The following is a 110,986-nucleotide window of genomic DNA, read 5'->3' on the forward strand; positions in this document are numbered from 1 at the left end:
GCTGCACCACGGCGTCACCGGCGAGCTCGCGAGCGCGTTCGCGCAGCAGCAGAAGGTGAACTACGCCGCCGGTGCCCTGCTGCTCGACGGCGAGGACCCCTCGCGCGTGCGGGATCGCACGCCGGAGCCGCTGCTGGCCCCCGAGACCGACGACGAGCGCAGCGGCATCGTGCCCAACGTCGTCTTCCCCACCGCGATCGAGGAGATCGAGGGACGCCTGTTCGTGTTCTACGGCATGGCCGACTCGAAGATCGGCGTCGCCCTGCTCGAGCGCACCGACTGATCCGCCCCGGTGGTGCCCGCGCCCGGCCCTCCTGGGGGTGCCGGGTCGGGAGGGGATCCCGGATCCGGAGGGTCGTGTGGCGGGATACGGTCCTCCCGGGGCGGGATGTCCTCCGGCGCCGTGGGCTGGGTGCGGTGCCGGGTCGGGAGGGGATCCCGGGGCCGGAGGGTCGCGTTGGGCGATCTGGTCCTCCCGGTGCGGGATGTCCTCCCGCGCCGTGGGCTGGGTGCGGTGCCGGGTAGGGAGGGGATCCCGGATCCGGAGGGTCGTGTGGCGGGATCTGGTCCTCCCGGGGCGGGATGTCCTCCCGTGCCGTGGGCTGGGTGGGGTGCCGGATCGGGAGGGAATCCCGGGGCCGGAGGGTCGCGTTGGGCGATCCGGTCCTCCCGGTGCGAGATCTCCTCCCGTGCCGGGCGGGGCGCCCACAGCCGTGTCCGAAAACCGCCAGCCGGCGACGGATCCGGGTGGGAAGCTGGAGGCATGAGCCCGACCATGACCTTCGACGAGCGGTACCGCGCGATCTCGTCGCGCGACGCGCGGTTCGACGGGCAGTTCGTCACGGCGGTGAGCTCGACGGGCATCTACTGCCGTCCGTCCTGCCCCGCGAAGACGCCGAAAGAGGCGAACGTGACGTTCTACCCGACGAGCGCCGCGGCGCACGAGGCGGGGTTCCGTGCGTGCAAGCGGTGCCTGCCGGAGGCCGCTCCCGGATCGCCCGACTGGAACCTGCGCGGTGACGTCGCGGGGCGAGCGATGCGCCTGATCGCCGACGGCGTCGTCGAGCGCGAGGGTGTCGCCGGTCTCGCGAACCGCCTGGGCTACTCGAGTCGCCACCTCACGCGGCTGCTTGCGACCGAGCTGGGGGCGGGCCCGCTCGCGCTCGCCCGCGCGCATCGCGCGCACACCGCTCGGCTGCTCCTGATCGGCACCGACCTGCCCGTGGCGGATGTGGCGTTCTCGGCCGGGTTCGCGAGCGTGCGGCAGTTCAACGAGACGGTGCGCGAGGTCTTCGAGATGACGCCGACCGAGCTGCGCGCTCGCCGCCGCGGCCTGCCGAACGCCCCGACGGGCATCGATCTGGTGCTGCCGTACCGCGAGCCCTTCGATCCGGACGGCCTGTTCGCGTGGATGGGAGTGCGCGCGCTGGCCGGGGTGGAGGAGGGCGGCGCGTCGAGCTTCGCACGCACGCTGCGTCTGCCGCACGGTGCCGCGTGGTTCCGGCTGCGCCACGAGCAGGGACGGCTGCGGCTCGAAGCGAAACTCGAGAGCCTCGCCGATCTGTCGACGCTCGTGGCCCGGGCCCGCCGCCTCTTCGATCTCGATGCCGATCCGCTCGCGATCGATGAGGCCCTGTCCCGGCATCCCGAGCTCGCACTGCACGTGCGCGAGAACCCGGGCATGCGCCTGCCGGGCACGGCGGATCCGCACGAGCTGCTGATCCGAGCCATGGTGGGGCAGCAGATCTCGGTCGCCGCCGCGCGCACGCACCTGACCCGCCTCGTCGACGCGCTCGGCGAGCGGGTGGAGCTGGCGGGCGAGCAGCGCATCCTGTTCCCGACGATGGAGGCGATCGCCGAGCGGGGCGCGGAGATCCTGACCGGCCCGGCGGCGCGCATCCGGGCGATCACGGGGGCCGCCGCGGCGCTCGCCCGTGGCGAGCTGCAGCTCACGAGCGGCGACGACGCCCAGGAGCAGCGTGCCGCGCTGCTGGCGATGCCCGGCATCGGGCCGTGGACGGCCGACTACGTGCGCATGCGCGTGATCGGCGATCCCGACGTCATCCTCACCGGCGACGTCGCACTGCGCACGGGCGCTGCCCGCGCGGGGATTCCGTCCGAGGCGCGCGAGCTCGCCGCCTGGGCCACCCGCGCCGCACCCTGGCGCTCGTACGTCTCGATGCACCTGTGGCGTCTGGCCGCAGGCCCCGCCGTCGCCTCGCCCGCACCCCACCCCGGGCCCACAGCGCCGGTCGACGCCCCCGCGGCCGAAGCGCGCGTTGACTAGTCCTGCGCGGCATCACTAGTCCCGCCTGGACTAGTGAGCCCGCGGAGGACTAGTCAACGTCCCCACCGCAACCCACCCCCACCGCAAACACACCCCTGCCGCAACCCACCCGCAACCCACCCGCAACCCACCCTTGCCGCAACCCACCCGCCGCAACCCCCGAACGAGGAGAGACCATGACCGCCATCGTGCAGACGCTGGAGACGCCCGACGGCGCGTTCACGATCGTCGCCGACGCGGACGGATCCGTGCTGGCGTCGGGATGGAGCGCCGATGTCGCCACGATGCTCGGACGGATCCACCCGCGCCTGCGACCCGAGAGCGCACGCGAAGGCGCGCTCGCCGCGGGCGAAGCGGTGCGCGCGTTCTACGCCGGCGAGCTCGACGCGATCGACACCGTGCCGGTGCGTCAGCGCGGCACCGAGATGCAGCTGCGCGGATGGGCGGCGCTGCGCCGGATCGCGCCGGGCGCGCCCCTGACGTACACCACCTTCGCCGAGGCGCTCGGCAGCCCCGGATCCGTCCGCCCCGCCGCATCGATCTGCGCCCGCAACGCTCCGGCGCTCTTCGTTCCCTGCCACCGCGTGCTGCGCACCGACGGATCGCTCGGCGGCTTCGCGTGGGGACTGCACGTGAAGCGCGCGCTGCTCGACCGAGAGGCCGGGCTCTCGCTCGTCTGACCCGGATCAGCTCGTCCGGCCGGATCCGTCCCCCTCGCGCGGGTCGCGGAGTCCGTCCATCGCCTCGACCAGCGTCGAGTGGATGTAGCCGAGCTCGGGGGTGGCGAACGTCGTCCACTCGGCGTCGGCCGGCGCGTGGGCGGCATCCGACTGCTGCCAGTCATCCGCCTGCGCGGGGTGGTGCACGTACACCCACCAGAGGTTCCCCCACGGATCCTGGAACCGCGAGAAGACGTCCCCGAAGAAGTCGGTGGGCTCGGTGACGACGCGGGCGCCGCGCGCCTGCGCCCGCGCGAGCACCTCGGCGGCGTCGTCGACGTACACACGCAGGAACGCCGGGGTGAATGGCCAGTGCGGTTTGCGGTCGGCGATCGTGAGCATCGAGTCGCCGATGATCAGCTCGGAGTGCAGGATGAGCCCGTCGTCGTCGCGCGTGCGCGCCTCGGGCACGTCGCGCGCGTCGAACACGTGCACAACGAAGTCGATCAGGTCGTCGGCGCGGTCGGCGAACACGAACGGCGCGATGACGGCGGTGCCGTCGGGGGTGTCGGTCATGAGTCCTCCTCGTCCAGGCCGAGTCTGCTCTCTTCGCGCGCAGACGTCGAGCACCCGTCTGCGGTGGAACCGCTTTCGCGAAATGTCGGATGCCGATGTGCGCAAACCGCCCCGGGCGTGCGCGGGCGACGATACGGTCAAAGGGAAGCGCTGTCGCTTCGCGAGTTGCATCGTTGCAAGCGGCGCCTGCCTGGGCATAGCCTGTAAGGCTCTGCCGGTTTCGGCTCATTCCCCCGTCTGAGGATCATGACCACCAGTCCTGACACACGTCTGTCGACCCCGAAAGCCCTTCTCCGTCTCCTCGAGTTCGCGCGCCCCGTGCTGCCGCGCCTGTTCGCAGGTGGCCTCAGCGCGCTCGCCGCGGCGCTCATCGCGCTGATGATCCCGATCGCCCTGGAGTGGCTGATCGAGGGTCCCATCGCCTCGGGAGAGGTGTCGGCCGTCGCGTGGGGCGCCATCGCGGTGCTCGCGCTCGGTCTGCTCGAGGCGACCATGGTCTACCTGCGCCGCTGGCTGATCCTGGGCCCGGCGACGCTCGTCGAGTACGACATCCGCCGCACCTTCTTCAACCGCCTGCAGCACCTGCCCGTGTCGTTCCACGACCGCTGGCAGTCGGGCCAGCTGCTGAGCCGCATGATGCAGGACATCGGCCTCATCCGGCGCTGGATGGCGTTCGGCCTCGTGCTGCTCGTCGTCAACATCCTGACGATCATCATCGGCGCGATCCTGCTGTTCCAGTGGCACTGGGCGCTCGCCCTCGTCTTCCTGGTCTCGGGTGTGCCGCTGTGGATCCAGGGCTTCCTCTTCGAGCGCACGTACGGCTCGCTCACGCGCCTCAGCCAGGATCAGCAGGGCGACCTGGCCACCAGCGTCGAGGAGTCGGTGCACGGCATCCGCGTGCTCAAGGCCTTCGGGCGCGGGCCCCACGCCCTCCGCCGCTTCACGCGCCAGGCCGAGACGCTGCGCGACACCGAGATGCGCAAGGCCGGATCGATCGCGCGCGTCGACTTCTGGCTCGTCGTGATGCCCGAGCTGGCCTTCGGCTTCAGCCTGCTGCTGGGCATCTGGCTGGCATCGCAGGGCCAGCTCGCGGTCGGCGAGATGATCGCCTACTTCGCGATGCTGACGATCCTGCGCTGGCCGATCGAGTCGATCGGCTTCCTGTTCTCGTTCCTGATGGACGCCCGCACGGCCACCGACCGCGTCTTCGAGGTCTTCGACGCGCACAACGACATCGCCGATCCCGCCGATCCCGTGACGATCTCGGATCCGCAGGGCGCGCTGACCTTCCAGGGCGCACGGTTCCGCTACCAGGACGCGGGATCCGCCGAGCCCGACCTGCTCGACGGCATCGACCTGGAGGTGCGTCCGGGCGAGACCATGGCGCTGGTGGGACTGACCGGATCGGGCAAGACCACGCTCACCACGCTGCCCACGCGCCTGTATGACGTGACGGGCGGACGCGTGCTGATCGACGGCGTCGACGTGCGCGACCTGCGCCTGGTGGAGCTGCGCCGGATCATCGCGACCGCCTTCGAGGACGCCACGCTGTTCTCGGCCTCGGTGCGCGACAACGTGCTGCTCGGCCGCGACGACCTCGACCCGCGCTCGCCCGAGGCCGAACGTGTGCTGCGCGAGGCCCTGGAGGTGGCGCAGGCGTCGTTCGTCGACGACCTGCCCGAAGGCGCCGAGACGAAGATCGGCGAGGAGGGCATGTCGCTCTCGGGTGGGCAGCGCCAGCGCCTGGCGCTCGCCCGCGCGGTGGCGGCCCGTCCCGCGGTGCTGGTGATGGACGACCCCCTGTCGGCCCTCGACGTCGAGACCGAGGAGCGGGTGCAGGCGGAGCTGCGCCGTGTGCTCGCGGGCACCACCGCGCTCATCGTGGCCCACCGCCCCTCGACCGTCGCTCTCGCCGATCGCGTCGCGCTGCTCGAAGGCGGCCGGATCACCGCGGTCGGCACCCATCACGAGCTGATGCGGTCGTCGTCCCACTACCGCTCGGTCATCTCCTCCTTCGAGAGGGAGGAGGCCGAGGAGCGCGCCTGGCGCAACGATCCCAACCCCACGGCGTCGCTCGACATCATCGAGACCGGCCAGATCGCCGTCGTCGCCGAGGAGGACGCCCGATGAGCACCACGGTCCAGGGAACGGCCGGCGAGGACCGCTCCGACTACACGCGCGATGAGAACCGCGCGATCCGCAAGCGCTCGCTGCGCCTGCTCGGATCGCTGCTGCGCCCGCTGCGCGGTCAGGTCATCCTGGTCGCGGTCGTGGTGGTGCTGCAGACCGCCCTGCGGGTCGTGGGACCGGCGCTGCTGGGCTTCGGCATCAGCGTGGCGCTGCCCGCGGTGCTCGAGCGCGGAGACTGGGGCCCGGCCTGGTTCATCACCACGACCTACGCGGTGACGGCCGTGAGCAACGCCTCGATGCTGGCCTGGTACGACGTGCTGGCCGCGAAGGTCACGCAGAACGTGCTGCTCGATCTGCGCACGCGGGTCTTCCGCCATACGCAGCTGCTGAGCCTGGAGTTCCACGAGAGCTACACCTCGGGCCGGATCATCTCCCGCCAGACGAGCGACCTCGACACCATCCGGGAACTGCTCGGCGGCGGCCTCAACCAGCTTGTGCACGGAGTGCTCTTCGGCGTCTTCACCTTCATCGCGCTCGCGCTGTGGGACTGGCAGTCGGCGCTGGTGCTCGTCGTGGCGGGCATTCCGCTCGCGATGCTCATGCGCTGGTTCTACAAGGCCTCGCAGGTCACCTACCGCACGTCGCGCGTCGTCAGCGCGAAGGTCATCGTCAAGTTCGTGGAGACGATGACGGGTATCCGCGCGGGCAAGGCGTTCCGCACGGAGCCGCGCAACGAGGAGGAGTTCTCGGGGCTCGCGCTGGACTATCGCGATGTCAACATGCGCTCGATCCGGCTGTTCGGCACGTTCGAGCCCGGTCTCATGGCGATCTCCGCGTTCTCGATCGGCATCGTGGTGCTCTGGGGCGGCATCCGGATCACGCAGGGCGAGCTCGCGGTCGGCTTCCTGCTGACGGCCGTGCTGTACGTGCGCAACTTCTTTATGCCGCTGCAGGAGATCGCGATGTTCCTGAACTCCTTCCAGAACGCCTCCGCGGCGCTCGAGAAGGTCTCGGGTGTGCTCGAGGAGCAGCCGACGGTTCCGGATCCCGCCAAGCCCGTGGCTCTCGAGGCCGCACGCGGAGCCGTGCGCTTCGAGGAGGTGACCTTCGCCTACGGCACCGGCAAGGTGATCCTGCCCCGGTTCACGCTCGATATCCCCGCGGGCCAGACGGTCGCGCTGGTCGGCACGACGGGTGCGGGCAAGTCGACCCTGGCGAAGCTCGTCTCGCGGTTCTACGACCCCTCGCAGGGACGCGTCACCCTCGACGGCGTCGACCTGCGCGACCTCGCGTCGCGCGACCTGCGCCGATCGATCGTGATGGTCACGCAAGAGGCCTACCTGTTCAGCGGAACGGTCGCCGACAACATCGCGCTGGGCCGGCCCGACGCGACCATGGACGAGATCGTGGCGGCGGCGCGAGCGGTGGGCGCGGATGCCTTCATCCAGAGCCTGCCCGACGGCTACAGCACCGACGTCAACAAGCGCGGCGGCCGGGTGTCGGCCGGTCAGCGCCAGCTGATCTCGTTCGCGCGGGCGTTCCTTGCGAACCCGGCCGTGCTCATCCTCGACGAGGCCACCGCATCGCTCGACATCCCGAGCGAGAAGATGATCCAGGGCGCGCTGCAGACGCTGCTCGCCGACCGCACGGCCATCATCATCGCCCACCGCCTCTCCACGGTCGCGATCGCCGATCGCGTGCTGGTGATGGAGCACGGGCAGGTCATCGAGGACGACAGCCCCGAGGCGCTCATCGCCGGAACGGGCAAGTTCGCACAGCTCCACGCCGCGTGGCGCGAGAGCCTCGTCTGACCGCCGGAGGCGTACAGCAAGAAGGCCCCGGACCGCGCGGTCCGGGGCCTTCGCCTTCAGAAGAGGAGGGCGACGGAGTCTCGATGGGGGAGGGGGATTCGAGACCCCGCCGCCGGCATGATCTCAGCACAGGCGCCCTTGCCGTCGCTGACGAGTCAAGTCGAGATGAGTTCCCCCAGCAGGAGCCGGGCCGTGTCAGACACGGATTTCGGCAACCACCTCACCGTACTCCGTCTCCCCGGTCGGTGTGAAGCCGACACGTCGGAAGAACGCCTCGGGGCCGCCCTCGCCGGCCTCGTAGATCACCGTCAGGTGGTCGAGGCCGCGCTTGCGCGCCTCCTCGACGAGACCCTCGACCGCGAAGCGGCCGACGCCGCGACCCTGGTCGTCGGCGTCGACGTTGATGCGCAGCAGAACGGAGCGGAAGTGCTCGTTCGGGGCATCCTCGTCGAAGGATCCGCTGACGAAGCCGACGACGTCGTCCCCATCGAGCACCACGCGCTGCCAGGCCTTGGCGGGGTTGATGACGGTCGCCGCGATGCCATAGGAGACGGGGGCGAGGAACTGCTCCTGGCCGGGCTTGAGCGACAGCGTGTTCACGGCGACGATCGTCGCGGCAGAGAGCTCGACCAGTTTCAGCGTCATATCGTCAGGCTAACCGCTCTCGCGGGTGGGTGCGCAAGCGAGATCCGGATCAGTCGTGCACCCAGACCTCGGAGCCGACCTGCAGGAATCGGTAGGTCCACTCGGCGGCGGTCTGCGTCATGTTGACGCAGCCGTGGCTGAGGTAGTTGCCCGCACCGAAGCTGTTGTGCCAGTAGGTGCCGTGGAAGCCCTGGTCGCCGTTGAAGTACGTGACGAAGGGCACGTTGGCCGTGCAGTAGTCGAACTTGCCGCCGGGCACGTAATTGCCCTCGGCGTCGCACGATCCCATGTTCTGGCTGGTGAGCTGGCCGTACACGGTGAAGTGACCCGTCTTGGTGTCGTGCCCCGGCTTGCCGAGCGCGATCGGGTACGAGGCGACGAGGGCCTCCTGGCCGGCGGCCGGTCCCTCGTAGAAGTACGCCGTTCCCGCCGACTTGTCGACCTCGGCCCGGCGGAAGTGCGTGACCGTCTCGAACTTCACGACCTCGCCCTGCAGGTCGAAGCTCAGGTCGCCGCTCTGCAGCGACGCGGCGATCGCATCGGAGACGCCGTCGGTGGTCTCGATGCCGAAGCCGTCCTGACCCTCCTTGAGGACATGCAGCTTGTCGCCCGCGGAGTTGACGACCACCTCTTCGTTCACGACGTCCTTGTTGACGCGCGCGGGGAGATCCTTGATCGCCTCCTCGATGGCGCCCATGTCGGGGGTCACGACGAAGTCGCCCGACTCCGGGTCGGCGGTGATGTCCATCCAGCCCTGGATGTCGGCGGCGGGCAGGGCGAGCGCGAGCTCGTCCTGCAGGTAGAAGCCGGCGGCCTGGGCGCTGTCGGCGACGAACTGGTCGTTCAGCGATGCGGCGAACGCCTGCGCCTCCTCGGTCGTGGCGGCGGCCTCGACCTCGGTCTCCTGCGGCTCGACCGTGATCGTGTCGGCGGGGTCGGGGTGCTTCGCGAGCGCCTCGGTGATGCTGGCCGCGAGCGCGGCGACGTCGACGCCCTCGCCCGAGGTGGCCTCGACGACCGTGTACTGGCTCGCGTCGGCGTCGAAGACGACCTGGGCGTCCACCGAGTCGGAGTAGAGCTCGGGCACGGCGCCGCGCAGCGTCTCGGCGGCCTTCTCGGCGTCGATCGAGACCGTGCCGTCGACGCGGCCGTTGCCCCATGCCCCGAGGTTCCAGGCCGGATAGGTCGTGAACGCCTGCTCGGCGAGCGCCTTCGCGTCGACGGAGAGACCGAGGTCGGCTCCGCTGACGGTGGCGTCGCCGATCGCGAACCGCCGGTCCTCGAGGTGCGCCGCGATGGTCGCGGCGGCGTTGCCCTCGGTCGAGAAGCCCACGGGCGCGCCCGCGGCGGTGACGCCCGGCGCGATCAGCACGGCGGCGGCAGCGCCGGCGGCCGCGGCGATCAGGCCCACGGGGATGCCGATGCCGAGCCACAGGCCGAGGTGACGCTTCTTGCGGGGCTCTGCCTCGGCCCACTGCACGTCGCCGTGCTCGGCCGGGCCGACGGGGGTCTCGCCGGGCAGGGGCGGGCGCGGCGGAATCACCATGGTCGAGTGCGCGTCTGCACCGGCCGAGTCGTCGCCGCCCGCGCCGTCGGGCCTGGTCGCCACATTCGTCACCGATAACCCCCTGAGAACGTGATCGCGCGCGTGGAGTCTGCGGGAGCAGACGCGCGGTCAAAATTAGGCTACGGCCGCAAGGTGTACGGAGCCGGCTCAGGCGATCACGGTCTCATTGCAATGCGCTGGGCGTCCGGTGTGCCTTTGGGGCGCCCCCTCTCAGTGGCTGGGCATACGCTCCCGGAACGATTCCACCGTGCGCTCGGGCGTTCCTGCGGGGCGCGACCAGGCGGCCTCGGCCGCCGCGCCGATCCGCGGCAGGATCAGCTGCTCGATGTCGTCGAGCGTGCGCACCGTCTCACTCCACAGGCAGGCCTCGACGCCGAGGATCGCATCCTCGGCGAGGCCCGGGATGACCGTGCCCGGGTCCCAGTCGTACGAGCGCTCGATGCTCGTCGGACCGTTGGCCCAGGTCAGGCCGAGGGGATGATCGGCATGCGGCTTCATGTCGAGGTAGATCGCATCGGCGGGGGACAGGATGATCCTGCCGCCGTTGTCCACGAAGCGGCGCGTCTTCTCGACCCACTCCGCGCACTCGGGGGCGGATCCGTCCCGGTAGCCCCAGTACTGGCCGATCGTGCCGCGCGGCAGGTCGGCGACACCCGCCTCATGCCACGCGACCGCCGTCTTCCCCGTCTCGGCGGCGAGACGAGTGATCAGCGAGACCATGGCGCGGTAGTCGGCGGGATCGGTGCCGAGAGCCTCGTCTCCGCCGACGTGCAGGTAGGGGCCCGGGGTCAGGGCGGCGAGCTCGGTGAGCACGTCGCGCAGGAACGGCTCGAGGCCCGGGGCGTCGGCGCGCAGCGAGGAGAAGCCGACCGCGATGCCCGTGTAGGGCTCGTGCTTCGGGGGCGGCGGGCCCTCGAGATGCGGGCTTGGGGCCGGATCCGCGACGAGCTCGGGGTGGCTGAGGCCGATCGCGTGCGTGTGCCCCGGCAGATCGAACTCGGGCACGACCGTCATGTGGTGGGCGCTCGCTGCGTCGAGGATGCGCTGCCAGTCGTCGCGCGTGTAGAAGCCGCCCTCGTCGCCGCCGACTGCGGTGCCGGATCCGGCCTCCGTCAGCTCGGGGTGCGAGGCGAGCGCGAGGCGCCAGCCCTGGTCGTCGGAGAGGTGCAGGTGCAGCGTGTTGAGCTTCAGCGCGGACGCGCGACGGATGACGGCCTCGACCGTCGAGACCGGGTGGAAGTGGCGGGCGACGTCGAGCATGATGCCGCGGTGCGCGAACCGCGGCTCGTCGCGGATCTCGATGCCCGGCAGCGGCCCCGCGGCCGCGAGCTGCGCGAGCGTCTGGCGGGCGTAGAACTCGCCGGCGGGGGTGGAGCTCTCGATCAGCACCCCGGAGTCGTCGATGCGCAGGCGGTAGCCCTCGGCGTGCAGGTGCGGGTCGGTGCGGAGGGTCTCTCCGTGCTTCGCGGGCTCGACGGTCGGGACGACATCGTCCAGGGGCACAACGGACGCGGGCCAGGGCACAAGTGGCAACACCATGCCAGGACCGTACTTGCTGTGTCACAAGTTTGTAAACATCCCTAACAGATTTCGTGAACCCCTTGCGTCGAGAAGGGTTCGTAAGCGTTACTTACAAACATGACTCAGCGAGGCCGGATCAAGGTGCTGCCGGAGCACGCCCGCACGCACAACCGTGCGCTCGTGCTCGCCACCCTCTTCCACGACGGGGCGATGAGCCGCGCCGACCTCGCCCGCGAGACCGGTCTCACCCGCGTCACGACATCGGACCTCGTCGGCGACCTCGTCGCCGATGGCCTCGTCGTCGAGCAGGGCGCGCGTCAAGAGGCCCGTCCGGGCAAGCCCGGGATGCTCGTCGACCTCGACCGATCCGGTCTCCAGGTGGTGGCTCTCGATCTGTCCGACAGCCGCGAGTACCGGGGCGCCGTGATCGATCTCGCCGGATCGATCCTGGCCCGTGAGGCCGTCCCGAGGCCGGCCGACGGCGAGGCCGACCAGGCTCTTGTCGCCACGCGCACCCTCGCCGCCACGCTGCTGCGTCGCGCCACCGGCCGTGTGCTCGGCGTCGGCGTCGGGGCGCCCGGCATCATCACGCGCGAGGGAGTGGTGACCTCCTCGCCCAACCTCGGCTGGAGCGACCTGCCGCTGCAGCAGAACCTGCGCGACCTGCTGGGCGTGCCCGTGCACGTGGCCAACGACGCCAACGTCGCGGCCCTCGCCGAGCACACACTCGGCGGCGCATCCGGCGACGTGATGGTCGTCAAGGTCGGACGCGGCGTCGGCGCCGGCGTGCTCACCCGCGGCGAGCTGACGCGCGGCAGCCGCGACGCCGCCGGCGAGATCGGTCACGTCACGGTCGGCACCGACGGTGGCCCGCTCTGCGTCTGCGGCAAGCACGGCTGCCTGGAGTCGTGGCTGTCGGTGCGCTCGCTCGAGGAGCGGATCGCCGGCGGTGCCGATCCGGATCACGTCCTCCGAGACGCCGGCGAGCGGCTCGCGATCGCGGTCGCCCCCATCGTCGGAGCCCTCGATCTGTCGGAGATCGTGCTCTCCGGCCCCGCCGACCAGCTCGACGGCGTGCTGCGCGACACCGTCGTCGCCACGCTGCGCGCCCGCACCTTCCTGCACGACGACGTGCAGGTCCGGATGTCCGCCCAAGGAGACGACGTCGTGCTGAGAGGCGCGGTCGTCCTGATCCTCGACGGAGAACTCGGGGTCTCATAGGCGAGTCCCCGCCCCCACAAAAAGAGCACCATCCACACCCCCCGGAAGGAACGCATCACATGAACAGCAAGTCCCTGGCCGGAATCGGCCTGCTCACCATCGGCGCCGTCGCCCTCACGGGCTGTGGCGGCGGAGGCAACGGCGCGGGCGGCGACGAGCCCGCCGCCGAGACCGGCGAGATCACCGTCTGGGTCGTCGGCACCGACACCCCCGAGACGGCGCGCGAGTACCTCGTCGACACCTTCGAGTCTGAGAACGAGGGCTGGACCCTCAAGCTCGAGGAGAAGACCTGGGCGGACGTCTCGGAGACCTACGTCGCCGCGCTCCAGTCGAACGACACCCCGGATGTCGTCGAGGTCGGCAACACGCAGGCCATCGGCTTCATCGACCAGGGCCTCTTTTCGGATCTCGGCGACATCCGCGGCGACCTCGGCGACCTGAACCCCGGCCTCGAGGAGGCCGGCACGTTCGAGGACACCTTCTATGCCGCGCCGTACTACGCCGGCGGCCGCGTGGTGTTCTACTCGCCGGAGATCGTCGACCCCGCGACGCTGCCCAACACGCTCGAGGAGTACGTCGAGCAGGGCATCGCCAAGCGCACCGACGCCATGAGCGGCATCTACGCACCGGGCCGCGACTGGTACAACATGCTCCCCTACATCTGGACGTACGGCGGCGAGATCGCCGTGCAGGACGGTGACGCCTGGGACGCGCAGTTCTCGAGCGAGGAGTCGCTGCAGGGCCTCGAGCTGCTGCAGAAGGTCTACCAGGAGGCCACCAACGCGCCCGCCGACGCGCTCGAGACCGACGCGCACGTGCCGTTCTGCGCCGGTGAGACGGCGTTCCTGTCGGCTCCGGCGTGGATGCAGTGGTCGATCCTGGCCGAGCCCGACGCCGAGAACCCCGGATGCCCCGACACCTTCGGCAAGGACCTCGGAGCGTTCCCGCTGCCGGGTGCCAGCGAGGGCGAGACCGCACCGATCTTCGCGGGCGGATCGAACCTCGGCGTCGCCGCGCTGTCCGAGAACCAGGAGATGGCCAAGGCCGCGCTGAAGATCATGCTCTCCAAGGGCTACCAGGATCTGCTCGCCGAGGGAGGCCTGACGCCGGCCCTGCTCGAGTCGACCGAGTCGCTGCCCGACACCCCCGTCGCCCAGGCGCAGGCCGAGGCGCTCGCCAACTCGAAGGGTGTGCCCACCTCGCCGAACTGGGCCGAGGTCGAGTCGAGCCTGATCATCCAGGACTCCCTCGTCAAGATCGCCCAGGGCGAGGACGTGAAGGCCGTGGCCGAGGCGCTCGACGCCGAGATCGAGTCGATCCTCAACGGCTGAGAGTCGTCGATGAAGGCACGGGGCGTCTCGAATCCCTCGCTCCCCGCTCGCTCGTCGAGCGAGCGAAGCGAGCCGGGACGCCCCGCACCCGACGCCCGCGTCGACCACGAACGGAGATCATGACCACCCTCACCTCGACCCGTCCCTCCTGGGAGGAGCGCGAGCGCCGACGCGTCCGCCGCGACGCGGTCGCGTCGTGGACCCTGCTCGCGCCGTCGATCATCCTGATCCTGCTGATGGTCGGCTACCCGGCGGTGCAGATGATCTGGCAGTCGTTCACCGACTATCAGGTGCGGCACAAGATCCAGGGCACCGCCCCCGAGTTCGTCGGCCTCGACAACTACATCAAGATCATCACGCGCAGCGACTTCCCCGAGGTCGTGGCGCGCACCGTCGGGATCATGCTGGTCACCACGGCGCTGATCATGGTGCTCGGCGTGCTGGTCGCGCTGCTCATGACCCGGATCGGCCGCGGCATGCGCGTGACCCTCTCGGTCGGGCTGCTGCTGGCCTGGGCGATCCCGCCCCTGACCGCCAGCGTCGTGTGGGGCTTCATCTTCGACACGCAGTACGGCGTGGTGAACTGGGCGCTGAACTCGGTCACCGGCACGCAGAACTGGCACAACCACTCGTGGCTGCTGAACCCCTGGACGTTCTTCCTGGTGCTGACGATCATCGTCGTCTGGGGCGCCATCCCCTTCGTCGCGTTCACGACCTACGCGGCGCTCGGGCAGGTGCCCGGCGAGCGCATCGAGGCCGCGCAGCTCGACGGCGCCGGCGGCTGGAAGCGCTGGTGGAACATCACCTTCCCGGCGGTGCGTCCCGTGCTGGCGGGCCTGCTGATCCTGCAGGTGATCTGGAACATGAAGCTGTTCACCCAGGTCTACGCGCTGCAGAGCCGCGGAGGCATCGCGTCGGAGACGAACGTGCTTCCCGTGTACCTCTTCCGGCAGGGCATCGGCGAGTTCGGCGCCACCAGCGCGATCGGCATGCTGATCGTGCTCATCATGCTGGCGCTCAGCTGGTTCAACCTGCGGCAGATGCTCAAGGAGGACGACGAATGACGATCCTGGCCCCGAAGGCGCCGCCGGTCGTGACCGAGACGCTCGCGTCGACGACCCGGGCGGTGCGCACCGGCCGGGCCGACACCGGCCCCCGGGTGCGCAGCCGACGCATGCGAGTGCTGTTCAACGTGCTCGCCGCGATCGTGTTCCTGTGCGCGGTGTTCCCCGTCTACTGGATGGTGAACCTGTCGTTCACCCCCGGCGACCAGATCATCCGGCGCGATCAGTCGCTCATCCCGCGCGAGCCGACCTTCGTCAACTACATCACCGCGTGGACACGGCCCGCGGCCCCCGGGCAGAACGACTTCGCCGGTGCGCTGCAGACCTCGCTCATCGTCGTGGCGATCGTGGTCGTCAGCGCGCTGTTCGTCGCGTTCCTCGCCTCGATCGCGCTGGCGCGCTTCCGCTTCCGCGGACGGCGCGCGTTCATCGTCGCCATCCTGGTGGTGCAGATGATCCCGGGCGAGGCGATGATCTTCACCGTCTACAACCTGATCGACGACCTCGAGCTGATGAACACCGTGTGGGGACTGTCGCTCGTGCACATCGCCGCGGTGATCCCGTTCACGATCTGGACCCTGCGCGGCTTCGTCGCCGGCGTCCCGGCCGAGCTGGAGGAGGCGGCGCGGATCGACGGCTGCTCGACCCAGGGCGCGTTCTGGCGCATCACGTTCCCGCTCCTCGCACCCGGCCTCGTGTCGACCGGCATCTTCGCTTTCATGCTGTCGTGGAACGAGTTCGCGATGGCCCTGCTGCTGATGAAGGACCAGAACCTCACGCTGCCGACCTGGCTCAACTCGTTCCAGTCGGCCACCGAGGCCACCAACTACGGCGCGGTGCTCGCGGGCTCGACGCTCATCTGCATCCCGGTCGTGATCTTCTTCCTCATCGTGCAGGCCCGGATGACCGGCGGCCTCGTCAGCGGGGCGGTGAAGGGGTGACGTCGCTTCGTTCGTCGAGCGAGCGAAGCGAGGCGGCACGCCGCGCGCCCGGGGCCGATGTCGGCCCGGGCATCCGCGTCGGCGTCGACATCGGCGGGACGAAGGCCGAAGCCGTGGCGATCTCGCCGGACGGCGTGGTGATCGCCAGCGCCTGGCGCGCGACCGCGCACGGGCCCTCCGGTGTGCTCGACACGGTGAGCGGTGTCATCCGGGATCTCCCCGTGGCAGCCGACGCGATCGGCATCGGCATCCCCGGCCAGATCGCGCACGGAGTGGTGCGCAACGCCGTGAACCTCGGGGTCGAGGAGCTCGACCTCGGCGCCGCGCTCGCGGCCGAGCTCGGCGTGCCGGTGCGCGTGGAGAACGACGTCAACGCGGCGGCGCTGGGCGCCTGGGCGCTGCGCGGGCCGCAGACAGGGCCGCTCGCCTACCTGAACCTGGGTACGGGAGTGGCCGCGGGCCTTGTGGTCGACGGGCGCGTGTGGAGCGGATCGGGCGGCGTCGCCGGCGAGGTCGGCCACGTGTCGATCGACCCCGCGGGGCCCGAGTGCCCGTGCGGACAGCGCGGCTGCATCGAGACCCTCGCCGGCGGCGCCTCGATCGCACGCCGATGGGGGCGCGGCGGGGAGCATCCGGTGCGCTCTCTTTTCGCCGCCGCCGACGACGGAGACCCGGACGCCCTGGCGCTGCGGAGCGACCTCGCGCGCGGCGTCGCGGCCGCGGTGCGGGTGCTCGTGCTGACGGTGGATCCCTCGGTCGTCGTCATCGGCGGAGGCCTGTCGCGACTGGGCGAGCGGCTCCTGTCCGCCGTGCGGATCGAGCTGGCCGCGTCCGCCTCGTCATCCCCCTTCCTGACATCGCTTCGTCTGGAGGACAGAATCGAGGTGCTGCCGCATCACGCCCCGGGAGGGGCGGCGGCCGGCGCACTGGGTGCCGCACTCGCCGCGGCACCTGCCCGCTGAGCGAAGGAGCTGCGTATGGCCGAGATCGTGATCGTCGAGAACCGCGAGGCGGCGGGTGAGCTCGTCGCCGCGGAGATCGCGCGGCTCATCCGCGCCCGGCCCGACGCGGTGCTCGGCCTCGCCACCGGATCCACCCCGCTGCCGGTGTACGAGGCGCTGCCTGCGGAGCTCGCCGGGGTGGACGTGTCGCAGGTGCGCGGGTTCGCGCTCGACGAGTACGTGGGGCTCGATCCGGATCACCCGGAGAGCTATCGCTCGGTGATCCGGCGCGAGGTGATCGAGCCGCTCGGGCTGGATCCGTCGCGGGTGCGGGTGCCGGACGGCTCGCTCCCGGGCATCGAGCACCACGGCGACGACTACGACGCCGCGATCGCGGAGGCCGGCGGCGTGGACCTGCAGATCCTCGGCATCGGCACCGACGGGCACATCGGCTTCAACGAACCCGGATCGTCGTTCGCCTCTCGCACGCGCGTCAAGACGCTCACCCGGCAGACCCGCGAGGACAACGCCCGCTTCTTCGAGTCGATCGACGAGGTGCCGATGCACTGCATCACGCAGGGGCTCGGCACGATCCTCGAGGCGCGTCACCTCGTGCTGCTCGCCTTCGGCGCCGGCAAGGCGGACGCCGTCGCGGGCGCCGTGGAGGGGCCCGTCACCTCATCGCTGCCGGGTTCGGCCATCCAGCTCCACCCCCACGTCACCGTGGTCGTCGACGAGGCGGCCGCCTCCGCGCTGGCCGACGCCGACTACTACCGCTACGCCTGGGCCCACAAACCCCAGTGGCAGGGCCTCTGACCCCGCCGTTCGTCGAGCGCACCCCGCCGTTCGTCGAGCGAGCGTCAGCGAGTCGAGACGCCCAAGCCGTCGCGCCGGGTGGCGGCGTCTCGGCTCGGTCGTTCCTCCCTCGCTCGACGAGCGGGGGGCGGGGCGGGGCGGGGCGGGGGCGCGGGGATGGCTCAGGGGCGAAACGTAGACTGGGGGCATGCCCGAAAGCACCGCACCGGTCCGTGTCAGCGCCCTCGACGTCCTGCGTCTCCTGACCGAGATCGTCGCGTTCGGAAGCATCGCCCTGTGGGGGTTCTTCACCTGGCCGTTCCCGTGGAACATCGTGGTGGGCATCGGAGCCCCGGCGCTCGCCATCGTCGTGTGGGCGCTGTTCGTGTCTCCCAAGGCGGTGCTGTCGGTGCACCCGTTCGTGCGGATGGTCGTCGAGCTGCTGATCTTCCTCTCCGCCACCCTGTCGTGGTGGGCACTCGGACAGCCGTGGATCGGTCTGGCCGTCGGCGTGGTGTGCGTCGCGGTGGGTGTCGCGGTCAACCGCAAGACCGCCGCCTGAGTCATGAGCGTTCTCGGGCAGCTGCGCGCCGAGCTCGGCGACCTGGTCGACACGAGCCCCGAGGCGCTCGAGAACGCGCGGGCCGACAAGTCCGGCCATCGCTCGGCCGAGGCGCCCCTGGCGGTTGTGCACGCGGAGGCCGTCGAGCACGTGCAGGCGGTGATGCGGATCGCCAGTGCCACGGGCACCCCCGTCGTCACGCGGGGCGCGGGCACGGGTCTGGCGGGCGCGGCCAACGCGGGCGGCGGCGAGATCGCCCTCAGTGTGCGGCGTATGACGCGCATCCTCGAGGTGTCGCCGGATGACCTGCTCGCGGTCGTCGAACCGGGCATCCTCAACGCCGACCTCAATGCACAGCTGCTGACCCATGGCCTGTGGTGGGCACCCGATCCGGCGTCGAAGGCGATCTCGACGGTGGGCGGCAACATCGCCACGGGCGCCGGCGGCCTGCTGTGCGCGAAGTACGGCGTGGTGCGCGACGCGGTGCTGGGCCTGGACGTGGTGCTCGCCGACGGGCGGCTCATCCGCATGGGGCACCGCAGCGTGAAGGGCGTCACCGGCCTCGACCTGACATCGCTCATGATCGGCAGCGAGGGCACGCTTGGCGTGATCGTCGGCGCCACGCTCAAGCTGCGCCGGATCGTTCCGGGCGATGTGTGCACGGTGGCGGCCACGTTCCGCACGGTGCGAGATGCGGCCGTGGCCTCCTCCGCCGTCACGGCCGCGGGCATCCAGCCCGCGATCATGGAGCTGATGGATCCGCACTCCCTCGCGGCGGCTCACGCCCTGCTCGCGCTGCCGGCACCGACCCCCGGATCGGCCCAGCTGACGATCCAGACGGATGGGCCTGCCGCGGCGGTCGAGGCCGACGCGATCGCCGCCGTTCTGACCGGGAGCGGCGGAACCGTCGCGGTCACGCACGACCGCGAGGAGGGCGAGCGGCTGCTCGCGATCCGGCGCGCGATGCATCCCGCGATGGAGACCCTTGGCACCGCCCTCATCGAGGACGTCTCGGTGCCGCGCTCGCAGCTCGCCGCGATGTTCGACGAGATCGCGCGCGTCGAGCGCGAGCACGGCGTGGTGATCCCCGTGGTCGCGCACGCGGGCGACGGCAACCTGCACCCGAACTTCATCTTCGAGGGGCCCGAGGTGCCGGCCTCCATCTGGGAGGCGGCGGACGACCTGTTCCGGGCGGCCATCCGCCTCGGCGGCACGCTCACGGGCGAGCACGGCATCGGTGTGCTCAAGCGGCGCTGGCTGGCCGACGAGCTGGGCGACGATCAGTGGCGGCTGCAGCGCGACATCGCCCGCGTGTTCGACCCGCAGGGCATCCTGAACCCCGGCAAGGTGTTCGAGGCCTAACCCCGTGTGAAAGCCGACCGCGTGACGTCGCGGGCGATCGACGGCGGGCGCAGAAGAGGGCGGCCCGTGTGCGACGGGCCGCCCTCTTCGCCTCGCTCAGTAAGACGATTCGTCCGGCGAATCGTCACCGGCTGCCTCGAGCGATGACTGCTCGGCCGAGTCGTCGTCCTCGCCATACGCGGGCTGCGTCTCGCCGTAGGCCTGCTGGGAGCCGTACTCCTGCTCGGCGTCCTGCTGCTGCGCCGTCTGCTCCGCGCCGCCGAACGACTGCTCGGCGACGTCGTTGAGCTGCTCGCCGTAGGTCTCAGCCGGCTGCTCGCCGACGAACGACGGCGTCTCTGTCGCCGGCTGCTCGCCGTATGCCGCCTGGGCCTCGCCGTACGACTGCTCGCCGTAGGCGGACTGCGGGTCGTCGTACCCCTGCTCGGAATCGACCTGCCCGTCCTCGGGCTGCGACGATCCGTCGTTGCGGTCCTGATCCTGCGTGCTCATCTGGTTTCCCTCCTGGTTCCCGTGAGAAGTTCGCGATGCCGACACGTCACCGGTCGGCGCCCGGCTGAGCCTCATCGATATCGGTCGGCGCGTCGCTCGAGCCGATCTGTCGCAGCAGCCGGTCGAGGTTCTCCGGCGAGGCGTCGAGCCCGGCCTGCGTCAGGCGCTGCGCGAGCAGCTCGCGGGCCTGGCCCTCGGGGGCACGGCCCGTCTGCAGGTCGCCCTGCACCTGCACGACGATGCCCTGCTCCTGCTCGTTCAGCGTGGTGTCGTTCTGATCCTGCAGCGGCTCGGTCTGGAGGCCGTTGCCACCGGGACCGATCGCGTCGGGAACTCCCGGGATGTCCGGATCGGCCGAGTCGTGCGCGGTCGGAGCCTCTCTCGTGGCGGCCGGATCGGTGCCGGCGTCGCCCGCGGCGTTGCTCGTGTCGGGTGCGGGGAGGTCTTCCCGCGCAACAGGATCGGTCGGGGCATCGCCGCCCGTGCTGACATCGCCCGCGTCGCGCGGGCCCACACCGGCGATGTCGTTCTGGCTGTTCGCCTCGACATCGGGCGAGGCGCCACCTTCGACACTGACGGAGTCCACAGGGCCCGAGTCGACGCCCTCGCGGCCCGCCGGAACGGTGTGCGCGCTCGGCGGATCCCCGAGCACCCCGTGCCCCACCGGGTCGGGCTTGGCCTCGACGGGCTCCTCCTGCTCGAAGAAGCCGGCACCGTGCTCTGCGCGCGCATCGGCCGTCGGCACGATCGTCTCGATGCCATGACCGCGGCCCTCCGTCCCCGACGGGCGCTTCGGATCCGGATCGATCGCCTCGACGGCCTCGGCCGGCCGGAAAGGCTCAGCCGAGAAGGGGAGGGTCTCGGTGTTGTGTCCGTTGTAGATCACGTCGCCGGGGCCAGGGGCCTTGCCCGCGATGCGATCGGGGGAGCTCTCGTTCGTGGTCATGGGCCCATCGTGCGGGCGCGTGGGCTCTCAGTGAATGGGCTTGACAGGTCAGCGGATATCGGCCCTGCCGTGGCGCTCGAGGTGACGGTCGGCCCCGGGCTGAGCGTGGTCCACGTCGATCGGCGGCGCGACCGCCCGGATGATCCGCTCGAGCTCGTCGATCTCCGCGGCGGCGCACCCGATGCCGCACTCCTCGAGCCGCTCCTCGAGCACAAATCTCACGGCTTCGGGGGCCAGCCGGTGGGTGGCGACATCCGCCTCGATCTGAACGACCAGGCCTCGCAGCCGCTGGTCATGGGACGGGGTGTTGAGGGATTCGCGGGTGCCCTGACGGGGGTCGGCGTCGAGCTGCGAGACCACGTGCGGGTGGGGCTCGAGGTGGCCGGCGTTGGTTGCGGCTCGGGCGTCCTGACCGGGGAAGTACTCCTGGATGAGCGAGCCGCTCTCGCCCATGCCGGTGGGGGTGTTGGTGGCCATGATGCGCCTCCTTCATCTCCGGGATACGCGCGACTTCATAGCGTGTCAAGCCCCTCGCGCGTACCCTGGATCCGGGGGATCCTCACTGTGGAGGAACCATGGACACTTATCACCAACTCGAGCTTGTGCCCCTCACGGAGGGCGCCTGGCGCATCTGCGACACGAGCGTCGACAGCTCGGACGCGGCCAGCGTCATCGCCTATGTGGAGCAGCTGCCCACCGACGACCGCAGCGAACTCTGCTTCGAGGTCGTGTGGGTGCAGTGCACCCGCGGGCTCACGCGGCACACCTCCCTCCAGAGTGTGCTGCTGCTGGCGGCGAAGCTGCTCGCCGACGCCGCCAACGTGAAGCCCCTGCGCATCGCGCACTTCCCGCCGCGCGCCGCATCTCCGCGCACGTCGACCGTGCGCACCGCGCCTCGCTCGGCACCGCCGCGCAAGGCCACGCCGCTCGCCGGCTGACACGTCGGCTTCCCTTCCTCGACTCGTCGAGCGGGAGCCACAATTCGTCGAGACGCTCGGAGCCTCTGACGGGGTTCCGAGCGTCTCGTTTTGTTCTGCGCCGACGGAGCCCGCTGTCAAGCCCTATCGCTGGTCCCTCGCAGCGGGGGATGCTCACGGCATGCCCTCCATCTGGCACCAGACCTCGCCCATGATTCCGACGGATCCGACCCTCCCTGAGAGCACGGAGGTCGCGGTCGTCGGAGCCGGCCTCACGGGTCTTGCGACGGCCGCACTGCTCGCCCGATCCGGATTCCTCGTGACCGTGCTCGAGGCGCGCGCCGTCGGCGCGGTGGCCACGGGGAACACCACCGCCAAGGTCTCGCTCCTGCAGGGATCGGTGATGTCGGAGCTGCGCAAGCACGCCGGCGACACCGCGCTCGAGGCTTACGTCGCGGCGAACCGCGCGGGACAGGACTGGATCCGCTCCGAGCTGGCCGATGATCCTTCGCTCGAGCAGCGGGATGCCTTCACCTACTCGACCACGCCCACGGGCGACTCGGCGATCGACGCGGAGGCCGAGGCGCTCGCCGCGGTCGGCCTCGATGTCGACGTGCTCGGCGAGGGGGAGCACGCCGGGCTTCCGTACCCGGTGACCCGCGCTCTGCGCATGCGCGGGCAGTGGCAGATCCATCCGATGCGTCTGCTGGCGCACCTGGCGGAGGTGATCCGCGAGCACGGCGGATCGATCGTGACCGACTGTCGCGTGCTGGGGCTCCAGGACGGGAAGCTGCGCACCTCGCGCGGCCCGCTGCAGGCGAACCAGGTGGTGGTGGCGTCCGGATCGCCCGTCATCGACAAGGCGGGCTTCTTCGCGCGCCTTCGGGTGTCGCGTTCGCTGGCGGCCGCCTATCGGGTGCCGGGGGAGGTGCCCTCGGGGATGTACCTGTCCGTCGACGCGGTGGGACGGTCGCTGCGCACGTCGCAAGGGCTGCTGCTCGTGGGCGGGCCGTCGTGGACGACCGGCCGCGAGCAGGATCCGGCGAAGATGCTCGCATCGCTCGACGAATGGGTCGTGGATCAGTTCCCCGGCGCCGCGCGGGTGACGTGGTGGGCCGCGCAGGACTATCAGACTGTGTCGCGCGTGCCGTTCGTCGGCCCCACCGGTGAGGGACTGTGGGTCGCGACCGGCTTCAACAAGTGGGGCATGACGAACGGGGCCGCGGCCGCGCTGACGCTGGCGGGCGATCTCACCGGATCGCCGATGCCGTGGGCGGAGGCGCTGCGCTCGCCGCACCTCACGCTGCGCGATGGCGCCGAATTCATCGGGGCGCAGGCAGGAGTCGCGGCCGCCGCCGTGACGAGCGCCGTGCGTCACATCGGCCGGCACGACGCGCCGGGGGCGTGCACGCACATGGGCGGATCCCTCGAGTGGAACGACCTCGAGCGCACCTGGGACTGCCCGTTGCACGGGTCGCGTTTCGCCGAGGACGGCGCGGTGCTGGAGGGGCCCGCGGTCGAGGCGCTCTCCCGCGCGTCGAAGTAGCGGCGCGGGCGAGTGCGGCGAGGGCGATCAGTCGGCCGCGGGGCGCGCTCGCGGTCGGCGCAGCGCGAAGATCACGAGCGCGGCTGATGTGAGCATCACCGGCACGGGCGAGATCAGACCGATGCCGATCGCGGGAGCGGCGACGAGCCCGACCGCGACGCCCGTCGCCCAGCCCACCGTCGGGGAGGTTCCGCCTGCCGTCATCATCGCGTGCACCAGCAGGGCGATCGCGAGCGCACCCACCGCCCACGCGACGGCGAAGAGCGGCCAGAGGAGCGCGCTGAACCAGGTGTCGGGCAGACCGGCGTCGGCGCGGTCGAAGCCGATCGACCACGCCTGCCGGGTCATGGCCGCCAGCGCGAAGGCCGCCGTCGACGCCGCGAGGATCGGCGCCGTGCGGGCGGCCGGCGTCACGCCCGCGTTGCGGCACAGCATCACCAGGGCGACGGCGGCCAGCGATGGCGCGACGAAGAGCGCCGCCACGTTGAAGACGGTCTCGCCCACGCCCCGCAACCCCGGCAGCGCGATGGCGAGCGATCCGATTCCGATCACCAGCGCGAGAAGCGACGTGACGACGGCGACCCGTCGACGCGGGCGGGCGCCTACGAGATCCTTTTCACCTCGAAGTGCGGTCATGCCGGGACCGTATCAGCAGGCTCCGACACGAGGGGCCTCGCGGCAGAAGTCCTGGCCACCGTGCAGATCGGGCGCGCGGATGAACCGCCAGCGGATCTGGAGCGGCGTCGCAGGCGGATCCGAACCGGGAGATGATGCGCTCACACGGGCGTATGCCCAGTCGTGGCGCGGGAGAATGGACGTATGAGCAGCACGCCTGAACGTTCCATCGACCACTCCAAGGAAGGTCGGGCGGTGAGCCTCGACTCGATCGAGCAGGCGTTTGTGCGCTACGGAACCCCCGTGGGCAACCTCGAGCTGCTGCGCGGCATCGCCGCGGGCGTCGGCGAGGGCGCGACGCTGCACGGGTTCCGCACCTACTTCAAGATCGAGCGTCCCGGCGGCGGCCCTGCCCTCGAAGTGCACGACGGCTATACGACCGGGTTCCGGTCGGAGTCGGACGCGCAGCGCCTCGCCGGCGACCGTCCGCGCTGGGTCAGCCGCCGCTTCCGTGGCGCCTGGGGCATCACGCACTTCGAGACGCGCGCCAAGCCGGTGAGCGCGTCGGCCCCGCGCCGCGCGGCGTCCGCCCCCCGTGCTGCGTCGACGGGCACGGGCGCCCCTCGCTCCGGCGCCAGCGCCCCCATGGAGGGCAAGATCTGCATGACCTGCTTTATGCAGATGCCGCTGACCGGGGTCTGCCCGAACTGCGGCTGATCCCGCGCGCCCGGGTCTTTCGGACCCGCGCTTCTCGTGCACCCGGCTCGGGCATCTGCTGCTTGGGGCCGGTGGGAGGACGCCGGTTCGTGGCCCGGTGAGGCGGAGGGCCCGGGGGTGTGGATAACTCCGGAGCCTCGTCGGCGGTGATCCCTACGGTGGATCGCATGCTCCACCGCCGTCTCGCCCCGCCGCTTGCTCTTGTGCTGATCGCCGGGCTGACGGCCTGCTCTCCGGCAGCCTCGCCGGATCCGACTCCGACGTATCGGCAGTTCGCCTCGGAGGAGGAGGCGTTCGAGGCTGCTGAGGAGACCTATCGGGCGTACATTGCGGCGCAGAACGCCGAACACACCGGAACACCTGCTGTCGACCCGACGACCTTCCTTCACGGCGCATTGAAGCGCGAAACTAAGGAGCTCAAGGAACAGGCCGCCGCCGCTGGCCTTCGCATCGTCGGTGAGATCACGATCTTGTCGATGCAGAGAATCGGCGCGACCGTCCTGTCAGGTGCCGGCCACGCAGAGCTACTCGTGTGCTTGGACTCTTCGTTGCAACGCGTGCTCAACCAGGACAGCGTTGACGTCACTCCGGAACAGCAGGAGATATTCGCCCTACGCGTGGAGTTTTCCACTGTCGATGGTGTGATGTTGGCGCACTCGAGCCTTCCTGATCCGGACCAGCCCTGCTGATGAAGGTCGCCGCGATCGCGCTGGCAGCGTCCCTTCTAGCGGTGCCCGCGTACGCCGAGATGGCCCCTCAGCAATGTGGCGAGGAAGCTGTCAAGCTCGGACTGTGTGATGTGACCACTAACGGTGATCCCTTTCCCGACGGGGTCACCATCGGCGGGCATCTGCAGCAACTCAACCCGGGGCATCGTCCTGTGCACGCTGGTGGCACCGGGCAGGCAGGCGATGGCGCGGGCTCCGGTGGCTCCACGGGGTCCGGTGGCACGGAGACGGGACCCGAGTCGGGCGTGGTGGAGAACCCGAACGGGTCGTTCCGCTGCGGTCGCGCCTGCCCTCGATTCGAGCCTGATCCCAAGCCCGAGATCAAGGCCGAGTCAGTCGTCCTGCCGTCGGTGGTGACGGTCTCCGACGTCGCCCACTTCTTCCCCGCCCCACCCGCCGTGCGCACCGAGCCCGACGGAGTGGGTCTGAAGAACCAGCCCTTCAACACCGTCGCCAGCTCCACGGCGCAGACCCGTCACGGGGAGCTGTTCGGGTTGCCGGTCAGCGTGAGGTTCACCCCGGCGGGGTTCCGGCAGGACTGGGGTGATGGGACGGTCACCGAGACTTCTCACGGCGGAGTGTCCTGGGAGGCGCTGCGTCAGGCCGCGTTCACCCCCACCGACACCAGTCACGAATACGCGGACAAGGGCACCTATCCGCTCACCATCAGCGCTCTCTACACCGCCGTGGTCGATTTCGGGGAGCTCGGCACCGTGCCCGTGGAGGGCGTGATCGGCGTGCCGGCCGCCACGCGTGAGATCCGGATCTTCCGCCTCAGCAAGGCCCTCGTCGCACAAGACTGCCTTAATGCCCCCACTGCACCCGGCTGTCCGGACTCGTAACCCGCTCGAGGCGGACTCAGGGCATCTCGACTCGCTTCGCTCGCTCGATGAGCGGAGGGGTGCAGCGCGCGAGCCGGCGGCGGCTCAGGGCATCTCGACTCGCTTTGCTCGCTCGATGAACGAGCGGTGCAGGCGGGCATATATGCCGCCGGATGCGGCGCAGCGCCGTCTGGCGTGCGTGCTATGGTGACTAAAAGTCAACGGACGATGAGTCACATTGGGGGTGTGAAATGGAGAACGAGATCGCGCTCATCGAGTCGCTGGAGCCGCTGGAGGCGCCGGGCTGGGTGGAATGGGTCGTCGGAATCGGGGCGGGAGCCGTCGCGACCGGTGGTCTGATCTACGGCAGCGTCGCCCTCGGCGTGGCAATCACCTGAGCAGGCTCACGGTGATCCATGCGGCACGACGGACGTGCCGCTGAGTGCCTCGGGGGGAGGTGAACTATGGAGCAGCAGATCACGCGCGACGTGGATGAGGCCTTCGCCGAGATGGTTGCGGGCATCGAGTCGCTCGAGTCGCTCGAGGCGGCGTGGGACTGGGGACAGTTCTGGACCGCGTTCGGCATCGGCGCGGGTGCCGCAAGTGCAATCGGCACCGGTATCGGTATCGGCGTCGCCATCACCTGACGCCGCGACGTCGCGACGCCGTCAGCCCGGCCGCGGGTGCCCCCGCGGCCGGGATCCATCCCTCATCGATCGAGGAGTCAGAAGTGAAGACAAAGACTGATCACGCCGCGGTCGCCGTGTGCCTGGGAGGCTTCGGCATGGCGCTGTGCGCCATCGGCGTCATCCTCCTCGCGACGGACGCGAGTCCGGTGGTCGCGGCCATCGCACTGGCAACGGGACTTGTGCTGTCGCTCGCAATGGGCGTCGCCCTCGGCCTGGCCGTGCGCCGATCACGGACATGACCACGTCCGTTCTCGAGGTATCGGACCTCTCGAAGAGCTACCGGCGGGTCTCCGCGCTCTCTGACGTGTCCTTCACCGTGCAGGCGGGCGAATGCGTCGGGCTGCTCGGCCCGAACGGCGCGGGGAAGACGTCGCTGCTGTCCTGCCTGGTCGGCGCGCGGATGCCCTCGCGTGGTCGGGTGCGCGTGATGGGCGCCGACCCGGCGGAGATCGGGGCCGCTGGACACCACGTCGCCTATGTGTTCGATCCGCCCGGCCTGTCCGCTGACTTCACCGCGGTCGACTGCCTCCGATGGGAAGCCAAGGCGCAGGGTCTGCCGCCTTCCGTCGTGGATGAGGCAGCCGAGCGCTTCGGAATCGCCGCCTACGCGAAGCGTCGGGTCGGGCGGCTTTCGACGGGCCAGCGTCAACGCGTCGCGCTCGCGGCGGCCCTCATCGGGGATCCGGAAGTGCTGATCCTCGATGAGCCGCACAACGGTCTCGACATCGAAGCCGGCCGATGGCTGCGCGATCTCCTGGATGACCGCACGGCCCGTGGACGCACCACGATCCTCTCGAGCCACCAACTCGACGAACTGCGGCGCATCGTCGAGCGCGTCGTCGTGATCAACCAGACGCTCCGCTACGACGGGCCGGTGCCGGCTCGCACTGAGGAGTCGCTCGAGGCCTGGTACCTGACCGCCATCGGACGAGAGGCCCAGCCGCGATGAGCTTTCTGCACGCCGAGTCCTACCGGTTCCTGCGCAACGGCCCCTTCGCCTCGCTGATCTTCATCAGCGTCGCACTCAACGCGTTGGCGGCCGTGGGCACGGGCACTATGCTCGAGCCGATCGAGCACAGCACGGCCGAGCTCGATCAGGAGCTGACCCTTCAACTGGTGCGTATGGGCTTCGCATCGACGCTGTTCGCGATGATCCACGGCGCGCTCTCGGTGACGCGCGATTTCGGCAGCGGCGGGATCGTGCGCCAGAAGCTCCTGGCGGGCGGAAGCGTGCGCCTCGTGGCCTCGCGCGCCGTCGTGGTCGCGCCGCAGATGGTCGTCTTCGGCGTTCTCGGTCCGGCCGCGGCGATCGTGCCCGCGTTCTTCCTGCTACCGGCGCAGGGCGCCGACTTCGCCTGGTCGGATGACGCGTCGGTGGTCGTTGTGGGCATCGCCGTCGCGACGATCTTCTCGGGGTACCTCGGGCAGATGGTCGCCTGGCAGTCGCGCAAGTCGCTCATCACCGTCATCGCACTCGCCGCGTGGACGATGCTGCTCGAGACCTACATCATCCAGCTGGTGCCCGCCGTGGGACGGTTGCTCCCCGGCGGCCTCGGTCTGGCGATGATGGACGACACCTCGACGACGGAGGAGATCCTCCCGATCGGCTGCGGATACCTCGGGTTCGCCGCATGGCTGATCCTGCTCGCCGGTCTCGCAGTCCTGCGACTGCGCCGCACGGACGCGACGTGATCACAGATGCGCAGGCCCGCGGCGCCGCGTCGCGAGAGTGGCTCGATCGCATCCGGCTGTCCCGCCCTGACAGCGAGGGGCGGGTGCTGATCTCGACCGCCGCCGGTCCCGTCGCGCGTGTGCCCGGCCTCATCGGCGGGATCCTCCACGCCGTCAAGCGCGACCCTGTCGCGGAGTCCCGCCTCATCGGCGCGCGCTGCGGTGTCACCGCGGAACAGGTGGAGGCGGCGCTCGGCGCGGTGGCGGCGATGCCGGCGGTCGCGGATGCGCCCGCGCGGCTCCGGTGGGTGCAGTTCCGCGCGCCGTTCACCGTGCAGTTCACCTTCTTCGACCCATCGCGCGTGATCCGCCCCGACGGGCTGCTGTGCCGCCTCGTGCGTGTTCGAGGCTTCTGGCCGGTCGTCATCGTGCTCGATCTCGTCGGCGCCGCCGTGGTGGCCATGCACTGGGCGCTTTCCACCAGTCCGCTTCACTCCGGGATCTCGATCGCGGGATACGGCTGGCTGATGGTCGGGATGCTCGCGTCGATGTTCGCCCACGAGTTCGGCCACGCCGTTGTGCTCACCGCATATGGCGGTCGCAGTCCGCGCATGGGATTTATGCTGTTCTACCTCGCGCCGGCATTCTTCTGCGACGTTCGAGACAACTGGTCGATCGCTCGGGAGAAGCGCGTGCGTGTCGCGCTGGCGGGCGTCGCCGCCCAGGGTGTCATCGCGGCCGTGACCGGAGCGGTGGCTTTCCTCGTCCCGCGTGAGGCGGGTGTGGCGCTCGCCACGGTGGCGTTCTTCAACGTCGCCTATTGGGCGATCAACCTCATCCCCTTCGTGAAGCTCGACGGCTACGTCGCACTGGCGGGGTATCTCGATCGACCGAACCTCCGCGACTCGTCGATCGCCGCATTCCGCGCACGCGCCTCGCGCATGCTGCTCGGCGGTCCCCGTGTGGACGACGGCATCACGCGCCGCTGGGTCGCGTTCGGCGCCGTGTGCTTTCTCTTTCCGTCCGTGCTCGTGATCGGCGTGCTGCTCGCACTCTCCATGAACCTCAGCGCACTCGGCACGGCAGGTGACGGGGTCATCCTGCTGGCGATCGGAATCCTGGTCGTCTGGACCGCGACGCGCGGGTGGAGCGGTCTGAAATCGTCTTGGAGCGCCGGCCTGTCGCGGTGGCGCGCGGTCGCCTCCTGGAGCGCCATCGGCGCGGCGGTCGCAGCGATCGCTCTGCTTCTGCCGCTGCCGGTGAACGCCATCGCCGGTGTCTACGTGCGCGACGGCCAGGCACAGCTCGCGACGCTGTCCGTCACGCATGTCGGCGAGCTGGCGGGGACGGAGGTCACCGTGCACGAGCCCGGCATGGTGCTCGGACGTCGGATCGGCGTGGCGACGGTCACGGGAGGGTTCGCCCCCTGCGAGATCCCGCTCTCGGCGGCATTCCCGGTGAGCGGTTCGCCCTACCGGCTCGACGGCTGGTGCGCACCGCTCGACGCCGCGGTGGTGCGAGCGGTATCGGAGACCCGCGATGACGCGGGGGCCGTGGTGCTTCGCCTGGGCACGCGAGCGCCCGTGCAGTGGGTGGCAGAGATCTGGGGCGCTGCGTTCACCTCGTGAAAGGCGCTTTGCACGGTGACCAGGAAGTCAGACCGCGGGCCGAAGGGGCTCGCAGGGGAGGGGAAACAGATGCCGGAGGCAGCAGAGACAGCCGAGACAGCACGGGCGCGGCGGCTCGACCGCTTGCGTCGCTGGCTCGAGGGTGAACGAGCGGATGCGTCGGCGCGCGACCTCCTCGTCGAGCCGGGAGCCGACGCGAGCGCGGTGCGCTCCCTCGCGCTCGGCGAGGGTGCCTACGTCTTCGTCGAGGAGGGCGGCGCCGCCCTCCTCGACGTGCCCGGAGTGCGGGTGGTGGAGTACTCCGGCGTCCTCGAACTGGTCGGCGGAGAGATCTCCCTCGGTGACGGAATGCTCGTGCAGACCGAGAGCTACGCGACCGCTCCCTATGTGTCGCTGTCGCTGCCGACCGCGCTGTCCGTCGTGGACGACGTCGACCGCGAGGCGCTTCTCGCCGACGTGACCACCACAGAGAACACGAGTCTGCTCCCGCCTCAGCTTCTGCAACCCGTCACCACGCTCGTCGACCAGGCGCGGCTGCTCGCACCTCTCGGGCTGCGCTCCTCGACCGCGAACCGCCTGCATCTGCGGGCGGACGGAATCCTCACACAGGGGCCGGCTGACGAGACCCCGCTCGGTGACGACTTCACGATTCCGACGACAGGCGAGGTCACCGTCGACGAGGTGCGCATCGCCCGGTTCGTCGGGGCGGCGAAGGTGGTGCGCGGGCTTCGAGCGAGGCTCGATCACGACGTGCGCCTGGTCGAGTCGGCCCGCGGATCCGTTCCGCGCCGCGACCCGGTCTTCGTCCTCGCGGCCGCTGACGACACCTATGTCGTCGACGCGCTCTCGGGCGCTCTCAGTCGAGTTCCGGCGGAGATCGGTGCCCGGGTCACCGCCGCGCTCGCCGCGATCGCCGACGGCGAGAGCATCGATGATTCCACTCGTCGGGTGTTCGACGTGCTGGGCCTTGCCCCGCTGCTGACCCGCCCGCGAGAGGCGGTCACGTGATGCCATCCACCAGCACCGTGCACTCGATGTACGCCGCGCGCGGGGCGGAGCTCTATGACCGCATCGTCGCCGACGACACGTCGGAGGTGCGCGAGATCATCCGCACCATCGCCCGAGGATCCGACCGTGTCCTCGAGCTGGCCAGCGGATCCGGTCGACTCACCGTCCCCCTTCTGCGCGTCGCCCGGGACGTGACGGCCGTGGACATCTCGCCCGATCTGACCGCGATGCTCCGCGCGCGCGTCACGGATGATGCGCGACTGCAGCTGGTCGTCGCCGACATCCTCGCGTGGGACAGCGAGGAGCGCTTCGACAAGGTCGTGCTCGGAACGACGTCGATCAGCCTCTTCGACCGTGCCGACCGTGCACGGCTGTTCGCGCGAGTGCGTCGCTGGCTGGCGGAGGACGGATCCTTTGTGCTCTCGCTGCGCACCCCGCCGCTCGCGGATGACGGGCAGGCTGTGCACGACATCGGCGGAGGGCTGCGGATCCGTGAGGAGATCGACTCCGAGCGAGGCATCCTCTCGACGACCCTCACCGAGGACGGCGATGCGTCCGAGCACACGGTGCGCACCCACCTGCTCTCTCGGCCGCAGCTCGTTGATGAGCTGCACGCGGCGGGGTTCACGGTGACCGCTCAGCATCCCGTGGGGCTGCGCGGTCACGATGACCGCATCGGCGACTACGCCGTGCTCGTCGCCTCGGTGTCATCCCCGTCGGAAGCGGACTCGCCGCCCGTGCGCGGCACATCGGCCTACCTCGAGTTCTTCCTCCCTCCGAGTCGCTTCGGCGAGATCGAGGCAGACGGTGCGGAGGGTGTGACCGTCTCCTTCTCGGATGGCTCGACCGCGATCGATGCGATCAGCGGGCTGTGGAACGTCCCGCTCGGCTATGGCAGCCGTGCGATCGCGGATGCCGTGCACCAGGTGAACCTGCAGGCGTCGGCGCTCCCGATCTTTCGGCGCGGAAGCACCTCAGCCCGGCAGGCCGCAGAGCGCCTGCGCGAGTATGCAGGGGCCGATCGCTACGAGAGCGTGTTCTTCGCCACATCCGGCAGCTCGGCCTTGGATGCCGTGGTGAAGCTCAGCAGGCAGGTGCAGAAGCTCGTGCATGGTGCGCGGCGGCGGCGTGTGGTCAGCCTCGTGGGCAGCTACCACGGCATCACAAGCACGGCCATGGCGCTGAGCGGTGCGTACCTCTACCAGGACGTGTACGACGTCGACGAACGGCTTCACATCAAGATTCCGTACGACGACGTCGACGCGCTGAGACGGGTGGCCCGGCGGTTCGGCGAGGAGATCGCTGCGATCGTGATGGAGCCCGTGCTCGGATCGGGAGCCCTGCCCCTTCCGACCGCCATGCTCCACGAAGTGGCGAGACTGCGTGAGCAGCGCGGCTTCCTCGTCGTCGCGGACGAGGTCGCCACCGGCTTCTACCGCACGGGGGTGCGCGTTTCGCGAGCGCTGAGTGGCCGTTCTCACCGGACCTGCTCGTGCTCAGCAAAGCGCTCACCAACGGCACCTCGGCGGCGTCCGCCGTGCTGCTCGCCTCGTCGGTCGGCGGCGTGCTTCGGCGTCATGACGACGTGTTCTGGCATGGCGAGACGCAGGCAGGATCGCCCCAGTCGTGCGCGGCGATCCTGGCGACCATCGACGAGCTGGAGAGAATCGGCGCGCAGTCGCTCGCCGACTCTCTGTCGACGGTCATGGATGAGGAGCTCAACGCCCTGGCGGGCCTCAGCACGAGGATCGTCGCCTCGGGACGCGGCCTGATGCGCGCGCTGCACCTCACGCACGCAGACGGTTCGGCCCTTGACGCGTCCGAGGTCTTCGACCTCGTGCGCTCGTGTCTTCGTGACGGCGTGATCGTTCAACCCGCGCCGTCCGCCCTGCAGTTCATGCCCGCTCTCATCTTCGATCGAGCACAGCTAGCCGAGGTCTTCGGTCGGGTGCGACCGACCCTCGAGCGGTTTCTCGCGAGCGCGGCATGACAGCCACATCTGTCGGTCGTCCTGGCGTCCCCGCCCAGTTCGTGGGCGCAGGTGCGACGGCCTCCGCCGTCGCACAGCTCGGCGCCCGACGCCTCGGCGTGGTCGTGGACGGGAATGTCGCCGACCGGATTCCGGCCGCCCTGCGCATGAGCGCGGCGACCATCTGCACGGTCGTCCGACCTGTCGACCGTGACGACGTCGCCGAGACCGCGGCGGCGTGGCGCCGCGAGTGCGTCGATGGGGTGGTGGTGATCGGCGGCGGCAACGCGATGGATCTTGCGAAGCTCGCGGCGGGATGCGCGGGAGACGAGCGTCTGCTGGCGTACCTCGACGCGCAGGCATCGTCGGCGGGCTTCGTCCTCGTGCCGGCCGCGCTGTGGCGTCCCTTGCCGCTCGTGTCCGTGCCGACGACGTTCGGCACGGGAGCGGAGGTCTCGAGCGTCGCGTGCTGGGAGTCGGGCGCCGGGATGGAGCGGGCCAAGTCGATCGCCACCCTGCCGAGCACGCCGACGCTGTCCGCTGCCTACGAGCCACGGATGCTCGCGGCGCCGGGCGCGCTGATCCGCGCGTCGAGCGCGGAGGCGTGGAGCCGGATCATCGGTGCCTACGCGACGCCCTCGACGCTGTCCGGGGCCGACGCCGAGGCCGAGGCTCTCGGGTGCCGGACCGCGCGGATCGCCGCCGCGCTTCTGCCGGGGACCCGCAGCGCCGGGGCGCTCCGAGGCGACGTGCTCGTCGACGCCGCCCTCGCGAGCGCCGCCGGCCACGCCGGATGGGCGCTCCGCGGTCGGGGGCTCGCCCCCTTCCCGCTCTGGTTCGTGGCGAACGAGCTGTCGATGCTGACCAGATCCTCGAAGATCGAGGCGCTCGCGGTGCTCTGGCCGGACTGGCTGCGCCTTGTGGACACCCAAGCGGGCGGGCCGTGGGGGCAGGGCGCACGCGTGCGGGCCCTCCTCGGGCAGGCCGGAATGACGTTCCGCGACGCCGCCGACCTCATGGCCTCGCTCGTCGACACGTCGCGCCTGCGGGCGGTCGCGGCGCAATCAGCCGATGTGTCGGTCCGCACGGCGGAGCGGGTGATGCGCAGGTTCGGGCGCGGGCGCCCGCTTTCGCGCTCCATCATTTCGGACGAGATCGCGTGTCTCGTCGAGGATGCCCTTGCAGGGCCGTGCGACGGGGCGCCCCGATGATCCCCCTCGACATCAGTGCAACGCTCGATCCCGCCACCGGCATCGCGCGTGCCGTGCGCGCCTTCCCGCCGCAGTCGCCGGATCGGCCGTTGTGGTCTGTCGCGGTCGACATCGGAATGGGCGAGCGGCGCGACGACCAGTCAGCGCTCGACATCACCTGGGTCGGGGCGGCGGGCGTGCGTCAGGGGGCCACGTTCGTGCGCGCGGCGGGTGAGGCCGTCGAGCGATGGGCGCTGCTCAGCCGTGCTCCCCTTCCCCGAGCGGATCCTTCGACGCCGCATGCGCCCGCCGGGATGTCGTGGGCGGGCGCTCCCCAGCAGGAGGACAGGTATTCCGGCGTGTTCTTCGATGGGGTCGATCGGCAGGAGGTGGGCGTTCCCGCGTCTGCGGTGGACTACCCGCCGCTGCGGGACTCCGAGCTCGTCGATCCGGGTCCTTCGGGCACCGCCGCGGGGATGGGCTTCGATCGTGCTCTCCAGTCGGCGTGCAAGGAAACGATCGAGCGCGACGCGGCGATGCGCGGTTGGAGCCGACCTCAGACGGCGTCACGGCTCGAGAGCACGCCCCTCGAACGGATCCTCGCGGGCGAGACCGCGCGCCTGCTCGCCCCCGTAGCCGCCGCCGGCGTCGACCTGCGTGTTGTGCGTCTGCCCGCTGTCGGCGGGGTCGACGTGCTTCTCGCGCTGGCCATCGATCGTGCGCGTAGCGTGGTCGGCGCCGGCCTCGGACTGGAGTCGCTCGCACAGCACGCACTTCTGCGCGCCGTGCAGGAGGCTCTGCAGATCCGGACGCTTCTCCTCGATCTCCGCCGGTTGGAGGGGACCCGCGAGGTGGCGCTGCCGATCCGCCGCGAGATCGATCGCGCGCGGTTCTGGGCGGGAGCATCGGCCGTCCGCGCCGCGGATGACTGGCTGGCGCTGGTACCGGAGGCGCGCGATCCGGCTGCGGATGTCGCCCCGGTACGCGACTGGGTCGCCCTCCTACCTCGCAGAACGGTCGTCGACCTGACGCCGCGACTGCCCGAGCGCGCGCGGGAGCTGAACTGGGCGGTCGTGCGCGTCTTCTGCCCCGACCTCCGCCCCTTGCGCATGTCGGAGGCGCTCGCGTGGAACGCGCCGGTCGAGCCTGCGGCGCATACCTTTCCGCATCCGTTCGTCTGATGCGGGAGCCGATCACAAGTCTGGCGATCAGTATCGGCTGGATCCGATCCCGTCCGGCGGCACCGGGGGTAGCGTCGGTGGGGTGACGGATCACCCCACTCCGCGGAGCGCGCGGGCGCAGCTCGCAGAGCTGGTGCGCGTCGACGCGAAGCCCCTCCTCGACGGCCTGCCGACCGCCGCCTCGCCCCGCCCGGCCGCGGTGCTGATGCTGTTCGGGGTGCTCGACGCTGTGCCGAGCGAGGCCCGCGCGACGCCTGTCTCGCGCGACCTCGACGTGCTGCTGCTGTCGCGTGCGGCGACGCTGCGGTCGCACCCCGGACAGGTCGCCTTCCCGGGCGGGCGGGTGGATGCCGGCGACCGCGACATCGTCGCGACGGCCCTGCGCGAGGCGCGCGAGGAGACCGGCCTCGACCCGTCGGGCGTCGACGTGCTCGGCAAGCTGCCGGAGGTGCCGCTCGCCTTCTCGCGCCACCTAGTCACCCCGGTCGTCGGCTGGTGGCGTGACCCGTCGCCCGTGCGAGTCGTCGATGAGCACGAGTCTGCGGCCGTGTTCCGCGCGCCGGTGGCAGACCTGCTCGACCCCGCCAACCGCGGCGTGACTGTCATCCATCGCGACGGACGCGAATGGCGCGGCCCGGCATTCACCGCGGGGGAGCACCTCGTCTGGGGCTTCACCGCGATGCTGCTCGACGCGCTGTTCGACCGGCTCGGCTGGGCGGATCCCTGGGACGGCACGCGAGAGATCCCCCTCCCGGCCTGAGCCGTCCATCCCGCCTGAGCCGTCCGCTGGAGCGGAAGCGGGCGCTCCTCATCGAGCATCTTCATGCGGCTGCTCATCGCGCCGCAGTATTGCGATGCGACTGTCCAAGCGGCCGTGATCCTTCGAGTTGCTCTGGCCTTTCCCCACCCGCTAGTGTGACTTTTAGTCCACGGACTATGAGTCACGTAACTGAGGGGGTATGGTGACCGATCTTTTCGCGCTCCCCGGAGAAGCGCCATGACCCCTGTGGTCCGCTTCGACAGATTCAGCAAGAGCTACCGGGGCGACGCCGTCGTCGAAGATCTCAGCTTCGCCGTCGAGTCCGGTTCGGTCGTCGGTCTTCTGGGGCCCAACGGCGCCGGTAAGAGCACCGCCATGCGCGGTCTCGTAGGGCTTCTGCATCCGACCTCGGGCACGGCCTCGGTTTTCGGAGGCCCCTTCCACGCGCTGGCGAATCCCGCGAGGAGAGTGGGCGTGCACATGGACGGGCTGGGTTTCGAGACCGGGATCACGGCGCGTCGTCACCTGGAGATCTACCGTCTCGCCGCGGGCATGCCTCGGGGGCGCGTGGACGAGGTGCTCGAACAGGTCGATCTCGCCCCGCACGCTTCGAAGCGTGTCAAGCAGTTCTCCACGGGTATGTGGCAGCGTCTCGGGCTGGCGACGGCAGTCATCGGGGATCCCGAACTGCTCGTCCTCGACGAGCCTGCCAACGGCCTCGACCCGAGCGGCATCCGATGGCTACGGGGCTTCGTGCGATCCTTCGCTGATCGCGGCGGTGCGGTGCTGATATCGAGTCATCAACTCGCCGAGCTGGAGCAGACGGTCGACGAGGTCGTTGTGATGCGCAGGAGCGTGCTTTACGCCGGAAGGCTCGAGGAGCTGACCTCGGCCGGTGCCGCATCGCTCGAAGAAGGCTACTTCGATCTCATCGACGCCACCGAGGGAGGCCGCCGTGCGTGATCTCCTCCGAAGTGAAGTCCTGCGAAGCGTCAGCGGTCTCGCGATGCTGGGCATCGCCTCTTTCGTGATCCTCATCCCTGCGCTCATGGTGAATGTCGGCCCACCGCTGGAGGGGCTGCGGGCCATCGATGACGCTCTGGCGACCCGAACGGTCTTCGGTCTCATCGCATCGAGCGCGATCGTGGCCATGTACCTCGGCAGCTATTCGGTGTCGCGGGAGTACTACTACGGTTCCATGGCGCGCTCTCTTGTGATGGCGTCCACCCGTCGCGTCTTCATCTCGAAGATGCTGGCGAGTGTGATCGCGAGCGTCGCCCTGTGCGTGGTCGGAATCGCGATCTGGTCGATCGTCACGGTCGTCCTCCTCCGCTCCTTCGGTCGGGAGCCGCTGTTCGACGGGCCTTTCTGGACGATCGTGTGGGGCTCTCTGTTCGCTTCGGCCTGCGGCGGCGCGATCGGCGTCGCCGTCGGCTGGCTGGTCAGGAACTACTACGCGGCGTCCGGAATCGTGCTCCTCCTGCCGCTCATGATCGAGGCTCCTCTCCTGTTCAACCTCCCGGAAGTCGAGCGATATCTCCCCGTCGGCGCCATCGCAGGCGTGGCCGTGCTTCCGCTGGACGGCCTGCTGCCGTGGTGGGCCAGTGGGCTGGTGCTGCTCGGGTGGAGCGTCGCGGCTACGGCAGCGGCCGCGCTGGTCGTTCGGCGGCGAGAGCATTGAGCCAGGCGCGTGCGGACATCGGCTGGGGCCGCCGGCCGTCATTCAGGGCGCTCGCGGCTGAGGCGCGCCGGCTGACGGGAGATGTCGTCTTGTGGAGCTTCCTCCCTGTGGGACTGCTGCCTGTGCCGGCCCTCTTGGCGGCGCTCCCTCCCGATCTGAGAACGGCGCCCGTCGACGTGATCGCCCAACTCGGCAGCAGTATGGGGGAGTCGCTCGTGTCGAATCTCCTGGTCGTGGTCGCCATCATGGGAGCGCTCGGAGTCACGACAGCCCACAGGACCGGCGCCTTGCCGCGGGCGCTCGTCTTCGAGGCGTGGCCGCTTGTGCTCGGTACGCGTGCGCTGTCCACCACCGCGGCGGCATCCGTCGTCGGGGCCGTCAGCGTGCTTGCGATGGACATCACGTTCCGGGCGATGTCGGGCGAGGCGATCTTCTCCCTCTCAACGGCGATGTCGACGGTCGCCGTGACCGGGTCAGCGGGGCTGTGGGGCTTCCTTCTCGGCGTACTCATCCGAAATCCGCTGCTGGTGCTGTTCGTCGTCCCCGCAACGCTGCTGCCCGGACAGGTGATCGCTGACGTCGCGCCGGACGCCGCACACCTTCTGCCGTGGGGCGCTCAGATCGCGCTGAGCGGACTCGCACCGACCGAGCTGGATGCGGGCGCTGTGATCGGCGCACTGGCCGGGTGGACGCTGGCCCTCGGCCTCATCGCCTGCCTGGTGTCGAGCCGGCGAGACGGGGCGTGAGGGGCCGATTTCGGGCGCCGACGCTCGAGTGGTGAGAGACCGGCCGTTCCGGCCACCGGGCCGAGGGGCCCGATCCTGCGCGGCGTGCATGCGGTCCGATGGCGGAGGCATTCGTCCACAGGGGGCGTGTGCGCCGAGTTCTCTCCACCACTCGTTTGTTCGCCTGAGCAGGACTTTTCGCCCGGAGGATGTCGGTGGTTCGTGGCAGGGTGAGCGGCATGGAGATCCCCGCTGAGCTCGCCGGCCGAACGGCATCGGCGGGGTGCGTGGGCAGGGGGCGTGCGCATGGCTGACGACGAGCTCACTGCATCCGGGCAGGGCGCGAGCGTGTCCGCTGCGGATCGCCGTGCGGAGCGCGCCGACCTGCTTCTCGCTCTCGCCGAGGAGGTCAACACCGCGCCGTGCAGTGCTCTCGAGCGCCTCGAGCTGCTGCGGCTTGTCGAGGTGCAGGCTCTGGATGTCCGTCGGGCGATCGTCGACGAAGCGCGTGTCGCCGGGCACTCCTGGCGGGAGGTCGCCGGCGTGCTCGGAATCAGCGAAGGTGAGGCGCGCCGACGCTACGACGACGAAGAGGGGTTGTGATGCGTGGCGGGCGCGGCAGCTTGCTCGATGCCCTCGAGCAGTGCGGACGGAGGCACGTTCAGCCCGTGTGCGATCCGCACGATCACGTCGAGGGTGGGGTTGCGTGTGCCGCGCTCGATGCCCGACACGTAGGTGCGGTCCATCGAGAGGTGATGTGCGAACGACTCCTGCGAGGTCCAGCCCTGCGACTGCCGCAGTTCGCGTACTCGAGCACCGAAGTTGCGGCGGTGATCGAGGTTGCCCATGCCACAACGAAACCGGTACCGTGATTATTGGTCCACGGACTATGAGTCACAGATCTGAGGGGGTAAAGTGACTGAGCACTCCGCGCCTTGGGCGGGTCGACATCGCAATCGCCTTCCGGTTCGCACTCGGCAGAGGGCCGCGCGCGCGGTCATTCGCCTCCGCGACGCCCCTGCCTCCGGGGCTGCTGCTCCCGCGCAGGCCGAGCTTCTCCGGGCCGCGCAGTGGGCCGCCCAGCAGACCGCGCGGCACGCCGCCGAGGGGGAGGTGCCCCGCGCTCTGCGCGGTTCGTGGCGTCGAGCGGGTGTCGAGATGCTCGCGATGCCGCCCCTGGCGATGCTGGCGGCGAGCAGTCTCTTCCTGCCGATGGCCCCGGCGTTCGGGCTCTCGCTCGGCCTCGTCGGATCGCAGGCCAGTGTCGAGGGGGCCTTCCTCCTGCTGCTATTCGCGCTCACGCTCGCCGCGGCGCTCTGGGCCGTGGCGCTCGCCGCCTCGGGTGACGCGCCCGTGACCGCCGAGCGGGCCCGGATCGCCGCCGGACTTCTGGGCGTCGTCAGCGGTCTGCTTGGGGCGGTCGACGGCATCGTCATCGGACGTCTCGGCGGCTACGCCCCGCAGGGGGCGGGAGTGGTGCTGCTCACGATCATGTCGCTGGTGCTCGTGACCGCATCCGCGCTCGCGCTGCTGTCGCTGCGGACCCCGGACCGAGCCGCCCCACCGTCCGACCGGAACCCGGCGCGCTGAGCGCTCGCCCCGCGCGGCACACCCGGGCGCCGCTCCTGCCTGAGTGTCCCGACGAGAAGAGCCGCCCCGTCCGGATGCTAGGATCGATCGTTGGAAGCGTGTCCGAGCGGCCGAAGGAGCATGGCTGGAATCCATGTAGGCGGGGTAACTCGTCTCGCAGGTTCAAATCCTGTCGCTTCCGCCACGAAGAAGCCCCGCACCGATTGGTGCGGGGCTTCTTGCTTGCCCGAAATCGCGGGGTGCTCCCGGGTCAGGCGAGCTCGACGAGGTGGTCGGCGTAGGCCCGGGTGGTGAGGAACGGACGGAAGCTCTCGCTCAGGGCGACGTCGCGGAAGACCTCGGCGGCGTCGTCGAAGCGATCGCCTTCGCGGCGATCCGGTCCGGTGAGCACCTCGTCGACCAGGCCGGCGATGAGCTCCCGCGTGATCTCGGTTCCCTCCTCGGTCGACTTCTGCTGACGGATCCACTGCCAGATCTGCGAGCGCGAGATCTCGGCGGTCGCCACGTCCTCCATCAGCCCGTCGATCGCGACGGCGCCCTGACCCCGCAGCCATGCCTCGATGTAGCGCAGCGCCACCGAGACGTTCGCGCGCACGCCCGCGTCGGTGATCGGCCGGCCGATGAAGACGTCGAGCAGGTGGCGCTCGTAGACGGTCACGTCGTCGCGCTGGCGGTCGAGCTGGTGCGGGCGGCCCTGCAGCACCGCGTCGAACTCGGCCCGCGCCGTGGGGATGAGGTCGGGATGCGCGACCCATGTGCCGTCGAAGCCGTCGGACGCCTCGCGGCGCTTGTCGGCCGCGACCTGCTCCAGCGCCCGTGCGTTCGCCTCAGGATCCCGCCGGCTGGGGATGAAGGCGCTCATGCCGCCGATCGCGTAGGCGCCGCGCTTGTGGCACGTCTTCACCAGCAGCTCGGTGTAGCTGCGCATAAACCCGACGGTCATCGTGACCTGGTTGCGATCCGGCATCACAAAACGCGAGCCGCGCCCGCGATACGTCTTGATGATCGAGAAGATGTAGTCCCAGCGACCCGCGTTGAGTCCGGCGCAGTGGTCGCGCAGCTCGTACAGGATCTCCTCCATCTCGAGAGCGGCGGGAAGAGTCTCGATCAGCACGGTCGCGCGGATCGTGCCGTGCGGGATCGCGAGGTACTGCTCCGTGAACGAGAACACCTGATCCCACAGCCGAGCCTCCTCGCTCGACTCGATCTTCGGCAGGTAGAAGTACGGTCCGCGACCCTGCGCGATCAGCGCGGCGGCGTTGTGGAAGGCGTACAGGCCGAAGTCGACGAGCGATCCGGAGGCCGCCATCGTGCGCTTCCAGCGGTCGGTGAAGTGGATGTGATGCTCCTCCAGGTGCCAGCCCCGCGGGCGCATCACGATCGTGGGCGTGCGCTCCGCGGTGACCTCGTACCGCTTGCCCTCGGGGGACGTATAGCTCAGCTGCCCGCGGATCGCGTCGAACAGCGACAGCTGCCCGCCGATGACGTTGCGCCAGGTGGGGCTCGTCGCGTCCTCCTGATCGGCGAGCCAGACCTGCGCGCCCGAGTTGAGCGCGTTGATGGTCATGCGCGGATCCGTGGGCCCCGTGATCTCGACGCGGCGGTCCTCGAGACCCGGTCCGGCTCCGGCCACGCGCCAGCTCGCATCATTCCGGATCGGCGCGGTGTCCTCGCGGAACCGCGGATCCCTGCCGTTGCCGATCTCGTAGCCCAGGCGCATCCGGTCCGCGAGCCGGTCGTACCGGGCGCCGGCGAACAGCTCGTGCAGCTGCGCGACGAAGGCGAGAGCGGCAGGCGTCAGGATCTCCTCGAAGCGGTCGTGGAGGGGGCCCGTGACCGTGAGGGTCGGGGTGATGCGCTCCGGGGCGGGCTCCTCGCGGATCGCGCGGCTCGGGGGAGCGGTGTCGGTGATGGTCATGATGTGTCTCCTTGAGTGCTGGTTGCTTCGGCCCGGGTGGGGCTCAGTGGAACTGCGCGGCCTCGGTGGAGCCGGCGAGAGCGAGGGTGGCGCTGGTGGGGTTGAGCGCCGTGGACACGTGGTCGAAGTAGCCCGTGCCCACCTCCCGCTGGTGCTTGGTGGCGGTGTAGCCGTCCGCCTCGGCGGCGAACTCGGCGTCCTGCAGCTCGACGTAGGCGGTCATGCCCGTCTCCGCGTAGCCGCGGGCGAGCTGGTACATCGAGTGGTTCAGGGCGTGGAAGCCGGCGAGGGTGATGAACTGGAACCGGTAGCCGAGCGCGGCCAGCTCGTCCTGGAACGACGCGATCTGCGCATCCGTCAGCGAGCGGTGCCAGTTGAAGCTCGGCGAGCAGTTGTAGGCGAGCATCTTGCCCGGGAACTCGGCATGAACCGCCGCGGCGAACTCGCGCGCCAGCTCGATGTCGGGCGTGCCGGTCTCGACCCAGAGCAGGTCGGCGTACGGCGCGTACGCCAGGCCGCGCGAGATGACCGGATCGATGCCGTTGCGCACCCGGTAGAACCCCTCGCTGGTGCGCTCGCCGGTGAGGAAGGGGCGGTCGCGCTCGTCGACGTCGCTCGTGAGGAGATCGGCCGCGAGGGCGTCGGTGCGGGCGATCTGGATCGTCGGCACGCCCGCGACGTCGGCCGCGAGCCGCGCGGCGTTGAGGGTGCGGATGTGCTGCTGCGTGGGCACCAGCACCTTGCCGCCGAGGTGCCCGCACTTCTTCTCGCTGGCGAGCTGATCTTCCCAGTGGATACCGGCCGCACCCGCCTGGATCATCGAGTGCGCGAGCTCGTACGCATTGAGGGGGCCGCCGAAGCCGGCCTCCGCGTCCGCGACGATCGGGGCCAGCCAGTCGCGGGTGCGGCTGCCCTCCGCGCTCTCGAGCTGGTCCTGACGCAGGAGCGCATTGTTGATGCGACGCACGACCGCCGGCACGGAGTTCGCGGGATAAAGCGACTGATCCGGGTAGGTCTGGCCCGAGAGGTTCGCGTCGGCGGCGACCTGCCACCCCGACAGGTAGATGGCCTTGAGGCCGGCACGCACCTGCTGCACGGCCTGGTTGCCGGTGAGTGCACCGAGCGCGCGGATGAACGTGTCGTGCTGGTTGAGCTCGTCCCAGAGCCGCTCGGCGCCGCGGCGGGCGAGCGTCGCCTCCTCGCGGACGCTGCCGCGCAGGCGGACGACGTCCTCGGCGTCGTAGTCGCGACGGATGCCCGACCAGCGCGGGTCGGCGCTCCACTCGAGGCGGAGGTCGTCGGCGGTCTGGGTCTGGTCGCCGGGGCGGGCGGCGGGCTGCGCGGTGCTCATCATCGTGCTCCTCGGTTCGGGTCCCTCGACTTCGCGGGACGGTGGCGTGGAATCCACGATGCGCGCCGATGGGCGGGTCGTCACGAGATCCATCGAGAGAAGATCGGCTGATCTTCCGTGTTTCGGATGTCTGTGGCAGGATCTGGACCCATGCAGCTCGAAGAAGATCTGGATCACGCCGACGTGCTCGCCCTCGGACGCCGCATCCGGCAGGTACGCACCGAGCGCGGGATGACCCTCGATGCGCTCGCCGCGGCGGTCGGCCGCGCGCCCAGTCAGCTCTCGATGATCGAGAACGGGCGGCGCGAGCCCAAGCTCTCGATGCTGCGACTCATCGCCCAGGCCCTGGGCACCACGCTCGACGCTCTGATGGGCGACGCGCCGCTCGACGAGAGGGCCGAACTCGAGATCGGGGTCGAGCGCGCCCTGCGCGGCGCGCGCATGAAGGCCATCGGAGTGACGCCCTTCCGCATCCCGCGCGGTGTTCCGGATGACGCGCTGCGCGCGATCCTGCGCCTGGCGGGCGAGGTCGATCGGCTGCACGACGAGCGCGCCGCCACCCCCGAACAGGCTCGTCGGGCGAACGTCGAGCTGCGCCACCTCATGCGTCGGCAGGACAACCACTTCCCGGAGCTCGAGACGGCGGCGGCCGAGGTGCTGCGCGCGGTGGGGCACACGGGCGGCGCGCTCACGCAGCGCGTGACCGCGGATATCGCCTCGCACCTGGGGTTCACGATCCATCATGCGAGTGATCTGCCCCAGACGACGCGCGCGGTGCTCGACCTGCGCCACGGCCGTCTGTATCTGTCATCGCGCCGCCAGGGCGACCTGCGCACCGCGGTGCTGCAGGCCCTGACCGCGCGGATCCTGGGTCACGCGGAGCCCACCGACTATGCGGAGTTCCTGCGCCAGCGGGTGGAGCAGAACTACCTCGCTGGCGCGCTGCTGATGCCCGAGGCCGATGTGGTGCGTGTGCTGCTCGACGCGAAGAAGCGCCGCGCGATCTCGATCGAGGATCTGCGCGACACCTACGCCGTGTCATACGAGACCGCCGCGCACCGCTTCACCAATCTGGCGACGCGGCACCTGGGCATCCCCGTCCACTTCCTGAAGGTGCACGAGTCGGGCACCATCACGAAGGCGTATGAGAACGACGGTGTGAACTTCCCCACCGATTCGCTCGGATCCATCGAGGGCCAGCTCTGCTGCCGGCGCTGGACGAGCCGTGTGGTCTTCGAGCGCGACGACCGGTTCAACCCGTACTTCCAGTACACCGATACGGGCAACGGCACGTACTGGTGCACGGCGCGGGTGGAGCACTCGGCCCAGGGCGCCCACTCCGTGAGCGTGGGTGTGCGCTTCGACGACACGAAGTGGTTCGCAGGCCGCGACACGCCGCACCGCGGCGTCTCCCGTCACGCCGATGAGCCGTGCTGCCGGCGTCCGCCCGCCGAGCTCGCCGAGGCGTGGCGGGATCGGGCGTGGCCCCACGCCGCCACCCCGCGCACGCTGCTCGCCACTCTCCCGACGGGCTCGTTCCCGGGCGTCGACACCACCGAGGTCTACGAGTTCCTCGACCGCAACGCGCCGCTCGGCTGAGTCGGCTAGCGCTCCACCACGCGAGGGCGGACGAGCAGGGAGCGCGGCATGACCGCGGCTCGAAGGCGCTCGCGGCCCGCGGGGAGCAGCACACGGCGGGCGCCGGCCAGCGCCCGCGCGAGATCGGGGCCCGCCTGCGCCGTCGGCGGCGCGAAGCTCGCGCGCTCGATGCCCTCCACCAGCGGCGCGAGGGTCGCCGCGGGCACACCGTGCTCGCGCGTGAGGCGGGCGGCGAAGACCCGAGGCGAGTCGCTCTCGTCGACCGAGAAGCCGGCGTCGATCACCAGATCCTGCAGCTCCCGCCACGCCGCGCCGGCATCGCCGCGATGAGCGGCCGAGTGTCGCGTGCGCCAGCGCACGACGCGGATGACCGCCGGCACCAGCAGCAGCACGAACACTCCGAGCGCGATCAGGAGCGTGCGGATCAGCACGGTCGGGTCGAACGCGCGTGCCGCCGACGTGGGGTTGTCGAGATCGCCGCGATCCTGGTCGATCGTGCGGGTCGGTGCCGGAGTCGGTGCCGCAGACGCCCCCGGTGTCGCGGACGGATCGGGTCCGCCGGTCTCGCCGGAACGCAGCGAGGTCGGCGTGCCGAGTGTGGCGGTGGGATCGAAGGCGATCCATCCGATGCCCTGGATGTACGCCTCCGGCCACGCGTGCAGCTGCGAGCCGAGCACCGAGTACACGACCTGATCGTCGACGCGGTCTCCGGTGCTCTCGCCGGGGAGGTAGCCGACGACGACTCTCGACGGGATGCCGATCGAGCGGGCCATCACCGCGAAGGCCGACGCGAAGTGCACGCAGTATCCGGCTCTCACCTCCAGGAACCGGTCGATCGCGTCCATCCCCGACCCGTCGAATCCCTCTTCGACCGGGGCGTCGAGCGAATAGCGGAACCCGCCGCTCGTGCGGAACCACGACTGCATCGCGATGAGCGCGTCGTAGGCGTTGGCGGCGCTGCCGACCGCCTCTCTCGCCGCCTGGGCGATGGCATCGTTCGGCGCACCGGGCAGCTGCATGGTGTCGAGGTCGAATTCGGTGGTCTGCGAGGTGTCGAACGAGAACAGCGGCGACTCGTCGACGCGGGGCATCACGGACCGAGCCTGCTCGCGCGTGGGCTGCAGCTCTTCCGACGTGACGACGTAGCGCTGCCCGAGCGAGCCCGTGCCTTCGGACGACGAGAACACCGTGCGATTGAAGGGGTTCGCACTCCAGATGCCGACCGCGCCCTGCACCTCGGTGGCGGGATAGGTGACCGGCAGATAGGAGCTGGTCAGGCGGGTGATGTCGATCGTCGTGGTGCGCTTCTCGGTTTCGGCGTCGCTGACGATCTCGCCGAACTCGAGGGATCCGCGCCCGGCGGCATCGGGCGCCCATTCCTCGCCGTCGAAGCGCGAGAGCGTGGCGACCCGCAGGTACGGCGCGGAGGGGGCGGTGGTGCGCACGCGCAGCACCTCGACGTCCTCGGGCCGGCGCAGATCCTGCCCGAGGTCGAGGGTGGCGTTGATCGACGTGGTGCGGCCGACTCCGCCGCCGATCGCATCCGCCAGCGGCACGAGCGGCGCGGCGATGAGGGCCACCACGACCGAGCCGACGCCGAGCACCACCGACCAGGTGGCCGCCACGGGCCCCGCCTCCATCGCGGGTCTGCGCACGCGCATCTCCGTGCGCACGATCCACAGGATCGTCGCGATCAGGAAGACCGCGCCGACCAGATCCGGATCTCCCGGCACGGCCAGCTGGGGGATGACGAACACGATGATGAGCAGCAGCGCGGCCAGCAGGGGCAGGTGCGTGCCGCGCACGACCCAGCCGACGAGCAGCCCCAGCATGCCGGTGGCCGCCACGATCACCCACCACAGCTCGTGGCTGGGCTGCATGGGGGCGACGCCGTTGAGGATCTCATCGCCCACCCGCGCGAAGACCCCCGGCAGGCCGCGCAGCACGTCGAAGGTCGGCACGACGCCCAGCAGCGCGTGCCGGTCGCCGAGCGCGACGGTCGCACACAGGATCCAGAGGATCAGCTCGCCGAGCGCAGCCGCCCAACCCGGAAGACCCGCACGCCGCAGAACCCACCCCAGCGCCAGGACGAGACCGGTGACGAGCACGGCGGCGGGCAGCCAGGTGGGCTCCAGCAGGCGGCTGATCGGGAAGACCGCGGCGATCGTCGCGACCCCGATGCCGATCGTCAGGGCGAGATCGCCGCCCGGTCGACGCGGCTCCGGCGCCCGCGGTGGGACGGGAGCGCTCGAGAGCAGCTCCTGCAGCGGGGCCTCAGTCACCGACACGGACGTCCTCCGGTCCTTCCGTGCTCGCGGCCCCGGCGACGCCCGTCTGCTGGGTGGCGATGCCCCACGAGCGCTCCACGTCGGGGGTCAGCCGCGCGGTGCGCCACCCCGAGCGCTCAGCGCGCTCGAGGGCTCCGGGCTCGGGATGGGCGCTGAGCAGCACCGCCCGGGAGGACTGGGCGGCGATGCTGCCGAAGCCCGCGACATCATCGACCGTGAGGTGACCGCAGATCAGGATCACCGGCGCCGCCGAGCGCACGATGCCGCTGGAGGCGAGGCGGTCGAGGGTGTTCTCGCCGCGCGGCGAGACCGACGCGAAGGCGACCAGCAGATCCGACATGTCCTCGTGTGAGTCGACGATGCCGATCGGGGCGCCGTCGCTGTCCATCACGTTCACGGAATATCCGTCTCGGGCGAGGCTCCAGGCGGCGGACACCACCAGGGTCACGGCGGCCTCGAAGCCGGGGTCGCCCCCGTGCGCGGCCGTCCCGCCCCAGCGGGCCGCGCCGCGGTCGAAGACGACGAGCGCGTGCGGCGTGGTCTCGCGCTCCTCCTCCCGCACCATCAGCGATCCGTGGTGCGCGGATGCGCGCCAGTGGATGCGCCGCATCGAGTCGCCGGGCGCGTAGGGGCGCGGGATGAGGTTGTCGGCACCCTGCCCGTGGCGTCCCGTGGTGAGCTGCGAGCTGCCGACCGCGCCCGGCGATCCGGGCAGGGATGGCAGCGCGACCACGGCGGGCACGATGGTCACGGGCGTGCGGTGGCCGATGGTCATGCGCCGGCGGGCGAGGCCGAAGGGGTCGATCGCCGCCGTCTGCAGGGGCCCGACGGCATGCCGGCCGCGCCGTATGCCCACAACCGCATAAGACACGTGCAGCGTTCCGCGCCCGCCGGGCGGCAGCTCTCCCGTCGCGCCGGAGGAGCTCTCGGTGCGCACGGCCCGGAGCGAGTCGGGAAGCGCGTCGCGCCAGGTGCCGCCCGGCACGGGCCGGGCCGACAGCTGGAGTCTCGCCTCCACGTGCGAGAGGCCGCCGACGCTCGCCACATCCGTCGCCAGCGCCCGGTCGACGTCGACGACGCGACCGGCCAGCCGCAGGCTGAGCCACCCGCCGATCACGAGTGCGAGCAGCGCGAGGCCGAACATCGTCAGCTCGATCCGCCCCATCACGCTGCCGGCGATCACCAGGCCCGCGCCCAGGGCCAGTGCGGCCAGGCCGCGGCCCGTCAACGGCGCGCCGCTCAGCCCCTGAGGCGGGGATGAGGGAGCCGGGGAGCGGGACATCGTGGGCTCAGCGTACGTCTCGGCGCCGACATTGCCGAGGGGTCAGCGCACCGCGAGCGGCACGCGCACCGACGCCGCGATCCGCTCCAGGATCTGCGGCACCGGATCGCTCGCGCGGCTCGCGCCCGCGGCCGTGCGCGAGGGGATGAGCCGGTGCGCGAACACGGGCTCCAGCAGGTCGGTGACGTCGTCGGGGATGACGAATCCACGGCCGTCGAGCGCGGCCCACACCTTCGCGGCGCGCACGAGCTGCAGCGTCGAGCGGGGGGAGGCGCCGAGCAGCAGGTCGGGGTGCGAGCGCGTCGCCTGCGCGAGCGCGACCGCGTACTCCTCGATGGTCGGGGCGACGTGCACACCGCGCGCGAAGGCGATGAGGCGCGACACGTCCTCGACCGATACCACCGGCTGCAGGGCCGCGAGAGGGTTGGCGGTGTCGCGCTGACGCAGCATCAGCGCCTCGGCTGCGGCATCCGGGTACCCCATCGAGATGCGCAGCATAAAGCGGTCGCGCTGCGCCTCGGGCAGCGGATAGGTGCCCTCCATCTCGAGCGGATTCTGCGTCGCGACGACGAGGAACGGATCCGGAAGCGGATACGACGTGCCGTCGACGGTCACCTGGCGCTCCTCCATCGCCTCGAGGAGCGCCGACTGGGTCTTGGGCGAGGAGCGGTTGATCTCGTCGGCGATGACGATGTTCGCGAAGACCGCGCCCGGCGTGAAGGCGAACGCCTGGGAGCCCGGATGGAAGATCGACACGCCCGTGACGTCGCTGGGCAGCAGATCCGGGGTGAACTGGATGCGCCGCACCCGGGCATGCACCGACGCGGCGAGGGCGCGCGCCAGAACCGTCTTGCCCACGCCGGGCACGTCCTCGATGAGCAGATGACCTTCGGCGAGCAGGGCGACGAGGGCCATGCGAACGGCCTGCGGCTTGCCGTCGATCACGCTCGAGACGGACCGGATGATCGCGTCCGTCGCGGCGCGGAAGCGCTCCGGGGGAAGGGGGTCGGGCACAGGGCGCTCCATTCGTCGTCTAAACTGGTGGAAGCTCTCCGCGTGGCGACATCCAGGCCAACTCCCCCAGGACGGAAACGTAGCAAGGGTAACCAGGCTCTGTCGGGTACGCGGAGAGTCTTTTTATGCCCGGATGGTGCGGAGTCCCGCGCACCGGCGCATCCGCACACGAAACGGCCGGTCCCCCGTGGGGAACCGGCCGTCCTGCGTCTGCCCGCCGCCTATTCGGCGCCGACGCCGATCGCCTCCGCCGTCTGCACCTCGGTCTCCTCGATCCCGTCGGCGCGCAGCAGGTGACGGCGGCCGAGCAGGATGATCGCGGCCGAGATCAGCAGCACGACCACGCCCAGCACGAAGGGCGCGGAGGTCGACGCGAACACCGTGTCGCCGAGCCACGATGCGAGGGGCGGGGCGATGGCGCCGCCGAGGAAGCGCACGCCCGAGTATGTGCTCGAGGCCACCGAGCGGGGCAGCGTCGTCGCATCCATCGACACCTCGGTGAGCACGGTGTTCATCACGCCGAGCAGCAGACCTCCGGCGACGACGAGCACGATCAGCGCCGTGCCGTTCGCGGCGAGCAGTGCCATCAGCAGCTCGACCACGGCCAGCAGCGGCAGCACCACGAGCAGCACGGTGGTGCGGCGCATCCGGGCGGTCAGCAGGGGAGCGACGAACACCGACGTCACGGCGACCGCGAGGCCCCATCCGAAGAAGATCCAGCCGAGCGTCATCGCATCGTCCATGCCGAGCGGCACCAGCGCGAACGGCGTCCAGGCCAGCAGCACGAAGAAGCCCATGTTGTAGAACAGCGCGGCGACGGCCATGGTCAGCAGCGACTTGTTGCCCAGCGCCCGGAACGGGGCGGAGAGGCGTGTGGGCTCCGGCGTCGTCTTCGGCAGGCGCAGCAGCGCCGTGATCGCCGTGAAGCCCACGGCCATCAGCACGGCGGTGCCGAAGAACGGCGTGCGCCACGACACCGAGCCGAGCAGGCCGCCCACGAGCGGCCCGACGGCCAGACCCACACCGAGAGCCGCCTCGTACAGGATGATGGCGCCCGCGGTGCCGCCCGTCGAGGCGCCGATGATGGTGGCGAGCGCGGTCGAGATGAACAGCGCGTTGCCCAGTCCCCAGCCCGCGCGGAACCCGATCACGCCGAAGACGCTGCCGGCCATGCCGGCGAGGGCCGCGAAGACGACGATCACGGCGAGCCCGATCAGCAGCGTGCGCTTGGCGCCGATCCGGCTCGAGAGCCACGACGTGAAGAACATCGCCGCGCCCGTGATGAGCAGGTACGTGGTGAACAGCAGCGACGTCTCGGTGGGGGTCGCCTCGAGCTCGTGGGCGATGGCGGGGAGGATCGGATCGACCAGCCCGATGCCCATGAACGAGACGACGCACGCGAACGCGATCGCCCAGACCGACAGCGGCTGCTTCAGGATGCCTGCGGGGGAGTGGCTCATTCTGCTCCGATCGAGATGTCCGAGGTGCGCTCGGCGAGGAGCGCGGCGGTGGTGAAGACGGCCGACCACTCGTCGTCGGTGAGATCCGCGAAGCGCGGCGCGAGCACCTCGCGCACGGTCTCGATCCAGGCGATGCGCGCGGCGCGTCCGGCGTCGGTGATGCGGATCACGACGGCCCGGGCGTCGGAGGGGTCCGGATCCTTCTCGACGAGTCCCGCCGCCGTCATGCCGCGCACGAGGCGGGTGATGCCGGGCTGGGTGACGCGGCACGCGTCGGCCAGGGCGCCGAGGCGGAGGGGGCCGTGGTTCACGAGCACCGACAAGGCGCGCCACTGGGCGGCCGGGGTCGTCGATCCCGTCTCGCGGGCCACGACGAGGCCGAGGCGGTGACCGGCGGTCATCACGTCGACGACGGCTTCGATCTTCTCCATACCTCGATTATATAACTCAGGTATGCAATCGGATCCGTCGGCGATCCGGATGCGAGAGACGAGGCTTCATTCGATGTCGAGAGGCCCCTGCCGCAGTGTCGGTGCTCGCCCATAGGCTGACCCCGTGGCCAGGAGCATCTACATCACCTCCGCCGAGGGGCATTCGGGCAAGTCCACCATCGCTCTCGGCGTCATCGACGCCCTCAGCCGCGCCACCCCGCGTGTGGGCGTCTTCCGCGCAGTCACCCGCTCGAAGGACGAGCGCGACTGGGTGCTCGACGCGCTGCTCGCGCACGACGGCGTCGAGCACGACTACGACGACTGCATCGGCGTCGACTACGACGAGGTGCGCGCCGACCCGGAGGGCGCGCTGGGCACGATCGTCTCGCGCTTCAAGGCCATCGAGTCGAAGTCCGACGCCGTGGTCATCCTGGGCTCCGACTACACCGACGTGGGCAGCCCCGCCGAGCTCGCCTACAACGCGCGCATCGCCGCCAACCTCGGCGCCCCGGTGCTGCTGGTGCTCGGCGGCCGCGCTCAGCAGGGCCACGGCGAGCAGCTGGGCACGTCGCCCGCTCGCACGCCCGAGGAGATCGAGCAGCTCACGGCTCTCGCCATCCCCGAGCTGACGAAGGGCCGGGCAGAGCTGGCCGCGACCGTGGTCAACCGCTCCGATCCGGAGCGCCTCGCCGACGTCGTCTCGGCCGTCCGCAACGTGATCGGCACCGAGCATCCCGTCTGGGCGCTGCCCGAGGAGCGTATGCTCGTGGCCCCCTCGATGGCCGAGATCACCCGCGCGGTCGGGGGCACCCGCGTGCGCGGAGACGACGCGGCCTTCGGCCGCGAGGCGCTGGGTGTGGTGATCGCCGGCATGTCGATGGTGAACGTGCTGCCGCGTCTCACCGAGAGCGCCGTGGTCGTGATCCCCGCCGACCGCACCGAGGTGCTCATCGCCGCCCTCCTCGCGAACCAGTCGGGCACGTTCCCCTCGCTCGCGGGCGTGGTCCTGAACGGCCCGTTCCCGATGCCGCCCGACGTGCTGCGTCTGATCGACGGCGTCGCCTCGAACCTCCCGATCGTCACGACCGACCTCGGCACCTACGAGACGGCCGTGCGCGTGATGAGCGCCCGCGGTCGCGCCACGGGCGAGGGCCCGCGCTACGACACCGCGCTCGCGCTGTTCGAGAAGCACGTCGAGACCGACGAGCTGACGCGTGTGCTCGGCGTCGCCAAGGCCACGGTGGTCACCCCGCTGATGTTCGAGTACGGCCTCATCGAGCGCGCCCGCGCCAACCGCCGCCGCATCGTGCTGCCGGAGGGCGACGACGATCGCGTGCTCAAGGCGGCGGCCTCCCTGCTCAAGCGCAGCGTGGCCGACCTCACCATCCTGGGCGACCCCGACGCGATCCGCGCCCGTGCGGGCGAGCTCGGCCTCGACCTCTCGGGTGCCGATCTCGTCAGCCCCTTCGACCCCGAGCTCGTCGACCGTTTCGCAACCGAGTACGCGAAGCTGCGGGCCCACAAGGGCGTCACCTATGAGAAGGCGGCCGACACCGTCACCGATGTGTCGTACTTCGGCACGATGATGGTGCACCTGGGCCTCGCCGACGGCATGGTCTCGGGGGCGGCGCACACGACGGCGCACACCATCCGCCCTGCCTTCGAGATCATCAAGACGAAGCCCGGCGTCTCGGTCGTCTCGAGCGTCTTCCTGATGGCGCTCGCCGATCGGGTGCTCGTCTACGGCGACTGCGCGGTGATCCCCGATCCGACGAGCGAGCAGCTGGCCGACATCGCCATCTCGTCGGCGGCCACCGCCGCGCAGTTCGGCGTCGAGCCGCGCGTGGCGATGCTGTCGTACTCGACCGGAGAGAGCGGATCGGGCGCCGACGTCGACAAGGTGCGCGCGGCGACCCAGCTCGCGCACGAGCGCGCCCCCGAGCTGCCGCTCGAAGGACCGATCCAGTACGACGCCGCCGCGGATGCCGCCGTGGCCAAGGCCAAGCTCCCCGACTCCGATGTCGCGGGACGCGCCACGGTGTTCGTGTTCCCCGACCTGAACACGGGAAACAACACCTACAAGGCCGTGCAGCGCTCTGCCGGCGCGCTCGCGATCGGCCCCGTGCTGCAGGGACTGAACAAGCCGATCAACGACCTGTCCCGCGGTGCCCTGGTGTCGGACATCGTCAACACGGTCGCCATCACCGCGATCCAGGCCCAGGGCGAGGGCGGCCGCTGAGCGAGCGGCGCGCATCGGAACCCGCACACTCGGCAGACAGGAACCTCATGAGCATCGTCCTCGTGGTCAACAGCGGATCCTCCTCGTTCAAGTACCAGCTGCTCGACATGGCCAGCGAGCGGGTGCTCGCGAGCGGTCTCGTCGAGCGGATCGGACAGGATGCCGGCAAGGCGTCGCACACGGTGCGCACCTGGGCCGAGCCGGGCAGGCCTGCGCCCACCGTGCTCGAAGCCACGCACGAGCTCACCCAGCCGATCCCGGATCACACGGTCGGCTTCGAGGTGATGCTGCGGGCGTTCGCCGATCACGGACCTTCTCTCGAGGAGCATCCGCCGGTCGCGATCGGGCATCGTGTGGTGCACGGAGGGGCGCGCTTCTTCGAGGCCACCGTGATCAACGACCTGGTCGAGATCAACATCGACGAGCTGTCGGTGCTCGCGCCGCTGCACAACCCCGGTGCCCTGCAGGGCATCCGCGCGGCCCGCGCGGCTTTCGCCGGCATCCCGCACGTCGCGGTGTTCGACACGGCCTTCCACCAGACGCTGCCTCCCGCCGCGTACACGTACGCCATCGATCGCGAGCTGGCGGCGAAGCATCGCGTGCGCCGGTACGGCTTCCACGGAACGAGTCACGCCTATGTCAGCGCGAAGGCGGCGGAGTTCCTCGGCCGCGACACGACCCAGCTGAAGCAGATCGTCTTCCACCTCGGCAACGGTGCGTCGGTGACCGCGATCGACGGCGGCCGCTCGGTGGAGACCTCGATGGGCCTCACGCCGCTGGAGGGCCTCGTGATGGGCACCCGCTCCGGCGACCTCGACCCGGCGGTTCTCCTGCACCTCGCGCGCCGCGCCTCGCTGTCGATCGACGACCTCGACACCCTGCTCAACAAGAGGTCCGGCGTCCTCGGGCTGGCGGGTGTCAGCGACATGCGCGACCTCGCCGCGGCCGTGGAGGCGGGCGACGCCGATGCGCAGATCGCCTACGACGTCTACCTGCATCGTCTCCGCGCCTACGCCGGGGCCTACCTGGCCCAGCTCGGCGGCGTCGACGTCATCTCGTTCACGGCGGGGATCGGCGAGAACTCGCCGGAGATCCGCGCGGGGGCTCTTGAGACGCTGGGCTTCGCGGGCGTCGAGATCGACCCGGAGCGCAATGCCGCCCGAGCGTCTGGTCCTCGCGTCATCTCGACCGATGCGTCGCGTGTGACGGTGCTTGTGGTTCCCACGAACGAGGAGCTCGAGATCGCCCGTCAGGCCCTGTCGGCCTCGGCCGGCCGCTGAGCGCGCGCCGCGCATCCGGGTCCCGCGCGAGCCCGCCGTCATGTCCGCGAAACAGCCACGGGGATACGCTGGCCGTGTTCCCCAGCGAGAGGTGGTCGCCGTGCCAGAACTGCCCGATCTCACGGCCTATGACGCCGTGCTTTTCGACCTCGACGGCGTGGTGACGCCGACGGCCGAGGTGCACATGCACGCGTGGAAGGCGATGTTCGACCGGCTCTTCGCCGACTGGGGCATCACTCCCGGTTACACCCCCAGCGACTACTTCGACCACCTCGACGGCAAGAAGCGCTACGACGGCGTCGCCTCGCTGCTGCGCAGCCGTGACGTCGAGGTGCCGTGGGGCGATCCGTCCGACGACCCGTCGGTCGACACCGTGTGCGGCATCGGCAATCGCAAGAACGCCGTCTTCTCCCAGGTGCTGCGCGACGAGGGCATCGCGGCGTATCCCGGCACGATGCGCGTGCTCGACCAGCTCGACGCCGCGGGTGTGCCCGCAGCGATCGTGTCGAGCTCGAAGAACGCACGCGACGTGCTCGCCGCCGCCGGAGTCACCGATCGCTTCCGCGTCATCGTCGACGGCGTCGTCGCCGAGGAGGAGCACCTGCCCTCCAAGCCCGCGCCCGACGTGTTCCTCGTCGCCGCGCAGCGCCTCGGCGTCACTCCCGACCGCACCGTGGCCATCGAGGACGCCATCTCGGGCGTCGAGTCGGCCGCCGCCGGCAGGTTCGCGCTCGTGGTCGGCGTCAACCGCGGCGCCGGAGCCGACACGCTGCAGGCCGCGGGCGCGCATGTCGTGGTCTCGGATCTGGACGAGTTCGCCGACGCTCACAGCGATTGATCCGGATCCGGAACTCATACTCGACACATCCCACGACGATCCGAACAACAACCCGAAGGATCCCCGCATGATCGATCGCGAACGCTTCCCCGTCGACCCGTGGCGGCTCATCGAGAACCGGTACTCCGGCGATGACGCGGGCGTGACCGAGACCCTGTTCGCGGTCGGCAACGGCTATCTCGGCCTGCGGGGAAACCACCCCGAGGGGCGGCACGCGCACGAGCACGGCACCTTCATCAACGGGTTCCACGAGACCTGGCCGATCCGCCACGCCGAGCAGGCGTACGGCTTCGCCGAGGTCGGCCAGACCATCGTCAACGCGCCCGACGCGAAGGTGATGCGCGTCTACGTCGACGACGAGCCCCTGTCGCTCGACGTCGCCGAGATGACGGAGTACGAGCGTGTGCTCGACATGAAGGACGGCGTGTACCGTCGCCGCCTTCTGTGGCGCACACCGGGCGGCAAGGAGGTGCTGATCGAGGACGAGCGCATGGTCTCGTTCGAGGAGCGTCACCTCGCGATCATGCGGATGACCGTGACGGTGCTCGACGGGGACGCCCCGGTCACGATCTCCTCGCAGATCGTGAACCGGCAGGATGGCGAGAGCGTCTACGGCGGCATGCCGCCGCACGTGCGCCGCGCGGCGTCCGCCATCTCGGTGCCGGGCGCCACGTTCGATCCGCGCAAGGCCGAGAAGATCGCCGAGCGTGTGCTGCAGCCGCAGGAGTACTGGCAGGACGGGAAGCGCTCGGCGCTGTCGTACCGGGTCACCGACTCCGGCATGACCATGGCGGTGCTGGCCGACCACACCATCGAGACCGACAACGAGTACGACCAGCGGCACCTGATCGACCAGGACATCGCGAAGCACGTGTTCCGGGTGCAGGCCAAGGCCGGGGCGCCGATCACGATCACCAAGACCGTCGTCTACCACACGTCGCGCGGCATGCCGGCGCGCGAGCTCGTCGACCGCTGCCGTCGCACCCTCGACCGCACCGCCGCGCGCGGAGTGGACGAGGAGTTCCGCCGTCAGCGCGCCTGGATGGACGCCTTCTGGCAGCGCTCCGACGTGAAGATCGCCGGGCAGGAGAGCCTGCAGCAGGCAACCCGCTGGTGCCTGTTCCAGCTGGCGCAGGCGGCCGCGCGCGCGGACGGCTTCGGGGTCGCCGCGAAGGGCGTGAGCGGATCCGGATACTCCGGCCACTACTTCTGGGACACCGAGATCTACGTGCTGCCGTTCCTGGCGTACACAACACCGCTCTGGGCCCGCAACGCCATGCGGATGCGCACGATGATGCTGCCCGCGGCCCGCCGCCGCGCGGCTCAGCTCAATGAGGCGGGGGCGCTGTTCCCGTGGCGCACGATCAACGGCGAGGAGGCCTCGGCCTACTACGCCGCCGGCACCGCGCAGTACCACATCAACGCCGACATCTCGTATGCGATCACGAAGTACGTGCGCGCGACCGACGACTTCGACTTCCTCAAGCGCGAGGGCGTCGACGTGCTGGTCGAGACCGCCCGGCTGTGGGTCACGCTGGGGTTCTGGCGCTCCTACGAGGGGCTCGAGTCGTTCCACATCCACGGCGTCACCGGCCCGGACGAGTACACGACGGTCGTGAACGACAACCTCTTCACGAACGTCATGGCGCGGTTCAACCTGCGCGCGGCCGCCCGTTCGGTGCGCGAGATCGCCGAGCGCGACCCCGCCGCGTTCCGCCTGCTGGCCGAGCGGGTCGAGCTGGATCCGTCCGAGCCGGAGGAGTGGGAGCGGGCAGGCGACGCCATGCACATCCCCTACTCGGAGAACTTCGGCATCCACCCGCAGGACTCGCTGTTCCTCGAGCGCGAGGTCTGGGACCTCGAGCACACCCCGCGGGAGCAGCGACCGCTGCTGCTGCACTTCCATCCGCTGGTGATCTACCGCTTCCAGGTGCTGAAGCAGGCGGATGTGGTGCTCGCCCTGTTCCTGCAGGGCGCTCACTTCACACCCGAGGAGAAGCGCGCCGACTTCGACTATTACGACCCGCTCACCACGGGCGACTCGACGCTGTCGGCCGTGGTGCAGTCGATCCTCGCGGCCGAGGTCGGGTATCAGGATCTCGCGCACGAGTACTTCGAGGAGGCCCTGTTCGTCGACCTCGGCGACCTCCACCACAATGCGGCCGACGGCGTGCATGTCGCGTCGGCCGGTGGCGTGTGGACGGCGCTCGTGTGCGGCTTCGGCGGCATGCGCGACCACTACGGCCAGCTCACGTTCGATCCGCGCCTGCCCGTCGACTGGCCCGAACTCGCCTACTCGCTGCAGTGGAAGGGTCAGGTGCTCGACATCGTGCTGCGCCGAAGCGAGATGCGCGTGACGGTGCGACCGGGCGGATCCGGCGACGCCGTGCCCTTCGAGGTGCGCGACAAGGCGTACGTCGTGAGCGTCGACGACCCGGTCGTGGTGCCGCTCGCCGACCAGGGACCGGTGGTGCGCGGACGTCCCACCCTCAAGCCCGCGGGCGAGGTGCGCGGCCCCGACGACCGCCTCTTCGATCAGGCCTATCCGGTGGAGGTCGAGCCCACACTGCCTCCCGTCACCACCTCGATCCCGATCATCCCCGACGCGGCGGCCGTTGATGGGTGACGTGCTGATCTCGGCGTCCGAGCTGGCCGAGAAGCTCGATGAGGTGACGCTGCTCGATGTGCGATGGACGCTCGCCGCTCCCGATCAGGGACGCCCCGATTACCTCGCGGGCCACATCCCCGGGGCGGTCTTCGTCGACCTGCACCACGAGCTGGCGGATCCGTCGCGTCCGGCGATCGAGGGACGCCATCCGCTTCCCGAGGTCGGCGCCCTGCAGGCGTCGGCCCGCGCCTGGGGCGTGAGCGCGCGTCGGCCCGTTGTGGTCTACGACGCGTCGTCCGGCCTCGCTGCGGCGCGGGCCTGGTGGCTGCTGCGCCACGCGGGTGTCTCCGACGTGCGTGTTCTCGACGGCGGCCTGGCGGCCTGGGAGGGTCCGCTCGAGACCGGATCCGTTGTGCCCGAGCCCGGCGACGTGACCCTCGCGTACGGATCCATGCCGGTGCTGACCCCCGACGAGGCCGCGGAGTTCCCGGCCGCGGGAACGCTGCTCGACGCGCGCGCCGGCGAGCGGTACCGCGGCGAGACCGAGCCCGTCGACCCCCGTGCGGGCCACATCCCCGGCGCGCTGTCGGCGCCGACCACCGAGAACCTCGCGCCGGACGGACGCTTCCTTCCGGCCGACGCGCTGCGCGAGCGCTTCGCCGCGCTGGGCGTCGACGGCTCGCGCCCCGTCGCCGCCTACTGCGGCTCGGGCGTCACCGCCGCGCACGAGCTGCTCGCGCTCGCCGCGGCTGGCATCCCGGGCGCCCTCTACCCCGGCTCGTGGAGCCAGTGGTCCAACCTCCCGGATCGCCCGGTGGCCGTCGGCGCGACCCCCTGACCCCGGCCGGGCCCGGCCTCCGCTCCGCCTCCGCCCGGCCTCCGCCCCGCCCGGCCTTGGCCCTTTGCTCGTTGAGCGACCGGAGCGAGCTCTGCGAGCGCAGGGAGTCGAAACGCCCGCACCCGCTGGGCTCGATGCGCGACCCGAACCCCCACACCACCCGCCGCTACCCTGAGCGCATGGGGGAGCTGATCGTCGTGATCGCGCTGGGCCTTGTTCCCGCGCTGGTCTTCGCGGGTCTCGTGCGCTGGGCGCGCGTCCGCGCCGTCGCGGGTGGGCCTCGCAGCCTCATCGTTCAGTACTCACCGCCTCCCGGCAGCCTGCTCTGGCACGGACTGCTGCTGCGGGCCGATCGTCGTGTGTTCGCCGCGGTACTGGTCGACCTCGCGGTGCGCCGCCAGATCGCGCTCCACGCCGAGGAGGTGCCCGGCGGCCGCCGTGCGGCCGCGAGCCTCACCGTCTCGCCGCATGCCGAGCTCACGAATGACGAGCGCGGGGTGCTGCAGGCGGTGCTCGGCGGCGGTGAGATCCGCGCCGGCGAGCCGCAGGCGATCCGGCGCGACCGCGGCCAGGTGGGTCCCGCGCTGAAGAAGGTGCTCGATGGCGCCGACCTCGCCCTCGCCGACGCCGGCCTCGCGGCGAAGGGCAGGCGCGTCGCGCCCTCCGTTCTGCTGGCAGTCGCCGGACTCGCGGGCCTGATCATCACGCTCCTCCTGACGATCGCGACCATCGCCGACGGTGCCGGATGGATCCTGATCTCCCTCTCGATCCTGTCGCTCGTCATCACGCTGACCGCGCTGCTGTTCATCCCGGCGTATTGGCGAAAGCTGACGCCGGCGGCCGATCCGGTGCGGGAGCACCTCGACGGCCTGCGCCAGTACATGGCCCTCGCCGAGGCGGATCGGATGCGAGTGCTCCAGTCGGTGAGCGGTGCGCTGACGCCGGCCGGTGTCTTCCATCTGCACGAGAAGCTGCTTCCGTACGCGGTGCTGTTCGGCATGGAGAAGGAGTGGGCGGCCGAGCTGAAGGCGCGCGCCGATGGCCTCGCCGACGACATCGGATCGGGCGTGGGCGCGGTCGGCGACGTCGTCGAGGCGACGGTTGCCGTGGGAGAGGTCGTCGAAGTCGTCGGTGCGGTCGTCGAGGTCACGAGCGGCCTCGCCGGGGCGGTCTCGGTGCTCGGCAGAGCGGCCCTGCTCGTGGCGGCGCTCTTCGACTGATCCGGCTCTTCCCGGCCCCAGAGCCTTTGTCAGACCCCTCCCGTAGGCTGTTCCGGTGACCACCGCTCTGTACCGCCGCTACCGGCCCGAGAACTTCGGCGAGATGATCGGCCAGGCCCAGGTCACCGACCCGCTGATGACGGCGCTGCGCGGTGACCGCATCGGTCACGCCTACCTGTTCTCGGGTCCCCGTGGCTGCGGCAAGACCACGTCGGCGCGCATCCTGGCCCGCTGCCTGAACTGCGCCGAGGGCCCCACCGACACCCCCTGCGGCACCTGCGATTCGTGCGTCGAGCTCTCGCGCGCGGGCGGCGGATCGCTCGACGTCGTCGAGATCGATGCGGCCAGCCACAACGGCGTCGACGATGCCCGCGATCTGCGCGAGCGCGCGGTGTTCGCGCCCGCCCGCGACCGCTTCAAGATCTTCATCCTCGACGAGGCGCACATGGTCACGCCGCAGGGCTTCAACGCCCTGCTCAAGCTCGTCGAAGAGCCGCCGGCGCACGTCAAGTTCATCTTCGCGACGACCGAGCCCGACAAGGTCATCGGCACCATCCGCTCGCGCACGCACCACTACCCGTTCCGCCTCGTGCCGCCGGCCGCGATGCTCCAGTATGTCGAGTCGCTCTGCGCCCAGGAGGGCGTGCAGGTGGAGGCCGGCGTTCTGCCCCTCGTGGTGCGCGCCGGCGGCGGCTCACCGCGTGACACGCTCTCGATCCTGGATCAGCTGATCGCCGGATCCGAGGCGGGCTCCGTCGGCTACAAGCGTGCCGTCGCGCTGCTCGGCTACACGCACGGCGAGCTGCTCGACGCGGTCGTCGACGCGTTCGCCGAGGGCGACGCCGCGGCCGCGTTCGGTGCGGTGGATCGTGTGGTGCAGACAGGGCAGGATCCGCGCCGGTTCGTCGACGACCTGCTCGAGCGCCTGCGCGACCTCATCGTGATCGCCGCGACCGGCGCGGGCGCCTCGGCGGTGCTGCGCGGCATTCCCGCCGACGAGCTCGAGCGGATGGCGGCTCAGGCGCGGCGGCTCGGGGGAGAGAAGCTCTCCAAGACGGCCGACATCGTCAGTGCCGCCCTCGACGCCATGACCGGGGCCACGTCGCCGCGACTGCAGCTCGAGCTGATGATCGCGCGCGTTCTCGCGGGTGCGCTCCTCCCCGGCGCGGGTGTGCCCGTGCCGGCCCCGGCGCCGCTCGCGCCCGCATCCGTCACGCCCTCTGCCGCGCCCGCTGCGCCTGCCGCGTCGCGCCCGGCCGCCGCGCCGACCTCCGCCCCGCGCATTCCCGATCCGGCTCCTGCGGCGTCGCCGATCCCGGATCCGGGTGCAGCGTCCTCGCGCATTCCCGATCCCGCTCCTGCGGCGCCGATCCCGGACCCCGGGGTGCCTGCGGCGTCGGCCATCCCGGATCCGGGTGCAACGTCCTCGCGCGTTCCCGATCCCGCTCCTGCCGCCTCGGCGATCCCCGATCCGGGTGGATCCGCGCCGCGCGAGCCCGCGCCCGCCACCGCCCCCTCTCCCGCCGCGGCCCGGAAGGATCCCGCACAGGGCGCCGACGCCATGACGCAGGCTGGCACTGAGGCACCGCAAGCAGCTGACGACGTGCCGGCGGCCGGATGGGCCACCGTCGCTCCGGGAACCGCGCCCGCGAAGGCGGCTCCCACCGCCTCGCCCGCTCCGAGCGAGCCGCTGATCCCCGAGCCCCAGCGAGCCGACGCTCACCCGGCCCCCGCCGCCGAGGGATCCCGGCAGGATCCGGGCGCCTCGCCGACGCCGCCTCCCGCCGAGAAGCCCGCTGCTCCCGCTGCTGAGAAGCCCGCTGAGGCGCCTGCTCCTGCCGTCGACCAGCCAGCGCCGTCGGGGCCGCTCACCCACGAGGGCATCACCGCCGCGTGGGACGAGGTGCTGGCACGCCTGCAGACGATCAGCCGCGAGAGCTGGGCCGTGGCCGCCGAGGCCCGCATCCTGGGTGTGCGCCCGGGTGACGTGCTCGGCCTGGGCTTCGCGAACGAGCGCGACCTGCAGACTTTCAAGACCCGCACGCCCGAGGGCGGCGCGAGCGAAGATCTGCGCACGGCCATCCGCGCTGTGCTCGGCGTCAACGTCAAGTACGTCGCGAACCTGGTGCCCGCCGCGGCGCCGCGTGAGAGCGGCGGCCGCCCGCAGAACGGTCAGGCGCCGGCGGCGTCCGAGCCGTCAGACCCCGACCCGGCGCCGGCCGCGCGGGCGCCGTACGACGACGTCCCTCCGGAGCCGTACGACGACGGGCCGTATCCCTACGACGATCCCTACGCCGCCGCGCCCCGCGCGCCGCGTGCGGGGGCTCGCCCCGAGAGCCCGACGTCCCCGGCGCGCCCGGCGTCCAGCGCCTCGAGCAGCCCGGCATCGGCTCCGCTGCGCACCGCCCCGGCGGCCACCGCCGTGCTCGCCCCGCCGTCCGCCGGCGACTGGGCCGTGGCGGCGATCCCGAACCCCGGCCCCACGCCGGGTCTGGCCGTCGACGACGACCCGGAAGAGGCGACCGTCCCCGCCGCCGAGCGCGTCGGCGTGCTCGCGCCCGAGGGAGCGATCCTGCCCACCGACGTGCCGATCGACGCCGAAGACGAGTCTCCGGCCGAGCCCGCACCCGCACCCGCCGTCGTCGCGCCGACCGTCACCGTCGCGCGTCGTGTCATCCAGACCGACGGCGCCCAGCGCTACGGCGAGGCCGTCGTGCGCCAGATCCTCGAGGCCCGGTTCCTGCACGAGGAGCCCTACGAGCCCCCGACCCGCTTCCAGTAGGAGCCACTGAATGTACGACGGCATCGTCCAGGAGCTGGTCGACGAGCTCGGCCGCCTGCCCGGCATCGGCCCGAAGTCGGCGCAGCGCATCGCCTTCCACATCCTGCAGACCCCGAGCTTCGACGTCTCGCGCCTCTCTGAGCTGCTGCGCGAGGTGCGCGAGCGCGTGAAGTTCTGCGAGATCTGCGGCAACGTCTCCGAGCAGGAGACCTGCGTGATCTGCCGCGACCCGCGTCGCGACCGCTCGCTCATCTGCGTGGTCGAGGACGCCAAGGACGTCGCCGCCATCGAGCGCACCCGCGAGTTCCGCGGGCTGTATCACGTGCTCGGCGGTGCGATCAGCCCCATCGCGGGCATCGGCCCCGGCGAGCTGCGCATCCAGGAGCTGATGTCGCGCCTGGCCGACGGCGAGGTGCAGGAGATCATCCTGGCCACCAACCCGAACCTCGAGGGCGAGGCCACCGCCACCTACCTCAGCCGCCTGCTGATGGCGCTCGACATCACGGTCTCGCGCCTCGCCTCCGGCCTCCCGGTCGGCGGCGACCTCGAGTACGCCGACGAGGTCACCCTCGGCCGCGCCTTCGAAGGCCGCCGTACCCTCTGACCGAAACGCCTCCACCCGCCGCTTCGCGAGGAGATCTCCCGGCTCGAGGCCCGCTCCGCTCGGGGTGATCCTCAGGTGGGGATATCTCCTCGGCTCGGGATGCGCGCCCGGCTCGCGCCCGTCGCGTCGCGAGGAGATCTCCCGGCTCGAGGACCAATCCGCCCGGGGCCGTCCCCAGCCTGGGATTTCTCCTGCGGTTCGGGATGCGCGCCGGCTCGCGCCCGCCGCTTCGCGAGGAGATCTCCCGGATCGAGGGCCGCTGCGTCCGGGGTGATCCTCAGGTGGGGATTTCTCCTGGGGGTTCGGGATGCGCGCCGGCTCGCGCCCGCCGCTTCGCGAGGAGATCTCCCGGATCGAGGCCCGTTCCGCCCGGGGTGATCCTCAGGAGGGGATTTCTCCTCGGATCCGGGATGCGGGCCCGGGGCGCGCGTCGCGTCGCGAGGAGATCTCCCGGATCGAGGTCCGTTGCGTCCAGGGTGATCCTCAGGAGGCCCGCTTCGTCCGGGGTGATCCCCAGCCTGGGATTTCTCCTGGGTGTTCGGGATGCGCGCCGGCTCGCGCCCGCCGCTTCGCGAGGAGATCTCCCGGATCGAGGCCCGTTCCGTCCGGGGTGATCCCCAGGTGGGGATTTCTCCTGGGTGTTCGGGATGCGCGCCGGCTCGCGCCCGCCGCTTCGCGAGGAGATCTCCCGGATCGAGGCCCGTTCCGTCCGGGGTGATCCCCAGGAGGGGATATCTCCTCGGATCCGGGATGCGCGCCCGGCGCGCCCGGCTCGACCTCGCGCCCCCGCGCCCGCGCGCCCCCCGCGAGGAGATCTCCGGATCGAGGCCCGTTCCGCCCGGGGTGATCCTCAGCCTGGGATATCTCCTCGGGTCCGGGACGCGCCTGGCTCGCGCTAGCCACTAGGCGAGGAGATCTCCCGGATCGACGTCGCCCTCGGCCCGCATCTCGGGTCGGAATCTGCCCTCCGGCCGTCGGACCGCGGTCGCGCGGCCCGCCGCGGCGTGCACTTTAGGGTGGCGGCATGCCGATGTCGCCGTACGTGCGCTCGATCCGCAGACGGATCGGGCATGACCTCCTGCTTCTCCCCGGGGTCACTGCGGTCATCCGTCGCGGCGACGCGTTCCTGCTCGCTCGCCAGCGCGACACCGAGCGGTGGAGCCTCATCGGCGGCGCCATCGAGCCGGGAGAGGACCCGCGCGAAGCCGTCGAACGCGAGGTGCGCGAAGAGCTCGGCGTGGCGCCGCGCATCCTGGGCGTCATCGGCGCCTACGGGGGCGCGCAGCTGCAGACCGTGCTGCCGAACGGCGACGAGGTCGGCTACGTCACTACCGCCTACCTCTGCGCCGTGCCGACGGCCGAGTTTGCGCTCGAGGAGCAGGAACTGCTCGAGGTCGGCTGGTTCACCCACGCCGAGGCGCTCGCTCTCCCACGCCATGAGTGGATCGACCGCGTGCTCGCCGACGCCGACTCGCGAGGAGTACGTCTCGTCTGAGGCGTCTGCCGGTCCGGATGATCCGCCCGCCGCTTCGCGAGGAGATCTGCCGGGTCGAGGCTCGAATCGTTCGGGGTGATCCTCGGATGGGGATATCTCCTCGGCTCCGGGACGCCCGTCCGCACCCCGCCGTCCACCCGCCTCACCCCACCGTCCGCCCCCCGCCATACCCCGCCGTCCGCCCCCGCCGCATCCACCCGAACCCCACAGCAGCGCCCCCACGGATGTCGGTGGCCCGTGCGAGGATCGGCAGGTGTCATCCCCTGCCGTCTCGACCGCGTCCCACTTCTCGACGAAGGGATGGGTGCTGTTCGGCATCATGGCGGTGATCTGGGGCGTCCCGTATCTGTTCATCCGCGAGGCCGTGCAGTCGTTCTCGCCCGCGGCGGTGGTGGCCATCCGCACCGGCGGCGCGGCGCTTCTGCTGCTGCCGTTCGCTCTGCGACAGGGGGCGCTCCGGCCGGCGCTGCGGAAGTGGCCATGGGTGCTGGCGTTCGCGGCGATCGAGATGGCGGGTCCGTTCGTGCTGCTTGCGCACGCCGAGCAGACGATCTCCTCGGGCCTCACGGGGCTGCTCGTGGCCACGGTGCCGCTGTTCGCCACGGTCATCGCCGTGATCCGGGGCGACCGCTCGGCCCTGCGCCCGATGCGGGCGGTCGGGCTGGTGCTCGGCTTCGCGGGTGTCGCCTGGGTGGCGCTCGGCAGTGCCGGGGGAGCGCAGGGCGATCTCATCGCCATGGGCGAGGTGCTCGCGGTCGCCGTGCTCTACTCGATCGCGCCGTTCATCGTCGCCCGAAAACTGCATGACGTGCCGTCGCTCGGATCCGTCACCCTCGCCCTCGGGGCGGTGGGCATCGTCTACCTGCCGATCGCCCTGCTCACCCAGACCGAGGTGCCCACGGGCGGCGCGGTGCTCAACGTCGCTCTGCTCACGGTGCTCTGCACGGCGGTGGCGTTCATCGCGTTCTTCGCGCTGATCGCCGAGGTGGGGCCGGTGCGCGCTCCGCTGTTCACCTACCTCAACCCCATCGTCGCGATCGCCCTCGGCATCGTCATCCTGTCCGAGCCGCTCAGCCTGAGCCTGCTGCTCGGCTTCCCGGTGGTGATCATCGGGTGTGTGCTCGCGGCCGGCGGCATTCCGCGTCGCGCGGCGAGCGCTCGCGTGCTGCCCGAACCCGATCCGGATCCGCTGCCGCGCTGACGCGCACGCGTCACTCCTCTGGGCGGCTGCGTCGTCCCGCGGCACCCACGGCGACCACGCCCGCCGCCAGGATCACCGGGCCGATCCAGTCCAGGCCGAACCCCGGCGCGAGCGGAGAGCCGACGACCCACACCGCGAGACCGATCACGATGAGCGCGGGACGCCACCAGAACTGGGCGCTGAGCCTCGCGACCCACGACGGCGCGCGAGGCTCCTCGGGCTCCGCGCCGCCGCTACCCTCAGAGGCAGACCCGGAGGCAGAGGCAGCCGCCGCGCGACGGATGCGTCGCAGCCGTCGCACCTGCACGATCGTCCACACGATGAGGGCGAGCAGGATCGCCGCGAGCAGCCAGAACGATCCGGCGAGCATCTCGCCGATCTCCTGCACCACTGCGCCCACGCCATCGAGCATCCTGCGCACTCTCCCCCGCAATTGAAAACAGTCGACAGGGCAGGTTACCCGTCAGACGGATCCGGGCGTGTCAAAGTGAGTCGCGCCGCTTCCGTAAGATAGGGGACCAGTGGGCGCGCCCTCCCGAGACGCCCCGAGGAGTCACCAGTGGCACTGATCGTGCAGAAGTTCGGCGGTTCGTCTGTCGCCGACGCCGAGAGCATCAAGCGCGTCGCGAAGCGCATCGTCGACACCCGCCGGGCAGGCAACGACGTCGTCGTCGCGGTCAGCGCGATGGGCGACACCACGGACGAGCTGCTTGATCTCGCGGGCCAGGTCGCGCCGATTCCGGCTCCGCGCGAGATGGACATCCTGCTCTCCAGCGGAGAGCGCATCTCGATGGCGCTGCTCGCGATGGCGATCCACTCGCTCGGCTACGAGGCTCGTTCGTTCACGGGCGTGCAGGCCGGTGTGCTCACCACCGCCGACCACGGCTCGGCGCGCATCGTGGATGTCACCCCGACCCGCCTGCGTGAGGCGCTGGACGAGGGCGCCATCGTCATCGTCGCGGGCTTCCAGGGCGTCAATCCCGACAAGAACGACGTCACAACGCTCGGCCGCGGCGGGTCCGACACCACCGCGGTGGCGCTCGCGGCGGCCCTCGGCGCCGACGTCTGCGAGATCTACAGCGACGTCGACGGCATCTTCACGGCCGATCCCCGCGTCATCCCCCGCGCCCGCAAGCTCGAGACGGTCACGGCCGACGAGATGCTCGAGCTCGCCGCCAACGGAGCCAAGGTGCTCTACATCCGTGCGGTCGAGTACGCCCGCCGCCACGGCGTGCTCATCCACGCCCGCTCGTCGTTCTCCTCGAACGAGGGCACCTACGTCCTGGGTGACGGCATGGCCGATCCCCGCAAGCACAGCAAGGAGTCCGAAGTGGTCGACGTCATCGGCATGGAGGAGCCCGTCGTCACGGGCGTCGCGATCGACAAGAGCCAGGCCAAGATCACGGTCGTGGGCGTTCCGGATGTCCCCGGATCGGCCGCCGCCGTCTTCTCGCTCGTGGCCAAGACCGGCGCGAACATCGACATGATCGTGCAGAACGTGCAGTCGGCGCAGCCGGGCCGCACCGACATCTCCTTCACGCTGCCCAAGGACACCTCGGTCGAGGTGCTCAAGGCCCTCACCGCCGAGCAGGGCACCCTCGGGTTCGAGAGCATCGTGCACGACGACCAGATCGGCAAGCTGTCGGTCGTCGGCGCCGGCATGCGCACGCACTCGGGCGTCTCGCTGACGCTGTTCGAGGCGCTCTCGATCGCGGGCATCAACATGGAGATGATCTCGACCTCCGAGATCCGGATCTCCGTGGTCCTGCGTCTCGACGAGGTGGATGAGGCGGCCCGCGCCGTCCACACCGCGTACGGTCTCGACAGCGAGATCGAGGCGACCGTCTACGCCGGCACCGGGCGCTGATCCGTTGCTGAACGGCCTCCCTCTCCCCGTCACCCTGACCGCGCGTGACGGGGAGTTCCACGTCCGCGCGGCCGACTCGTCCGATCTCGACGCACTCGTCGAGCTGATCGCGGGCGATCCGATCTCCGCCACCCGCGGCGACACCGCCTCACCCGACGACCGCGACGCCTACGCGCGGGGGCTCGACCAGGTGCAGGCCGATCCGCGCAACGTGCAGCTGGTCGCCGAGCGCGCGGGCGAGGTCATCGCCACCCTGCAGCTCACCCTGATCCCGGGTCTGGCCCGCAGGGGAGCCGACCGGCTGCAGGTCGAGGCGGTGCGCGTGCGCGATGATGTGCGCTCGCTCGGCATCGGCCGGGCGCTCATGCGGTGGGTCGCCGATGACGCGGCCCCCGCGCTGGGCGCGACGCTCATCCAGCTCACCTCGGATGCCGCCCGCAGCGACGCCCACCGGTTCTACGAGCGTCTCGGCTATGCCGCCTCGCACGTCGGCTACAAGCTGCGCGTCTGACCGCGTCTGACCGCGTGTGACGGGCGGGGGCCGAGCACCCCGTCGTCGCCGGTAGAATTCACCAACCCCACCAATGCCGGTGCGCCGGATGGCCCGGCGCCCGGATGACCGCGCAAGGATCCGCCATGACCGTCATCTCCGAATCAGGACTCTCCATCGCCATCGTCGGCGCCACCGGCCAGGTCGGCACCGTCATGCGCGAGATCATCGCGGAGCGCTCCTTCCCGATTCGGGAGCTGCGTCTGTTCGCCACCGAGCGCTCGGCCGGAACGACCATCCCGTTCCAGGGAGTCGACGTCGTCGTCGAGGACGTCGCCACCGCCGATCCGTCGGGTGTCGACATCGCCCTGTTCTCGGCCGGCGCCACGGGCAGCCGCGCACACGCGCCCCGCTTCGCCGAGGCCGGCGCTGTCGTCATCGACAACTCCAGCGCCTGGCGCATGGACCCCGAGGTGCCGCTGGTCGTCTCCGAGGTCAACCCCCATGCGATCACCGAGGCCGTCAAGGGCATCATCGCGAACCCCAACTGCACCACGATGGCCGCGATGCCGGTGCTGAAGGTGCTCGATGCCGAGGCCGGCCTCGAGCGTCTCATCGTGACCACGTTCCAGGCCGTCTCGGGCTCGGGCCTTGCGGGCGCCACCGAGCTGCTCAGCCAGGTCGAGGCCGTCGTCGCGCAGGACAACGTGCTCGACCTCGTGCACGACGGATCGGCCGTCACCTTCCCGAAGCCCGAGAAGTACGTGGAGAACATCGCCTTTGGCGTCGTCCCGTTCGCCGGCAACCTCGTTGAGGACGGCCTCAACGAGACCGACGAGGAGAAGAAGCTCCGCAACGAGAGCCGCAAGATCCTCGAGCTGCCCGAGTTGCGCGTCGCCGGCACCTGCGTGCGCGTGCCGGTGTTCACGGGGCACTCGCTGAGCATCAACGCCGAGTTCGCCCGTGAGCTCACCCCCGAGCGCGCGCGCGAGCTGCTCGCCGCCGCTCCCGGTGTCGAGCTCGACGAGGTGCCCACGCCCCTCAAGGCCGCAGGCAAGGATCCGTCCTTCGTCGGCCGCATCCGCGCCGACCAGTCGGCGCCGGAGGGCAAGGGCCTCGTGCTGTTCCTCTCGAACGACAACCTCCGCAAGGGCGCGGCGCTCAACGCCGTGCAGATCGCCGAGCTGGTCGCCGCCGACATCCAGGCGCGCGCGACCGTCTGATCCGCCGATCCGACCCGAGAGGGCCGCAAGAACCTCGGTTCTTGCGGCCCTCTCCGGTCACCGCCCAGGATGCCCCGCCGTAGACTTGTCGGGTGAGCGAACCTGTCGACGTCGTGCTCATCGGTGGCGGAATCATGAGCGCCACCCTGGGCACCCTCCTTCATGAACTCCAGCCCGACTGGAAGATCGTCGCCTTCGAGCGTCAGGGGGAGGTGGCGACAGAGAGCTCCAACGCGTGGAACAACGCGGGCACCGGACATGCGGCGCTCTGCGAGCTGAATTACATGCCGAACGATCAGGATCCGTCGAAGGCGGTCCTGATCAACGAGCAGTTCCAGCAGAGCCGCCAGCTGTGGACGTCGCTGGTCGCCAAGGGCGTGCTCGACGGTCCGTCGACCTTCATCAACGCCACCCCGCACATGACCTTCGTGCGCGGCGAGAAGGACGTCGCCTACCTGAAGCGTCGCTACGAGACGCTCTCGAAGCAGCCCCTCTTCGCGGGCATCGAGTACTCGGAGGACTCGCGCGTCATCAACCAGTGGGCACCGCTGCTGATGCAGAAGCGCCTCAAGAGCGACGAGCCCTTCGCGGCCACCCGCACGCCGTCGGGCACCGACGTCGACTTCGGCGCGCTCACGCGCCAGCTCTTCGGCCACCTGACGGCCGAGGGCGCGAACCTGCGCCTGAACCACGAGGTCAAGAACCTCAAGCGCGAGAAGGACGGCACCTGGCTCGTCACCTACCGCGACAAGGTCGGTCAGACCCCCGGTCAGGTGCGCGCGAAGTTCGTCTTCGTGGGAGCGGGCGGCTGGGCCATCAAGCTGCTGCAGAAGTCCGGCATCAAGGAGATCAAGGGCTACGGCGTCTTCCCGATCGGCGGTCAGTTCCTGAAGACGACGAACCCCACGCTGGTCGCCCAGCACAAGGCCAAGGTGTACTCGCAGGCCGCGGTGGGCGCCCCGCCGATGTCCGTCCCGCACCTCGACGCGCGCATGGTCGAGGGCGAGGGATCCCTGATGTTCGGCCCGTTCGCGACGTTCAGCCCGAAGTTCCTCAAGAAGGGCTCCCTGCTCGACATCGTGTCGCAGGTGCGGGCGCACAACCTCGGCTCGATGCTGAAGGTGGGAGCCACCAACCTCGACCTCGTGAAGTACCTCGTCTCGGAGCTGCTCAAGAGCCGCTCGCGCAAGCTCGACAGCCTGCGCGAGTTCATGCCCACCGCGAAGGACGAGGACTGGGAGCTCATCCAGGCCGGTCAGCGCGCGCAGGTGATGAAGGGCGGCAAGCTGCAGTTCGGCACCGAGGTGGTCTCGTCGGCCGACGGGTCGATCGCCGGCCTGCTCGGCGCCTCGCCGGGTGCTTCGACCGCCGCGACGATCATGCTCGACGTGCTCAAGCGCTGCTTCGCCGACAAGACGGCCGAGTGGGAGCCGAAGCTCCGTGAGCTGATCCCGACGTTCGGCGAGACGCTCAACGACGACCCCGCGAAGACGGCGGCATCCACCCGGGCCACCGCCGAGGCGCTGTCGATCACCGCGTGACCATCACGGTCGCGGCCATCGCGTTCGTCCGTGCCGACGGACGTGTGCTCACCGTGCGCAAGCGCGGCACCAGCCGCTTTATGCTGCCCGGCGGAAAGCCGGAGGCGGGCGAGCAGCCGATCGACACCGCGACGCGCGAGATCTTCGAGGAGCTCGGCGTCGACATCGCGCCGAGCGACCTCGAGCTGCTGGGCGTCTTCGAGTCGCGCGCCGCGAACGAGGCGGGGCACGCGCTGCACGCGACGGTCTTCGTCACGCGTGAGGACGTCGAGCCGATCGCGCAGGCCGAGATCGAGGAGCTGCGCTGGACGGATCCGCGTGAATCGGAGCCGGATCAGGCACCTCTCAACCAGGAGATCGTCTTCCCTCTCCTGGCGGGTGCCGCGCGCTCGTAGGCTGTGAGCATGAGCGAGGTGTTCGAGTTCGACCAGGCGGTCGATCGGATCGGCGAGGAAGCGGCCTTCCTCGCACTCGGCCCGCATGCGCAGGCCGCGCGGTACCTGGCCGAGGCGCACCGCATGCTGGCGGACGTGCGCACCGTGATGCACCGTCTCGACGCCGGCGGCAACGATCCGATGCTCAAGCCGAGCGCCCAGCGCCGGATGCGCGCGCTCGCCGTGGACGTCGCCCGCGCTGGCCTCATCGATGCCCGGCAGGTCTCGGTCACGGCAGGCCGGCTCACGACGCAGGTGCTCGCGCCCGAGGCGATCCGCGGCCGCAACATCAAGGGCGCGCTCGTCGGGCCCCTGCGTGACGGCGTCACCAAGGCCACGACGTGGGGCGTCGAGAAGTGGACCGGATCCCCGCTCGTCGCCGCCATGCTGCCCAGCACGACCGCCGCCACCCAGGCCACGTCGAAGGCCGAGCTCGTCGCCCGAAAGGGTCAGGTGCCCGCGCGCCGGCTCGACCGCCGGACGGTGCGCCGCTGGCGCGCCGTGGGCCTCACCTCGGGCATCGCCGCGGGAGGCGGACTCGCCGCCTACGGCGCCTGGAGCCTGCTCGCGCTGTTCTTCTGAGCCGGGAGCAGGCCGCCGCAATCCGCCGAGCCCCGCTCAGCCCTCGTAGCCGCCGGGGTTCTGCTGCTGCCAGTTCCAGACGTCGCGCGTCATGTCGTCGATCGTGAGGCGCGCCTTCCAGCCCAGCTCGCGCTCGGCCTTGGCCGGGTCGCAGTAGGTGGCGGCGAGGTCGCCCGCGCGGCGCGGCAGCACCTTCTTGGGAAGCTCGCGGCCGATGGCCTTCTCGAACGAGGCGACCAGCTCGAGCACGCTCACGGGGTGGCCCGTGCCGAGGTTGTAGACCGCGAAGCCCGGCTGGGCCTTCTCGAGCGCGGCGACGTGGCCCTCTGCGAGGTCGACCACGTGGATGTAGTCGCGCTGGCCGGTGCCGTCCGGGGTGTCGTAGTCGTCGCCGAAGATGCCGACCTCGGGCAGCCGACCCACGGCCACACGCGCGACGAACGGCATGAGGTTGTTCGGGATGCCCTGGGGATCCTCGCCGATGAGCCCGGATGCGTGCGCGCCCACCGGGTTGAAGTAGCGCAGCGACGTGATGTTGACGTCGGGGTTCACCGCCTGCACGTCTCGCAGCACGACCTCGTTCATCAGCTTTGACTTCGAATACGGGTTCGACAGGGCGACCAGGTCGCGCGTGGCGTCCTCCGTGAACGGCAGGTCGGCCGGATCCGAGTACACGGTTCCGGTGCTCGAGAACACGAAGCTCTTGATGCCGTGCGCGAGCCCCACGCGCAGAAGCGCGTAGGTCGAGTCGAGGTTGTTGGCGTAGTAGTCCAGCGGTCGGGCGACCGATTCGCCCACGGCCTTCAGCGCCGCGAAGTGGATGACCGCGTCGAAGGGACCGTGCTCGGCGAACGCGCCCTCCACGACCTCGTCGTCGGCCGCGTCGCCCACCACGAGGGGAGCCGGCTTGCCGGTGATCTGCGCGATGCGCTGCTCGACCACGCCGCTGGTGTTGCCGAGGTTGTCGAGGAGCACGACCTCGTGCCCCGCATCGAGGAGGGAGACGGCCGTGTGCGCACCGATGTACCCGGCGCCGCCGGCGAGGAGAACCTTCATGGTTCCAGATTACGGGGCGAGGACGCCGCCCGACTCCTCGAGATAGCAGGTGCCGCAGAGCGACTCGTACGTGACGAAGTGCTCGTCGCGTTCCGCCGCGGTGGCCGCGTCGATCGCCACCTGGTCACCGTCGAAGACAAAGCGCCCGTCGATCACGCGGCCGTTGAAGAGCGCCTTGCGGCCGCAGCGGCAGATCGTCTTCAGCTCCTCGAGCGAGTGCGCGATCTCGAGCAGGCGGCGGGATCCGGGAAACGCCTCGGTGCGGAAATCGGTGCGGATCCCATAGGCGATCACCGGGATGCCGTCTTCGACCGTGATGCGGAAGAGGGAGTCGACCTGTGCCGGTGTCAGGAACTGTGCCTCGTCGAGGAGGAGGCAGGCGACCTCGGCACCGGCCTCTGCGGCGAGGCGCTCGCGCTGGCGGTCCAGCAGCTCGCGCACGTCGTCATCGTGTTCGATGACGAAGTCGACGGTGCGGGTCACCCCCAGGCGCGACTCGATCTGGTCGGCGCCCTTCGTGTCGATCGCGGGCTTCGCGAGCAGCACGTGCTGGCCGCGCTCCTCGTAGTTGTAGGCGGCCTGGAGCAGCGACGTTGACTTGCCGGAATTCATCGCGCCATAGCGGAAGTACAGTTTGGCCACCTCCACAGCCTAGATTCCCGTCGACGTCGAGACGGCCGTGACGCGTGCGGGAGAGGGCGCCCGAGGTCTGACCACAGTGATAGTGTGGTCAGACCTCAAACCGAAGGGGGCACCGCTTATGCCCGGCGGCACCACTCGCGCCTGGCGCACCGTTCTGGAGCGCATCGAGTCGGATCTGCTCGAAGGCCGGCTCGGGCCGGGGGATCGCCTGCCCGGTGAGCGCGACCTCGCCACGCAGATGGGGGTCGGTCGCTCGAGCGTGCGCGAGGCCATCCGCGTGCTGGAGTCGATGGGACTGCTTCGCACCGCGTCCGGATCCGGACCCAACGCCGGCGCGATCATCACGGCCACACCCGAGGGCGGCATGGCGACCCTGATGCGCCTGCAGGTGGCGGCGAAGGGCTTCCCCTTCGACGAGATCGTCGACACGCGTGTGCTGCTCGAGAGTGCGGTCGTGCACCGCCTCGCCACCGCGGATGAGCCCGACCTCGGCCCCGCCGAGTCGACGCTGCAGGCGATGCGCGACGCCGCTCTGACGCCCGAGGAGTTCCTCGCGCTCGACGCGCAGTTCCACGTGTGGCTCGCCGAGGCCTCGGGCAACGGCGTGGTGGCCTCGGTCATGTCCGGGCTGCGCACCGCGATCGAGTCGTACGCACGCGCGGGCGCCGCGCTCGTCGACGACTGGCCCGCGATGGTCGAGAACCTGCAGGGCGAGCACGAGAGCATTCTCGACGCGATCCGGGCGGGCGATCCGGATCTGGCGCGCACGCGCGTCCGCGACCACATCGTCGGCTTCTACGCCGCTACGCACGCCGCGCACCCGAACCACTGAATCCCGCACACGACAGAACGAAAGGACGGGCATGGTCACGCGCCAGATCCCGAACCCGAAGGAGATCTTCGAGTACGTCCAATTCAAGAAGCCCTCGTTCGACGCGAAGAAGCGTCGTCTGGATGAGGCGCTGACGATCTACGACCTGCGCCGGCTCGCGAAGCGCCGCACCCCGGCGGCCGCGTTCGACTACACCGACGGCGCCGCCGAGGGCGAGCTGTCGATGACGCGCGCCCGGCAGGCGTTCGAGGACATCGAGTTCCACCCCGACATCCTCCGTCCGGCCGAGGATGTCGACACCTCGGTCGAGATCCTCGGGGGACCGTCGGCGATGCCGTTCGGCATCGCGCCCACCGGCTTCACCCGGCTGATGCAGACCGAGGGAGAGGTCGCCGGGGCCGGCGCCGCGGGTGCGGCGGGCATCCCGTTCACGCTCTCGACCCTCGGCACCACGACCATCGAGAACGTCAAGGCGGCCAACCCCCATGGTCGCAACTGGTTCCAGCTCTACGTCATGCGCGACCGCGAGATCTCCTATGGGCTCGCCCGCCGGGCCGCCGCCGCGGGCTTCGACACGCTGCAGTTCACGGTGGACACCCCGGTGGCCGGCAACCGCATGCGCGACAAGCGCAACGGCTTCGCGATCCCGCCCCAGCTGACCGCCAAGACGGTGCTCGACACCCTTCCGCGGGTGAACTGGTGGTTCGACTTCCTCACCACCCCGAAGCTCGAGTTCGCGTCGCTGTCGACCACGGGCGGCACCGTCGGGGAGCTGCTGAACGCGGCGATGGATCCGACCATCTCGTTCGACGACCTCGCGATCATCCGCGAGCTCTGGCCCGGCAAGATCGTGGTGAAGGGCGTGCAGAACGTCGCCGACTCGGTGAAGCTCATCGACATGGGCGTCGACGGCATCATCCTGTCGAACCACGGCGGGCGTCAGCTCGACCGGGCTCCCGTGCCCTTCCACCTGCTGCCGCAGGTCGTGCGCGAGGTCGGCAAGGACGCCACGGTGATGGTCGACACGGGCATCATGAACGGCGCCGACATCGTGGCCGCCATGGCCCTCGGCGCGAAGTTCACGCTCATCGGCCGCGCCTACCTCTACGGCCTGATGGCGGGCGGACGGGCGGGCGTCGACCGCACCATCGCGATCCTGCGCAGCGAGATCGAGCGCACGATGAAGCTGCTCGGCGTGCAGTCGGTGGCCGAGCTGGAGCCCCGCCACGTCACGCAGCTGTCGCGGTACCGCCCCCTCGCCTGAGGAGACGAGAGCAGTATCGAGAAGGCGCCGCGGATCGGATCCGGGGCGCCTTCTCGGGCAGAGGGGGTCAGCCGCGGGGCGGCAGGGTCGGCAGCAGCGCCTCGAGCTTGTCGGCCGTGTCCTCCCAACCGTCGACGGAGACGCATTCGACCTCACCCATCGCGAGCACGGGGTAGTCGTTGCCGTCCGGATCGAGCCGGTCGCCGTAGAAGAGCATGTCGCCGAGCGACACCCCGGACTCGTCGGCGAGGCGGCGCATGCCGTAGGCCTTGTCGATGCCCTTGCGCGTGATGTCCACCGACGTCGAGCCGCCCGAGCGCACCTCGAGGTCGGGAAGACGGGCCGCGACGGCCTCGCGCAGCAGCGACTTGCGCTCGCCCGTGGGGTCCCAGGCCTTCTTGGCCTCGACCGGGGCGGCCTGGCCCAGGGCGGAGAACGTGATCTGCGACCCGCGGTCCTCGAGGATGTCGCCCCACGTCGTCGACTCCCACAGGCCGAGGCGCCGGGCCTCCTCCTCGACGGCCGTGAGAGCGCGGTGCTTCTCGTCTGCCGTGAGGTCCTGGGTGTAGAGCTGCACCAGCTCGCCGTCGTCGTAGCGGTAGTACTGGGTGCCGCAGGTCGGCAGCAGGTGCAGGTGCGAGAGCACCTCGGCGGGTGCCTCGGGCAGCTGCTCGATGACCTGCGAGCGGAACTGCCCCATCTGGCCGCCCGAGATGATCGCGACCTCGACGCGCTCGGCGAGCCGGATCAGCAGGTCGCCCATCCGGGGGTCGATGGCGGTCTTCGACGGGGCGAGCGTGTCGTCGAGGTCGAACGACACCAGGCGCGGCGCGGAGGTCATGGGTTCAGCCTATTCGGCGTGCCCCGCGAGACTGCGGGGCGCTGCTCCCGGACGGGCGTTCGCCGCGAGGCGGCGCGATCCGAGCTGCGAACGCGCCCGGGTATCGTCCTGGTTCGGAGCACCCCTGTTGATCGGTTAGACTTGCAGGGTTGCAAAACGGGGTGTGGCGCAGCTTGGTAGCGCGCGTCGTTCGGGACGACGAGGCCGCAGGTTCAAATCCTGTCACCCCGACCACACGAAGAAGGGCCCGCCGGAAGGCGGGCCCTTCTTGCTGTCCGGCTCGCGCTCGTCCGGCGCCCGCGGGCGGCCCGCGCTGCGCGCCGCGCGGCTCAGCGCGTCGCTGCGCGGACGAGCTCCGTCAGCCGCGTGCCAACGCCCTCTGTCCACGCCGGCACGGCGAAGGCCGTGGGCCACATGTCGCCGTCGTCGAGGTGGGCACGATCCTCGAACCCGATGGTCGAGTAGCGCGTCGAGAACTTCCCGGCGGGCTGGAGGAAGACGACGATCTTGCCCTCGTCATTCGCGAAGCCCGGCATGCCGTAGTAGGTCTTGGGCACGAGGTGCGGCGCGACCTCCGAGACCACGGTGTAGAAGCCCTCGCCGATCTCGCGGTCACCGGCCTCCAGCTTCGCGATCGCCTCGCGCACCGACTTCTCGCCCGCTGCGCGGTTCTTGCCGGCCTTCTCCTGCGCGCGCAGCTCCTTCGCGCGCTGCTTGACCGCGTCGCGCTCCTCCTTGCTCAGCCCGTCGCTCATCCCTGTTCCTCTCCTCGGTCCGGTGGGTGATGACCCCAGGCTAGGAGCGCAGCACGAACGGGCGCTTCTCGATTCCTGATCGAGTCGGCGCAGCGTCCGTGTCCGGTGGGCGGACGCGCTACAGACGGGGAGCGAGCGTGATGAGCGAGACCTCGGGGCGGCATGCGAAGCGCACCGGCGCCCAGATGGAGTGCCCGAGGCCCGCGCTGACGTTCAGCGGCACCGTGCGGCCCCGGTGGGTCCACGCCGACAGCCCGCGGGCCTGTCGGAGCGGGATGTCGCAGTTGGCGACGAGCGCCCCGTAGAAGGGGATGCGCACCTGTCCGCCGTGCGTGTGGCCCGCGAAGATCATGTCGGCACCGAGGTCGGTGAACGGGTCGAGAACGCGCCGGTAGGGCGCATGCGCGACGCCGAGCATCAGCGACGTCTCGGGCTGCGCGGCGAGCGCGTCCTCGGCGGCCTCGAGGTCGTCGAGACCATGGTGGGCATCGCCCACGCCGAACAGGCGGATCCGGCGGCCCCGCACGTCGATCGTGGTCGCGTTGTTGTCCACGCTGTGCCAGCCGAGGTCGTCGGTCATAAAGGCGTCGAGGGAGGCGGTGTCGAGGCGCACGGCCTTCGGCTTCTTCTTCGACGGAGCGGAGAAGTACCGGAAGGGGTTGCGCGGGCCGGGGCCCCAGATGTCGTTCGTGCCGTGCACGAAGACGCCGGGCACACCGGCCAGCGGCGCCAGTGCCGTGCGGATGCCGTCGATGCCGTCGGTGTGGCCGAGGCTGTCGCCCGTGCTGATGACGAGATCGGGGCGCAGGCCGACAAGGCGCGACATCCAGCGCTGCTTGCGTCGCTGCCAGGGCGCCATGTGCGCATCCGAGATGTGCAGGATCCGGATGGGCGCCTCACCCGGCTCGAGCACACGCACCACGTGGCGGCGCACGGTGTACAGATGGCGCTCGATGCCGAAGCCCCAGACGGCGGCGGCCGCACCGGCAGCCCCAAGGGCTCCCAGTACGGCCGTCGCGCGGCGCAGTGCCGCCATCAGTCGTCGTCTCCGCCGGCGCCCGGGTTGCCCCCGTTGCCGTTTCCGTTTCCGTTGCCGCCGCCATCTCCGGGTCCGCCGCAGTTCGCGGACTCGTAGTTGACCGTGACGACCGTGCCTGCGGGCAGCACTTCGCCGGCGGCCGGGTTGGTGCCGGTCACACGCCCCGCTCCCGCGTCGGCCTTCTCGGTGCAGGTGCCGGGCTGGGCGTTGAACTCCGCCCCGGCGACCGCCGCCATGGCGTTCTGCAACGACTGGCCCTTCGTCTCGGGAACCGTGCGGCCCTGGCCGTTGCTGGGCGAGATCGTGATCGTGGTGCCGACCGCGACCCGGCCGGGGCCAGGATCCTGCGTCTCGATGACGCCGTTCGCACGGGTGCCCGGAACGGGGGAGCCCACGACCACCTGGAAGCCGGCGGCCTCGAGGATGCCCTGCGCCTCGGCCACGGGCTTGCCCACGACATTGGGCAGGTCGGTCTCGGGCACCGCGGTGAGCGCGCGGTCAGCCGGCGGGAAGGCGTCACCGCCATAGAGCTCGTTCGCCCTGGCCTGGATGTCCCTGGAGATGAAGTAGCGCTGGTTGGAGAGCACGCCGTTGTCGACGTAGGTCTGGAAGAGATCGGTGTAGCCCTTGATGTTGCCGACCCAGACGAAGGTGGCGACCTTCGTCGAGGTCTGCACCATCGACGTGTGCGCGGTCTCGTGCGTACCGGTCTTGCCGATCACGGGGATGCCGTCGTTCGCCCGGGCCCGGACGCCGGTGCCGTTGCCGCTCATGACTCCCGCGAGCGCGTCGGCCGCGGTCGCCGCGACCTCCGGCTTGATCTTCTGCTCGCACGAGGAGGCGGGCAGGGGCAGCTCCTGGCCCTTCGCGTCGGTGACGCGGTCGATCGCCCTGGGCGTGCACTGCACGCCCTTGTTGGCGATCGTGCCGTAGACCGAGGCCATGCTCATGGGAGCGAAGTTGATCGATCCGAGCAGATCGAAGGGGCCCTGCACGGTGCGGTGCGGCTCCTTGTCGGGCGAGAGGGAGAGCGTGTCGCCGTGCTTGATCTCGGGAGTGCCGTCCTTGTTCGCATCGACGTCGCCGATCTGCATCGTCGTCACGTTGAGGCGATCGGCCACGCGCATGATGTCGCAGAGGTTCAGCTTCGCGGCCATGGCGAAGTAACCCGAGTTGAGGGAGTCCCTCGTGAACCTCTTGGCGTCACCGCGGTAGCCGCCGACCCGTCCGAAGTTGTCGACCTTCGTGGTCTGCGGCACCGGCGTGCCGTCGCAGTTGAAGCCCTTGAACGCCTGGCGGTTGACGCCGTCCACGGGTTCACGAGTCGAGTGGCCCTTCTCCAGCCAGTCGAGCAATGTGAAGACCTTGAACGTCGAGCCGACGCCGAATCCCGTCGAGCCGCCATGCTGGTAATCGGTGGCGAACACGATCGAGGACGATCCGCGCGGTGCGCTCGGATCCTCATCGAACTGGGTGTTCTGCGCCATCGCGAGCACACGTCCCGTGCCGACCTCGAGCGAGACGCCGGTGGAGCCGAGCTCGATGCCGTCCATCGCGCTCGGGATGCGGTCGCGGATCGCCTGCTCGGCGCTCTGCTGCAGGCGGAGATCCAGGGTGGTGTAGATGTTCAGGCCACCACGGCGCAGCGCCTTCTGGCGGTCTGCGGGCGTTTCGCCGAAGGCCGGGTCGTTCAGCACGATCGTCTTGACGTACTGGCAGAAGTACGCGGCGCCTCGGGCGGCCTGACAGCCCTGGTCGCTGTTCTTGATCGCGGGGACAACCGGGGCGGCCTTGGCCTCGTCGTATTCCGCGCGCGTGATCTTGCCGTCCTCGAACATGCGCCCGAGCACATAGTTGCGGCGGTCGAGGGTCGGCTTGAAGCCGTCGGCCTGGGAGTTCAGCCAGGTGCCGTCCTTGGCCTGCTTCGTGCCGCCCGGCATGTCGATGCGGTAGTAGTTCGGGTTCTGCACCATGCCGGCGAGGGTCGCCGCCTGCACGAGCGTCAGCTTGGACGCCGAGGTGCTGAAGTACCGCTGCGCGGCGGCCTCGATGCCGTACGTGGTGCCGCCGAAGTTCGCGATGTTCAGGTAGCCGAGCAGGATGTCGTTCTTCGAGTACTTCTTCTCGAGACCGATCGCGTAGCGCATCTCCTGCAGCTTGCGCTCGATGCCGGCGGAGGCCTCGGAGACGGTTGCCTCGAGGTAGCAGGCGTCCTGCTCCTCCTTGGTGGCCTTCGACTGCTCGCATTCCTGGGTCAGCACGTTCTTCACGTACTGCTGCGTGATGGAGGAGCCACCGCGGGAGGTGCCGTCCTTCACGTTGCTCGCGACGGCCTTGATCGTGCCCATCAGGTCGACGCCGCCGTGTTCGTAGAACTTCGGGTCCTCGCTGGAGATGAGGGCGTCGTACATCACCGTGGACACGCCCTCCCACTTCACCGGGATGCGGTTCTGGTCGTAGAACGACGCGAGTCCGCTGGGCTTGCCGGTGTTCGGATCCGTCACGAAGATGCGCGTCGGCAGCATCGGCTGGTTCACCGCGAGGTAGCTCGGCATGTTGTCGAACAGCGTGATCGCGCTCGACGCCGCGTACCCGGAGACCGCGATAGCAGGCGTCACCGTGGCGGTGACGAGCACACCAGCGACCGCGCTCAGACCGACGAGCCCGAGCAGACCGCCGAGCACGCCGCTGGTCGTCCTTTTCCCATGAGGCATAGGGTGATCGTAAGCCGTCGACCTGGGCGCTTTCCTGAATCCCGGGCGTGCCGTGGCGGCATCTTCGTCCGAGGCGCCCGTTCGCCCGTCCTGGAAGGACTGCTCCATGACCACGTGGGAGTACCTCACCACACCGCTGCTGATCCACAACACCGCGGCGATCCTGAACAACTGGGGCAAGCAGGGCTGGGAGCTCGTGCAGGTCGTGCCCAACAACGAGGGCGGGCTCGTCGCCTACTTCAAGCGCCCCGTCGGAGGCGGCACGGCCAACGCGGGCCTCGGCCACGCGGCTGAGGCGGCCAAGCAGTTCGAGGGCGAGGTGCAGGGCTCGTGAGCATCTCCGCGCGTCTCGCTGAGCTCGGCATCGAGCTGCCGTCGGTCGTCCCGCCGGTGGCCGCCTACATCCCCGCCAAGGCCCACGGCGACCTCGTCCAGACCTCCGGTCAGCTGCCGATGGTCGCGGGTGCACTGCCCGCCACCGGCAAGGTCGGCGCCGAGGTCTCGGCCGAGAATGCCCGAGGCTATGCGCGTCAGTGCGCGCTCAACGCCCTCGCCGCGGCCGCGGCGGCCGTCGGCGGCGTCGACAAGCTGACGAGCGTCTTCAAGGTGACCGGATTCGTCGCCTCCGACCCGTCGTTCACCGGGCAGCCCGGCGTCATCAACGGCGCGAGCGAGACCCTGGCCGAGATCTTCGGCGACGCGGGTCAGCACTCGCGCTCCGCCGTCGGCGTCGCGGTGCTGCCGCTCGATGCCCCCGTCGAGGTCGAGGTCGTCTTCACGTTCGACGCGTGAGCTGAGACGCGAGAAGGCGCGGTCCGGATGATCCGGACCGCGCCTTCTGCGTTCACGCCTGCGAGGCCCCGTTCGTGCGCTCAGCGCACCTGGGCGGAGATCACGCTCATGACCGCGGTGTCGGCGAGGGTCGTGGTGTCGCCGACCTCGCGGCCCTCGGCGACGTCGCGCAGCAGGCGGCGCATGATCTTGCCGGAGCGGGTCTTGGGCAGCTCGCCGACGATGTAGATGTCGCGCGGGCGGGCGATCGCTCCGATCTGCGTGGAGACGTGCGCGCGCAGCTCGTTGGCCAGTCCCTCCGGTCCGTGCTCCTTGAGGTAGCTCTCCTTCAGGATCACGAAGGCGACCACCGCCTGGCCCGTGGTCTCGTCGGAGGCGCCGACCACGGCGGCCTCCGCCGTGGCCTCATGCGCGACGAGCGACGACTCGATCTCGGCGGTCGACAGGCGGTGGCCCGAGACGTTCATCACGTCGTCGACCCGACCGAGCAGCCAGATGTCGCCGTCCTCGTCGAGCCGGGCGCCGTCGCCCGCGAAGTAGTAGCCCTGGTCCTGGAACTTGTCCCAGTAGGTCTCCTTGTAGCGCTCCGGGTCGCCCCAGATGCCGCGCAGCATGCTCGGCCACGGCTCGGTGATCACCAGGAGCCCGCCCGCGTCGTTGCCGACGGGGCTGCCGTCTTCGCCGACGACGTCGATCGAGATGCCCGGCAGCGGAACCTGCGCCGATCCGGGCTTCGTCTCGGTGACACCCGGCAGGGCGGAGACCATGATCGCGCCCGTCTCGGTCTGCCACCACGTGTCGACGATGGGGGTGGTGCCTGCGCCGATGACCTCGCGGTACCAGATCCAGGCCTCGGGGTTGATGGGCTCGCCCACCGAGCCGAGCACGCGCAGCGACGAGAGGTCGCGCGCCTGGGGGATCTGGCGGCCCTGCTTCATAAACGACCGGATCGCCGTGGGCGCCGTGTAGAAGATCGTCACGCCGTACTTCTCGATGACGTCCCACCAGCGTCCGGGCTCGGGGTGCTCCGGGGTGCCCTCGTAGAGCACCTGCGTCGCACCGTTGGCGAGGGGGCCGTACACGACATACGAGTGTCCGGTGATCCAGCCGATGTCGGCGGTGCACCAGTAGACGTCGGTCTCGGGGTGCAGATCGAAGACGTTGCGGTGGGTGTAGGCCGCCTGCGTCAGGTAGCCGCCCGAGGTGTGCAGGATGCCCTTCGGCTTCCCAGTGGTGCCGGAGGTGTACAGGATGAACAGCGGCGTCTCGGCGGCGAAGGCCCGTGCCTCGTGCTCGTTCGAGGCCTGGGGCACGAGGTCGTGGTACCAGAGGTCGCGCTCGGCGTCCCAGTCCACCTCGTTGTCGCCGCGCTTGACGACGAGCACATGCTCGACCGTCTCCTGCACGCCCTGCCCGTTGCGGTCGGCGAGCGCCTGGTCGACGGCCGGCTTGAGCGGCGAGACCTTGCCCTTGCGCCAGCCGCCGTCGGCGGTGATGACGAGCTTGGCTCCGGCGTCGTCGATGCGCGAGCGCAGGCTGTCGGCGCTGAAGCCGCCGAAGATGACCGAGTGGATGGCCCCCACGCGCGCCACGGCGAGCATCGAGGCGACGGCCTCGGGGATCATCGGCAGGTAGATCGCGACGCGGTCGCCCTCGCCGACGCCGAGGTCCTCGAGCACGTTGGCGAGGCGCTTGACCTCGTCGGTGAGCTCGGCGTACGTGATGCGCCGGGCGTCACCGGGCTCGCCCTCCCACAGCAGCGCGACCCGGTCGCCGTTGCCGGCCTCCACGTGACGGTCGAGGCAGTTGTAGGCGACGTTCAGCTCGCCGTCGGCGAACCACTTCGCAAAGGGCGGGTTCGACCAGTCGAGGGTCTGCGTGAACGGTGTGCTCCAGTGCAGCAGCTCGCGCGACTGCGCGGCCCAGAAGCCCTCGCGGTCCGCCTGCGCCTTCTCGTAGAGCTCCGGGCCGGCGATCGCGGCGGCGGCGAACTCGGGCGAGGGCGCGAAGCGGCGGGTCTCGTCGAGCAGGTGGTCGATGGTGTTCTCAGCGCTCATCGCTTTCTGCGCTCCTTTGCGACAGTCGTACGCGGATCCTTCCGCAGGTCGACGGTACGGCGGCGGTCAACCGAGCGAGTACCGCCGAAAGTGGGTGACGTTCGTCCACAGCGCGCGTTTCGAGTCGGCTGGTCCCCGGATGCCGGATCCGCCGTCTCGGGCGCCGCTGCGCTGCCTAGCGTCGGGACATGACTCATCCGTTCGTTGTGCAGGCCCGGGTTCCCCGGGGGCCGGATCCGCGCGGGTTGCACCGTCTGCGCACCGTTGAGGAGTCGGACGACGGCGTCGTGGACGCGCCGCCGACGCCCCTGGCTCCCCTCGCGCCCTACCTCGCCGATCCCGCGGTCACCGACGTCTTCGTCAACGGCAGCCAGGGACTGTTCGTCGATCGCGGCGATGGGCCGCGGCCGGATCCGTCGTGGCGCGCGTCCGAGCGGGAGGTGCGCGAGCTCGCCGGTGCGTTGATCGCGAAGGGCGGGCGGCACATCGACGATGCGACGCCCTGTGTCGACGTGCGGCTGGCCGACGGCATCCGGGTGCATGCCGTGCTGCCGCCGGTCGCGACGAACGGCACGGCCCTGTCGATCCGGATCCCGCGGCTGCGCGGCGCCGATCTCGAGACGCTCTGCGCGGGCGGATCCTTCGGGCCGGATGCTCTCGCCTGGCTGCTGCGCATCGTGCGCGACCGCGAGAACGTGCTGATCAGCGGGGCAGCGGGCACCGGCAAGACCACGCTGCTGGGCGCCCTGCTCGCGCATGCGCCGGCGCACGAGCGCATCGTCACGATCGAGGACGTCGCCGAGCTGCGCATCGCCCACCCGCATCACGTGTCGCTCGAAGCGCGGCAGGCCAATCTCGAGGGCGCGGGGGCGATCGATCTCGCGCGGCTCGTGCGCGAATCGCTGCGTATGCGTCCCGATCGCATCGTCGTCGGCGAGTGCCGTGGCGAGGAGGTGCGCGAGCTGCTGTCGGCCCTCAACACCGGGCATGACGGCGGCGCGGGCACTCTGCATGCCAGCGGGCTCGCGGAGGTGCCGGCACGCCTTGAGGCACTGGGCGCGCTGGCGGGGATGGACGATCACGCGATCGCCCGCCAGGTGTGCAGCGCCATCGGCTACGTGCTGCATCTCGAGCGTCACCCGGATGGCACGCGTCGCCTCGCGCGCGTCGGGCGCTTCACCGAGCAGTCCGGTCGCCTCGACATCGTCGAGGTCGCACCGTGGCGCACCGGAGCGGAGGCGGCGGCGTGAGCGCGGTGCGCGTCGGGCGGGAGTCGCGGCGACTCAGGATCGATCGCACCGGAGCGTCCTCGGAGCGCCGGGGTTCCTCGTGGCACGGGGCGTCCGCGCGCCACGGCGCCTCGCGTCAGCGGCAGGAGCCCGGCCTCATCGCGGGCACGACCCTAAGACTCGCGGTGCTGCTGCAGGCGGGCGCGACGCCCGAGGCCGCCTGGCGACATCTCGCGGCGGCCGGTGATCCGACCGCGGGGCACGTCGCACGGCGGGCTGCGTCGGGCCTGTCGCTCGCCGAGGCCATCGAAGCCGAGGGCGCCGAGCCGGGCGGGAGCGCCTGGCGGGAGGTGGCCGCCGCCTGGGACGTGGCCTCGGCCGTGGGAGCCCCGCTGGCCGACTGCCTGCGGTCGATCGCCGCCGCCCTGCGCGATGCCTGCGAGGCGCAGGACGACGTGCGCATCGCCCTCGCCGAGCCGGCCGGCACCGCCAAGCTCATGACGTGGCTGCCGCTCGCGGGCCTGCTGCTGGGCTTCGCGCTCGGGTTCGATGTGCTCGGAGTGCTCTTCACCAATCCGCTCGGCATCGCGTGCCTGATCGCCGGCATCGTCCTGCTGGTGCTCGCGCGCACGTGGACGAGGCGCCTCGTGCGCGCGGCGCAGCCGCCCCCGGGCACCCCCGGCATGCACGCGGAGCTGACCGCGATCGCCCTCAGCGGCGGTGCCTCGATCGATCGTGCCGAGCGGCTCGTGGCCGAGGCGCCCGGCGGCCCGCGTCCGGGGGCCGAGGAGACCTCTGCCGTGCTGGCGCTCTCGCGCGATGCGGGGGTGCCGGGTGTCGAGCTGCTGCGGGCGACGGCCGCCCAGGAACGCCAGTCCGCCCGCACCGAGGGGCGACTGCGCGCCGCCCGGCTCGGCTCCCGCCTGCTCATCCCGCTCGGCGTGTGCACGCTGCCGGCGTTTCTCTGTCTCGGCGTCGCGCCCATGCTGCTCGGCGTGCTCGGCGCCACACCGCTTCCGGAGCTGCCCGGATGATCCGGGTCGCCCAGAAGAACGCAGTTCGCCTCTTACAGAAAGGAAGAAGGAGTTATGTCGCAGTTCTCTTCACTCGGAGATCTCGTCTCCGACGAGACTGGAGCCTCGACCGCAGAGTATGCGATCGTCACGATGGCAGCGGTGGCGTTCGGCGGTGTCCGTTAGTCGTAAGTACGCCAGACGGGCCAGGGGTCGAATCGCTGCCGCCAGACCCCGCCGCCCTTGCGTGGGGCGGGGAGGATAACGATGTGGCGTAGCAGTTGCCGCAGCACGCGGTTCTGGGAAGCGGGCGGCAGGTCCGTGAAGCCCTCGACCAGGTGAGGGACGAGGGCGAACAGGTCGCGATTCGGAGTCGGTGCGGCTCGGACGTGTCGCGCGCGGAGCGATGCGAGTTCGGCGTCGACTCGCGCGGACGTGGCACCGTAGGCGTCTTGGCTGATCTTGCCGTCGACGAGCAGCACGGTGAGGTCGGCAAGGCGCTTCTGCGCCTGACCGATCAGCCGCTCGAGCGCGGCGCGGTCCTCGAGAGCGCGCACCCGTTGTGCGGCCTCCGCCTCGGCGGCCGCGCGCAGCTCGGCGGCGCGCTCGGGTAGTGCTTCGATCCATTCGGTGAGGTAGCGCTCGACGACTGATCGCGAGATCACCATCGGGTGGGGGCACCGCGCGCGGCCGCGGTGGTAGGTGGCGCAGGAGTAGTAGCCGACACCGTCTTTCGAGGTAGATGAGGCGAACATGGTCGATCCGCATCCGCAGCGCAGCAGGCCGGATGCCATGCGGAGGGTGCCGCGGGGCGGTTTTGTGGTGCTGGCGCGGCGCGCGCGGAACGCGTCCCATGTCTCCCTTGTGATGATCGCTGTGTGCGCGCCGGGTAGGTGGCCGGTGTCGGTGTGGATGAGCCCGGCGGCGAAACCGGAGTCGAGCACACGGGATACGGTGCGCGCTGACCACTCGTTGCCGTTGCGTGTGCGGTGGCCGCTCTCGTTGAGCCATCGCGCGATCGACGCCATGCCCGTGCCGGCGAGGGATCGCTGATACATCTCGGCGAGGATCGGTGCTTCGAGATCGTGGGGAGCGTAGGTGTCCGCGTCGCGATCGCGCACGTAGCCGTACCGCTCGCCGCCGGACGGGGGCAGGCCTTTGCGGCGGCGGCGGTCGAGCGTCTCGGCCCAGACCTCCCCCATTGATTCGGATTGGAACGCGGCGTACTCGGTCATCACGCCGCGCGCGAAGCGGCCGCTCGCGGTGGAGGTGTCGATCGGTTCGGTGACGGACTCAATGCGGCCGCCGGCGAGGTGCACGCGGTCGTCAGCGAGGGCCCAGTGCAGGCGGCTGCGGGAGAGGCGTGACCACTTCCAGAGGACGATGACGTCGGCGCGGTTGTCCTCGATTAGCCGCAGCGTCTCGACGACGCCAGGGCGCTTGTCCCACTTGCGGCCGGTGATCCGGTCGACCTGGACATCGACGACGGTGTATCCCCGCTGTTCGCAGTATTCGCGGCCGAGGTACTCCTGGGTCTCGATCGACTCGCTGTCCTCGCGCTCCTTCGACTGCCGGAGGTAGAGCACGGCGCGGTTGCCTGGGCGGGCGCCGCGGAGGGGGACGGGCGCTCGGCGGGCGGTCATGCGACGTGCTCCGAGGCCACGTAGGAGCGCGCATCCCACTGCCCTGCACCCATGCGGGGACGGGTGTAGACGACGTCGCCAACGCGAAGCAGGACTCGCTGGTACGCCTCGACGATGTCGGGCATGACGTCGAGCTCGACGGCGATGGCGGGTGCGTGACCGCCGTGCAGTGCCTCAGCCACGCGGTAGTCCTCGCGCGTGATGAGCCTAAGCGCCGCCCATTCGTCGGCGCGGCGCTCCTGCTTCGCGTTGACGGGGCCGAACATCGACGGGACATCTCCGAAGATCGCATGCGCGAGCTCGTGTGCGAGGACGGAACGGGCGAGGCGGCGCGTCATGCCCTGCTGCAGGCGGATCGTGTTCGTCTCGGCGCAGTAGTCGCCGTCGCGGTCGTGCTCGGTGAGGTCGGCATGTTCGATGCTGACGCCGAGGGCGCGGGCCATGTCGTAGAGGTGCTTCATCTGATCACGGGGTGTCGGTCGCTTCACCGCGGTCGCGCGAACGCTTGCGGGCGGCGCGCTTGTGCGCCGGGGCCTCAGTCTGCTCGGAGGCGGGGACATCCGCGGCGGTGCGGCGGTTCCGGATCTCGGTGATCGGGACAAGCCAGCCCGGGCGGTTCTCTGCGGAGCGCGTTGCGACGCTCTGGGCGCGCTGCAGAAGCTCAACCTCGGTGAGGCCCAGTGCTCGGGCGATGTCGACGAGGTCGCGGATGTTGATTGCTACTCGCTCCCCGGTGCGGGGGTTTCCGCCGTCGAGGCGAGAGGAGATGAACTGCGGGTTGCTGCCGATTCGGCGAGCGAGTTCGCGGGAGGAGACGTCCTGACGCCCCATCTCGGCCTTGATCTCGGAGACGAGAGCGTCGGAGAGGAGCTGTGCGTATTCCTGTTCGGTCACGGTTCCCAAGTGTGGCGGGTGAATGATTTTTCGTCAAGATGTATGACTGGCTTGACACCGAATGATTCGTCATTCAGGGTGTGTGTATGACGAAGCAGACACCCGCCGACGAGGTCACCGCCATCGTCGCTGCTGATCTTCGAGCCGAGCTCGCTCGCCAGCGCCGCACGGCCGCGGACCTGGCTCACGCACTGGACGTGACGCCGCACACTGTCGGACGCCGCCTCAACGGTGACGTGCCGTTCTCGATGTACGAACTCGTCCTCGCCACCCGGTGGCTGGGGATCGACCTGACTGATCTGGTCAGTCGGGCAACGCAGAGGGCGGCTGCTTGATGCGCGCGCCGACCTTCGACGAGGCGATGTCCGCCGCGCTCGCGGTGTACGTCCGCGAGTGGTTCGATACGCACCCCGAGGTGCTCGGCTGCACCCAGGAGATGGCGGCGTGATCAGCCTGCGCTGGGCCTTCATCATCGCCGCCGCGACGTGCGCTGCTGTCGCGGTATGGACCCGCACGCCGAACGGAGTCGCGCTGCTCGCCATCATCACGGCAGGGGCCGCGGCCGCCACATTCCCGGCAGTGACCGGCGTCCTCGCTGGGCTCGCCCAGTGGCTATACGGCACACCGACCCCGACCGCCGACTGCTGTCGGGTCGAGCACGCCGACGCCTCCGAGGACGACCTGATCGACCAGGACGAGGCACACCGACGTGCCGCGCTGCTCATGTGGCTCGACGGCCAGATCGACATCCTCGACCGGCAGTACCCGCCGCGCTGACCGCGGCCGTACCACCGACCTCCGACATAGAAGAAGCCGGCCCCGTTGCAGCGGGGACCGGCCCTAGAAGGAAGGCATCTGACCATGCCCACGCACCACACTATCGACCCGATCGCCTCGGCCACAGAGCGGCTCGACGTGGCGGCCCTGCAGCACCTCCGGGACCTTCACACTCGGTCGGCGGGGGAGCACCTGATCCGAGCCGTCACCGACGCCAGCGGGGACACCTCGCTGGCCGGGACGCCGATCCACGTCGATGAGGTGATGGCCGCGGTCCGCCACGCCGAGCAGGCCGCCCGAGCGGACGCGGAGCTGCGCCGCCTCGACGCCGCGTATCGGCGTTTGCTGGCCGCGATCTACGCCAACTCGACCGTGCGCCGTCCCGCGACCAGCATCGTGGACGTGACCCTGTGAGCGCCCAGCCGTTCCTGATCGCCGAGACCACGGCGAGCGGCGCCCCACAGCTCGCGGGCAAGCGCCGCCTCGCCGAGGACATCGAGCAGGCAACCGACGTCGCCGACGAGATCGGCGGCCAGGTGTTCGCGCTCGAGCCGATCGAGCCCGCACCGTACGTGCCGGTCGCCGCGATCCGTCATGTCGCCGCAGGCTACGTGCCCGGCCTCAACGAGGGGAGTGCAGCGTGAGCGCCAAGATGCGACGCCGTCGCCGCCACGACCGCCGCAAGCGCGTGCTGACGCACCGCCGCGAGGACGCGCTGTTCTTCGCGCGCGGGACGTTCCCCGCCTCGGCGCGCGCGATGTCGGTGTGTGTCTGCGGTGCCCGCGCGTTCAGCCGCGACGCGCACGGCTCGTTCCTGGACGAGTTCAACGACCAGCACGGCTATTGCGAGACGGAGGCGGCCTGAGATGGGCGAGCACGAGAAGGCCGACCACGCCGCGCAGGCGCGGCAGCACATCGACTGGGTGCACGAATGGCAGAGCGAGGAGGGCGCGACCGAAGCGACGCACCTCGCGACCGCCCTTGTCGCCCAGGCCGAGGCGACGCTGGCGCTCGCTGAGCAGCAGCGGATCGCGAACCTGATCGCGTTCCTCGCGACGCGACCCGACAACCACACGCAGGGCCGCCTGCAGACGGAGATCCGGAAGGGGCTGGGACTGTGATCGAACACGAGGGACCCGTGGTGACGCACACCGTCGAGCTGGACGAGAGCGGCGCGCTGCGCATCGCCGAACTGCAGGACGGCCAGCAGGTCGGCGCGGTCACGATGGCCGCTTCGGTGGTCGACGAGATCCGCCGGATCCTCGACGCCGAGCGCGACGAGCAGCTCGGCCGGTGGCGGTGGCCGGAGAACCCGGACTACGTGGTGTACCCGCGCGAGAACGGCAGCGTGACTGTGTTCGAGGAGTCGAACCCGACCGCCGCGCTCACGTTCTGGAAGCACGTGCGCAACGCCGAGGTCACCTCGGGCGCGTTCATGGAAGCCGCTCGCGCCTTCTTCGAGGCTCACCCTGAGCCGAAGCCATGGCACGACGCGAAGCCGGGCGAGCTGTGGGCGATCACGTTCCACGGCGTCGAGCGCCCGTGCCGCGCGATCAACCCGACCTTCAGTGACCGCGAGCTGGGCTTCCTGCCCGTCGACATCCCGATGCAGACGTGGTTCGCCGCCGACGCCCCGGGGATCACGGCAGGCCGCCCGATCTGGCAGGGGGCAGCGTCGTGACCGGCCCCGCGATCCTGTCGCAGATCACCGGCGACTCGGCCCGCGCTCGTGTGACCGACCCGGAGACCTCGCACGCCGCCGCCGACAGCATCACCACCGAGGGCCGCGAGGCGTCCGAGCTCGAGGTGATCGCGATCCTCCGCGACGCGAGCGGTCCGCTGTCGTCCGAGCAGATCGAGACCCGCCACCTGAACCGCGCCTGGCAGGGCACGGCCCCGACCACCTGGGCCGGGTCCCGCCTCCGCACCGCCCTGAAGCAGCTGGCCGACGACGGCCACGTCGTGCAGGACGGCGAGACCCGCACCCGCAAGGGCCGCCGCGCTATCGCCTGGCGACTCACCATCGAAGGAGACCACCGATGACCGCGACCCTGCAGGCGACCGCGTTCGTGAACATCATGACCTCGCGGATCTCGCACGTCCTCGCCGACGACGGCCGCACGCTCTGTGGCAAGAGCGGATGGAAGCGGCACGCCAGCGCGTCGCCCATCTTCCCGATGTGCGAGCGCTGCACCGCCGCCGGCGCGGCCGACGTCGTCCCCGCCAGCACGGCACGCATTGTCGTCCCCGAGGGCGCCCCGCGCGAGACGTGGCTCGCCGAGCGCGGCGAGGGCGTCACCGCCTCCGAGGTGTGGGAGATCGCCCGTGGCGGCGTGAAGACCTGGCGCCGGATCCTCGAGGCGAAGATGAACGGATCCCGCTTCAACGGCACCGCCGCCACCCGCGCGGGATCCTCCCGCGAGGCCGCGCTGCTCGACGAGGCAGCCGACGAGGTCGGCATGGTCCACCCGAACGGCGCCCTGTGGGCCGCCGCCGACAACGACCTGCACCGCGCCACCCCCGACGGCATCGGCATCCGCTCCGAGGCCGGCCTGATCGTCGTCGAGGTGAAGTCGCACGAGTACGGCTGGAAGCTCGACACGATCCCCGCCGACCACCTCGCCCAGGTGCAGTGGCAGATCCACGTGCTCGGCGCGACCGCGGGCCTGTACGGCTTCGAGGTCCGCGACGAGGACGACCAGCCGCCCGCCGACGGCGCCACCTGGATCCCCGTCCCGCGCGACGACGAGATGATCGCCTGGCTCACCTACCGCGCCGACCAGTTCATCGCCTGGCGCGAGGCCGGATGCCCCGAGGTCGACGACCTCCCCGACGAGGTCGCCGCCGCGCTCGCCGCGTGGGCCCCGACGAAGACCGCGCTCGACGCGGCCGCGGCGGCCGAGAAGGTCACGAACGGCGCGATGAAGAAGGCCGCCGCCGCGCTCCCGTTCGCGGACCGCTTCGGCGCGGTCGGCATGGGGGAGGTGGGCGGCTTCCAGATCACCGTGTCGGAGTCCGTCTCGATCGACGACGCCGCATGGCGCGCAGCCGAGCCCGAGGCGCACGCGCGCGCCGAGGAGTTGCGCGTCGAGCTGGCCTTCCTCGAGGCCGCCGCTAAGCGCAAGTACCCGCAGATCACGCGACGCCAGTCGCTGCGTTTCCAGGAGGTCGAGAGTGTCTGAGCTGGTCGAGGTCAAGACGATCGGGGAGGTCGAGCGGATCGTCCACGCCTCCGGGCTGTGGGACGGCACGGGCCCGGTCGAGTTCTCCGACGACGGCGAGACGTGGCGCGAGACCTGGGCACCGACCAGCGATCGCCCCTTCCCGGAGTACGCCCGCGTCACGGTGTACCGCAAGGAGGTGCGCGTCCCGACCACGGTCACGATCCGCTGGGACGAGCAGGTCCCCACGGCCGACCCGTTCTGGGCGGCGAAGTGGGCCAACGCCCCGATGCGCCACTTCGGCCGCACGGTCCGGATGGTCGCGTTCCGGCAGACGTTCCGCGAGCTGCTCGGCGACATGGTGCTCGAGGACGAAGACCGCAGCGGCCGCGAGACCACCGCGCCCGCCGAGGCGCCCGAGCCCGCGCCGCGCGATTGGGCGGCTGAGATCGCCGCGGCCGCTGACGCCGCGACGCTCGACGAGATCGACGCGGCCGCACGCAAGGCACGCGTGTTCACGCCTGACGCCGCCGGGACCGCGCTGCACCGGGCGCTGCGCTCTCGCCGTGCCGAGCTCACGACGTCGGCGGCTGCACCGATCGCGGGCCAGCGGGTCGAGATGTCGGCACGCCAGAGCGGCAAGTCGATCAGGATGCCGTCCGACTACCAGCCCCCGGCCAACCGTGCCGCGCGGCGCAAGAAGGGCCGCCGCTGATGCCCGCCGTCGACGAGAAGACCGGGGAGGTTCAGGAGCTCGCGCTCGTCCCGCTGGACATCGCCCGACTGAATGAGGACGAGATCGCGGCGATGTTCCCCTCGCCCGTCCAGGTCGCGGGGGCGCTGCTGATCGCGCGCGAGCGGATCTCGCGCGCTCCGAAGGCGCTCGAGGACCTCGCCGCCGACGTGAAGAAGGCCAAGCGCGACCTGATGATCGCGCGCGGCAAGGCGTTCGTGAACGCCCGCAAGGCCGGGTTCTCGATTGCCGACGCCCGCGCGTACGCCGTCATCGACGACGACGCCATGAGCGCGCAGGAGGAGGTCGACGACGCCGAGATCCGGCTCGAGTACGGCCGCGACCTGCGCCGCACCCTCACGACCGAGATCGACATCCTCCGGTCCCTCAACGCGAACTTCCGAGCGGAGCACTCATGACCACCACGACGATTGACGCGGCCGACCTGACGGTCGCGCACGAGCTGAAGATGGGCACCCTCGACATGGGGTGGCTGTCGAAGGGGCTGCTCGCCGCGGCCGCGAAGGACGAGGTGTACGGCGTGCGCTGCCATGCGCACATCGTCGCCGACCAGTTCACCGCCGTTGCGACCGCGACGGACGCCTACCGCCTCCACCAGATGCACCTCAACCTTCACGCCCCGGTCGACCCGATCGACGTCGTCGTGCCCCGCGAGGCGCTCGCCTGGGCGGCGAAGAACGTCCGCACCTTCACCCCGAAGAAGGACTCCCTGATCGAGCCGGTCGCGATCCTGCTGATCACCCTCCCGGTGATCCAGGACAAGACCACGCACCCCGGCTGGGCATCGGTGATCTACCGCGAGTGGGACGACGAGACCGCCCCCTCCGCCCGCTTCGACGTCCCCCTCGTCAAGGAGAACTACCCGCCGACCGAGCGCCTCATCGACATCGCTCGCACCGCCGAGACCAGCGGGCCGGCGCCCATCGTGCTCGACCACCTCGCCGACGCACGGGCGCTGCAGACCCCGCACACGACCCACCCGGTGATCCAGTACACAGCCGGCACCGGCGGCAAGCAGGGCCCCGCGCTCCTCGACTTCTGGGAGGGCTCCGTGCTGCGCGCGACCGCCCTCATCCAGCCGACGCGCACGGAGGAGGACGAATGAGCACGCGCACGCTCGTGCGGGCGACCGAGGTCGTCGAGCAGCCCGTCGGCTATCGCCAGCCGACCGTGCCCTGGAACGGCCTCACCGTGACGGACCTGTTCTGCGGGGCCGGCGGATCATCCTCCGGGCTCGTTGAGGCCGGGTTCAAGGTGGTCATCGCCGCGAACCACTGGGCGAAGGCAATCGAGTCGCACCAGATCAACCACCCCGAGACGGACCACTCGCAGGCGGACATCTCCCAGGTCGATCCGCGGTACTTCCCGCGCACGCACGTCCTGTGGGGCTCCCCGGAGTGCACGAACCATTCGATCGCGAAGGGCATCAAGCGGCACCGTCAGACCGAGCTGGCCCTGTTCGAGCTGGACGGTACCCGCCCGCAGGAGGACGAGGCCGCGAACCGCTCCCGCGCGACGATGTGGGACATCCCGCGCTTCGCCGAGCACCACCGCTACATGGCGATCATCCTCGAGAACGTCGTCGACGCGGCGAAGTGGGACCAGTTCCCCGCATGGCAGCTCGCGATGGAGTCCCTCGGCTACCGCCTGCAGTTCGTCTGGCTGAACTCGATGCACGCCCAGATCGGCGGCATGCCGGCCCCGCAGTCCCGCGACCGCATGTACATCGTGATGTGGCGCGCCGACCTCACGCAGGGCAAGAAGATCAAGGCCCCGAACATCGGCAAGTGGACCCGCCCGATGGCGCTGTGCCTCGAGCACGGCGAGATCCAGGCGGTGCAGGCGTTTAAGAAGAAGGAGCAGTGGGGCCGCTACCGCGCCCAGTACCTCTACCGCTGCCCCGAGTGCTGGGCCGTCGTCGAGCCGGGCTGGCTCCCCGCGTCGAGCATCATCGACTGGACGATCCCCGCCCAGCGCATCGGCGACCGCGACAAGCCCCTCGCGGAGAAGACCCGCGAGCGGATCCGCCGCGGCATCGAGCGCCACTGGGCGCCGATCATCGCGAAGGCCGCCGGCAACACCTACGACGGCATCACGACCGGGTCGAACTACCTGCGGGTGAACGGCACCGACGAGCCGATGCCCGTCCAGACCGGATCCGCGGAGCACGGCCTCGCCGTGCCCCCGTTCGTGATGACGAACAACCACGCCAACCGGGCGCGCACCGTCGACGAGACCCTGCCGACGATGACGACGGCAACGGCGCAAGCGCTCATCATGAACATCGTCAGCGGCGCGGACGACTCCCGCGTACGCCCCGCGTCGGACGTGCTCCCGTCGATCGTCGCCGGCGGCACGCACGCGTCGCTGCTCGTGCCGGTCGAGGGTCGCGAGGGCAAGGTGGCGGCGCTGGCGTCGGATCCGCTGCGCACGCAGTCGACCCGCAACGAGACCGGCCTGCTGGTGCCGTACTACAGCACCGGCACGGCGCGTCCGACGTCCGCCCCGATGGGCACCGTCACGACGGCGGACCGCGAGGCGCTGGTGATCCCGATGCGCAACCACGGCGTCGCGAAGCCCGCTTCGCACCCGATCGACACCGTCAGCGCGGAGGGCAACCACCACGCGCTCGTGATGCGGAACAACCTCGGCGGGGCGGAGATGTCCACGCCGGTCACGGAGCCGCTGCGCACGCTCACGACGGGCGGGCACCAGTCGCTCCTGGATCCGTCCGAGCCGATTAGCCTCGACGTCGACGACGCCGGGTTCCGGATGCTCGAACCGCACGAGATCCAGATGGGCATGGGCTTCGCCCCGGACTACCACCTGGTCGGGTCGAAGCGCGACAAGGTCAAGCAGGCCGGGAATGCGGTCACCCCGCCGGCCGCCCGCGATCTCGGGCACGCCGTCGCCGAGTTCCTGCTGGCGGTGGCGGCATGACCGTCGCGTTCGTGGACTACGAGTCCTTCATCGAGGAGCGAGCGCAGCTCAAGAACATGGGCGGCTTCGAGCCCGTCGATCTGCCCGGCCACCTGTTCGACTACCAGCACGCGCTGGTCGACTGGGCGGTCCGCAAGGGCCGCGCGGGGATCTTCGCCGACTGCGGCCTCGGCAAGACGCCGATGGAGCTCGCCTGGGCCGAGCAGGTGCACCGCCGAACGGGGAAGCCCGTCCTGCTGCTGACGCCTCTCGCGGTCGGATTCCAGATCGTCACCGAGGCCGAGAAGTTCGGGCACGACGCTGCGCTCTCGCGCGACGGATCCGTGACCGCGCCGATCACTGTCACGAACTACGAGCAGATCGAGAAGTTCGACTTCTCGGACTTCGGCGGCGTGGTCTGTGACGAGTCCTCTGCGATCAAGGCGTTCGACGGGACCCGACGCGAGCAGGTCACGGAGTTCATGCGGCGGATCCAGTACCGACTGCTCGGGACGGCGACGGCCGCGCCGAACGACTACTTCGAGCTGGGCACGTCGAGCGAGGCGCTCGGCGAACTGGGGCACACCGACATGCTCACGCGCTTCTTCGTCAACGACAACCGCACTGTGTCGTCCCGCTCGCGGTTCGCCGCCGGCTCGCGCGACGTCGGATGGCGCTTCAAGGGCCACGGCGAGGAGCCCTTCTGGCGCTGGGTGTCGTCGTGGGCACGTGCGATCCGCAAGCCCTCCGACCTCGGGTTCGATGACCGCGGGCACACCCTGCCCGCGCTGATCCAGCGCACGCACGTCATCGAAGCGCGCGAGTCCCGCGCCGACACCCTGTTCGACATGCCCGCGATCGGGCTGCAGGAGGAGCGCGAGGAGACGCGCCGCACGCTGACCGAGCGCTGCGAGGCCGCGGCCGCCGCACTCGACGATGCCGAGCACGGCGTCGCCTGGTGTCACCTCAACGACGAGTCCTCGCTGCTCGCCCGCCTCATCGACGGCGCGGTCGAGGTCACCGGATCCGACTCGCCGGAGGTCAAGGAGGAGAAGCTTGCGGCCTTCACGCGCGGCGAGATCCGCGTGCTCGTCACGAAGCCGTCGATCGGCGCCTGGGGCCTGAACTGGCAGCACTCCCACCGCATGACGTACTTCCCGTCGCACTCGTACGAGCAGCTCTACCAGGCAACCCGCCGGATGCTGCGCTTCGGGCAGCAGCACGACGTCGAGGTCGACGTCATCACCACCGAGGGCGGGCTGAACGTCCTCGCGAATCTCAACCGGAAGGCCGAGCAGGCCGACCGCATGTTCACCGCGCTCGTCGCGCACATGAACGACGCCGCGGGCGTGACCCGGGCGACGTACGACAACCCCGTGGAGGTACCGGCATGGCTGGCGTGAGGACTCAGCAGATCACCGACCGATGGGCGATCTACAACGCCGACTGCATGGACGTGCTCCGGGCGATCCCGGACGACTCGATCCATGCGTCGATCTACTCGCCGCCCTTCGGCGGCCTGTACAACTACTCGTCCGACGACCGCGACCTCTCCAACGCGCGCGACTATGACGAGTTCTTCAAGCACTACGGCTTCGTCATTCGCGAGAAGTTCCGCGTCACTGTGCCCGGTCGCACCACCGGCGTGCACGCCGCGCTGATCCCGTCCGGCAACACGGGCAAGGACAGCTATGTCGACTTCCCCGGCGACGTCATCCGCGCTCACCAGGCGGCGGGCTGGGAGCTGATCGCGCGCCATGTGATCTGGAAGGAGCCGCTCGCGGTCCGCAACCGCACCATGGCGAAGAACCTCGCGCACAAGACGATCGTCACCGACGCCGCATACGCCGGAGTCGCGGCCCCGGACGAGCTGCTCGTCTTCCGCAAGCCCGGGCCGTCGGCCGAGCCGATCTCGCACCCGGTCGGGCTCACCTCGAAGTACGCCGGCGACGAGCAGGTGCCCGCCGACCTGCAGCGCTTCCGGGGCTTCGACGGCGACCAGAAGGCCAATCGCTACTCGCACTGGATCTGGCGCCGCTACGCCTCGAGCGTGTGGGACGACGTCCGCATCGACCGCGTGCTCCCGTTCCGAGACGCCAAGGACGAGGACGACGAGAAGCACGTCCACCCGCTGCAGCTCGACGTCATCGAGCGATACCTCGACCTTCGCACCCTGCCCGGCGAGCGCGTGCTCACGCCGTTCATGGGCGTCGGGTCCGAGGTCTTCGCCGCCGTCCGCATGGGCCGCTTCGGCATCGGAGCTGAGCTGAAGCCGTCCTACTTCGAGCAGGCGATCCGCAACCTCGCCGCGGTCGACGAGGACGACGACTCCGAGTCCGTCGCCCTGTTCAACGACTGGGACGACCCCGCTGACGGGGATGCGGCATGAGCGGGCAGACGACGCACGCGCGCGCCGCGAACGCCCCGGTGTGCTTCACGAAGGACGTCCCGCGCCGCGCCCTGGTGACGATCCAGCGCCCGGGCGACTGGGATCGGGTCACCTGCCAGAGGTGCCACGACGCCGCGAAGGCGGCCGACTAATGGCCGTCTCGGTGGCGAAGAAGCGCGCGGTGATCGCGCGCGACGGCGGCTTCTGCCTCCTGGCCCTGGCGAACTGCCGCGGCGAGGCGCAGACGGCCGACCATCGCGCGAACCGGGGACACGGCGGCGCGGGCGACGTCCTCGACGACGGCGTGAACCTGATCGCGGCGTGCTCGATCTGCAACGCCGAGAAGGAGACGGCGACCGGCGTCGTGCTGCTCGACCTGCTCGAGCGGGGCCTGCGTGTCCTCCACGCCTCGACGCACCGCAAGACGCTCGAGCGCGTGTGGCTCACGCCGATCCTGATGCTCGACGGGTCGTGGCGGATGCCGATGTCGTACGACGACTGGCGCCCGGCGACGTCGTTCGAGATCGCGCGGCACCTCGAGGCGGTGGCCGCATGAGCATGCCGCGGTACGCGATGACATACGTCGTCTATTGGCCCGAGCAGGGCGTGCTGAAGGTGGGGCGCGCGTGGCGCTTCCACCGCGTGCAGATGATGACCCGCTCCGGCGGGCAGATCCTCGTGCTCGCGCGCGGCACGGACGCGACGTGGGAGGCGGAGGCCCTGCGGGTGCTGCGCCGCTGGTTCCCCGCCGCGTTCACGCGCGAGGCCGACGCGCGGGGGCTGCTGTTCATGGGCCGTGGCTGGTCCGAGTGCTTCCGGGTCGACGAGCACCACCTGCAGCTCGCCGTCGACCTGTGCTTCGAGGGATTCGCGAGAGGGAACGACCAAGGTGTCAATGAGGAGACGGCAGAGGGAGATCCCGCCGACGTTCTGGACGGATCCGGGCCTGCTGGCCGCGCCGAAGCCGGCGCGCCTGACGGGGATGGGTCTGTGGGGGTTCGTGGACGACGAGGGCCGCGCGGAGCTTCGTGCGGACCTGATCGCGGGCGCCGTGTATCCGGGGGATCCGGAGATGACGCCCGAGGTGATCGAGGAGCATCTGATGCTGCTCGACGAGTCGGGGTTCCTGCGGATCTTCGACGCGGACGGGGCGACGTGGATCGCGCTCACTCGGCCGCTGAGGACGCCGCGGCCGTTGCCTTCGGAGTGCCCGCCGCCGCCCGTGCAGGAAGCCTCCGGAAGGTTCCTGGCTGTGGGGGGCGCGCGGGAGCGGGTGCGAGCCGAGCAGGGGGAGCGCGCGAGCGAGTGGGCTCGGTGGGAGCAGGAGCAGGAGCGAACCCGGATACCGAAACGGCCCCTGTTGCTGGACGCCCCGCCGATCGGATGCCCGGATCACCCGAACGGACGATACGCAGACTGCGGCCCGTGTGGTACTGCGCGCCGCCGCCACGATCGCTGGGTGGCTCAGCAGCGCTACGAGGACCAGATCGCGAAGTTCAACGAGGAGCAAGAGCAGGAGGGGCCGTGGTGATCGCGGACACGTCGACAGCGGCAGGGGGCCGGCGATGAACCGGGACGACCGCAACCAGCAGACGGTGCTCGATGGGGCGTTGCAACAGCGCGCGGAGCGCATCGCCGCGGCGGACGAGAAGGCGCTCGAGCGGCTGCGGCGCGTCGGGTTCCGGTTCACGACCATTCAGCAGGCGTTGGCGTACCAGGCGAAGGCCCGGATGGTGGCGCGAGCGCAGGCAGACCTGATCCGCGAGTTCGCGGAGTGGACAGATGAGAGGAAGACAGCATGACCACCACGACGGTTCGGGTGTACACGAAGCCCGACTGCAAGCAGTGTGACCTCACGAAGGATCTGCTGACGAAGAAGGGGATCCCGTTCGAGGTCGAGGACATCCTCGACCCGGGGAACCTCGCCGCGGCACAGGCACTCGGGTTCGGATCGGCGCCCGTGGTCATGGTCGGCGACGAGGGATGGGCCGGGTTCCGCCCGGACATGATCGACGCGCTCGCCGCGCGGATCGCCGAGGAGACGGTCTGATGGTTGGGGAGACGGTGATCACGGTCGCGGGGAACCTGACGGCGGATCCGGAGCTGCGGTACACGCAGAACGGGCTCCCGGTGGTGAACTTCACGATCGCGAGCACGCCGCGCAACTTCGATCGCGCGAGCAACGAGTGGAAGGACGGCGAGGCGCTGTTCCTGCGCGCGAGCGTCTGGCGCGAGTTCGCGGAGCACGTGGCGGGTTCGCTGACGAAGGGCATGCGCGTCATCGCGCAGGGCCGTCTGCGTCAGCGCACGTACCAGGACCGTGACGGCAACAACCGCACGGCGATCGAACTCGAGGTCGACGAGATCGGCCCGAGCCTCCGGTACGCGACGGCGCAGGTGACGCGTGCGGCGCGTCAGGATGCCGGCGGGGCCGGGCAGGCGGATCAGTGGGCGGCGGCGCAGCCGGGCGGGGATGACGGGGCGTGGGCACCTGGGGGTGGGTTCGGTGATGACACTCCGTTCTGACCTCGAGGGCATGCGGATCCTGACGGTTCGTCAGCCGTGGGCGTGGGCGATCATCCACGGCGGGAAGGACGTGGAGAACCGGGTCCGGAACATCGCGGGCGACTACCGCGGCCCGGTGGCGATCCACGCCGCGCGGGCGGACGCAGAGGACGCGCCCGAGACGGTCTGGTGGGATCACGCGGACTGGTACCGAGCACGGCGAGCACAGCCGCTGAGGTGGGACCCGACCTGGTCTGACCGCGGCGCGATCATCGGCGTGGTCGACCTCGTCGACGTGCTCCCGCCGAGCTACTACGACGATGCCGAGGCGAACGAGGCGTGGTGCTCGGAGTGGGCAATGCCGGGGCACTGGCAGCTCGTGCTCGAGAACCCGCGCCCGCTTGCCGAACCGATCCCGTATCGCGGTGCGCTCGGTCTCCGCCGACTCGACGACGAGACGGTCGCACGCATCGCGGAGGTGCTGGCATGACCGGGTGCTGCGCGCGGTGCAAGGTGCCGTTCTCGTGGTGCGGCAACCCGGGCTGCGGCTGCCATGCACCGACAACCACGCTGCGCCGACTGATGGACGAGGCCGCCGCGCTCAGGGCGCGCGAGCAGAGGGGGAGAGCATGAGCGATCGGGCATGCATCCGCGGGTGCACGGTGAAGGACGTGCACTTCGCGGAGTGCGATGACTTCGGGAAGACGGGGGACGTCACGTGCCGGGGATGCGTGCCGCGCGAGGCCCGCGATGGCGCGTTGATCTGCGAGCGCTGCTACCGGCGTCTGCGGTCGCTGCTCGAGGACTCCGGCGACCTCGTCGGGCACCTGCGCAGCCTCGCGGACCCGACGAAGGCCGGGGCGATCGACCGGTCGAACCCGAGCGCGCGTCCGGAGCTCCCGGCGCCCGTGGCCGCGGACCTGGTCGACGCGTCGGACCACATCGTGCGCAACCTCCGGCAGTGGGCCCTTCACCTGCAGGGGTACGGCGAGTACGTCGCAGCGGGCCTCGAGGCGGGCGCGTCGGCCGCGGAGGCGTTCGAGGACGCGTCCGCGTGCGCCGAGGTGATCCTGCTCGCGCTCGACGACTTCGTGAACGACTCGCACCAGATCGAGCCGCTCTGCGAGGCCGTGCTCGACCGGGCGCCGGCGGGCGCCGAGCCGGATATGTGGACGCTCGCGGATGTCGCGGCGCGCTGGCGGCTCGCTGACACCCGCGCGTCGTGGGCGCCGGCACCGTGCCCGGACTGCGACCGCATGACCGTGAGGATCCACCCGGCGCGCGGGCGCGTTCCCGAGCGGTACGTGTGCCAGATGGGGCAGACCGTCCCGACGGAGGACTGCGGGTGGGAGGCGAACGCGCTTGACGACGGTGGCCTGTGGTCCGAGCTGTACGCGACCGAGCCCGCCGATGTGCGCGCGCACGACCCGCGCTGGATGACCCTCGCGGACGCGGCGCGCCTGGCGGGGTTCACGCAGGGCACGGTCCGCCGGTGGGCGGAGAAGGAGCTGGTGAAGACGGATGCGGGGCGGTATTGGCGTGAGGACGTCGAGGCCGTGGCCGCCGAGAGGAAGGGGAAGGCGGCATGAGCGTGCTGTACGTGACCGAGCCGCATGAGGAGACGGGGATGGTCGCCGCGATCACGGACGAGCCGTGCCCGTGCGGATGGCCGGAGACGGTGCTGCACATCTGGCCCGACGGGACGACGAAGCGCGGGTGCCCGTCGTGCGAGGTCGAGACGGACGTGCCCGAGGCCGAAAGCCCATCGGCGCCAGCGTGCCCCGAGTGCAGGTCGGGGAAGCATGGCGCGTGCGCGGGGTTCTCGTTCGACGCTGACGACGCCGAGGTGCCGTGCCCGTGCGGGGCGAGGGGGCACGATGGCTGACCGGTGGCTTACGATCGCGCAGGCCGCCGTGCGCGCGGGGAGGACTGAGCGCACCATCCGCAACTGGATCGCTGCGGGCGAGCTCACGCCGCTCGTGGGCAGGTTCCGGGAGTCCGACGTGGTGCGCGCGGAGCACCGGATGAGGGCGAAACGAGGCCGTCCGCGGAAGGATGCCCAGGCATAATGCCAAGCATGGACTGGGTCGTGTTCGCCGATGGGGCGAGGGAGATCAGCGCGGTGCTCCTCGAGTACGTCAAGGTGCTCGCGTGGCCCTTGCTGGTCCTCACGGGACTGATCATGTTCCGCAGCTCGCTCCGCGACGTGCTCGGGCGCATCCGGTCGGCCAGCGGCTGGGGAGGGAAGGTGGAGCTGGATGCTGCCGCCCGCAAAGCTGCCGAGGATTCGGAGGAGATCCCCGAACTTGCAGACGCCGAGCCCTCGCCATCGGACGGCGGAGGCAGGGATCACCCGGAGGCAGTGCTGGGCCGCTTCATCATCGCGTTCGCGAAGCTCGAGGTCGTGGTGCGCGACACGGCGGTGGCCCTGCATGTGCCGGAGGCGGGCCACAGCCTCAGGACGCTGGCGAGAAAGCTGCGACGTCTGGGATTCATCAGTGCTGAGACCGAAGGTCTTGCGTACGAAGTCCAATCCATGAGAAACGAGATCATCCATCACGCGGACCGCATCACGTTCGAAAGCGGCTGGGTCGACAACTTCATCGAGGCCACGACGAACCTCGAGCGGGTCCTGCGTTCGGTGGGACGGAAGGGGGATCCGGCGGAGGAGGTGGGCGCGCCCGGCGCGTAATGCTTCAAACTCTTCCATCGAACGTGTTACGCTTCGCGTGAGCCTTCAATGGGCCTGGACAAGACGTCCAGGCCCATTTCGCGTATCTGGGGCGCGGTGGCTGTCGATCGGGCGCGTGGCCCGCCCTCGCCGAGACTCTCGCATGCCGCGAGCCGAGCGGGCTGCGCGCGACCACGTGGGGAGGTTCGCCGTGGGCACTCGTGCACGGAAGGAGCGCAAGCGCGCCGGCGTCCGCCACGAGCACACCCGCGAGATGGCCACGCTGCACCCGTGGGCGTACGTGAAGGGCGGGCTCGGCCTGATCAGTCCCGCGGAGGTGCAGGCTCGCATCCTCGCGAGGCCGTCACGCTGATGGGCAGCCACGCGATCCGCGACGGTAAGGGGCACCGCGCCTATCGCCGCGAGCAGGCCGCGCTGAAGCGCCGCACGAAGGCCGAGCACCTGCCCTGCGGGTATGGCTCGCCCTCGGGGTGGGGATGCGGCGAGCAGATCGACACCGACCTGCCCTCGACCCACCGGCGCAGCTTCACCGCCGACCACGACAAGGCGCTCGCCAACGGGGGCCGCCTCGTCGGCCAGGTGCTCGTCCCGATGCACCGCGACTGCAACGCCCGCAAGAGCAACCACGCACCCGTAGAGATCTGGGAGGCATCATGAACAGCCACAAGGTGGACGTCGTCATCGCCGAGGGCGAGCCCATGCACGGCCACGAGGACCTTGCCGCGGTGCTCGGTAACGCCGAGCCCCGGGAGCCTGAGCAGGTCGACGTCGCCCCGGACCCTCACCGCCGCATCATCTACCTCGCCGCCACGAAGCGGGCGGGCCTGGACGAGGCGAAGGCGCTCGGCATCGAGCCGGTGGCAGTGGTCACACCGCGCAGCCTGGACGCAGCCCGCGGCATCGTCGCCGACGCCATCGAGGCATCCGCCGCGCTCCTGCCCGACGAGATCGACGAGCTCATGCCGCACGTGGCACCGAGCCTCGCGACGACCGGGGTCGAGTGATGGCCGCCATCGGGACTGTCGTCGGTCGGATCCTCGCGCAGATCGGGGAGGCGGACCCTGTAGAGGTCGGCTCGTTCGAGCTGCCTATCCACTTCGAGACGAACACTGAGCCGGTCAAGCGCGAGACGCCGCCCAGCGGCCCCTCCGGAGTCTCCCGAGCCCGCTGACCGCCTCCGCCCGGGCGTCGCTGAAAAATCCAGCGACGCCCGGGTGCTGCCAACCTCCCGCGCGGTCCTGGCGCCTCTCTCCGCGGGTGAATTGACGATGTGGGGGAATTGGGAGGAGGTGGGGCGAATGGGACGACCCAAGGCCCCCTGCGGCACCGATGCGGCCTACCGTCGGCACCTCCGCAACGGCGAGCCCGTCGACGACGCATGCCGCCAGGCGCACACCGAGGCGCAACGCGAGCGACGCCGCTCGCCCGCCGCCACGCCGACCGCTTCCGCGGAGATCGAGGTGCCCGCGGAAGCCAGCGGCGACGCCGACGACGGCGACGACATGAAGCTCATCGTCGACACCCTCCGAACCGCGTTCAAGACGGTGGCCAAGAAGGACCCGACGAAGCTCGCACCGATCGCGCGGGAGTTCCGCACGGCGGTCGTGGAGGCATCCCGCGCAGGGGACGCGCCGAAGGAGCTGAGCCTTGCTGACCAACTCGCCGCAGCTCGAGCTGCTCGGGCTGCAAGAGCCCAGGGTCAGGGCGCTACCTCTTAGCCGCGTCGACTCGCTGATCGACGACGTCCTCGACATCTGCGACCTCGCGAAGATCCGGTGCGACCCATGGCAGGAGGGCGGCCTCGAGGCGATCACCTCGATCGACGCCGACGGCCAGTGGGCGGCGACCGAGTTCGGCGTGCTCGTCTCCCGTCAGCAGGGCAAGGGCAACATCCTTCTGCCCTACGAACTCGCCCACCTGTTCCTGTGGCCGCGCGAGGACGGCGCGCCGAAGCTGATCGGCCACACCGCCCACGAAGGGGCGACGGCGCGCGAGGCGTTCCGCCGAGCTCGACGCACGATCCTCGCCTCGCCGATCCTGCGCGCCGAGCTCGTCGGCGGCGGCAAGCAGACCGCCCAGGGCGTCACCGGCATCTCGACGGGCAACGGCAACTGGGCGATCGAGCTGAAGAACGGCAACCGCCTGGTGTTCTTTACCCGCACCGGATCGGCCGGCGTCGGCATCTCCTTCGACGTGCTCATCGTGGACGAGGCGCAGCACTCGCCGCTGAGCATCCTCGAGGCGCTGCTGCCCGCCACGGACGCGAGCCCGAACAAGCAGGTGCTGTTCACCGGCACGGTCCCCAAGGAGGACCAGGACGGCGAGTACTTCGAGGGCCTGCGCGACCGTGGCCGCAAGGGCGGGTACGAGCGCACCGGATGGATCGAGCACACGCCCGTCGGATCGGACGACCCGGACACCGCCGCGAAGCTCGACCTTGGAAGCCCCCAGGTGTGGCGCGAAGGCAACCCCGGCCTCGGGATCCGCCTCGCGTGGAAGACCGTGCAGGACGACTGGGACCGTATGGGCCAGACGAACCCGGAGGCCTTCGCCCGTCAGCGCTGCTCGATCTGGCCGAGCCGGCGCCCCGAGGTGGCCGCGAAGCTGTCCGAGCTGGACCTCGAGGTGTGGAAGCGCCACGCGCGCGACGACGCCGCGGTCTCCGGCGACGGCGTCGTGCTCTCGCTCGCCCTCGGTCGAGGCGGCGGATACGGCACCATCGGCGCGGCCGTCCGCATCGACTCCGAGAACATCGCCGTCGAGCACCTCCACACCGAGACCGGCACCCGCTGGATCGCCCCGAAGCTCAAGGAGCTGAAGGCGAAGTACGGCAACGCGCTCGTCGTGCTCGACGCGAAGAACGCCGCAGCCGTCATCGGCGCACTCGACGCCGCTGGCGTCAAGTACCTCGCGATGAACCTCGACGAGATCGCCGCAGCGCACACCCTGTTCATCGAGCACGTCAACGCCGGGCTCGTCCCGCACCGCAAGCAGGACGAGGTCACGAAGTCGCTCGAGCTGGCGACCACCCGCAACATCGGCCGCGCCGGCGTCACGTGGGAACAGTCCGACCCGACCAAGCCCGTCAGCCAGGCCCAGGCGGTCACCTGGGCGCTGTGGGGCGTGCTCAAGTCCGAGGCGACCCCGAAGAAGCCGCCGCCCCCGCCGCCGCCCAAGGCCGCGGTGATCACCCGCGACGACGTCGCCCGAGACGAGACGAACCTCGCGCACGCGCGGTTCTGAGGAGGAGGTCGCCGTGCCCGAGATCGGATACCAGGCAGACGCCGGACTCGTCGGGTGGGGCGGCCTAGTCGCGGAGACGCACGAGACGAATCCCGACCTCCTGTGGCCGCAGTCGATCGACGTGTTCGACCGGATGCGCCGCGAGGACCCGCAGGTGAAGTCCGTGCTCCGCGCCGTGACGCTGCCGATCATGCGCACCGAGTGGGTGATCGACGGGGCCGGATGCCGACCCGAGGTCGTCGCGCACATCGCGGCGGATCTGGGCCTGCCCATCAAGGGCCAGGCGTTCACCGCACCGCTGCGCTCCAAGGGCCGGTTCTCCTGGCGGGAGTTCCTGCGCCTCGCGCTTCTGGAACTCGTCTACGGCCACTCGTTCTTCGAGCAGGTGTACGACCAGACCGCCGGGCGCGCGCACCTGCGCAAGCTCGCGTGGCGGCCGCCCCGCACGATCGCCGAGGTCGACGTCGCAAAGGATGGCGGGCTCGTCGCGATCAAGCAGCGAGGCACGGGCGGATCCCGCGACGTGCGGATCCCCGTCGACCGACTGGTCGCGTTCGTCAACGAGCGCGAGGGCGCGAACTGGCTCGGCGAGTCCCTGCTGCGTTCGGCCTACAAGATGTGGCTCCTCAAGGACCGCGTGCTGCGCATCCAGGCCCTCACCGCCGAGCGCAACGGCCTCGGCATGCCCGTCTACACGGGCGCCGAGCTGCCCGAGAACATCGAGGGCGAGGAGCGGGAGGCGTGGCTCAAGTCGGAGAAGGACGCCGGCCTCGAGCTGACGAAGAACTTCCGCGCCGGGGAGGCAGCCGGAGCGTCGATTCCCCCGAAGGCGAAGCTCGAGCTGATCGGCGTCACCGGCAAGCTGCCCGACACCGACGCCCCGATCCGGTACTACGACGAGCAGATCGCGCGCGCGGTCCTCGCGCACTTCCTCAACCTCGGCACCGAGACCGGGTCGTGGGCGCTGGGATCGACGTTCGCGAACTTCTTCACCGACTCGCTGAACGCGGTGGCGCAGCACATCGAGGAGACGGTCAACCAGCACGTCATCGAGGACCTCGTCGATCTGAACTGGGGACCGAACGAGCCGGCCCCGCGCCTGGTGGCCACTCCCATCGGTGAGCAGCAGCAGATCACCGCCGAGGCGATCAAGGCGCTCATCGACTCCGGCGCCCTCACCAAGGATCCCGGCCTCGAGGCGCACCTGCGCACGAAGTACGGGCTCCCCGTCCTGGCCGCCGAGCTGGCGTCCAAGGGCGTGCCCGTCGAGGAGGCGCGGGAGATCGCGCGGTTCGCGGCCGAGACGGCGCAGAAGGTCTACCTCGCGACCGACAAGCCCCCGCTGACTCAGGAGGAGGCCCGTGAGCTGATCAGGCTCGCGGGCGCCGAGCTGACAGGCGAAGGACCGGACATCAGCCGCATCCCATCGAGCCAGCCTGAGGAGGCCGCATGACCCGCAACGAAACGTGGCCGAACCGCTTCTGGGGCAGCCGCGACGTCCCCAAGACCAAGCGCGAGTTCTTCGACGCCGTCGTCGCGCCGCCGCCCTCGGGCGACGCCCCCGAGGTCGCCACGATCCGGCTCTACGGCCCGATCGACTCCTGGGGCGGCTTCTGGGGCATCTCCGCGAAGGACGTCGGCGGCGTGCTCGACGCGCTCCCCGAGTCGGTCTCGCACATCATCCTGCGGATCAACTCGCCGGGCGGGCACGTGTTCGAGGGCATCTCGATCATGAACCTGCTCGGCGCACACCGCGCGAAGGTCACCGCGGTCGTCGACGGCCTCGCCGCCTCCGCCGCCTCGGTGATCGCCGCCGGTGCCGACGAGACCGTGATGTCTCCCGGCACGCAGATGATGATCCACTGCACCTCCACCATCGTCTGGGGCAACGCCGCCGACATGCGCAAGGAAGCCGCGGTGCTCGAAGGCCTCGACCGCTCGCTCGCGGAGATCTACACGGCCAAGGCCGGAGAGAAGGACTGGGCCGCGCTGCTGGAAGCCGAGACCTGGCTCACCGCCGCGGACGCGGTCGCCGAAGGCCTCGCCGATCGCGTGGCCGTGATCCCCGACGCCGGAGAGACCGAGACCGTCGGCGACGAGGACGACCTGCTGGTCGTGCCCGACGAAGACGAGCCCGAAGACATGGCCGCAGCGCGCGTAATTCGCTTCGCGGCGCGGGCTACCCGCACGGCGGCAAAGGCCGCCACCAAGCTCCCGAGCTCGACCGAGCCGGGCGACCCCAACCGAAAGGAGAGCGCTGTGGCTTACAGCGATCTGACGGCTGGCCTCCGCGAGCGGCTCGGTGTGACCGATGCCGACGCCTCGGACGAGACGCTGCTCGCAGCCCTCGACCAGGTGCTCGAGGAGCAGGCCGAGAACCCCGCGGCCCCGGCCGCATCCATCCCCGAGGGCGCGGTCGTCATGGACGCCGCCGCCCTCGCCGAGCTGCGCGAGAACGCGGCCCTCGGTGCGCAGGCCCGCCGCGAGCAGGAGAGCACCCGCCGCGACAACATCGTGGACGCCGCGCTCGCCGAGGGCCGCATCGCGGCCAGCTCGCGCGAGAGCTGGCGTGCCCAGCTCGACAAGGACGAGGAGGGCATCACCGCCCTGCTGCAGTCCTTCCCGAAGAACGCCGTGCCGGTGGCTGAGATCGGCCACTCCGACACGGTCACCAGCGCCGACGACGCTCTGTACGGCAGCGTCTACGGCTCGACCGAGAAGGAGGCCTGATCATGGCGACCAGCTACCTGCCGCTGTTCCGTCCCGGCGACACCGTCACCTTCGGCGTGAGCTCGGCGGTCACTGCCGGCCAGGCCGTCGAGGTCGGCACCGTCGACATGTCGGTGGCGCCCGCCGCCGCCGGGTCCGCGAAGTACGTCGGCGTCGCCGGCCACGACGCGGCC

Annotated in this window: 117 protein-coding genes, 2 tRNA genes, 1 other RNA gene and 1 pseudogene (2 of these 121 only partly in view); 94 read left to right on the forward strand and 27 right to left on the reverse strand. The window is 70.6% G+C overall.

The window, feature by feature from the left end; translation table 11 throughout:
* The 3 genes from J5V96_RS08790 to J5V96_RS08800 all read left to right on the forward strand — a co-directional run.
* Nucleotides 1-283, forward strand: partial view of a glycoside hydrolase family 130 protein gene (locus J5V96_RS08790; protein WP_208502875.1) — the 3' portion only. Its footprint begins 770 nt before the window's first position; 283 of the gene's 1,053 nt are visible here — the last part of the coding sequence; its start codon lies off the left edge, out of view; its stop codon occupies nt 281-283.
* A 480-nt stretch (nt 284-763) separates the two neighbouring features.
* Nucleotides 764-2,287: an AlkA N-terminal domain-containing protein gene (locus J5V96_RS08795; RefSeq protein WP_208502877.1), complete on the forward strand. Its 1,524-nt coding sequence runs from the start codon at nt 764-766 to the stop codon at nt 2,285-2,287.
* A 176-nt stretch (nt 2,288-2,463) separates the two neighbouring features.
* On the forward strand, nt 2,464-2,967 hold the full coding sequence (locus J5V96_RS08800) for a methylated-DNA--[protein]-cysteine S-methyltransferase (protein WP_208502879.1): 504 nt from the start codon (nt 2,464-2,466) through the stop codon (nt 2,965-2,967).
* 6 nt (nt 2,968-2,973) lie between these two features.
* On the opposite strand, the gene J5V96_RS08805 is transcribed toward J5V96_RS08800, so the two are convergent.
* Nucleotides 2,974-3,522, reverse strand: coding sequence for a VOC family protein (locus J5V96_RS08805; protein ID WP_208502881.1), 549 nt, complete (start codon nt 3,520-3,522; stop codon nt 2,974-2,976).
* A gap of 246 nt (nt 3,523-3,768) precedes the next feature.
* Between J5V96_RS08805 and J5V96_RS08810 the strand changes: the two genes are divergently transcribed.
* A complete protein-coding gene (locus J5V96_RS08810; RefSeq protein ID WP_208502882.1) occupies nt 3,769-5,652 on the forward strand; it encodes an ABC transporter ATP-binding protein in 1,884 nt (627 codons plus the stop codon).
* Nucleotides 5,649-7,463: an ABC transporter ATP-binding protein gene (locus tag J5V96_RS08815; RefSeq protein WP_208502884.1), complete on the forward strand. Its 1,815-nt coding sequence runs from the start codon at nt 5,649-5,651 to the stop codon at nt 7,461-7,463. The genes J5V96_RS08810 and J5V96_RS08815 overlap by 4 nt, the downstream gene beginning before the upstream one ends.
* Nucleotides 7,464-7,658: 195 nt before the next feature.
* Here J5V96_RS08815 and J5V96_RS08820 read toward each other — a convergent pair whose 3' ends face one another.
* The 3 genes from J5V96_RS08820 to J5V96_RS08830 form a co-directional block, all read right to left on the reverse strand.
* A complete protein-coding gene (locus tag J5V96_RS08820; RefSeq protein WP_208502886.1) occupies nt 7,659-8,108 on the reverse strand; it encodes a GNAT family N-acetyltransferase in 450 nt (149 codons plus the stop codon).
* A gap of 49 nt (nt 8,109-8,157) precedes the next feature.
* Nucleotides 8,158-9,726, reverse strand: a complete 1,569-nt coding sequence (locus J5V96_RS08825; RefSeq protein WP_208502888.1) for a L,D-transpeptidase family protein — start codon at nt 9,724-9,726, stop codon at nt 8,158-8,160.
* Between the two features lie 159 nt (nt 9,727-9,885).
* Entirely contained in the window at nt 9,886-11,214 is a 1,329-nt protein-coding gene (locus J5V96_RS08830) for a beta-N-acetylhexosaminidase (protein ID WP_208502890.1), read from the reverse strand.
* Between the two features lie 99 nt (nt 11,215-11,313).
* On the opposite strand from J5V96_RS08830, the gene J5V96_RS08835 reads away from it, so the two are divergent.
* The 8 genes from J5V96_RS08835 (at nt 11,314) to J5V96_RS08870 (ending at nt 19,413) form a co-directional block, all read left to right on the forward strand.
* On the forward strand, nt 11,314-12,417 hold the full coding sequence (locus J5V96_RS08835; RefSeq protein WP_208502893.1) for an ROK family transcriptional regulator: 1,104 nt from the start codon (nt 11,314-11,316) through the stop codon (nt 12,415-12,417).
* 59 nt (nt 12,418-12,476) lie between these two features.
* Nucleotides 12,477-13,748 carry an extracellular solute-binding protein gene (locus tag J5V96_RS08840; RefSeq protein ID WP_208502895.1) on the forward strand — a complete coding sequence of 424 codons (1,272 nt, stop codon included), beginning with the start codon at nt 12,477-12,479 and terminating at the stop codon, nt 13,746-13,748.
* Between the two features lie 119 nt (nt 13,749-13,867).
* Nucleotides 13,868-14,812 (forward strand): carbohydrate ABC transporter permease, encoded by a 945-nt coding sequence (locus J5V96_RS08845; protein WP_208502897.1) that lies wholly within the window; start codon nt 13,868-13,870, stop codon nt 14,810-14,812.
* Complete coding sequence (locus J5V96_RS08850) at nt 14,809-15,753, forward strand: carbohydrate ABC transporter permease (RefSeq protein WP_208502900.1); 945 nt, start codon at nt 14,809-14,811, stop codon at nt 15,751-15,753. Before J5V96_RS08845 ends, J5V96_RS08850 begins: the two co-directional genes overlap by 4 nt.
* Entirely contained in the window at nt 15,750-16,715 is a 966-nt protein-coding gene (locus J5V96_RS08855) for an ROK family protein (RefSeq protein ID WP_307793569.1), read from the forward strand. Before J5V96_RS08850 ends, J5V96_RS08855 begins: the two co-directional genes overlap by 4 nt.
* Nucleotides 16,716-16,730: 15 nt before the next feature.
* Entirely contained in the window at nt 16,731-17,510 is a 780-nt protein-coding gene (locus J5V96_RS08860; protein ID WP_208502901.1) for a glucosamine-6-phosphate deaminase, read from the forward strand.
* 187 nt (nt 17,511-17,697) lie between these two features.
* Nucleotides 17,698-18,051, forward strand: coding sequence for a YrdB family protein (locus J5V96_RS08865; RefSeq protein WP_208502903.1), 354 nt, complete (start codon nt 17,698-17,700; stop codon nt 18,049-18,051).
* 3 nt (nt 18,052-18,054) lie between these two features.
* Entirely contained in the window at nt 18,055-19,413 is a 1,359-nt protein-coding gene (locus J5V96_RS08870; protein ID WP_208502905.1) for an FAD-binding oxidoreductase, read from the forward strand.
* Nucleotides 19,414-19,509: 96 nt separating this feature from the next.
* On the opposite strand, the gene J5V96_RS08875 is transcribed toward J5V96_RS08870, so the two are convergent.
* The 3 genes from J5V96_RS08875 to J5V96_RS08885 are packed head-to-tail and all read right to left on the reverse strand — an operon-like array spanning nt 19,510 to nt 21,328.
* Complete coding sequence (locus J5V96_RS08875) at nt 19,510-19,905, reverse strand: hypothetical protein (RefSeq protein ID WP_208502907.1); 396 nt, start codon at nt 19,903-19,905, stop codon at nt 19,510-19,512.
* A gap of 46 nt (nt 19,906-19,951) precedes the next feature.
* Nucleotides 19,952-20,851, reverse strand: coding sequence for a hypothetical protein (locus J5V96_RS08880; protein ID WP_208502909.1), 900 nt, complete (start codon nt 20,849-20,851; stop codon nt 19,952-19,954).
* Nucleotides 20,852-20,899: 48 nt separating this feature from the next.
* Entirely contained in the window at nt 20,900-21,328 is a 429-nt protein-coding gene (locus tag J5V96_RS08885; RefSeq protein ID WP_208502912.1) for a hypothetical protein, read from the reverse strand.
* A 98-nt stretch (nt 21,329-21,426) separates the two neighbouring features.
* On the opposite strand from J5V96_RS08885, the gene J5V96_RS08890 reads away from it, so the two are divergent.
* Both J5V96_RS08890 and J5V96_RS08895 read left to right on the forward strand, forming a co-directional pair.
* The gene (locus J5V96_RS08890; RefSeq protein ID WP_208502915.1) at nt 21,427-21,789 is read left to right on the forward strand and encodes a hypothetical protein; all 363 of its coding nucleotides are present in this window, start codon (nt 21,427-21,429) and stop codon (nt 21,787-21,789) included.
* Nucleotides 21,790-21,949: 160 nt separating this feature from the next.
* Nucleotides 21,950-23,314, forward strand: coding sequence for an FAD-dependent oxidoreductase (locus J5V96_RS08895; RefSeq protein WP_236014676.1), 1,365 nt, complete (start codon nt 21,950-21,952; stop codon nt 23,312-23,314).
* A gap of 27 nt (nt 23,315-23,341) precedes the next feature.
* Here J5V96_RS08895 and J5V96_RS08900 read toward each other — a convergent pair whose 3' ends face one another.
* On the reverse strand, nt 23,342-23,950 hold the full coding sequence (locus J5V96_RS08900) for a hypothetical protein (RefSeq protein ID WP_208502917.1): 609 nt from the start codon (nt 23,948-23,950) through the stop codon (nt 23,342-23,344).
* Between the two features lie 183 nt (nt 23,951-24,133).
* On the opposite strand from J5V96_RS08900, the gene J5V96_RS08905 reads away from it, so the two are divergent.
* The 19 genes and pseudogenes from J5V96_RS08905 to J5V96_RS08990 all read left to right on the forward strand — a co-directional run bounded on the left by J5V96_RS08905 (nt 24,134) and on the right by J5V96_RS08990 (nt 39,300).
* Nucleotides 24,134-24,646, forward strand: coding sequence for a hypothetical protein (locus J5V96_RS08905; protein ID WP_208502919.1), 513 nt, complete (start codon nt 24,134-24,136; stop codon nt 24,644-24,646).
* Between the two features lie 167 nt (nt 24,647-24,813).
* A complete protein-coding gene (locus J5V96_RS08910; protein WP_208502921.1) occupies nt 24,814-25,335 on the forward strand; it encodes a hypothetical protein in 522 nt (173 codons plus the stop codon).
* Nucleotides 25,335-26,216, forward strand: coding sequence for a hypothetical protein (locus tag J5V96_RS08915; RefSeq protein WP_208502923.1), 882 nt, complete (start codon nt 25,335-25,337; stop codon nt 26,214-26,216). Before J5V96_RS08910 ends, J5V96_RS08915 begins: the two co-directional genes overlap by 1 nt.
* 230 nt (nt 26,217-26,446) lie before the next feature.
* On the forward strand, nt 26,447-26,593 hold the full coding sequence (locus tag J5V96_RS08920; protein WP_208502925.1) for a hypothetical protein: 147 nt from the start codon (nt 26,447-26,449) through the stop codon (nt 26,591-26,593).
* 66 nt (nt 26,594-26,659) lie between these two features.
* The gene (locus tag J5V96_RS08925; protein WP_208502927.1) at nt 26,660-26,842 is read left to right on the forward strand and encodes a hypothetical protein; all 183 of its coding nucleotides are present in this window, start codon (nt 26,660-26,662) and stop codon (nt 26,840-26,842) included.
* An 83-nt stretch (nt 26,843-26,925) separates the two neighbouring features.
* Nucleotides 26,926-27,123, forward strand: a complete 198-nt coding sequence (locus J5V96_RS08930) for a hypothetical protein (RefSeq protein WP_208502929.1) — start codon at nt 26,926-26,928, stop codon at nt 27,121-27,123.
* The gene (locus tag J5V96_RS08935) at nt 27,120-27,833 is read left to right on the forward strand and encodes an ABC transporter ATP-binding protein (RefSeq protein ID WP_208502931.1); all 714 of its coding nucleotides are present in this window, start codon (nt 27,120-27,122) and stop codon (nt 27,831-27,833) included. Before J5V96_RS08930 ends, J5V96_RS08935 begins: the two co-directional genes overlap by 4 nt.
* Entirely contained in the window at nt 27,830-28,576 is a 747-nt protein-coding gene (locus J5V96_RS08940) for a hypothetical protein (protein ID WP_208502933.1), read from the forward strand. Before J5V96_RS08935 ends, J5V96_RS08940 begins: the two co-directional genes overlap by 4 nt.
* Nucleotides 28,573-30,183, forward strand: a complete 1,611-nt coding sequence (locus tag J5V96_RS08945) for a zinc metalloprotease (protein ID WP_208502935.1) — start codon at nt 28,573-28,575, stop codon at nt 30,181-30,183. Before J5V96_RS08940 ends, J5V96_RS08945 begins: the two co-directional genes overlap by 4 nt.
* A 69-nt stretch (nt 30,184-30,252) precedes the next feature.
* Complete coding sequence (locus J5V96_RS08950) at nt 30,253-31,191, forward strand: hypothetical protein (protein WP_208502937.1); 939 nt, start codon at nt 30,253-30,255, stop codon at nt 31,189-31,191.
* A 26-nt stretch (nt 31,192-31,217) separates the two neighbouring features.
* Nucleotides 31,218-32,621 (forward strand): annotated as a pseudogene (mpaM, locus tag J5V96_RS08955) (daptide-type RiPP biosynthesis methyltransferase); the annotation flags it as partial.
* Nucleotides 32,622-32,683: 62 nt separating this feature from the next.
* Entirely contained in the window at nt 32,684-33,181 is a 498-nt protein-coding gene (locus tag J5V96_RS17450) for an aminotransferase class III-fold pyridoxal phosphate-dependent enzyme (protein ID WP_372439935.1), read from the forward strand.
* A complete protein-coding gene (locus J5V96_RS08960) occupies nt 33,178-34,371 on the forward strand; it encodes an iron-containing alcohol dehydrogenase (protein ID WP_208502941.1) in 1,194 nt (397 codons plus the stop codon). The genes J5V96_RS17450 and J5V96_RS08960 overlap by 4 nt, the downstream gene beginning before the upstream one ends.
* Nucleotides 34,368-35,531 carry a YcaO-like family protein gene (locus tag J5V96_RS08965; protein ID WP_208502943.1) on the forward strand — a complete coding sequence of 388 codons (1,164 nt, stop codon included), beginning with the start codon at nt 34,368-34,370 and terminating at the stop codon, nt 35,529-35,531. Before J5V96_RS08960 ends, J5V96_RS08965 begins: the two co-directional genes overlap by 4 nt.
* 82 nt (nt 35,532-35,613) lie before the next feature.
* A complete protein-coding gene (locus J5V96_RS08970) occupies nt 35,614-36,291 on the forward strand; it encodes an NUDIX hydrolase (protein ID WP_372439936.1) in 678 nt (225 codons plus the stop codon).
* A gap of 237 nt (nt 36,292-36,528) precedes the next feature.
* Nucleotides 36,529-37,254 (forward strand): ABC transporter ATP-binding protein, encoded by a 726-nt coding sequence (locus J5V96_RS08975; RefSeq protein WP_208502946.1) that lies wholly within the window; start codon nt 36,529-36,531, stop codon nt 37,252-37,254.
* A gap of 43 nt (nt 37,255-37,297) precedes the next feature.
* On the forward strand, nt 37,298-37,972 hold the full coding sequence (locus J5V96_RS08980; RefSeq protein ID WP_208502948.1) for a hypothetical protein: 675 nt from the start codon (nt 37,298-37,300) through the stop codon (nt 37,970-37,972).
* A gap of 215 nt (nt 37,973-38,187) precedes the next feature.
* Complete coding sequence (locus J5V96_RS08985; RefSeq protein WP_208502950.1) at nt 38,188-38,718, forward strand: hypothetical protein; 531 nt, start codon at nt 38,188-38,190, stop codon at nt 38,716-38,718.
* A gap of 285 nt (nt 38,719-39,003) precedes the next feature.
* Nucleotides 39,004-39,300 (forward strand): hypothetical protein, encoded by a 297-nt coding sequence (locus J5V96_RS08990; RefSeq protein WP_208502952.1) that lies wholly within the window; start codon nt 39,004-39,006, stop codon nt 39,298-39,300.
* On the opposite strand, the gene J5V96_RS08995 is transcribed toward J5V96_RS08990, so the two are convergent.
* On the reverse strand, nt 39,276-39,545 hold the full coding sequence (locus J5V96_RS08995; protein WP_208502955.1) for a helix-turn-helix domain-containing protein: 270 nt from the start codon (nt 39,543-39,545) through the stop codon (nt 39,276-39,278). The genes J5V96_RS08990 and J5V96_RS08995 overlap by 25 nt on opposite strands.
* A gap of 265 nt (nt 39,546-39,810) precedes the next feature.
* Here J5V96_RS08995 and J5V96_RS09000 point away from each other — a divergent pair, with 265 nt between their 5' ends.
* Nucleotides 39,811-40,287, forward strand: coding sequence for a hypothetical protein (locus tag J5V96_RS09000; RefSeq protein WP_208502957.1), 477 nt, complete (start codon nt 39,811-39,813; stop codon nt 40,285-40,287).
* Between the two features lie 92 nt (nt 40,288-40,379).
* Nucleotides 40,380-40,471, forward strand: a tRNA-Ser gene (locus tag J5V96_RS09005).
* Between the two features lie 66 nt (nt 40,472-40,537).
* Here J5V96_RS09005 and aceB read toward each other — a convergent pair.
* Both aceB and aceA read right to left on the reverse strand, forming a co-directional pair.
* Nucleotides 40,538-42,205: a malate synthase A gene (gene aceB, locus J5V96_RS09010; protein ID WP_208502959.1), complete on the reverse strand. Its 1,668-nt coding sequence runs from the start codon at nt 42,203-42,205 to the stop codon at nt 40,538-40,540.
* A gap of 43 nt (nt 42,206-42,248) precedes the next feature.
* Entirely contained in the window at nt 42,249-43,556 is a 1,308-nt protein-coding gene (aceA, locus tag J5V96_RS09015) for an isocitrate lyase (protein ID WP_372439937.1), read from the reverse strand.
* Between the two features lie 150 nt (nt 43,557-43,706).
* Here aceA and J5V96_RS09020 point away from each other — a divergent pair, with 150 nt between their 5' ends.
* A complete protein-coding gene (locus J5V96_RS09020) occupies nt 43,707-45,155 on the forward strand; it encodes a helix-turn-helix domain-containing protein (RefSeq protein WP_208502964.1) in 1,449 nt (482 codons plus the stop codon).
* Between the two features lie 5 nt (nt 45,156-45,160).
* Here J5V96_RS09020 and J5V96_RS09025 read toward each other — a convergent pair whose 3' ends face one another.
* From J5V96_RS09025 to J5V96_RS09035, 3 genes are read right to left on the reverse strand one after another with little or no spacing between them, the layout of a single operon-like run.
* Complete coding sequence (locus tag J5V96_RS09025; protein WP_208502966.1) at nt 45,161-47,443, reverse strand: transglutaminase TgpA family protein; 2,283 nt, start codon at nt 47,441-47,443, stop codon at nt 45,161-45,163.
* Nucleotides 47,430-48,725: a DUF58 domain-containing protein gene (locus J5V96_RS09030; protein ID WP_208502968.1), complete on the reverse strand. Its 1,296-nt coding sequence runs from the start codon at nt 48,723-48,725 to the stop codon at nt 47,430-47,432. Before J5V96_RS09030 ends, J5V96_RS09025 begins: the two co-directional genes overlap by 14 nt.
* Nucleotides 48,726-48,767: 42 nt before the next feature.
* Nucleotides 48,768-49,739: an AAA family ATPase gene (locus J5V96_RS09035; protein WP_307793570.1), complete on the reverse strand. Its 972-nt coding sequence runs from the start codon at nt 49,737-49,739 to the stop codon at nt 48,768-48,770.
* Nucleotides 49,740-49,768: 29 nt separating this feature from the next.
* Between J5V96_RS09035 and ffs the strand changes: the two genes are divergently transcribed.
* Nucleotides 49,769-49,865, forward strand: an RNA gene (gene ffs, locus J5V96_RS09040) — signal recognition particle sRNA small type.
* A gap of 95 nt (nt 49,866-49,960) precedes the next feature.
* On the opposite strand, the gene J5V96_RS09045 is transcribed toward ffs, so the two are convergent.
* Entirely contained in the window at nt 49,961-51,199 is a 1,239-nt protein-coding gene (locus tag J5V96_RS09045) for an MFS transporter (protein ID WP_208502972.1), read from the reverse strand.
* Nucleotides 51,196-51,630, reverse strand: coding sequence for a MarR family winged helix-turn-helix transcriptional regulator (locus tag J5V96_RS09050; protein ID WP_208502974.1), 435 nt, complete (start codon nt 51,628-51,630; stop codon nt 51,196-51,198). Before J5V96_RS09050 ends, J5V96_RS09045 begins: the two co-directional genes overlap by 4 nt.
* A gap of 124 nt (nt 51,631-51,754) precedes the next feature.
* Here J5V96_RS09050 and pta point away from each other — a divergent pair, with 124 nt between their 5' ends.
* The 10 genes from pta (at nt 51,755) to J5V96_RS09100 (ending at nt 66,735) form a co-directional block, all read left to right on the forward strand.
* Entirely contained in the window at nt 51,755-53,869 is a 2,115-nt protein-coding gene (gene pta, locus J5V96_RS09055) for a phosphate acetyltransferase (protein ID WP_208502977.1), read from the forward strand.
* Nucleotides 53,870-53,916: 47 nt separating this feature from the next.
* Nucleotides 53,917-55,149, forward strand: coding sequence for an acetate/propionate family kinase (locus J5V96_RS09060; RefSeq protein ID WP_208502979.1), 1,233 nt, complete (start codon nt 53,917-53,919; stop codon nt 55,147-55,149).
* 100 nt (nt 55,150-55,249) lie between these two features.
* Complete coding sequence (locus J5V96_RS09065; RefSeq protein ID WP_307793571.1) at nt 55,250-55,987, forward strand: HAD family hydrolase; 738 nt, start codon at nt 55,250-55,252, stop codon at nt 55,985-55,987.
* Between the two features lie 67 nt (nt 55,988-56,054).
* Complete coding sequence (locus J5V96_RS09070) at nt 56,055-58,613, forward strand: glycoside hydrolase family 65 protein (protein ID WP_208502982.1); 2,559 nt, start codon at nt 56,055-56,057, stop codon at nt 58,611-58,613.
* Nucleotides 58,606-59,433 (forward strand): sulfurtransferase, encoded by an 828-nt coding sequence (locus J5V96_RS09075; protein ID WP_208502984.1) that lies wholly within the window; start codon nt 58,606-58,608, stop codon nt 59,431-59,433. The genes J5V96_RS09070 and J5V96_RS09075 overlap by 8 nt, the downstream gene beginning before the upstream one ends.
* A gap of 179 nt (nt 59,434-59,612) precedes the next feature.
* The gene (locus J5V96_RS09080) at nt 59,613-60,653 is read left to right on the forward strand and encodes a DUF2207 family protein (RefSeq protein WP_208502986.1); all 1,041 of its coding nucleotides are present in this window, start codon (nt 59,613-59,615) and stop codon (nt 60,651-60,653) included.
* A 55-nt stretch (nt 60,654-60,708) separates the two neighbouring features.
* Nucleotides 60,709-63,435, forward strand: a complete 2,727-nt coding sequence (locus tag J5V96_RS09085; RefSeq protein WP_307793572.1) for a DNA polymerase III subunit gamma and tau — start codon at nt 60,709-60,711, stop codon at nt 63,433-63,435.
* 10 nt (nt 63,436-63,445) lie between these two features.
* On the forward strand, nt 63,446-64,039 hold the full coding sequence (gene recR, locus J5V96_RS09090; protein ID WP_208502989.1) for a recombination mediator RecR: 594 nt from the start codon (nt 63,446-63,448) through the stop codon (nt 64,037-64,039).
* A gap of 1,024 nt (nt 64,040-65,063) precedes the next feature.
* The gene (locus tag J5V96_RS09095) at nt 65,064-65,534 is read left to right on the forward strand and encodes an NUDIX domain-containing protein (RefSeq protein WP_208502991.1); all 471 of its coding nucleotides are present in this window, start codon (nt 65,064-65,066) and stop codon (nt 65,532-65,534) included.
* Nucleotides 65,535-65,787: 253 nt separating this feature from the next.
* The gene (locus J5V96_RS09100) at nt 65,788-66,735 is read left to right on the forward strand and encodes a DMT family transporter (RefSeq protein WP_307793573.1); all 948 of its coding nucleotides are present in this window, start codon (nt 65,788-65,790) and stop codon (nt 66,733-66,735) included.
* A 10-nt stretch (nt 66,736-66,745) separates the two neighbouring features.
* On the opposite strand, the gene J5V96_RS09105 is transcribed toward J5V96_RS09100, so the two are convergent.
* Nucleotides 66,746-67,147 (reverse strand): hypothetical protein, encoded by a 402-nt coding sequence (locus J5V96_RS09105; protein WP_208502993.1) that lies wholly within the window; start codon nt 67,145-67,147, stop codon nt 66,746-66,748.
* A gap of 147 nt (nt 67,148-67,294) precedes the next feature.
* On the opposite strand from J5V96_RS09105, the gene J5V96_RS09110 reads away from it, so the two are divergent.
* From J5V96_RS09110 to J5V96_RS09135, 6 genes are all read left to right on the forward strand, one after another.
* Nucleotides 67,295-68,602, forward strand: coding sequence for an aspartate kinase (locus J5V96_RS09110; RefSeq protein WP_208502995.1), 1,308 nt, complete (start codon nt 67,295-67,297; stop codon nt 68,600-68,602).
* 4 nt (nt 68,603-68,606) lie between these two features.
* A complete protein-coding gene (locus tag J5V96_RS09115) occupies nt 68,607-69,113 on the forward strand; it encodes a GNAT family N-acetyltransferase (RefSeq protein ID WP_208502998.1) in 507 nt (168 codons plus the stop codon).
* A 125-nt stretch (nt 69,114-69,238) separates the two neighbouring features.
* Entirely contained in the window at nt 69,239-70,315 is a 1,077-nt protein-coding gene (locus J5V96_RS09120) for an aspartate-semialdehyde dehydrogenase (protein ID WP_208503000.1), read from the forward strand.
* Nucleotides 70,316-70,407: 92 nt separating this feature from the next.
* A complete protein-coding gene (gene mqo / locus J5V96_RS09125; protein WP_208503003.1) occupies nt 70,408-71,856 on the forward strand; it encodes a malate dehydrogenase (quinone) in 1,449 nt (482 codons plus the stop codon).
* Nucleotides 71,853-72,251 carry an NUDIX hydrolase gene (locus J5V96_RS09130; protein ID WP_307793574.1) on the forward strand — a complete coding sequence of 133 codons (399 nt, stop codon included), beginning with the start codon at nt 71,853-71,855 and terminating at the stop codon, nt 72,249-72,251. Before mqo ends, J5V96_RS09130 begins: the two co-directional genes overlap by 4 nt.
* A gap of 9 nt (nt 72,252-72,260) precedes the next feature.
* Complete coding sequence (locus tag J5V96_RS09135; RefSeq protein ID WP_208503004.1) at nt 72,261-72,872, forward strand: hypothetical protein; 612 nt, start codon at nt 72,261-72,263, stop codon at nt 72,870-72,872.
* A 36-nt stretch (nt 72,873-72,908) separates the two neighbouring features.
* On the opposite strand, the gene galE is transcribed toward J5V96_RS09135, so the two are convergent.
* Together galE and J5V96_RS09145 are read right to left on the reverse strand one after the other, a co-directional pair.
* Nucleotides 72,909-73,928: a UDP-glucose 4-epimerase GalE gene (galE, locus tag J5V96_RS09140; RefSeq protein ID WP_208503006.1), complete on the reverse strand. Its 1,020-nt coding sequence runs from the start codon at nt 73,926-73,928 to the stop codon at nt 72,909-72,911.
* A gap of 9 nt (nt 73,929-73,937) precedes the next feature.
* The gene (locus J5V96_RS09145; protein WP_208503008.1) at nt 73,938-74,570 is read right to left on the reverse strand and encodes a thymidine kinase; all 633 of its coding nucleotides are present in this window, start codon (nt 74,568-74,570) and stop codon (nt 73,938-73,940) included.
* Nucleotides 74,571-74,688: 118 nt separating this feature from the next.
* Between J5V96_RS09145 and J5V96_RS09150 the strand changes: the two genes are divergently transcribed.
* Together J5V96_RS09150 and J5V96_RS09155 are read left to right on the forward strand one after the other, a co-directional pair.
* On the forward strand, nt 74,689-75,402 hold the full coding sequence (locus J5V96_RS09150; protein ID WP_208503010.1) for a FadR/GntR family transcriptional regulator: 714 nt from the start codon (nt 74,689-74,691) through the stop codon (nt 75,400-75,402).
* Nucleotides 75,403-75,433: 31 nt separating this feature from the next.
* The gene (locus tag J5V96_RS09155; RefSeq protein ID WP_208503013.1) at nt 75,434-76,666 is read left to right on the forward strand and encodes an alpha-hydroxy acid oxidase; all 1,233 of its coding nucleotides are present in this window, start codon (nt 75,434-75,436) and stop codon (nt 76,664-76,666) included.
* A gap of 67 nt (nt 76,667-76,733) precedes the next feature.
* Here J5V96_RS09155 and J5V96_RS09160 read toward each other — a convergent pair whose 3' ends face one another.
* A complete protein-coding gene (locus J5V96_RS09160) occupies nt 76,734-77,507 on the reverse strand; it encodes an HAD-IIB family hydrolase (RefSeq protein ID WP_208503015.1) in 774 nt (257 codons plus the stop codon).
* 157 nt (nt 77,508-77,664) lie between these two features.
* Here J5V96_RS09160 and J5V96_RS09165 point away from each other — a divergent pair.
* A tRNA-Pro gene (locus J5V96_RS09165) sits at nt 77,665-77,741 on the forward strand.
* Nucleotides 77,742-77,836: 95 nt separating this feature from the next.
* On the opposite strand, the gene J5V96_RS09170 is transcribed toward J5V96_RS09165, so the two are convergent.
* From J5V96_RS09170 to J5V96_RS09180, 3 genes are all read right to left on the reverse strand, one after another.
* Nucleotides 77,837-78,262, reverse strand: coding sequence for a hypothetical protein (locus J5V96_RS09170; RefSeq protein WP_208503017.1), 426 nt, complete (start codon nt 78,260-78,262; stop codon nt 77,837-77,839).
* A gap of 118 nt (nt 78,263-78,380) precedes the next feature.
* Nucleotides 78,381-79,298, reverse strand: a complete 918-nt coding sequence (locus tag J5V96_RS09175) for a metallophosphoesterase (protein WP_208503019.1) — start codon at nt 79,296-79,298, stop codon at nt 78,381-78,383.
* A complete protein-coding gene (locus J5V96_RS09180) occupies nt 79,298-82,015 on the reverse strand; it encodes a penicillin-binding protein (RefSeq protein ID WP_208503021.1) in 2,718 nt (905 codons plus the stop codon). The genes J5V96_RS09175 and J5V96_RS09180 overlap by 1 nt, the downstream gene beginning before the upstream one ends.
* Before the next feature lie 106 nt (nt 82,016-82,121).
* On the opposite strand from J5V96_RS09180, the gene sp36 reads away from it, so the two are divergent.
* Complete coding sequence (gene sp36 / locus J5V96_RS09185; RefSeq protein ID WP_208503025.1) at nt 82,122-82,349, forward strand: Sp36 family protein; 228 nt, start codon at nt 82,122-82,124, stop codon at nt 82,347-82,349.
* On the forward strand, nt 82,346-82,807 hold the full coding sequence (locus J5V96_RS09190; RefSeq protein WP_208503027.1) for a RidA family protein: 462 nt from the start codon (nt 82,346-82,348) through the stop codon (nt 82,805-82,807). Before sp36 ends, J5V96_RS09190 begins: the two co-directional genes overlap by 4 nt.
* Nucleotides 82,808-82,887: 80 nt before the next feature.
* Here the strand turns inward: J5V96_RS09190 and acs are convergent, their stop codons facing one another.
* A complete protein-coding gene (gene acs, locus J5V96_RS09195; RefSeq protein WP_208503030.1) occupies nt 82,888-84,864 on the reverse strand; it encodes an acetate--CoA ligase in 1,977 nt (658 codons plus the stop codon).
* Nucleotides 84,865-85,052: 188 nt separating this feature from the next.
* On the opposite strand from acs, the gene J5V96_RS09200 reads away from it, so the two are divergent.
* From J5V96_RS09200 to J5V96_RS09210, 3 genes are read left to right on the forward strand one after another with little or no spacing between them, the layout of a single operon-like run.
* A complete protein-coding gene (locus tag J5V96_RS09200) occupies nt 85,053-86,114 on the forward strand; it encodes a TadA family conjugal transfer-associated ATPase (RefSeq protein WP_208503032.1) in 1,062 nt (353 codons plus the stop codon).
* On the forward strand, nt 86,111-87,127 hold the full coding sequence (locus J5V96_RS09205) for a type II secretion system F family protein (protein ID WP_307793575.1): 1,017 nt from the start codon (nt 86,111-86,113) through the stop codon (nt 87,125-87,127). Before J5V96_RS09200 ends, J5V96_RS09205 begins: the two co-directional genes overlap by 4 nt.
* Nucleotides 87,128-87,181: 54 nt before the next feature.
* Complete coding sequence (locus J5V96_RS09210) at nt 87,182-87,292, forward strand: DUF4244 domain-containing protein (RefSeq protein ID WP_208503034.1); 111 nt, start codon at nt 87,182-87,184, stop codon at nt 87,290-87,292.
* Here the strand turns inward: J5V96_RS09210 and J5V96_RS09215 are convergent.
* The 3 genes from J5V96_RS09215 to J5V96_RS09225 are packed head-to-tail and all read right to left on the reverse strand — an operon-like array spanning nt 87,289 to nt 89,643.
* Nucleotides 87,289-88,749: a recombinase family protein gene (locus J5V96_RS09215; RefSeq protein WP_208503036.1), complete on the reverse strand. Its 1,461-nt coding sequence runs from the start codon at nt 88,747-88,749 to the stop codon at nt 87,289-87,291. The genes J5V96_RS09210 and J5V96_RS09215 overlap by 4 nt on opposite strands.
* Nucleotides 88,746-89,210, reverse strand: coding sequence for an ImmA/IrrE family metallo-endopeptidase (locus tag J5V96_RS09220; protein WP_208503038.1), 465 nt, complete (start codon nt 89,208-89,210; stop codon nt 88,746-88,748). Before J5V96_RS09220 ends, J5V96_RS09215 begins: the two co-directional genes overlap by 4 nt.
* 4 nt (nt 89,211-89,214) lie before the next feature.
* Nucleotides 89,215-89,643, reverse strand: a complete 429-nt coding sequence (locus tag J5V96_RS09225) for a helix-turn-helix domain-containing protein (RefSeq protein WP_208503040.1) — start codon at nt 89,641-89,643, stop codon at nt 89,215-89,217.
* An 86-nt stretch (nt 89,644-89,729) separates the two neighbouring features.
* Here J5V96_RS09225 and J5V96_RS09230 point away from each other — a divergent pair, with 86 nt between their 5' ends.
* The 32 genes from J5V96_RS09230 to J5V96_RS09385 all read left to right on the forward strand — a co-directional run.
* A complete protein-coding gene (locus J5V96_RS09230; RefSeq protein WP_208503042.1) occupies nt 89,730-89,978 on the forward strand; it encodes a hypothetical protein in 249 nt (82 codons plus the stop codon).
* A gap of 109 nt (nt 89,979-90,087) precedes the next feature.
* Entirely contained in the window at nt 90,088-90,420 is a 333-nt protein-coding gene (locus tag J5V96_RS09235; protein ID WP_208503044.1) for a hypothetical protein, read from the forward strand.
* 84 nt (nt 90,421-90,504) lie between these two features.
* Nucleotides 90,505-90,834, forward strand: a complete 330-nt coding sequence (locus J5V96_RS09240; protein WP_208503046.1) for a hypothetical protein — start codon at nt 90,505-90,507, stop codon at nt 90,832-90,834.
* Nucleotides 90,831-91,064, forward strand: a complete 234-nt coding sequence (locus J5V96_RS09245) for a hypothetical protein (protein ID WP_208503048.1) — start codon at nt 90,831-90,833, stop codon at nt 91,062-91,064. Before J5V96_RS09240 ends, J5V96_RS09245 begins: the two co-directional genes overlap by 4 nt.
* Nucleotides 91,061-91,285, forward strand: a complete 225-nt coding sequence (locus J5V96_RS09250) for a hypothetical protein (RefSeq protein ID WP_208503050.1) — start codon at nt 91,061-91,063, stop codon at nt 91,283-91,285. Before J5V96_RS09245 ends, J5V96_RS09250 begins: the two co-directional genes overlap by 4 nt.
* Nucleotide 91,286: 1 nt before the next feature.
* Nucleotides 91,287-91,541: a hypothetical protein gene (locus tag J5V96_RS09255; RefSeq protein ID WP_208503052.1), complete on the forward strand. Its 255-nt coding sequence runs from the start codon at nt 91,287-91,289 to the stop codon at nt 91,539-91,541.
* Complete coding sequence (locus J5V96_RS09260) at nt 91,538-92,101, forward strand: hypothetical protein (RefSeq protein WP_208503054.1); 564 nt, start codon at nt 91,538-91,540, stop codon at nt 92,099-92,101. The genes J5V96_RS09255 and J5V96_RS09260 overlap by 4 nt, the downstream gene beginning before the upstream one ends.
* Nucleotides 92,098-92,463, forward strand: coding sequence for a hypothetical protein (locus J5V96_RS09265; RefSeq protein ID WP_208503056.1), 366 nt, complete (start codon nt 92,098-92,100; stop codon nt 92,461-92,463). The genes J5V96_RS09260 and J5V96_RS09265 overlap by 4 nt, the downstream gene beginning before the upstream one ends.
* Nucleotides 92,460-93,602: a YqaJ viral recombinase family protein gene (locus J5V96_RS09270; RefSeq protein ID WP_208503058.1), complete on the forward strand. Its 1,143-nt coding sequence runs from the start codon at nt 92,460-92,462 to the stop codon at nt 93,600-93,602. Before J5V96_RS09265 ends, J5V96_RS09270 begins: the two co-directional genes overlap by 4 nt.
* Nucleotides 93,595-94,296: a hypothetical protein gene (locus J5V96_RS09275; RefSeq protein WP_208503060.1), complete on the forward strand. Its 702-nt coding sequence runs from the start codon at nt 93,595-93,597 to the stop codon at nt 94,294-94,296. Before J5V96_RS09270 ends, J5V96_RS09275 begins: the two co-directional genes overlap by 8 nt.
* Nucleotides 94,296-94,733, forward strand: coding sequence for a hypothetical protein (locus J5V96_RS09280; protein WP_208503062.1), 438 nt, complete (start codon nt 94,296-94,298; stop codon nt 94,731-94,733). Before J5V96_RS09275 ends, J5V96_RS09280 begins: the two co-directional genes overlap by 1 nt.
* A complete protein-coding gene (locus J5V96_RS09285) occupies nt 94,730-95,440 on the forward strand; it encodes a hypothetical protein (RefSeq protein WP_208503064.1) in 711 nt (236 codons plus the stop codon). The genes J5V96_RS09280 and J5V96_RS09285 overlap by 4 nt, the downstream gene beginning before the upstream one ends.
* Nucleotides 95,437-97,275, forward strand: coding sequence for a DNA cytosine methyltransferase (locus tag J5V96_RS09290; protein WP_208503066.1), 1,839 nt, complete (start codon nt 95,437-95,439; stop codon nt 97,273-97,275). Before J5V96_RS09285 ends, J5V96_RS09290 begins: the two co-directional genes overlap by 4 nt.
* Complete coding sequence (locus J5V96_RS09295) at nt 97,272-98,657, forward strand: DEAD/DEAH box helicase (RefSeq protein WP_208503068.1); 1,386 nt, start codon at nt 97,272-97,274, stop codon at nt 98,655-98,657. Before J5V96_RS09290 ends, J5V96_RS09295 begins: the two co-directional genes overlap by 4 nt.
* Nucleotides 98,645-99,643: a DNA-methyltransferase gene (locus J5V96_RS09300; protein ID WP_208503070.1), complete on the forward strand. Its 999-nt coding sequence runs from the start codon at nt 98,645-98,647 to the stop codon at nt 99,641-99,643. The genes J5V96_RS09295 and J5V96_RS09300 overlap by 13 nt, the downstream gene beginning before the upstream one ends.
* On the forward strand, nt 99,640-99,795 hold the full coding sequence (locus J5V96_RS09305) for a hypothetical protein (protein ID WP_208503072.1): 156 nt from the start codon (nt 99,640-99,642) through the stop codon (nt 99,793-99,795). Before J5V96_RS09300 ends, J5V96_RS09305 begins: the two co-directional genes overlap by 4 nt.
* On the forward strand, nt 99,795-100,199 hold the full coding sequence (locus J5V96_RS09310; RefSeq protein WP_208503074.1) for an HNH endonuclease: 405 nt from the start codon (nt 99,795-99,797) through the stop codon (nt 100,197-100,199). The genes J5V96_RS09305 and J5V96_RS09310 overlap by 1 nt, the downstream gene beginning before the upstream one ends.
* 444 nt (nt 100,200-100,643) lie before the next feature.
* Nucleotides 100,644-101,174, forward strand: coding sequence for a hypothetical protein (locus tag J5V96_RS09315; protein ID WP_208503076.1), 531 nt, complete (start codon nt 100,644-100,646; stop codon nt 101,172-101,174).
* Between the two features lie 34 nt (nt 101,175-101,208).
* Nucleotides 101,209-101,445, forward strand: coding sequence for a hypothetical protein (locus J5V96_RS09320; RefSeq protein WP_208503078.1), 237 nt, complete (start codon nt 101,209-101,211; stop codon nt 101,443-101,445).
* Entirely contained in the window at nt 101,442-101,693 is a 252-nt protein-coding gene (locus tag J5V96_RS09325; RefSeq protein WP_208503080.1) for a glutaredoxin domain-containing protein, read from the forward strand. Before J5V96_RS09320 ends, J5V96_RS09325 begins: the two co-directional genes overlap by 4 nt.
* On the forward strand, nt 101,693-102,169 hold the full coding sequence (locus tag J5V96_RS09330) for a single-stranded DNA-binding protein (protein WP_208503082.1): 477 nt from the start codon (nt 101,693-101,695) through the stop codon (nt 102,167-102,169). Before J5V96_RS09325 ends, J5V96_RS09330 begins: the two co-directional genes overlap by 1 nt.
* Complete coding sequence (locus tag J5V96_RS09335; protein WP_208503083.1) at nt 102,153-102,638, forward strand: ASCH domain-containing protein; 486 nt, start codon at nt 102,153-102,155, stop codon at nt 102,636-102,638. Before J5V96_RS09330 ends, J5V96_RS09335 begins: the two co-directional genes overlap by 17 nt.
* 139 nt (nt 102,639-102,777) lie before the next feature.
* Nucleotides 102,778-103,737: a helix-turn-helix domain-containing protein gene (locus tag J5V96_RS09340; RefSeq protein WP_208503086.1), complete on the forward strand. Its 960-nt coding sequence runs from the start codon at nt 102,778-102,780 to the stop codon at nt 103,735-103,737.
* 488 nt (nt 103,738-104,225) lie between these two features.
* Nucleotides 104,226-104,840 carry a hypothetical protein gene (locus tag J5V96_RS09345; protein WP_208503089.1) on the forward strand — a complete coding sequence of 205 codons (615 nt, stop codon included), beginning with the start codon at nt 104,226-104,228 and terminating at the stop codon, nt 104,838-104,840.
* A gap of 190 nt (nt 104,841-105,030) precedes the next feature.
* The gene (locus J5V96_RS09350) at nt 105,031-105,192 is read left to right on the forward strand and encodes a hypothetical protein (RefSeq protein WP_208503091.1); all 162 of its coding nucleotides are present in this window, start codon (nt 105,031-105,033) and stop codon (nt 105,190-105,192) included.
* Nucleotides 105,192-105,497 carry a hypothetical protein gene (locus J5V96_RS09355; RefSeq protein ID WP_208503093.1) on the forward strand — a complete coding sequence of 102 codons (306 nt, stop codon included), beginning with the start codon at nt 105,192-105,194 and terminating at the stop codon, nt 105,495-105,497. Before J5V96_RS09350 ends, J5V96_RS09355 begins: the two co-directional genes overlap by 1 nt.
* Nucleotides 105,494-105,844 carry a hypothetical protein gene (locus J5V96_RS09360; RefSeq protein ID WP_208503095.1) on the forward strand — a complete coding sequence of 117 codons (351 nt, stop codon included), beginning with the start codon at nt 105,494-105,496 and terminating at the stop codon, nt 105,842-105,844. The genes J5V96_RS09355 and J5V96_RS09360 overlap by 4 nt, the downstream gene beginning before the upstream one ends.
* Before the next feature lie 294 nt (nt 105,845-106,138).
* Nucleotides 106,139-106,558 (forward strand): hypothetical protein, encoded by a 420-nt coding sequence (locus tag J5V96_RS09365; RefSeq protein ID WP_208503096.1) that lies wholly within the window; start codon nt 106,139-106,141, stop codon nt 106,556-106,558.
* The gene (locus J5V96_RS09370) at nt 106,488-108,083 is read left to right on the forward strand and encodes a hypothetical protein (RefSeq protein WP_208503098.1); all 1,596 of its coding nucleotides are present in this window, start codon (nt 106,488-106,490) and stop codon (nt 108,081-108,083) included. The genes J5V96_RS09365 and J5V96_RS09370 overlap by 71 nt, the downstream gene beginning before the upstream one ends.
* A gap of 13 nt (nt 108,084-108,096) precedes the next feature.
* Nucleotides 108,097-109,536 carry a phage portal protein family protein gene (locus J5V96_RS09375; RefSeq protein WP_208503099.1) on the forward strand — a complete coding sequence of 480 codons (1,440 nt, stop codon included), beginning with the start codon at nt 108,097-108,099 and terminating at the stop codon, nt 109,534-109,536.
* Nucleotides 109,533-110,813: a head maturation protease, ClpP-related gene (locus J5V96_RS09380; RefSeq protein WP_208503101.1), complete on the forward strand. Its 1,281-nt coding sequence runs from the start codon at nt 109,533-109,535 to the stop codon at nt 110,811-110,813. Before J5V96_RS09375 ends, J5V96_RS09380 begins: the two co-directional genes overlap by 4 nt.
* Nucleotides 110,814-110,815: 2 nt before the next feature.
* Nucleotides 110,816-110,986, forward strand: the beginning of a protein-coding gene (locus J5V96_RS09385) for a capsid cement protein (protein ID WP_208503103.1). Its footprint extends 192 nt past the window's final position; the window shows 171 of its 363 coding nt (coding positions 1-171); the start codon lies at nt 110,816-110,818; its stop codon lies off the right edge, out of view.

Origin of the sequence: Microbacterium stercoris, assembly GCF_017592545.1 — a bacterium.
Taxonomy (GTDB): Bacteria; Actinomycetota; Actinomycetes; order Actinomycetales; family Microbacteriaceae; genus Microbacterium; species Microbacterium stercoris.

Coding starts and splice junctions, on each gene's coding strand:
- J5V96_RS08795 (WP_208502877.1), top strand. CDS start 764: ATGAGCCCGACCATGACCTTCGACGAGCGGTACCGCGCGATCTCGTCG.
- J5V96_RS08800 (WP_208502879.1), top strand. CDS start 2,464: ATGACCGCCATCGTGCAGACGCTGGAGACGCCCGACGGCGCGTTCACG.
- J5V96_RS08805 (WP_208502881.1), bottom strand. CDS start 3,522: ATGACCGACACCCCCGACGGCACCGCCGTCATCGCGCCGTTCGTGTTC.
- J5V96_RS08810 (WP_208502882.1), top strand. CDS start 3,769: ATGACCACCAGTCCTGACACACGTCTGTCGACCCCGAAAGCCCTTCTC.
- J5V96_RS08815 (WP_208502884.1), top strand. CDS start 5,649: ATGAGCACCACGGTCCAGGGAACGGCCGGCGAGGACCGCTCCGACTAC.
- J5V96_RS08820 (WP_208502886.1), bottom strand. CDS start 8,108: ATGACGCTGAAACTGGTCGAGCTCTCTGCCGCGACGATCGTCGCCGTG.
- J5V96_RS08830 (WP_208502890.1), bottom strand. CDS start 11,214: ATGGTGTTGCCACTTGTGCCCTGGCCCGCGTCCGTTGTGCCCCTGGAC.
- J5V96_RS08835 (WP_208502893.1), top strand. CDS start 11,314: ATGACTCAGCGAGGCCGGATCAAGGTGCTGCCGGAGCACGCCCGCACG.
- J5V96_RS08840 (WP_208502895.1), top strand. CDS start 12,477: ATGAACAGCAAGTCCCTGGCCGGAATCGGCCTGCTCACCATCGGCGCC.
- J5V96_RS08845 (WP_208502897.1), top strand. CDS start 13,868: ATGACCACCCTCACCTCGACCCGTCCCTCCTGGGAGGAGCGCGAGCGC.
- J5V96_RS08850 (WP_208502900.1), top strand. CDS start 14,809: ATGACGATCCTGGCCCCGAAGGCGCCGCCGGTCGTGACCGAGACGCTC.
- J5V96_RS08860 (WP_208502901.1), top strand. CDS start 16,731: ATGGCCGAGATCGTGATCGTCGAGAACCGCGAGGCGGCGGGTGAGCTC.
- J5V96_RS08865 (WP_208502903.1), top strand. CDS start 17,698: ATGCCCGAAAGCACCGCACCGGTCCGTGTCAGCGCCCTCGACGTCCTG.
- J5V96_RS08870 (WP_208502905.1), top strand. CDS start 18,055: ATGAGCGTTCTCGGGCAGCTGCGCGCCGAGCTCGGCGACCTGGTCGAC.
- J5V96_RS08875 (WP_208502907.1), bottom strand. CDS start 19,905: ATGAGCACGCAGGATCAGGACCGCAACGACGGATCGTCGCAGCCCGAG.
- J5V96_RS08880 (WP_208502909.1), bottom strand. CDS start 20,851: ATGACCACGAACGAGAGCTCCCCCGATCGCATCGCGGGCAAGGCCCCT.
- J5V96_RS08885 (WP_208502912.1), bottom strand. CDS start 21,328: ATGGCCACCAACACCCCCACCGGCATGGGCGAGAGCGGCTCGCTCATC.
- J5V96_RS08890 (WP_208502915.1), top strand. CDS start 21,427: ATGGACACTTATCACCAACTCGAGCTTGTGCCCCTCACGGAGGGCGCC.
- J5V96_RS08895 (WP_236014676.1), top strand. CDS start 21,950: ATGCCCTCCATCTGGCACCAGACCTCGCCCATGATTCCGACGGATCCG.
- J5V96_RS08900 (WP_208502917.1), bottom strand. CDS start 23,950: ATGACCGCACTTCGAGGTGAAAAGGATCTCGTAGGCGCCCGCCCGCGT.
- J5V96_RS08905 (WP_208502919.1), top strand. CDS start 24,134: ATGAGCAGCACGCCTGAACGTTCCATCGACCACTCCAAGGAAGGTCGG.
- J5V96_RS08910 (WP_208502921.1), top strand. CDS start 24,814: ATGCTCCACCGCCGTCTCGCCCCGCCGCTTGCTCTTGTGCTGATCGCC.
- J5V96_RS08915 (WP_208502923.1), top strand. CDS start 25,335: ATGAAGGTCGCCGCGATCGCGCTGGCAGCGTCCCTTCTAGCGGTGCCC.
- J5V96_RS08920 (WP_208502925.1), top strand. CDS start 26,447: ATGGAGAACGAGATCGCGCTCATCGAGTCGCTGGAGCCGCTGGAGGCG.
- J5V96_RS08925 (WP_208502927.1), top strand. CDS start 26,660: ATGGAGCAGCAGATCACGCGCGACGTGGATGAGGCCTTCGCCGAGATG.
- J5V96_RS08935 (WP_208502931.1), top strand. CDS start 27,120: ATGACCACGTCCGTTCTCGAGGTATCGGACCTCTCGAAGAGCTACCGG.
- J5V96_RS08940 (WP_208502933.1), top strand. CDS start 27,830: ATGAGCTTTCTGCACGCCGAGTCCTACCGGTTCCTGCGCAACGGCCCC.
- J5V96_RS08950 (WP_208502937.1), top strand. CDS start 30,253: ATGCCGGAGGCAGCAGAGACAGCCGAGACAGCACGGGCGCGGCGGCTC.
- J5V96_RS08960 (WP_208502941.1), top strand. CDS start 33,178: ATGACAGCCACATCTGTCGGTCGTCCTGGCGTCCCCGCCCAGTTCGTG.
- J5V96_RS08965 (WP_208502943.1), top strand. CDS start 34,368: ATGATCCCCCTCGACATCAGTGCAACGCTCGATCCCGCCACCGGCATC.
- J5V96_RS08975 (WP_208502946.1), top strand. CDS start 36,529: ATGACCCCTGTGGTCCGCTTCGACAGATTCAGCAAGAGCTACCGGGGC.
- J5V96_RS08980 (WP_208502948.1), top strand. CDS start 37,298: ATGCTGGGCATCGCCTCTTTCGTGATCCTCATCCCTGCGCTCATGGTG.
- J5V96_RS08990 (WP_208502952.1), top strand. CDS start 39,004: ATGGCTGACGACGAGCTCACTGCATCCGGGCAGGGCGCGAGCGTGTCC.
- J5V96_RS08995 (WP_208502955.1), bottom strand. CDS start 39,545: ATGGGCAACCTCGATCACCGCCGCAACTTCGGTGCTCGAGTACGCGAA.
- aceB (WP_208502959.1), bottom strand. CDS start 42,205: ATGACCATCACCGACACCGCTCCCCCGAGCCGCGCGATCCGCGAGGAG.
- aceA (WP_372439937.1), bottom strand. CDS start 43,556: ATGAGCACCGCGCAGCCCGCCGCCCGCCCCGGCGACCAGACCCAGACC.
- J5V96_RS09020 (WP_208502964.1), top strand. CDS start 43,707: ATGCAGCTCGAAGAAGATCTGGATCACGCCGACGTGCTCGCCCTCGGA.
- J5V96_RS09030 (WP_208502968.1), bottom strand. CDS start 48,725: ATGTCCCGCTCCCCGGCTCCCTCATCCCCGCCTCAGGGGCTGAGCGGC.
- J5V96_RS09045 (WP_208502972.1), bottom strand. CDS start 51,199: ATGAGCCACTCCCCCGCAGGCATCCTGAAGCAGCCGCTGTCGGTCTGG.
- J5V96_RS09050 (WP_208502974.1), bottom strand. CDS start 51,630: ATGGAGAAGATCGAAGCCGTCGTCGACGTGATGACCGCCGGTCACCGC.
- J5V96_RS09060 (WP_208502979.1), top strand. CDS start 53,917: ATGAGCATCGTCCTCGTGGTCAACAGCGGATCCTCCTCGTTCAAGTAC.
- J5V96_RS09070 (WP_208502982.1), top strand. CDS start 56,055: ATGATCGATCGCGAACGCTTCCCCGTCGACCCGTGGCGGCTCATCGAG.
- J5V96_RS09075 (WP_208502984.1), top strand. CDS start 58,606: ATGGGTGACGTGCTGATCTCGGCGTCCGAGCTGGCCGAGAAGCTCGAT.
- J5V96_RS09080 (WP_208502986.1), top strand. CDS start 59,613: ATGGGGGAGCTGATCGTCGTGATCGCGCTGGGCCTTGTTCCCGCGCTG.
- recR (WP_208502989.1), top strand. CDS start 63,446: ATGTACGACGGCATCGTCCAGGAGCTGGTCGACGAGCTCGGCCGCCTG.
- J5V96_RS09095 (WP_208502991.1), top strand. CDS start 65,064: ATGCCGATGTCGCCGTACGTGCGCTCGATCCGCAGACGGATCGGGCAT.
- J5V96_RS09105 (WP_208502993.1), bottom strand. CDS start 67,147: ATGCTCGATGGCGTGGGCGCAGTGGTGCAGGAGATCGGCGAGATGCTC.
- J5V96_RS09120 (WP_208503000.1), top strand. CDS start 69,239: ATGACCGTCATCTCCGAATCAGGACTCTCCATCGCCATCGTCGGCGCC.
- J5V96_RS09135 (WP_208503004.1), top strand. CDS start 72,261: ATGAGCGAGGTGTTCGAGTTCGACCAGGCGGTCGATCGGATCGGCGAG.
- galE (WP_208503006.1), bottom strand. CDS start 73,928: ATGAAGGTTCTCCTCGCCGGCGGCGCCGGGTACATCGGTGCGCACACG.
- J5V96_RS09150 (WP_208503010.1), top strand. CDS start 74,689: ATGCCCGGCGGCACCACTCGCGCCTGGCGCACCGTTCTGGAGCGCATC.
- J5V96_RS09155 (WP_208503013.1), top strand. CDS start 75,434: ATGGTCACGCGCCAGATCCCGAACCCGAAGGAGATCTTCGAGTACGTC.
- J5V96_RS09160 (WP_208503015.1), bottom strand. CDS start 77,507: ATGACCTCCGCGCCGCGCCTGGTGTCGTTCGACCTCGACGACACGCTC.
- J5V96_RS09170 (WP_208503017.1), bottom strand. CDS start 78,262: ATGAGCGACGGGCTGAGCAAGGAGGAGCGCGACGCGGTCAAGCAGCGC.
- J5V96_RS09175 (WP_208503019.1), bottom strand. CDS start 79,298: ATGGCGGCACTGCGCCGCGCGACGGCCGTACTGGGAGCCCTTGGGGCT.
- J5V96_RS09180 (WP_208503021.1), bottom strand. CDS start 82,015: ATGCCTCATGGGAAAAGGACGACCAGCGGCGTGCTCGGCGGTCTGCTC.
- sp36 (WP_208503025.1), top strand. CDS start 82,122: ATGACCACGTGGGAGTACCTCACCACACCGCTGCTGATCCACAACACC.
- acs (WP_208503030.1), bottom strand. CDS start 84,864: ATGAGCGCTGAGAACACCATCGACCACCTGCTCGACGAGACCCGCCGC.
- J5V96_RS09200 (WP_208503032.1), top strand. CDS start 85,053: ATGACTCATCCGTTCGTTGTGCAGGCCCGGGTTCCCCGGGGGCCGGAT.
- J5V96_RS09210 (WP_208503034.1), top strand. CDS start 87,182: ATGTCGCAGTTCTCTTCACTCGGAGATCTCGTCTCCGACGAGACTGGA.
- J5V96_RS09215 (WP_208503036.1), bottom strand. CDS start 88,749: ATGACCGCCCGCCGAGCGCCCGTCCCCCTCCGCGGCGCCCGCCCAGGC.
- J5V96_RS09220 (WP_208503038.1), bottom strand. CDS start 89,210: ATGAAGCACCTCTACGACATGGCCCGCGCCCTCGGCGTCAGCATCGAA.
- J5V96_RS09230 (WP_208503042.1), top strand. CDS start 89,730: ATGACGAAGCAGACACCCGCCGACGAGGTCACCGCCATCGTCGCTGCT.
- J5V96_RS09240 (WP_208503046.1), top strand. CDS start 90,505: ATGCCCACGCACCACACTATCGACCCGATCGCCTCGGCCACAGAGCGG.
- J5V96_RS09255 (WP_208503052.1), top strand. CDS start 91,287: ATGGGCGAGCACGAGAAGGCCGACCACGCCGCGCAGGCGCGGCAGCAC.
- J5V96_RS09270 (WP_208503058.1), top strand. CDS start 92,460: ATGACCGCGACCCTGCAGGCGACCGCGTTCGTGAACATCATGACCTCG.
- J5V96_RS09280 (WP_208503062.1), top strand. CDS start 94,296: ATGCCCGCCGTCGACGAGAAGACCGGGGAGGTTCAGGAGCTCGCGCTC.
- J5V96_RS09285 (WP_208503064.1), top strand. CDS start 94,730: ATGACCACCACGACGATTGACGCGGCCGACCTGACGGTCGCGCACGAG.
- J5V96_RS09290 (WP_208503066.1), top strand. CDS start 95,437: ATGAGCACGCGCACGCTCGTGCGGGCGACCGAGGTCGTCGAGCAGCCC.
- J5V96_RS09295 (WP_208503068.1), top strand. CDS start 97,272: ATGACCGTCGCGTTCGTGGACTACGAGTCCTTCATCGAGGAGCGAGCG.
- J5V96_RS09300 (WP_208503070.1), top strand. CDS start 98,645: ATGGCTGGCGTGAGGACTCAGCAGATCACCGACCGATGGGCGATCTAC.
- J5V96_RS09305 (WP_208503072.1), top strand. CDS start 99,640: ATGAGCGGGCAGACGACGCACGCGCGCGCCGCGAACGCCCCGGTGTGC.
- J5V96_RS09310 (WP_208503074.1), top strand. CDS start 99,795: ATGGCCGTCTCGGTGGCGAAGAAGCGCGCGGTGATCGCGCGCGACGGC.
- J5V96_RS09320 (WP_208503078.1), top strand. CDS start 101,209: ATGAACCGGGACGACCGCAACCAGCAGACGGTGCTCGATGGGGCGTTG.
- J5V96_RS09325 (WP_208503080.1), top strand. CDS start 101,442: ATGACCACCACGACGGTTCGGGTGTACACGAAGCCCGACTGCAAGCAG.
- J5V96_RS09330 (WP_208503082.1), top strand. CDS start 101,693: ATGGTTGGGGAGACGGTGATCACGGTCGCGGGGAACCTGACGGCGGAT.
- J5V96_RS09335 (WP_208503083.1), top strand. CDS start 102,153: ATGACACTCCGTTCTGACCTCGAGGGCATGCGGATCCTGACGGTTCGT.
- J5V96_RS09340 (WP_208503086.1), top strand. CDS start 102,778: ATGAGCGATCGGGCATGCATCCGCGGGTGCACGGTGAAGGACGTGCAC.
- J5V96_RS09345 (WP_208503089.1), top strand. CDS start 104,226: ATGGACTGGGTCGTGTTCGCCGATGGGGCGAGGGAGATCAGCGCGGTG.
- J5V96_RS09355 (WP_208503093.1), top strand. CDS start 105,192: ATGGGCAGCCACGCGATCCGCGACGGTAAGGGGCACCGCGCCTATCGC.
- J5V96_RS09360 (WP_208503095.1), top strand. CDS start 105,494: ATGAACAGCCACAAGGTGGACGTCGTCATCGCCGAGGGCGAGCCCATG.
- J5V96_RS09365 (WP_208503096.1), top strand. CDS start 106,139: ATGGGACGACCCAAGGCCCCCTGCGGCACCGATGCGGCCTACCGTCGG.
- J5V96_RS09380 (WP_208503101.1), top strand. CDS start 109,533: ATGACCCGCAACGAAACGTGGCCGAACCGCTTCTGGGGCAGCCGCGAC.